Consider the following 115343-nt stretch of genomic DNA (forward strand, 5'->3'; position numbering starts at 1 on the left):
CACGATTGCCGCGACCAGCCATTTGACTTTGGATGGAACGGGTACGATTGCAGGTAGTTCAGAGGTGGCGAACGCAGGTACCCTCACAATTCAAGGGAACAAGGTGGTTCAAAAGATGACCGGCGCTGGCGTAACCGCACTAGGTGCGAATACCTTGACCATTGGCGATGCCCATAACCTCTCCGGCACCTACGCCGGTGTGGCGAGCGGCACAGGCGGTATAACCACGGATGGCACGGGGGTACTAACTCTAAGCGGAGCCAATGATTATACTGGTGCAACCACGATTAACGCGCTCAGCCATTTGACTTTAGATGGAACGGGCACGATCGCAGCAAGTTCAGGCGTGGCAAACGCAGGTACCCTTACAATTGGAGGAAACAAGACGGTCCAGAAGTTGACCGGTAATGGCACAGCAGTCACGCTGGGCGCGAACACCTTGACCATCGGCGGTGCCAATAACCTCTCCGGCACCTACGCCGGCGTCATCGGCGCGGACGCGGCTGGGGGCGGTATAACCACGGGCGGCACAGGCACGATAACCTTAAGCGGAGTCAATCTTTATACTGGTGCAACCACGATTAACGCGCTCAGCCATTTGACTTTGGATGGAACGGGCACGATCGCAGCAAGTTCAGGCGTGGCGAACGCAGGCACTCTCACAATTCAAGGGGACAAGGTGGTTCAGAAGATGACAGGCGCTGGCGTAACCGCGCTGGGTGCGAATACCCTGACCATTGGCGATGTCCATAACCTCTCCGGCAACTACACCGGTATAGCAAGCGGCACAGGCGGTATAACTACGGCTGGCACAGGAGTACTAACCCTAAGCGGAGCCAATGATTATACTGGTGCAACCACGATTAACGCGCTCAGCCGTTTGACTTTGGATGGAACGGGCACGATTGAAGGCAGTTCAGGCGTGGCGAACGCAGGCACCCTTACGATTCAAGGGAACAAGACGATTGACTCGATGACCGGCGCCGGCGTAACCACGCTGGGCGCGAATACCCTGACCATTGGCGATGCCACCGGCACTTCCGGCACCTACAGCGGTGTGGCAAGCGGCACAGGCGGTATAACCAAGGCAGGCGCAGGCACGCTAACCCTCTCTGGCGCCAACGACTACACCGGCGTAACCACCTACACAGCCGGCACCGTGAGCGCGAACACTATCGGTAATGGCGGCGCGGCAGGCAGCATCGGCAAAGCCGCGGCAGCGGCCGGGAACCAGGTCCTTAACGGTGGCACTCTATCATATACCGGAAACAATACCACTACGGACCGTGGTTTTACCGTCAATGCCGCTGGCAGCGAGATTGATGTAACGACAGTCGGCCAGACACTCACTATTCAAACAACCGGGATCGTTACAAACGCAGCAGCTGACATTTTGACCATAGGTGGAGCCGGTAATACTGAGATAAAAAGCGCAATCTCCGGTACAGGCGGATTGGCTAAAGATGATGCAGGCACTCTTACTCTAAGCGGCGTGAACACCTTCACCACCGGTGGGATAGCTCTTAACGCGGGCACGCTGAAGCTCGGTAGCACCACGGCGCTGGGCGGGGCGACTAGCAAGCTCACCATTAACGGCGGTACGATTGATAACAGCAACGGCGCCGCTCTCGTAATGGCGAACAACAACCCGGTTGATGTGAAAAGCGACTGGACCTTCACCGGTACCAATGATCTCACTTTTGCCGCAGGCGCGTGGACGTTGTATGGTACTGGTACAGTCACGCTTACCACTGCAGGTAAAAACCTGACCGTTGGTGGAATCGTCGGAGACCTTGGTAATGCCTTTGGCTTGGGTACGGCTGGCGCGGGCACGCTAACCTTGGACAAGGCCAATACTTATACGGGCGCGACCACGATCGGCGCGGGCAGTACGTTGGCTTTGGACGCAACGGGCACTATTGAAACAAGTTCAGGCGTGGCGAATTCAGGCACCTTTACGACTGCGGCGGCCAAGACGATTCAGTCGTTGACCGGCGCGGGCGTAACCACGCTGGGAGGCGGCGACTTGACCGTCGGCGATGCCAATAACCGCTCCGGTACCTACAGCGGCGCCATTGGAGACGGTGGTGGTGCCAGAGGCGTGATCAAGGCCGGCACCGGCACCTGGACGATTTCCGGCGTGAACACTTACACCGGAGCCACAGCAATCAACGCTGGAACATTAGCGTTAGGAGGCGCTACCACCATTAAAGGCAACATTACGCAGGCTGCCGCCGGCACGCTCGATCTTGGCACCAGCACGTTGACGCTTAATGGAATAGGTGCGTTGGGTAATTATACGCAGGCCGCCGCTACAACCCTGAATACAACTATCCTGAACGCCACTACGGCGGGTAATATCAATGCCTCAGCCGCAGGCACCGGTAAAATGACGACACTGGCAGCGTCTGCGCTTAATATTAACGTCGGCTCTGCATACATTCCTAATAATACGACCTGGACGATCCTTGACGGTAAGACAGGAGCGACAGGCGTTGTCGCGCCTACGACTATTACAACTAATAGTTCTGTCCTCACGTTCACGGCAGCGGCGGCGAACGGCGGCGACGATCTGACTATCACCGCGAGCCGTGGAACTAACGGTTATCCCGCGCGCGCCTCGAACTCAAATGCAGCAGCGGCAGGAGCGGCGCTTGAAGCGGCGGGCAATGCCGGCGCCACCGGAGATATGGCGACTGTGCTGGGCACGCTCGACGGCTTATCCGCTTCGCAGGTAAGCGCAGCGCTCAATACGGTTGTCCCGGAGGTCGATGCCGGGGTCATCAATACGAGCACGACCGTTCTAAATAACTTCGTCGGGGTCGCTATGGACAGGGTGGAACAAACTCTGAAGGTTGCCAAGGCCGCGGACTCCGCGACCACGGGTCTCTCAGCGGGAGAGGCGAGTAAAATAAGCGGCGCTTGGGGAAAAGGGTACGGCAGTTATTTGACGCAAGGTACGCGCAATGGTATCGCCGGATATGAAGCGTGGAATGCCGGCACCGCGCTTGGCGCCGATCACCTCTTCGCGGATCTCGTTACCGTTGGCGTAAGCGGCGGTTACGCGTATGGGAACGTCGACTCGGATGTTAATAACGCGAGTACGTATATCAATAGCGCCCAGACCACCGTGTACGGGGGGTATGAAGATAAAAATCTTCCTTTCTTCATCGACGCGGCAGGTTCCTTCGCATGGAACTGGTATGAAGGCCGGCGCGATATAAATATCGGCGGCGCTATATTAAGGACTGCGAATGCCGCATATGACGGCCAGCAATACGGCGCATATTTAGGCGGTGGCTACAGGTTCAATATGACAAAGAATATTGAATTTACGCCTCTCCTGTCGCTTCAGTATAATCACCTTCAGCTGGGGAGTTATACCGAAACAGAAGCCGGAGCGCTCAATTTAAGCGTCGCGAGCCAGGGCTATGATCAATTACAGTCCGGCCTCGGCGCGCGCATAGCCGCTCCTATAAAGTGTAAATGGGGCACTTTCACTCCGGAAGCTCATGGAAAATGGTTCTATGACTTTATCGGTGATAACATGGCAGTGACATCGAACTTCAACGGCGGCGGTGGGAACTTCGGCTCAAACGGCGCTAAACCTGCGCTGAATAGCTTCAATGCCGGAGGTCAGTTGACGTTTAATTTCAAAAACGATATTTCTCTTATAGCGAACTGCGATACGGAGATGAAGGACGAGTTCTTTGGTATCTACGGTTCGGCGACGGTCAGGTACAATTTCTAATAAATCCTGACACAGTGATTCACTACAGCCCCGGCTATCAGCCGGGGCTGTTTTTTAAGAGATAACTCAGGATAATTAACTATGTCGAAAAAATGGTGCCTGCCCCTAATTTTACTGATGTTGGTCTTTGCGAGCGGCTGCGCGACAATGCCGGAGTTTATGGATAGGGCATATGAAGCACAAAAAACAGCGCGGCAGGCCGGTTTCGATAAAGAATATGTCAAGGCTCCCGGCTTCGAGCTCATGACCTATCAGCGATTTAAGAAACCCTCTGAAAATATCCGTATCTATATCGAAGGGGACGGAAGGGCCTGGGAGACCAGAAGCAGGCTTTCCGACGATCCGACCCCGTCGGATCCGATCGCGCTGGGGCTGGCCGTAGTCGACTCTTTCGATAGTGTTGCTTATATCGCGAGGCCGGGTCAATTTCCCGCGCCGGATTCTGCCGGATGCGACCCGACGTATTGGTCCCAGCGGCGGTTTGCGCCGGAAGTCGTGGAAGCCTTTGACAGGACTATCGACATATTGAAGAAAAAGTCGGGGGCCAAACATGTGGAACTCGTCGGATATTCCGGAGGCGCGGCGATAGCGGTTCTCGTCGCCGCAAGGCGTGGTGATGTTACTGCGCTTCGCACCGTAGCAGGGAACCTTAACCCGAAGGCATTGTGCAGCTACCACCATGTGAGCCGGCTCGATGGGTCGATGGATCCGCTCGATCTCGCGCAAAAGGTGGCCCATATACCCCAGCGCCACTTTGTCGGATCGAAAGATAGAATCGTCCCCTCATCGATAGCCGAATCCTTCGTGAAAAAAGAGGGTGATACAAATTGCGAGAGCATTACTATCGTGGATGGCGCCGCACATAGGGACGGCTGGCGCGAACGTTGGAAAGAACTTCTGTCGATATCCCTTCTCAACGATCTCCCGCATTAAAACCCTTGATATAATATTTCCGCGCGTATATAATATTGCTTGTGAAAAATAATAATCAAAGATCGATGATCGGCCTTCACGCGCACACGTTATTCAGTGACGGCGCGCTCTTGCCGAGCGAGATAGTTAGGCGCGCTGAGGCAAAAGGCTATAAGGCTTTCGCGCTCACCGATCACGTCGACTCTTCAAACATAGATTTTGTCCTTCCGCGTATCGTGAAGGTCTGTAAGGCATTGAATAAATTCTGGGCTATCCGCGCCATACCGGGCGTAGAGATCACTCATGCGCCTGTTCAGGAGATCAAATCCCTTGTAAAATTCGCGAGAAAGAACGGAGCTAAGATCGTAGTGGTGCACGGCGAGACGGTCTCGGAGCCTGTCCTGAAAGGTACTAACAGGGCCGGCATAGAGGCCGGTTGTGATATATTGGCTCATCCCGGGACCATATCTATAGAGGACGTGAGGCTGGCTAAGGCCAGGGGGGTGGCCCTGGAGCTCACGACCAGAAAGAACCACGCTGTCACCAATAAGCGCGTCTTTAAGATGGCAAAGTCCGTAGGCGCGAAGCTTGTCCTGAACACCGATGCGCACGATGAATGCGATGTAGCGACATATAGTCAAGCGGTGAGAGTGCTTAAAGGTATAGGAATGACCGGCGCCGATATAGAGAAAGTATTTGAAAATTCCAGGGAATTAGTAAAGAGGTTAAGTACCTATTGACAAAAGTTAGATATATGGTATACTTTGCGTTAAGTACAGAAAGGTAGTTCCCGAACGACTATAACACCATAGATAATTTAAATCTTGGCGAAAGAGGAGGTGGTGGACCAAATAGCCTTGGGTTATCAACACGTGGTGATGTAGATAAGAAATAAAATGCAATATATATATAGAGGGCTTAAGAGTTAAGCTAGTTTTTATGAAGTAAAAAGCCCTTACTTAAAATATAGTAGAAATTGAATTTGAAATTACCCTTAGGAGGTAACATGAAGTTTGTAAAATTAGCTTTAGTTTTAGCGATGGCGCTCTGCCTCACGGCAAGTGTTTACGCTGAGACGCAGAGCGTAAAAGTCAGCGGAGACCTCACGGTTAGAGGTATCTGGAGAAACGCTTACGATTACAGGAACAACGGCCCTCGGGACACCGCCACCGCGGTTGCCACCAGAACCGGCCTGTCTTCTGATAATACCGGAATGCTCAATCCGGCAGTGAGCTCGAACCAAGCGTCATCATCTCAGTCATGGTTTATGAGCACGGCTGAAGTGCAGGTGGATGCGGATCTGACAGATAATGTCGCGACTTGCATCAGAATCCTGAACGAGAGGGATTGGAGCCGGACGAGCAAGAATATTGTTCAAGGTACCACTCTTGCTCCGAATGGCCTTGGCGGATATACGCCTGATGCCGAGGATTTCAACGTTCAGCTGGATCTGGCATATGTAAAGTTGAAAAACTTTATTTATAGCCCTCTTACAGTTACCATCGGTCGTCAGGATCTCTGGTTCGGTAAGGGCTTCGTAGTCGGGTCCAATCAGGTCTTCAACAACTATGCGAATACAAATAACCTCAACAACTTCCAGTTGTCTGCACCGGAATACACCGCTCAGACTGCCTTTGATTCAGTGAAGGCGGTATTGGATTACGATCCATGGGCGATCACGGCTGTTTACTCCAAGCTATGGGAAAATGCCATCTCCGCTGATGATGACGTTGACCTGTATGGCGTAAACGTCGGTTACAAGTTCGACAACTACAAGGCCGAAGCGGAAGCATATTGGTTCTTCAAAATGGACCATAGTATGGAAACTTGGGCCTCCAACAAGAATAGCCGTAACAATGACGTCCACACTATCGGTATGAGAGGCAGTTTTGATCCGATAGATACCGTTACGGTTGCCGGTGAAGGCGCGTATCAGTTCGGTTCTTACTCAGGCAATAGATCGGACAACTACCAAAGATCTCGCGCAGCATACGCTCTCGATTTCTCAGCTGAGTGGAGAGGTCTGATGGATAAATGCGCCTGGAAGCCGAAAGTCGCCGCTGAGTATATCCTTTACTCAGGCCAGAAGTATAATGAAGTCAATCAGGGCGATATTCAACAGGGGTGCACATACACCGGTTGGGATCCGATGTTCAGAGGCAAGTTCGATTCAGCGATCCGCGAGTTCGTTGGAACTTATTATGCTTCATACGCTTATCCGGTTAATCCTAACTCAAGAAATAGCTGTCAGGATGCTTCATTTACCAACCAGAATCAGATAATGTTCTCCGGCAGCGTTACGCCGATGGAGAGCCTGACGCTGAAGGGTAACGTGAATATGTTCATGACAGCCAACGATTATGCTATACCTGATCCCGCTCTACCGGGGAAAGCCTTCTTCCGTGGCGGATATATAGGCACGGAATTTGACGGCCAGGCGATATGGGACTACACCGAAGATGTCAGCTTCGGAGTTCTATATGCCTTCTTTGTCCCGGGCGGCGATGTGTACTACGGCGGTAATAACGACGTAGCTACGGACTTCGTTGGTACGGTAAAGGTAAGCTTCTAAGTAGTCTGTTGTTTGATAAGAGACCCCCGTTCTCGAAAGAGGCCGGGGGTTTCTTATTGACTTTTTCTATCTATCAAAATATAATTGACAGTTAATATGCGCCGGAATTTAATTATTTTATCAGCTGTCTTAGTCGCGTTAATCCTTGGGCTTATATTAACGCTTCGATCCATACCCTGGTGGAAAGCAGGAGTAGCCAAGGGGAAGGCCGTGACGCTCGTAAAACTCTTTTCGTTCTCCAGCGATGATGCCTTGAAAGAATGGGAAGATAAGATTTTTAAGGGCAAGGTCGTATATAAGATCGAAAAGGATAAAGACCTTTCGTATGTGCAGGCGCATAGCACGGGAAGCGCCTCCGCCCTGTATTATAAGATAAAGTTAGACGCGAAGAACAGGCAGCCTGTCCTAAGATGGAAGTGGCATGCCGAAAGGTTTCCTGTGAAGAGCGCCCCGGAAAGCCTGGAGGCCCCGGGCGAGGATGATTTTGCCGGAAGAGTGTATGTTATCTTTCCGGCCATGTTTATCCTGAACTCAAATGTGATCGAGTATATATGGGCCGAAAAACTGCCCGTCGGCACTACAGGGACAAGCCCCTATTCGAAGAATATAAAACTTATGGTCCTGGAGAGCGGGCCCGCTAAAGACGGCAAATTTGTTTCGGAGGAGAGGGATGTGGTCGCGGATTATCTTAAAGTTTTTGGAAAACCGCCCGAACATAATATAGGCGCAGTGGCGTTCATGACTAACGCCGAGCACACTAATACGAGCGCGGACGCGATGTATGATGAGATAGAGCTCGGATATAAGGAGAAATAGACGATGATACGAGTCAAATTTTTAAGGACCAGATATCTGACCGGAAGCCATATCCAGATAAAATATCTGTCCCTTCTTCTCATCTCTATGGCGGTGCCGCTCATCCTTGTCGGATGCTGCCTCTATTACCTGATATTTACGCTTATGGGCGAACAGATAGGCATACCCGAATATATCGCGTACCATCTCTCTCCCGTTGTGAGCAAGATAAATATGATGCTTTTGATAGGCGTACCGCCGTTATTTTTACTGCTTACGCTGTGGGGGATAGTGCTCTCTCACCGTTTTGCCGGCCCCCTCGAGAGGCTGGAGAAAGAATTGCATGAGATTTCGGAAGGCAAGCATCACAGACACAGGATAACGCTGCGCAAACATGACGATATCAGGCCCATCGCCGACGCCATAAATAAGTTGTTGGCCAAGCATGAGGAAAGGAAAGGATGAACAAGATAAGCAACCTTGCCGTAGTGAGCAAGAACGCGCGAATAGCCGAGGGCGTTGAGATAGGCCCGTTCTCCATAATAGAGGATGAAGTGGAGATCGGAGCCAATGTCAGGATCCTGCCGCATGCCTGTATCTGCAAAGGGACCTCTATCGGGGAGAACACGCAGGTCCATATGGGCGCGGTGATTGGAAATATTCCACAGGACCTGGGGTTCGACGCGAATAAAAAGACATATACCAGGATAGGCAAGAATACCGTAATAAGGGAGTACGCCACCATACATAGGGCGACCGAAGAGGGCTCGGCTACGGTTGTGGGAGACAATTGTTATCTGATGGCCGTATCTCATATAGGCCATGACTGTCATATCGGCAATAACGTTATAATAGCCAACGGCGCGCTCCTGGCCGGGCATGTCAGCGTCGGGGATTACGCCTTCATATCCGGCAATGTCGTCATGCATCAATTCTGCCGCATAGGAACGCTTGCCATGATAGGAGGTTTCACCGGGATCAATAAAGACGTGCCGCCGTATATGCTGGTCAGAGGGCCGTCGGTGATACGCGGCGTGAACCTGGTCGGATTACGCAGGTTAAAAATCCCGCGCGAGGTTATCGGTGAAATAAAAGAAGCTTATAAGTTGATATTTATGTCAAATCTGAATACCGCTCAGGCCGTGGAAGGTATTAAGAAACTTAAACCTTCAAAGGAGCTTGATCATTTGGTGGATTTTATTCAAACTTCCAAGCGGGGCATATGTAAGTATAAATATAGCGATGACGAATATTTCGAATGATCGGAGGCGTTAATGGCAGTTAAGAAAAAGAAATCGGTTCGTAAGGGCGCCAGGCCGGCAAAGGCTAAAGCGAAGAAGGCTGTGAAGAAGACGAAGATTAAGCCTGTAGCGAAGCCGCCTGAGATTAAATTTGAAAAGATAGGAGAAGTTACGCACTACTTCCCGCACGTCAAAGCGGCGGCGGTCAAGCTTATAAAGAGCGGTATGGCGGTGGGGGATAAGATATATATAAAGGGCCACACTACTGATTTTAAAGAGAATGTCCGGTCCATACAGCTTGATCATGTGTCGATAGTGAAAGGCAAGAAAGGGCAGGAGATCGGATTATTTGTTAAGTCCCGGGTTAGAATAGGGGACAGCATATATAAGGTATAATACTATGACCAGAATTTACAAAAAAATACTATTAGGACTGGGCCTTGACAGCAAGGACGGCCACGTGCGCGTAACGAAGGGCAAGAACTTCCGTCTTTACGGAGGGAGCGAAGAGACTCACGAAACTATGCAGGAGAAGGCGGTAAAGTTCAATGAGCAACTCGACAAGCGTAGCAAGACGATAGATGATATTAATAAAGAAGAGTTTAGAGAGATAGCGGCGAAAGTGGGCCTGGAGATACCGAAGGACGATAAATAAAGATGAAGGTTATCGGAATAAGCGCCAGCCCCAGAAGATCCGGTAACAGCGAGATCCTTCTGGATAGGGCTCTCGAGGGCGCCATGTCGGCGGGAGCCGACGTAGAGAAGATCGTGTTAAATGAGCTCGACTTCAAAGCGTGTCAGGAGTGCGGCGGGTGTGAAAGAAGCGGCGTATGCGTTATCCGTGACGGTATGAGCCATCTTTATAAAGAACTGGATAAGGCCGACGCCATTATTGTATCGTCCCCAATATTCTTCGCTTCACTAAGCGCTCAGGCAAAAATGATGATAGACCGTTTCCAATGCGCCTGGGTGGCAAAGTATATTTTAAAGAATCGTGCTAAGGCAAAGAAGCGTAAAGGTATATTCATAAGCGTAGCCGGCTCTTACAGGAAAGATTCTTTTGACAATGCAAAGAGCATAATCAAAGCGTTTTTCGCGACGCTCGACATTGAATACGCCGACGAATTATTTTGCGGCGGTATCGAGAAGATGAAAGATATAGATCAGGATGAGAAGGTTCTGAACAGAGCATATACTTTAGGGGTTGGTTTAGTTAAAATATAAAATAGTTATATTTTAAATGTTGACACATAACAAACGTTGATATATACTATGTGGTGCAAATAAAAAGGTGGAATGTTATGAGATTTAAAACTACAATTCAATTAGTATCAGATGCACAGGACAAGAGCGAAGCATTAGATCTGGTCGAAGAATATCTCGCAGGCAATATAGTTTCCGGCGTAGATATGAGATGCGTAACTAAACCGGTTTACAAGTCAAACATAGTATGTGTGGCGGCAATTTCATTGGCTATAGTTACCGGCATACTTGTAGGGTCGCATATCAAACATCCGCAAAACATGATACAGACAATCCCCGGCACAAGCGCTATCCAGTCACCCCTCAAGACCTCCGATATTACGCATAGTAAACCGGAGTTTAAGAAAGAATGGCAGGACAGGCAGACGAAAGAAGCGTTGGATCAGATTAGCCGGTAATTCGCGGCGGTTCCCTCCTGATTTATCTTGAAATTTCAAAAATTCATTGTATACTACTCCTATAGCTAAAGGAGAACGCATGAAGATTTTGACGTATATTCTGATATTAGGGCTTGTTCTTTCGATGGGCGTTCCCGCCGTATGCGCGCGTGATAATAACGATGATGATTCCGGTGATGAAGGCGGAAGCTCTACCTTGGGCAGCGCTATAATGGGCGGCCTTCTTGGCGGCGGCCTGGGTGCCGCTATAGGCAGCGGTAGCGGTAACGCAGGGAAAGGGGCATTGATAGGGGCCGGGATCGGAGCTGTCGGCGGCACGCTTATGGGAGCGGCAAAGGACGATCAGAGAAATAAAGACCGTCAGTATAAACGCGAGGCGCAGATGGAACAGCAGAGGTATGAAAAGGAGCAATATCTGCAGGAACCTGTTCCTGTTCAAGTGCAAGCGCCGGCTCAAGCGCAAGCTATGGAAACGTCGCCAATCAAGAAAAAGATCGTGCGCCAGTACGATTCCAACGGCAACGTGGTTTCGGAGAAGGAAGTCCCTGTCAACTGATAACTAAAAAAGATCCCGACATTTTAAAGTCCTACCTGGAGGATAGCTCAAACCTCAAAGGCGGCCACGCCGAAGAGGTGGCGATTCCGGAGAACATCGAAGAGCTTTCCGATTTCCTGAAAAAATCGAATTTCGAGAAGTTGCCCGTGACGATATCGGGTGGAGGTACCGCTACGACAGGTTCGCGCGTGCCATTCGGCGGCGCCGTGATCTCAATGGAGAAATTCAACAGGATATTGAAGATATCGAAGAAAGATATGTCAGCCACGCTTGGGGCCGGTGTGATGGTCGATGAGCTTAAGAAGGCCGCTGAGAGGGAAGGCCTCTTTTATACGTGCCACCCTACGGAAAGTTCCGCGTTTGTAGGAGGGACCATCTCCACTAATGCCTCAGGCTCAAGATCGTTTAAGTACGGACCCACCCGAAATTATGTGAAAAGGCTTAAGATGGTGCTCGCTGACGGCGCTGTAATGGACCTGCGTCGCGGCGAGGTTTTTCTGTCGCGCGAGAGTTCCAAAGTTAAAATGCCGGGCCGCACTGAAATAGTTGTGCCATTGCCGCATTACAGGATGCCCGACGTAAAAAGCTCTTCCGGCTATTTCGCGAAAGACGGCATGGATCTGATAGATCTATTCATAGGACAGGAGGGGACCCTCTCCGTTATAGTCGAGGCCGAACTTGCGCTTGTTAAGAGGCCGCTTAAAATATTAAGCTCGTTCGTTTTTTTTAATAGAGAGGAAGACGCCTGGAGCTTCGCCTTCGAGGCCCGCGATCTTTCAAAGAAGAAGAGGGCCTCTCCCGGGAATTTAATGTTAGACGCTCTTTCGATAGAATATTTCGACTCAAATGCGCTTGCCATTTTAAGGGAGGCCAAAGCGAATATTCCTTCTAATGCGCGGGCCGCCATATTTTTTGAACAGGAGACGGTCACCGGCAAAGATGGAGATAAGGTTCTGGATGAATGGCTCGGGCTTATCTCGAAGCATGGGGCGCCGCTCGATGATACATGGGTCGCCATGAACGAGAAGGAAGCGGCGAAATTCGCAGAATTCCGGCATGCCGTTCCGGAGGCTGTCAATGATCTTGTAAGGGAATACGGTTACCATAAGTTCAGCACGGATATAGCGGTGCCTGATGGCAGGGCGCTGGAAATGCTGGAGTTCTATACCGGGACATTGAGGAACCAAAAGCTCAGGCACGTTATGTTCGGCCATATAGGAGAAAGCCACGTTCATGTCAATATCCTGCCCAGGTCCGAGGAAGAGTTAACAGCGGCCAGGGAAATTGTTCTAAGATTCGTGAGGAAAGGCGTTTCGGTGGGCGGGGCCGTATCTGCCGAACACGGTATAGGTAAGATAAAGCACAAATATCTGGAAGAGATGTATGGAACTTCCGGTGTGTTGGAGATGTCTAAGATAAAGAAGGCGTTTGACCCTAATTGCATCCTGGGGCTCGATAATATATTTCCGAGAGAGCTGTTGAAATGAAATGAGCTTGAATTTTATAAAATATAGGAGTATTATTAATCCATACTTTATAAAATGAGGGGGAACGACGGATGAATATTAGAAAATCGGGATCATGTCTTATAGCTGTATTATTTATATGTGTTTTATTTGTTGCTTTCACTTACGGGCAAGACGATGATAATACCCGAAACGTGTTAAAACAGGGCCTGCTTGGAGCGGGAGTCGGCGCCATATCGTCCTCGGCATCGGGCGGAAACGCTGGACAGGGCGCGTTGATAGGCGCCGGAACGTCGGTCATAGGCAGCGCTCTCTTAGACGCTATTACCGGCCCTTCATCCTCATCTTCTTCGCGCAGGAGCGCGCCGCCACCGGATAACTATTATTACGCGGATTCGCCCCAGGATTATTACTATGAAGAGGAACCTCCCCAGGAATCCGGCACATCTAAGATATTGAAGCAGGGGCTTGTTGGCGCGGGCACCGGGGCCCTGGCCTCCGGTATGTCCGGTGGTGACGCCGGCAAAGGCGCGTTAATAGGCGCCGGAACCTCGGTCATAGGCAATGCTCTTCTGGACGCGATAACCCAGCCGCCGCAGCAGAGGAGAAAAGTATACAGGCGCGCGCCGCCGCCACAGCAGTATCCTCCGCAGCAGCAGTATCCGCCGCAGGCTTATCAACAGCAGTACCAGCCTCAACAGCAATATCAGCCTCAGGCCCAACCCCAGCCTCAGAACATCCAGGTCTCGGAAGAGCCGACAGGATCGGGCGAGGGGAAGAAGAAGATCGTCAAAAAATATGACGCTAACGGAAAACTGGTTTCAGAGGAAGAGATATATTACTAGCCGATGAAAAGGCCGATGCCAGAGACATCGGCACTTAGCCTGCAATACGGCTGAATAAACTAGGAGCGTATAGTATGAAGAATATAAGTTGGGTGGCGGTAGTTCTTATATTGGCTGTTTTGTTTATCCTCGAGTTTCGCTATACAGTTGTGGTCCATTCCCCGATCGTGGCAAAGGTAGACCGTCTTACCGGCGATGTATGGATAGCCAATTCCGGAATGTGGCTAAAGGTGCAGCATTCCGTAAAAGACAAGGCTGTTCCACAGGCCGCGAGTTCTGTCCAGAAACCGGCTAAAGATGCCTCGCAGGAAAAATCCAAATAAAGTCGTAATAGCCTAGCCAAAAATGCCGAAAGAGCTTAAGTATATCCAGGTTGCCGCGCTTCTCATAGCAGCGATAATTTATCTGGGTATAAAAAATTACCCGTTTACCAAAAGCACATCCGGAACAGATAAAACCGAATTTTATTATGTCGCGCGGGTAGTCGACGGCGATACGTTAAAGCTTTCTTCGGGTGAAAAGATCAGGCTTATCGGGATGGATACGCCGGAGGTATATTACAGTAATAAACTTTTGAGAGACTCGAAAAGAAGCGGCACAGATATAAAGACGATACAGTCCTTGGGCGCCAAGGCATCCAAATTCACTAAAGATCTCTGTCTCGGCAAGAGAGTGCGGCTTGAATATGATGCTGTAAAACATGATCGATACGGCAGAACGCTGGCATACGTATATCTGGAAGACGGCACATTTGTAAACGCGAAGATCGTAGAAGAGGGTTATGGACAGATTATGACCGTGCCTCCCAATGTAAAATATGCCGACTATTTCCTGAAACTGGAAAGGCAGGCAAGGGAGGGCAAGAAAGGGCTCTGGAAATTTAAATGAAAATGGGTTATAATTAAAAACGGATATTATGGAAGAGTTTAAAATTCTTAAAAATGTGGAGTTAACAAATCCCGTCATGATCGCGGGCTGGCCCGGTATGGGCAGCGTAGCGCTCGGTGTCGTAGACTATTTGCGCAAGACTCTCGATGCGAATCCGCTGGCCGAGATAAGATTGGATCCCATGGCGACGGTAGATTCCGTGGTAGTTGAAAACGGCATAGCGAGCCTGCCTCCGGGACCTAAGAACACTTTATACTATACGAAAAATCCCGATCTGATAATCCTGGAAGGAGAAGTGCAGCTTGCGGGGCCTGCCGGTATAGCCTTATTGAACAAGATTCTGGATCTGGCCGTAAAATTTAAAGTGAAGGCTATATATACAGGCGCGGCATTCCCTTTGCCCATAAGTCATAAGGAGGATCCTGATATCTATGGCGCGGTCAATAAAAAGTCGCTTACCGGAATGCTCTCAGGACTTGACATAAAGGCCATGGAAGAAGGCCATATATCCGGCCTCAACGGCCTTATCCTTGGGCTTGCTAAAGAAAGAGATATAGACGCCGTCTGCCTACTGGCGACGATGCCCCAATACGCGATAAGCCTCCCTAATCCTAAGGCGTCCGGCGCTATTATCGAGACTCTCGAGAAGATACTGAATTTCGTGGTATCCCTGGAAGAGATGGACGAGTATATAAGGGAGATGGATGAGAAGATGTCCGCCATAGAGGAGAAGGTCAAGGATGTGATGACGATAGAGAATAAAGAACTTCACTCTACTCCGGAAGCGAAGAAGGTACCCGGTTATATAGTGGAGAAGATAGAGAAGCTATTTCAGGAAGCTAAGAAGGACAAATCTAAGGCGAAAGCGCTGAAGAAGGAACTGGATCGGTGGGATCTGTATAAGCTCTATGAGGACAGGTTTCTCGACCTGTTCAAAGACAGCCAATGATAAAATCAGCCTCCCCCTATAAAAAGATATTTATCATAGTTATATCCCTAACCATATTGGCCGTCGTGGGCCTATTTATAGGCAGGTATCAAATCCTTCAATATTCCACTGAAAAGATAGTCAGAAAGTTATTGCCTGATTATATCGTAGTAGAAAAAATGAACTTCAATTATAGGGATAGTAAGATAATTTTTAGCGCTTTTAAAATCCTGAATCCTCCAAATTTCTCAAACAAATACCTGATAGAGATCGGCGAGATGGAGTGCCGGTATAAAATGAAAGGCAAGAACATACTGGATGGGATCGAGATTTTGGAGCCGGTATTTAAAAAACCGGTATTATTTATAGAGAGGTTGGCTGGCGGGCGGACGAACCTTCAGGAGATGACCAGTCTTTTACAGAAAAAAGATCAAGAAGCTAAGATTCTTAAGCCGGCTGCTGCTGCAGGATCTCAAATGGCTGCGGATAGCCGGATGGCAGGGGGGAGTAACTTATCCAAAATCGTGAAGTTGCCGGAAAATTTTATCATAAAGGACGGCAGAGTTGTTTTTCTGGATGGGATGGTCCGGCCGGGGACGTATACGATCACTCTTGATAATGTTGATGCCGCCTTGCGCCTCGCCCTCGACAGCTCTTATACCAGAGCTCTCAGTATCTCTACGACCGGCATGGGCATCGTTAACGGCAGGCCCGGCGAAACCATAAAATGGGATACTAAATTCGATCCTACGGCGCGCGAGCTTACTATGTCTAACAGGTTCAACGTCTCAGGCGTAGACATCCTGGCTTTTCGACCGTATTATGATAGGTATTCGCCTCTTGTTTTCAATAGTGGCTATTTCTCAGGCTCGCTTATATTCGATTTTGATAATGGCAGCATAGGCTCGACAAATGAGGTGCTCCTGTCGAAGATATCATTTTCCATAAAGAGAGGGTATGAGAACGCGCAGTTTTTGGAGACTACAGTGCCCGACCTTGTGAAATATTTTACTTCAGCAAGCGGCGACATCATATTCGATTTTAAGATAAAGGGCCGGATGTCGGACCCCCAGTTTTACCTGGGCCCGATCTCTAAACAGGCAGTAGCCGCGATGGCGATAGATAAGATCACCCAGGCATTATCGAATGCGGCCAAAGGCCAGGCGAGTCCGCAAAGCGCCGGGGCCATTGGGACCGGGAAAAGCAGTGATATCGAGAAGGCCTCGGAGTATATTAATATGTTCAAAGGACTGCTGAAGGAAAAACAATAGAATGGGGAAGATAGAGCGAAATTTTTTATGGCTGACAGCTGCCAATATTGCAGGCAGCTTTTTTACTGTCATACTATTCATCTATCTGGCCAGGATCCTTGAAGCAGCGAACTTCGGATATCTTTCGTATGCCAGCGCTTTAGTATTTTACCTTTTTAATTTCATAGATTTGGGGCTTTCGACATACGGCATAAGAGAGATCGCTAAGGATAAATCCGCGGTGTCCGAATATGTGTCAAATATAGTCTCTTTTAAGTTAATACTTGCGGTCATCCTCTTCATAGGCTTTGCCCTGATAAGCTTTTTAACGCATCAGTTTGCGCTTACGAGGATCCTTATGCTGGAGTTATCACTGATGTTTTTTGTATCAGCCTTAGCCTCCGAATGGGCGTTCCAGGGACTTGAAAAGATGCATATGGTCTTTGTGTCGCTTGGGGTTACGTCTTTTCTTCAGCTCTTACTGAACATTCTTCTGGTAAAGCACCCCGGCGATGTCTTAAAGGTACCGCTTATTAACTTCTTAGCGTCAATGCCTGTAATAGTATTCTTTTTGCACCGGCTAAGGTTCAGGTTCCGTTTATTTTCACTTGATTTAAAAAAGATCCGGCTCTACCTGTCGAGCGCCATCGTAATATGGTCGATATCGATCTTCGCTCAAGTCTATAACGGCCTGGACATAGTGATACTTGGTTTCTTCAGGCCGCCCCAGGAAGTCGGTTATTTCAGCGTCGCAAGGCGCATCGTAGGCGGCGTAACGCTCTTGCTGACGTTTCTGGCCAGCGCTGTGCTGCCGCACCTGTCATGTACGTTTAAAGACGATATGCCCGGTTTCCGGCAGGGTACACGTAAATTTTTAAAAATGTCAGGCATAATATTGGTACTCGTATTCGTGCCTGTAATGTTATTCAGCGGCCGGATCATATCACTTACCGTCGGGAGCGAGTATCTGCCCGCCAGCGTCCCGTTGAAGATAATGATAATGGCGATCATTCTGGTGACATTCAATCTGCCGTATTCAACAGGCCTGATAGCGGCGTGCATGGAAAGAGAGGTGCTGAAGCAGGCCTCGGCCAGCGCGGCCTTGAGCGTATTTTTAAATTTCCTACTTATACCGAGATATGGTATGATAGGCGCATCCGTATCATTCTTATTTGCTGAGCTATTGGCGCTTGTTTGGATCCTTTGGGTTTATAATAACAAGATCCGCGCTCGTAGAAAGGCATAAAAAGGGAGGCAGCATGGCAGAGATATCGAGAACCGAATTTAAGGGTAAGCCGGTCCTGGTAATAAAAAGGGACGCAGAAGATAAGTATCCGTTCAGCTTTGGCCTGACAAAAGCGAAACTTATCCTGGAAAATCTTGAAGAGATAAAGAGGTTTGTCGAGGATAATTCAAAAGAAGCCGGCGAATAATATCGTTTGATGCGTTTTTTGAACAGGCTGTTATTTTTTATAGGCTGGCTCTTATCGCCGTTTACTACCTGGAACGACATATTTATAAATATCCCTTTGGCGTATCTTGCGGCCAGCCTATTTTTTAAAATATTTCCTAACAATTTCGCTCTGCAGGTAATAATTTTTTACTGGCTCAGTAACGGTCTCGGATTATTATTGATGTACACGACGGGCCGTAACGTATTAAAAGAAAAACGCCTGAGTTTCAGATCGATCCTCAGCACACTCCTAATCTACAGCATTATTTTATTTCTGCTCGATAAATTTGTTAATCTCCGTCCTGTGTAAGGCGAAAAAGCTAACTTTCGTTAGGCCTTAAAAAAGTTTGTATTTAGCTATTGACACTTTTAAAATCTGTGATATACTCGAACTGTAGCTTCGATAAAGGCAAAGCCGTCGAAAGACGGTGGCGTTCCCTGAAGTGGAGAAGGGGACTGCGGCCTAAGAGAAAATAGGCCGTAGCAAAGCCAAGGATCTAGAAAATTAACTAGATAGCCTGGTTACCGAAAAGCGGTTTCGGAAACCAGGCTTTTTTATTACGGTGGTAGTGAGGCTTCAATAACCAAAAGGGGGTACTCCATGAACGCCCTGGCGATAACCAAAAAGACCTTATCAGTCCTTCTCATCTGCACTTTTATCACGAGCCAGGCGGCCTATCCCGTAACAGAAAACACCCAAACTAAAACTACCTACGAACAGAGTGTGCCCGGATCTTCCGTAGAAAAGACAATAAGCGCCGCCGCCGCTCTTACCTCTATGATAGAGGCCAAGAATGCCCTGATCTCCGCGCCTGTCGTTAGCAACCCCGCGGCACAGCAGATCATCATACACAGTGTATTCGAATTACAGAACATCTCACAAAACCTCACCGCACATTATGCTCTCGCCAATGACATCGACGCCTCTATTACTAAAACATGGAACGGCGGATTAGGGTTTAATCCTATTGATGGCTTTGCCGGTATATTCGATGGCCAGGGATACACGATCTCCAGCCTATATATAAATAGAGATACGCTAAATTTACTTGGGAGAAGGGATAACATAGGACTTTTTGGTAAAACTGCTATTAATGCATGGGAAACCAGAATTATAAACACACATCTCGAGTCTGTTTTCATAACTGCTAATAGCTCTGCCGGAGGGTTGGTGGGCTTTTTCGCTAGTGGTGTAATCGAAAACTGCTCGGTAACGGGAACGATAAATATGGTGAATAGTAGTAGCGTTGGCGGCGGCCTTGTGGGCTGGAATGAGGGAGAGATATATAACTCCTCGGCGGAGGTAGCCGTGACCAGCTATAGCGAAGGCGGCGGCCTTGTCGGACAAAATAACGGATTAATTTACGGCTCTTACGCCGCAGGCATACTCGACGGCGCTTTATATACCGGCGGTCTCGCAGGCCGGAACGATGGGCGGATATATTACTCCACGGCTACGGGATCTGTGAATTGCTATCAATATGGCGGTGGCCTTGTAGGCTGGAACGAGGGGGAGATATACAGCTCCACGGCAGCGGGAGCCGTGAATGGCTATTATGGCATGGGCGGCCTCGTAGGCCGGAACAAGGGAGATATATATTACTCCATGGCTACGGGAGATGTAAACAAGAACTATTACGGTTCTTTCGATGCCGGCGGTCTTGTAGGCTGGAACGATGGAGAGATATACAGCTCCACGGCTGCTGGAACCGTTCGTGGTCGTTACAGCCCCGGTGGCTTCGTAGGGTCTAACAACGGGCAGATATACTATTCCGCGGCAACGGGAACTGTGGAAGGATATGAGGGTGCTGGCGGTTTCGCGGGATTAAACGGTAATATCGGTACGATCTCAGGCTGTTACGCCACAGGTATCGTCACCAGTACTTCTGGTACCGATTACAGTACCAAGCGCACTGGTGGCTTTGTTGGTATGAACTATCGTTCCGGCATAACCGGTATAACCAATTCATATGCGTCTAAGTTATATAACGTCCTCGACCTACAGCTTATTAAGTACAGGCCGACCGGTACATTTACAGTAATGCAGGACATCGATGCCATCGATACAAAAAACTGGAACGGGGGGCAGGGGTTCGAGTCGATCGCGAACTTCAATGGGATTTTCGACGGTAAGAACAAGGTCATCTCCAACCTCTATATAAACAGGCCCACCGAGAATAGTATAGGGCTTTTCGGATGGAATATGGGCACCATCATAAATACAGCCCTCAGCTGGGCAAATGTAAATGGTAGTTGCTACATTGGGGCGCTTGTAGGCATGAATTATGGCCAGATATCTAACTCTTGGGCAAACGGCGTGATAAAAGGAGCCTATTACCTTGGCGGCCTCGTTGGCATGAATTATGGCCAAATATGTAACTCCTGGACAAGCGGAACAATAAACGGCTATTACGGCGTAGGCGGCCTCGTCGGATACAATTACGGACTAATCCGGAGTTCTAATGCATCGACCACTGTAAATGGCACTTACTATGTAGGCGGCCTCGCCGGCATGAACTATGCCCAGATATATAGCTCCACAGCAATAGGGATAATAAGCGGCTATTACGGTATCGGCGGCCTCGCCGGATATAACTATGGTTTGATCTGGGGTTCTACCGCGTCGCCCACTGTAAATGGCACTTACTATGTCGGCGGCCTCGCCGGCATGAGCTACGGCCAAATATATAACTCCACGGCGGTAGCGACGGTGAACGGCTATTACGGCGTCGGCGGCCTCGCAGGATATAATTATGGCTTAATCTGGGGTTCTTACGCCGCATGTGCTGTAAAAGGTACTTACTATGTCGGCGGCCTCGCCGGCATGAACTACAGCCAGATATATAATTCAACGACATGGGGAGTAATAAACGGTTATTCCGGCATCGGTGGACTTGTCGGATATAACTACGGATTGATATATGGTTCCAGCGCATACGCCAATGTCACAGGCACCTGCTATGTCGGCGGCCTCGCCGGCATGAATTATGGCCAGATATATAACTCCTGGGCCAGTGGAATAGTAAATGGCTGGAACTACATCGGCGGGCTTGTCGGGGTAAATAGCGGCACTATCTCGGGATCCTCGGCACGGGGAGCCGTAACAGGCTATTACGGTACAGGCGGGCTTTGTGGATTGAATTACAGTGTTATCTCATCCTGTTATGCCACAGGCGCTGTCGCAGGCACTTACTATGCCGGCGGCCTTACCGGCATGAACTATGGCCAGATATCTTACTCTACCGCATATGGAGCCGTGAACGGCTTTTACGGTATCGGCGGCCTGGTCGGATATAACGCCGGCGTGATCTTAAACTCTTACGCCGTAGGCGCAGTTTCAGGAACTTACGATGTCGGCGGTCTTGTCGGTTTGAATATGTATACCGGCAAGATATATAATTCCGCGGCAACAGGAGGAGTAAATGGCTATGCCTATGTCGGCGGCCTCGTAGGCGCCAACTATGGCTTAATATCGAAGTGCTGGGCTATTGGACGTGTATTTGGTTCATACTATGTTGGTCAGTTAGTCGGTTATAACGCAGGGACCATAATATATTGAAGAGCAATATGATAGGGTAGGCAATTTTCAATAACGATAGGGAGGTGTCCCATGAACACCCTGGCCGTAATGAAGAAAACAGTATCGGTATTTCTCATATGCACTTTTATCACGAGCCAGGCGGCCTACCCTGTATTAGAAAACACCCAAACTAACACATCCTACGAACAGAGTGTGCCCGGAACCTCCGTAGAAAAGACATTAAGCACTACAGCTGCTCTTACCTCTATGATAGATGCCAAGAACGCTCTCCTGGGGCCGACGCCTGTGGCCAGTAACCCTGCTGCGCAATAGGTTGCCAGTACTACCACCGTTCAACCCACTATCGTTATACACAGCGTATTCGAACTGCAAAATATTTCACAGAACCTCACCGCGCATTATACCCTCGCCAATGACATTGATGCTTCTATCACTAACACATGGAATGGTGGTCTAGGATTCAACCCTATAGACAATTTTGCCGGTATCTTCGATGGCGGTGGATATACCATCTCCAACCTCTATATAAATAGGCCCAACGAAGACTTTATAGGGTTATTCGGTAGTACGGTCATAAGTAAATGGGATACCAGGATAATGAATGTGCGGCTCGAATCGGTTTCTATAACCGGATTAAATGCTGTAAGCGGTCTTTGCGGATATAATGCAGGGACAATCTTAGCTTCTTATGTCACTGGGTCTGTTATTGGCTATACCGCTGCGGGGGGGCTGGTAGGAATAAATGATGGCAAAATAGATAATTGCCAAGTGACTGGAACAGTAAGTGGCCGTCCCGGTGAAACTTCTGGTATCGGCGGTCTTGTAGGTGAAAACTACGGCACGATCTCAAACTCACAAACGGGTGGGACTGTGGAAGGGACTTTAGGTAATAAAGCCCTTTGTGCTGGTGGCCTTGTCGGATTTAATGAAGGTATAATTTCAACTTCTTATTCCACGAGTAATGTTGGCGGAAGTGACTTTCTCGGCGGATTCGTAGGTATAAATGGCGGTAAAATATATAATTCCTCTGCAATGGGAACAGTAATTGGCCCGCACTCTGAAGGTATAGGTGGATTTGCTGGTGGAAATTGGGGAGAGATCTTTAGTTCACGGGCAAGCGGAGCCGTGAACGGATATGGAGATGTCGGCGGCCTGTGCGGCGGAGTCGCGATAGGTGGGATGGTTTTCGATTCTTACGCTACAGGTATTGTTACAGGTGTTGAAGTTGTCGGTGGTCTCGCAGGCATAAGTTATGGAAATGTAACTAATTCCAGGGCAACTGGAACAATAAGCGGTAAGACATGTATTGGCGGTCTCATAGGTAGCAATATTGGCTTGATATCGGAATCTTGGGCGAGTGGCGTTGTAAGTGGCGACTGGACGATTATCGGCGGCCTGTGCGGGTACAATGGTGATGGCGGTACAATTAAAGCCTCTTATGCTAAAGGAAGCGTCACTTGTAATGACACTTATAACTATTATACCAGTAGCGATGATGTTGGCGGATTGGTGGGTGATAATTTTGGCACAATTTCAGATTCTTGGGCAGCTGGTACGGTAAAAGGTGCTGAAGGTGTTGGCGGTCTATGCGGGTATACCGGTGGTATAATATCCGCCTCATATTCTTTAGGCAACGTTATCGGTAAATCTAAAGTCGGTGGGTTTTCCGGTGCTACCTCTGGGGACATATCTAACTCTTGGGCGACAGGAGCAGTGACTGGTGGCAACAGTACCGGCGGGTTCTCGGGTTTAAATTTCGGTTCAGTATCCGATTCCTGGGCAAGCGGAGTTGTGAAGGGGTCTTCATATGTAGGTGGTTTTGTGGGTAGTAATGGTTATGAAGGCACGATCTCAAACTCCTGGGCAAGCGGAGCTGTGGATGGAGTTTCATATGTTGGCGGTTTATGTGGATACAATGTTTACGGCATGATAGCGTCCTCTTACGCCTTAGGCAACATCACTGGAACCGACCACGTAGGCGGACTTGTAGGCATGAATATTAGCAAGATATATAACTCCTGGACAAGCGGAGCTGTGAATGGATCTTTATATGTTGGCGGCATAGCTGGATATAATATGAATTACGACATAGGTGGCATAATTTTATCGACTGGCATAATCTCAGGCTCTTGTGCCACAGGCGTTGTCACCGGCACCAACTTTGTCGGCGGCCTTGTCGGCAAAAACGATAAATCCGGCATAACCGGTATTACCAATTCCTATGCATTGAACTTGTATAACGTCCTCGACCTCCAGCTTATGAAGTACAAGCTGGACGGCACATTTACGGTGATGGGTGACATCGACGCCTCCGACACCAAAAACTGGAATGGGGGAAAGGGGTTCGAGTCGATCGCAAACTTTGCGGGTATTTTCGACGGCAAGAACAAGGTCATCTCCAACCTCTATATAAATAGGCCTACTGAGACCAATATAGGATTCTTCGGCAGTACAGCTATAGGTCCGTGGGAAGTCAAGATCATGAATACGCGGCTTGAGTCGGTTTCTGTGACTGGTAATGGTTCCGTTGGTGGTCTTGTTGGCTGTTTGTCAGCAAATGGCACAATAGAGCGCTCTTTGGTAACGGGAACTATAAACGGTCTCGGCTACTATATAGGCGGCCTTGTTGGTGGCAACTTTGAAGGAACCATTCGACAGTCATTTGCATCCGCGACAGTAACTGCCCCCGGCCTTGTTGGCGGTTTAGTTGGTATGAATACCGGAGATATTTATGATTCATATTCGACCTCCGATGTCAGCGGCAATTATTGGGCTGGCGGACTTGTCGGATTTAACAATGCCCAGTGGCAATATGCATATGGCCCACACGGTACGCGCATCCCTTATTTGGCATATGCCGGTAATGTTTACCGCAGCTATTCTACGGGCAGAGTTACTGGTTCTGACATTTATAATGGCGGGCTTATAGGGTGCTCATGGGGTGGTACTATCTCCGACTCATACTGGAATATGAATACTTCCGGCATGAGTACAAGCGGTGGTGGCATGGGGAAGACCACAGCTCAGATGATGGACGCCTCGACGTTTACGGGATGGGATATTTCATATAATTCCGGGCACACGTGGATCATGGCTGGGTATCCGCATCTGCAGTGGGAGTGGACCGACAAGATAACCAACGCCTCCCAGCTCCAGATGGTGACGCTCAATACTAGCGCTAACTATACCATCGCTAATAACATCGATGCCTTCGCCACTAAAGGATGGAATGGCGGGTTGGGTTTTAACCCTATCGATGATTTTGCGGGCATTTTTGATGGCAAGAACAAGGTCATCTCCAACCTCTATATAAATAGGCCTAGTGAGTACTATGTAGGCCTTTTTGGCAGCATAGGTACAGGTTCGCAGGAAGCCAGGATTACGAATACAAGGCTCGAGTCGGTTTCTATAACCGGCGATAGTGATGTGGGCGGCCTCGTCGGTAGTCTATCAAATAAAGGCGTGATTGAGAATTGCTCCGTAACCGGAACGGTAAAAGGCTATAATTACACTATAGGTGGACTGGTCGGTTATAATGGTATTTACGGAACTATCCTGCAGTCATTCACGTCCGCGATAGTAAGCGCTGTTTATGGTTATGGCTACATAGTGGGCGGTCTTGTGGGCATGAATGTCGGTAATATTTATAATTCATACTCGACATCCGCTGTAAACAATGGTTATAAATATACCGGCGGACTTGTAGGTTCCAATGCCGGTAATATTTATAATTCCTGGGCAACAGGGACGGTAAGCAGCAATATCAGTAGTAATGTCACCGGCAATATCAGCAGTAGCGATGGTGCTGGTGGACTTGTGGGCGCGAACTCCGGAGGAATATACGGTTCCTGGGCAAGCGGAGCAGTAATAGGAGGCGCATATGGATCTTCGCATCTCGGCGGCCTGATCTCGGCCTCGTATGCGATAGGTAGTATTATAGGGCGTAACGCTTTCCGTATCGGCGGCCTTGTAGGAGAGAACCAGGGCAAAATATATAATTCCTGGGCAAGCGGAGCTGTGAACAGTGTATATAGCTATGCCGGAGGTCTCGTCGGATACAATGCAGCTAATGGTTTGATATCGGCTTCTTATGCCATAGGTAATGTCACGGCCAGCTCATCTATCGGCGGCCTCGCAGGTTTTAACGACAACGGCACTATCTCGGACTCATGGGCAAGCGGAACTATCGCTGGAGCTAGCAATATAGGCGGCCTAGTAGGAGATAATACAGGAACGATTTCTAACTCTTATGCTAAAGGGAGCCTTAAGAATGGCTGTGTTGCCGGCGGACTTGTCGGTGAAAACAAGGGCTCCGGCAAAATATATAACTCTTGGGCCACCGGAGCTGTGGATGGGAGCTCATGTGCCGGCGGCCTTGTGGGGCTTAACAACATCGGAGCCATGATTTCGAACTCATGGGCAAGCGGCGCCATAAAGGGATATGCGTATTATTCTTCAGGCCTCGGCGGCCTGGTCGGGACCAACGCCGGTATAATTTCGGCCTCGTATGCTACAGGTAGTGTTATCGGTGCGCTCAATGCAGTTCGTCTCGGCGGCCTTGTAGGAAATAACTGCGGCAAAATATATAGCTCATGGGCGAGAGGAGCCATAACCGGCGCATATACCTATGCCGGTGGATTAGTCGGATATAACGAAGTTAATAGTTTGATTTCATACTGTTATGCGCTAGGCGCTGTTACCGGCACCTACTTTGCCGGCGGACTTGTAGGCCAGAACCGCGGCACGATCTTGAGTTCCCGGGCAAACGGCGTTGTAAATGGACAATCACTTGCCGGCGGCCTCGTTGGAGATAATTATGGCGTAATTTCCGCCTCTTATGCCACAGGCAGTGTCACCAGTACTGGTGCCGACATCGGCGGACTTGTAGGCCAGAACCGCGGCACGATCTTGAGTTCCTGGGCAAGCGGAGCCGTGAAGGGGAGATCTGAAGTCGGCGGCCTCGTCGGATGGAATGACGGACTGATCTCGGCCTCGTATGCTTTGGGCAATGTTATTGGCTCTGCTATTCTTGGCGGCCTTGTAGGCGACAATTATTATTCCGGCACGATCTCGAATTCATGGGCCGGGGGAGCCGTAACCGGGGATACAAATGTTCTATCTTTTCAATCCTTTGCCGGCGGATTGGTGGGAAATAATCATGGCTTGATCTCAACCTCCTGCGCCACCGGTAATGTTACCACAGCCTCTTCCTGGATCGGCGGGCTTGTGGGTATAAATTACGGCAAAATATATAATTCCTGGGCGTCGGGAATAGTAAAAGGATATGATTTCGTTGGCGGGCTCACAGGTTTTAATAATAACACGATCTCTAATTCCTGGGCGAGGGGAACTGTAAGCGGGCATTACTACGTCGGCGGCCTGGTGGGCGCCAACTACGGCCTGATATACAAGTGCCGGGCATTTGGCCGCGTATTCGGTTCACGTTATGTAGGTTGGCTAGTCGGTTATAACGCTGGGACCATAATATACTAGAGGCAGTAACCGCATTTGCCGGGCCTCCACTCCCGGCAGATGTATTATCCCCATGTCGATTGACGCTGTCGGCATGGGGATTTTTTTGTTTTTGTTTTAATTTGACTATCAACTTCTCCTGTGGTATATATGGGTATACACTCATAAAATAAGCTGTGGATAGATTTTGTAAAATGGGGGTTTAATTTTATGCCGATGGGAAAGGATAGCGAAAAACCGGTAAAAAAAGGCCGGCCTATCAAGGCCAGGATAGTGCATAGGGAGCCGGGGACAAAACAATTTAGCCCTCGCGGCAGGCGAGGGAGGCCGGGCTATAACGCTCTGAAGCACGAGGAGTTGGAGGCTATAAGATTGGCCGATTTTACAGGCTTGAAACAGGCCGAGGCTGCCGAGCAGATGAACATAAGCCAGCAGACGTTTTCCAGGGTCTTGAGATCCGGCCGGAAATGCCTGGCGGAGGCCATTGTATTGGGCCATATAATAAAGGTCGATGGGGGAGACTTCAAGCTTGAAAAATAAGCTAAAATCCATATAACGTCCTAAGTTAACATTGATGTTTAGTGCGATTTGTGATATGGTTATGGTATGGCTAAAGGGTTAAGAACAAGATTGAACCAGGAAGAGTTGCGCAGGCTATATCTTGTAGAGAAAAAATCTCTCGAGGATATCGCGCGGCTACATGGTGCATCCAGGGTTGCCGTGTGGAAGTATTGTAATGCCGAGGGCTTGACGAGGCGCACCAGGTCGGCCGCCAGATTGGAAGCCCAGAAAAAAGGAAAAGTTCCCCAGGGCTTCTTCGAAATAAATGATAATTTTTTCAGTAATTGGTCTCCGGAAATGGCGTATGTTTTGGGATTAATCGCCACCGATGGTTGCGTTTCTAAATCCGGTACCGTGTCGCTCTGTATAAACGATAAAGATCTATTAGAAAAAGTAAGACTGGTTATGGATTCCGAGCATAAGATATGCCGGTCAAAGTATCAAGAAGGGTTATATTCTTTTCATTTTGCAAGGCCCCGGTTAGTTAAGGACTTGGCAGCGCTTGGTATTCTGCCCAGGAAGAGCCTGAATATTAAGTTTCCGGCAGTTCCGGATGCTTTTTTGATTGATTTTGTCAGAGGAGTTTTTGATGGTGACGGCTCCGTGTATTTTGAAAAACGAAGCGAACGCTATCCTTTAAGAACGACATTTGTCAGCAGCTCGCAAGAGTTCATTGAAAAACTGGAGATCGTTCTGCGGCAAATGGGGTTACCTGAACGTGTAATACACAGGCAAACTACGAAAAACGGATTACATTTTAAGATCAGATATAGTCATAAAGATAGCGCGAAACTGTTTCATTTGATGTACAATGACACTGCCAATTCCTTGTTTTTGGGGCGTAAATATAATAAATTTTTGGATGGTTTTCAGAAAGAAAATAGCGGAGCTGAATATAATGGAAAATGAGCTAGAGGCATGGCGCAAAGCGCATAAATTTTACTCATGTAGCGCCTATTTGACGAAAGATTTAGCAGCATATCTAAAAGTCTCACCCAGGACGGTTCAGAGGTGGCTAAAAGGAAAGACGCATCCCAAAGAAACGCAATTAGGCCTTATCAAAAAATATCTATCCGAAAACTCCAAAAATACCACCAAAAGCGAAATATAGAGTTAAATATTAATCCGCTGACCCAATAGAAGGCGCCTAAGGACAGTTGTTTGTTTCCCTTCATATATGTCGCACTGCGCCCGATAATATATCTTATGTTAACTTGCCAAGCACAAAGTAATTGATATAAGATATTGATGTACAATGTCTTCTGTGTTTATGCGGTTTTCCTGTTGATAAGTGTATCTCTGCGGGAATCCATTCAACTAACTGCAGTATTGACTTGCGGCTAAGTCTTTTCAACTTCTATTGAATCGACCAGGAATTCTTTATTATATATGATATCCAGGTCTGAATCATTGCATTTAACGCATCTGGTGGTCGGTTTATCTACTGAAAAAGTATGTTTGCAAGAACGGCATTTTATTTCGAGCTGCAACACCTTGATATTAAGAGCTGTATTCTCGAATTTCGTGCCTTTTGTCATGGCCTTGAAGGTCTCGGTAAGGGTTTCGGGTTTGACATGGCTTAAAGGGCTTAATGCGGCATTTACAGTGATGATTTTAGAGCCTTTTGGTATAGTATTCAGCTTATCATTAAGAGCATTCAATATCTCTTTAGTAAACATCAAATCATGCATTTATAGGCTTTCTATAGCTGTATTTTTGACCGGATCTCTTCAGGTATTCTGGTCGGCTTCAAATTACCATTTACGCAGGCCCAAACTGCCTTGCAGATAAGTAAAGTGGTCTCTCCCCTTTTGATCTCCTGTATAAAATTAAGAGAGGCATTTCCTACTTTTTCAGGTCTGGTAAATATACGGATTATATCACCGTATCTGGCGGGACATTTATAGTCTATTTCCAGGTGTACTACGGGAAATATTATGCCGTTTTTCGCGTATTCTACAAGGTCTACGCCGATATTGCAAAAGTACTCTGTGCGGGCTTCCTCAAGATGCTTTAGATAGGCGCCGTAATACACAACGCCTCCCGCATCCGTATCATGATAGTACATCTTTTTTTGCAGGTAGAAATCTTTCATGTTCTTATATCCTCAGAGCAAATTTTATGAATGCCAGTATGACATTCTCCGCTGATATTATAATCGGATTTAGTATTCCTGTAAACAATAAAGCGAACAGTATTAGCAGGCTATACGGTTCAATCTTTGCCAGCATCGCTTGGCCCTCTTCCGGCAATATACCATAAAGTATTCTTGAGCCGTCCAATGGCGGTATTGGGATAAGGTTGAACGCTCCTAATATAATATTGATCTTGGCCATGACCACCAGAATTACGGGAACCATCGGAATTGCGGTTATCGTTTTGAACTGGAGCAGCAGAATGGATAAAGTCGCGATGGCGATATTAGTCACGCAGCCGGCCAGTGATACACAGATCAAGCCAAGCCTGAAATTTCTTAAATTCGAATATACAATTGGCACAGGCTTTGCCCATCCGAACCCCACCAGGAATAACGCGAGCGTTCCTACCGGGTCCAGATGAACTAACGGGTTTAGCGAAAGCCTTCCGGTGCGTTTTGCGGTATCGTCGCCGAAAAGATACGCTATCCAGCCATGGGATATTTCATGCAATATTATCGAGTATAAGAGCGGGATGGCGAGGATGGCGAACGCGATCGGATCCTTAAATAATAGTGAGGCCAGCCCCATGAGTATATAAACCCGTTATTTTCTGGGATATTTGCTCAATATCTCGAGCAATGAATCTGCCGATTTAGGCATTTTTGCCATCTCTTCAAGCAGTATCTGTCTTGCTGAAAAACTCTTACCGTACAACGCAAAGTTACCGTCCCATTCTTGCGTTATCACGGCGCCCTCCAGCTTTACGCCAGCGAATAACCCGCGGCTTCTGGAATATGAAAGTATGCCGCCTTTCATCTGTATATCCGTTGAAGCTTCAGCGGCCCTGCCTACAGGCCCTGCCGCGACCGATGCATCGGCGCCAAGCTTAAATTTTCCATCCAGTATTCCGTCAACGCTTCTTCGATTCATTATAAGCAGGACGAAGTCCGTGCCCTGGATACCTATCTGCCATCCGAAACTGCCGCCGGCCATTGTAAACGCGGCTGGTGGCGACCACTGGCCGGTCTTTTCATCCCGTACCATAATAATACCCTGGCCGTATTTGCCGCCGAATATAAAACCGGCTGAGACGGTGTTCGGGAATATGCATATGGCATGGCAGCTTCTCATGAGATCTTCAGGTATCGACTGATCGGGCATCTGCTGTATCTCGCCGAGCACATGCCCGGCTTCCTCGACCAGTCTCCCCCACCTCGATTCAGCATATACAAAAGGGCTCGCGCAAGACGCAATTACCATAAAACTTAACACTGCAAGAGCCAATTTTTTCATGAAAACCTCCTTTTTATTTTCTTGCAACACTACCTTTTCAAACTGGTTGCGTAGTATGCCATGGCAGATAATAACGCAGAACATGGTATGGTTAATACCCATGCCCACACAATTTGCCCGGCTACGCCCCACTTTACCGCGCTCATGCGTTTTAAGGAGCCCACGCCGACAATGGAACCCGTTATAGTGTGTGTGGTGCTTACCGGGATTCCGAATGCGGACGATACGAAAAGAGTTATGGCTGCGCCAAATTCCGCGCAAAACCCATCGACTGGTTTTAATTTTGAGATCTTCTGCCCCATCGTCTTGACAATACGCCAGCCGCCGAACATTGTGCCGACTGAGATCGCGCTATAGCATGCTATGACCACCCATGAAGGCGTATGATAAGTGCCGCCTAAAAGACCGGCGCTGAATAGAAGACTTGCGATGATCCCCATCGTCTTCTGGGCGTCATTTCCGCCATGGCCCATGCTGTAGAAAGCCGCGGATACCAGCTGTCCTTTCCTGAAGATGTGATCGACCTGCATGGGCGAGCTTTTTCGGAATAGCCAGTAGACCGCTATGCCGATGCCAAGGCCGAGAACCAGACCTAAAGCCGGAGAGATGAATATGAAAGAGACGGTTTTTAGAATGCCTTTCCAAACGAGGGTCTTTGGGCCGGCTTTTATCAGGGCCGAACCGATCATTCCTCCTATAAGCGCGTGCGAAGAACTTGTGGGGAGACCGAAATACCATGTGATTATATTCCAGCCGCATGCTCCCACAAGAGCGCCGAATATTATGTGCTTGTCGATAATATGTATATCGATTATGCCTGTGCCGATCGTATTTGCGACATGAAGGCCGAAGAACGCGAATGCGATAAAATTGAAGAATGCCGCCCATATGATGGCTATGCTGGGCGAGAGTACGCGGGTGGATACTACAGTCGCTATGGAGTTAGCGGAGTCGTGAAAGCCGTTCAAAAAATCAAAAGCCAGGGCGAGGATGATCAGTAATATGATGCTGAGGGTCATTTATCAGGCCTGTTTAACGAGTATGGACTGGACCACATGCGCGACGTCTTCGCATATATCAAGCACCGTCTCCGCGTCCTGGTAGATCTCTTTACGCTTTATTACGTCTATCGGGTCCTTTGAGGTCTCAAAAAGCTCTGCAAGGACATCATCTCTCATTGTGTCGCCCACGTTTTCGAGCCGGTGCACCTCTACGCAGGATTCCTTTACGACTTTTAAATTTTTACTGTTGCGCAAGCCCCTAACGGCGCATGCCACCGCGCGCGTCGATTCCTCGATCACCTTGGAGAATTCGATAAGATTTTTGTCCGCGCCGAGTGTCTTATATGTTTTCATGCGATTGACGATAGTGTAGAGCATGTCGACTATATCGTCGAGCTCCTTAGCGAGGGCATGGATGTCTTCGCGGTCGAAAGGGGTTATAAACGTCTTGTCCAGGCGATTGAGGATATCGTGCGCGATCTCGTCTCCGCGATGCTCGAGGTCATGCATCTTTTTGAGTGATTTCTCATCCAGGACCTCCGGTTTGGTTACCAGCTCCCTGAAATTAGCCGCCGCCTCTACCGCGCAGGCGGCCTGCTTTTCGAAAAGGTCGTAAAAATTGAATTCTTTAGGAAGAAAACTAAAGCCCATAACGCTCCTTTTATTATTTTATTATTAGTCCTGTTTAGCACATTATAGATGGTGAAAGGCGTTTGTGTCAAGACGTTATAATCTTCTTTGAGGCCCTGCTCTTGCCTTTGGTTATTAGTATGATATAATTGATAAAACAAAACATAAGGAAAGGGTATAATGAAAAGAGTCATAGCGCTTATTTTAGGCGGCGGACAAGGTAAAAGGCTTTTCCCTCTCACCGAATACCGGTCCAAGCCGGCGGTTCCGATAGCGGCAAAGTACCGGCTCATAGATATTCCTGTATCAAACTGCCTCCACTCCGGGATTAAGGACATATATGTGCTTACGCAATTTAACTCTGAATCCCTGAACAACCATATAAATAATACATACCGGTTCGACTATTTTTCCAGGGCGTTCGTAAGGATACTTGCCGCAGAGCAGACGGTCGATAATACGAACTGGTTCCAGGGGACAGCTGATGCCGTGAGGAGAAATCTGTTTCATCTTAACCTTGAGGGCGATGAGATGATACTTATTCTCTCGGGCGACCATCTTTATAACATGGACTATCGAAAGTTCATAACTTTTCACACGAAGCATGGAGCTGATTTCACTTTATCCGCGATACCGATAAAGACGAATGAGGCCGGTGAGTTCGGAGTTATAAAACTGAATCGGGATAACAGGATCATCGGATTTAAGGAAAAGCCCAGGAACAGGACTGAGCTTAAAGGCTACGTTTTTAAAGGCGATATGCATGGTGTGAGGACTCTGCCGGGAGCGTACTGTCTCGCCTCTATGGGCGTGTACGTATTTAACGCAAATGCCCTGATGAAAGTCCTGGAAGGCAATGACGCGGATTTCGGAAAAGAGGTCATCCCGAATTCTATAAAAAATTATACAGGGGCGGGTTATGTGTTCGATGGTTACTGGAAGGACGTCGGCACGATAAAATCATATTATGATGTAAATATGGATCTCGCTAGCGGAAAACAGTACATGTCATTCTTCTACGACGGGTCGGTATTTACGAGGCCCCGCTTCCTTCCTGTGGCGAGGATATCCAACTGTAAGCTGGAAAAATCGCTGGTGGCCGAAGGGTCCGTAATAACGGATGCCAGCATATCCCACTCGATCGTGGGCGTGCGCTCTATCGTCGGTAAAAACTGCAGAATATCGAGAACGGTGCTTATAGGCGCCGATTTCTATGAGGCGCCGGGTAGCTCCGAGCCGATAAAGATAGGCGTCGGTGACGGTACGGTTATAGACAAGACCATCGTGGATAAGAACGCCAGGATCGGCAGGAATGTCGTTATAAGAAATATTAATAAACTGAAAAATTACGATGGCGGGAACTATTTCATCAGAGACGGCATCGTGGTTATTCCGAAGAACGCGAAGATCAAGGACGGCACGCGCATTTAATCCCCTGGCAGCTTTCTCTCTTCATTAAGGTCTCTTTTATCTTTTGGATCGTCCCCGGCTTGTCGAGCGCCCAGAGCGGGGCAATATGGTCTGGCCTCTTCCCCTGGCCCGTAAGGCGATGTATTATGATGCCATCAGAAAGGTTCTCTAGGAAATCGCAGACAAGCTCTACATATTCTTCCTGGGCCAGGACTCTTATATCGCCATTTTTATAGAGTTTTTCGAATTCGCTTCCCTTAAGAATGTGCAAGAGATGTATCTTCACGCCATCGACCTTCAGCTCGGTGAGCTTCCGTGCGGTCCCGACGATCTCCTCTTTTGTCTCGCCGGGAAGGCCGATTATTACATGTACGCATACAGGTATCGATAATTTTTTCGTATCGTCGTAGGCCCTTAAAAAGTCACTAAAGTTATGGCCGCGGTCTATGGTTTTAAGGGTTCGGTCGTGTATCGATTGAAGTCCATACTCCAGCCAGACCTCGTATCTGTCTTTGTACGAAGATATCAATTTTAACTTATCAGCGTCTACGCAGTCGGGACGCGTCCCTATAGATAAGCCTATTATCTCTTCAAAAGGCAATATCTGGTCATAGATCTCTTTTAACCGGTTTACGGGAGAGTTGGTGTTAGTGAAGGCCTGGAAGTATGCGACGAATTTTGACGCATCCCCGGACTTCTTCAAATATTCTATCCGGCCTGAAAGTTGTTCCGTAATGGATTTTTTCGGGTCCGCGTAAGATGAGCGTGAGCCGTCTTCGTTGCAATAGAGGCAGCGATGAGGACATGAAAATCCGGCATCGAGCCCGATGCGATAGACCTTAGTGCCGTATCTTTCCTTCAGGTATGAGCCGTAGTCGTTGTAAAGTTTCATTTTGACCTTCTCGCGCTGTCCAGGTATATCATAAGGATGGATATGGCGGCGGGCGTAACGCCGGATATGCGCGATGCCTGGCCAAGGTTTATCGGCCTGGCCCTTGAGAGTTTCTCTTTTATTTCCGAGGAGAGGCAGTTTATTTTTTTGTAATCCAGGCCCTCCGGGATCTTTATCCTTTCTATCTTGCCGAGCCGGCCGACCTCTTTAAGCTGTCTTTTTATAAATCCCTCATATTTTATCTCTATCTCCACGACTTTTGCTTCCTCCTCCGAGATATTTATCCTGTCTTCCGCCGGCACGACTTCTTCATATGACGCGCCGGGCCGCCGTAATTTTTTTTCAAGGCGCGTCATTTTAAGCCTGTTTATTTCGGAGCCGATCCTGGCATTTTTAGCTACAGCTTTTTTATACGTTGCCTCGTTAACCAGGCCGATATTATATCCGATAGGAGTAAGCCGTAAGTCGGTATTGTCTTCCCGCAGGATGAGACGGTATTCAACCCGTGAAGTGAACATTCTGTACGGCTCGTTAGTTCCCTTTGTTACCAGGTCATCTATCAGGACCCCGATATATGCCTGTGACCGCTCCAGGACCAGCGGTTTTTTGCCTTGAGTTTTCAGGGCGGCGTTTATTCCGGCCATGAGGCCGAGCGCCGCGGCCTCTTCGTATCCGGTGGTGCCGTTTATCTGGCCGGCGAGATACAGGCCGGAGACAGCTTTCGTCTCAAGCGTCGGATAAAGTTCGGTAGGATCGACATAATCATATTCGATTCCATAGCCGGGCCTGACTATATTTGCTTTCTCAAGGCCCTCAATGGATCTCACCATCTTTTCCTGCACATCCAAAGGCAGGCTCGTCGATATGCCGTTGGGATAACACTGTGTTGTGCCGAGGCCTTCCGGCTCGATAAATACATGGTGCCGGTCGCGTCCGGGAAATCTATGGATCTTATCCTCTATCGATGGGCAGTATCGGACGCCCGTACCCTTTATCACTCCTGTAAAGAGCGGTGACCGATTGAGGTTTGACAATATTATGTCGTGGGTATTTTTGTTTGTGTATGTTATATAACAGGGAAGCTGCTCTCTCGCTATTTTTTTAGTCTGGAATGAGAACGGCGTTATCCGCTCATCGCCGTATTGAACGGCCATCTTTTTAAAATTTATTGTCCTGCCGTCCAATCTTGCGCAGGTGCCGGTCTTGAGACGGCCCGTTCTAAAGCCGAGGCTTTTTATAGCGCTCGATAATCCTTTGGAGTTATCTTCCCCTATCCTCCCGCCGGCCCAATTTTTAAGCCCTATATGGATCAAGCCATTAAGGAATGTGCCGGGCGTGATTATTACGCATTTTGCGTGGAATATTTCACCTGATGCCGTTTTCACTCCCTCTATGCGGCCATTTTTAACTATAAGGTCTTCAACCATCCCCTCCCGCACCTGAAGTCCGGCCTGGCCCAGGATAGCTGTCTTCATGTATATCCGGTAAGCTTCGATGTCTACCTGGGCCCTGGTCGATCTCACGGCGGGGCCCTTTTTAGTGTTCAAGATACGGAATTGCACAGCGCTTGCGTCGGTAGCTTTCGCCATTTCGCCGCCCAGGGCATCGATCTCCTTTACAAGCTGGCCCTTCGCGAGGCCTCCTACGGCGGGGTTGCATGACATCAGGCCTATCGTGTCGATGCTCATAGTTATGAGCAGAGTCTTCCGGCCGAGCCGACTCCCCGCAAGCGCTGCCTCACAGCCGGCATGTCCTGAGCCTATTACTAATATGTCGAATTTACTGGCCATAGATTATATTGTAACACGCTCTTGTTTTTTTAGAAATATAAGGTATACTTAACATTGGATGACAACGGCTCACTGACCCGTTCTCGGGTTCATGGTACACCGTACCGCAAGATGCTGTTGCCATCCGGACTTCTTCCCGCCATTAAGGAAAATGGCGGGTTTTTTATTTTTACGCTCAAGCTAATTTATTAATATGGCGGGAGAGCTTATTTCTTGCGCAGCGGCGCAAGAGAAAGCATTATCTGCAGCGCTTTCAATGCCTCTTCAAGATTGATCGGTTTCGTTATGTAGTAATCCGCTTCAAAGGCATATCCCTTCATTATGTTGACAGGCTCTGAAATCGCGCTTACTATTATCACCGGCACCCATTTCCTCGACGATCTTATCTCTTCGAGAAACGCGAAACCGTCTTTTTTAGGCATCCTTATATCGCACATGACTATGTCGGGATTATCGGAATCGAATTTCTTTATTCCATCCTCGCCGTCACATGCCTTTGATACTGCGTAGCCGCGAGCGGTAAAAAAATCCGAGAGCGTATCTACGATATCTTTCTCGTCGTCGATTATCAATATTTTCTGCATATAGGCATAGCCTTACTTTTGCTGATCAGATCTTTCCGGAAATCGCCTTTTAAAGGCTTATTATCGAGTCGAACGTGCCGAAAGAGTTCTGTTCGCGCTCCTTATTCTGAGAATCCGATATCCATTCGCCGTCGATAATGAATTTGTATTTATGCCTGCCTGCGGTTAATCCCAGCTTCTTTTCCCATCTGCCGTTATCAAGCCTCGAGAGACGGCAGTCTTCGGTGATCTTCCAGTTATTGAAATCACCGACAACGTATATCTCCTTTGCGCTCGGCGCGTCTACGTTAAAGAGTATATCCCTCGGAGAGGTCGTCGACTCTTCAATATTATTGGTAACTCCTCTGGGCAAGTTCATGACCGGCGCGGCGCTTTCGCGCGCGACGTCACTTACCGTTTCTTCTATTCTTGAGCCGGATGATGGCAGGACGGCTTCGGCACTCCGGGCGGTCTCTGTAGCCGCCGTCGGCGATACGGCGTTCAACGCCTTTTCGAATTCAAGGGCTCCATCCGCCCTAAGCATCTCCTGAGCCAAGGCCATATAATCCTTCGCGCCGATAGAGTCCTTATTGAACCGGGTAATACATACCCCTTTGGCGGCGGCTTTTTTCAGGTCTACATTCATTCTTATCACGGTCGATAGTAACTGGTCCTTAAAGAACGCTTTTATCTCGTTATACATGACCTCAGAGTATTTTGTCCTCCTGTCATAGAGAGTGGCGAGCGCGTTTACCTGAGGCGAATGGAATATCTTTATCTTTATCAGTTCCAGCATACCAAGAAGCTTTCCGACGCCCATCAAAGAGAGCGCGCTCATGTCTATCGGAACTATTACCTGGTCGCAAGCGCGTAATGCGTTAAATGTCAAGAACCCCAGGCTCGGCGGGCAGTCTATGACCATATAATCGTAGTCCAGATGGCTCATCGTCAGCGCCTGGTGCAATTTTGATACCGCGTCTTCCTTGTCCTTTAATTCCTGTTCAAGGGTGCTTAATAGTATATTCGCGGGCACTATATCCAGATTAGGAGAAACGTTGACTATGCAATCTTTTATGGGGCGGTTCTTTTCCGGATTATCCGTCAGGACGTTGTAGACAGAGCGGTCCATGCTCTGATTCGTCCGGTTGAGGCTGAAGCTCGCATGAGCCTGAGGGTCGAGATCCACCACCAGGGTCTTTTTACCCGTCTCCGCAAGTGCGCCTGCGAGATTTATGGCCGTCGTGGTCTTACCGCAACCGCCCTTTTGATTGGCTATTGCTATTTTCTTCATTATCAGTATCCCCTTTCTGTAATGTGGCCGCTATAAAAGGATATCCTATAAATATTTTTTGGCGTAACGTACGCCATTTTTAAAGATAGCGAATCCGTCGCCATCTGTTTTTTTCTTATTCCTGGTCCAGCTCGGATGCTGGTAGGCTCTTATGTGCCGTTCAGGATGAGGCATCAGGCCGAATATGCGGCCGCTGGGATCGCATATCCCGGCTATATTCTCTATCGAACCGTTCGGACAATATGGATAAGGCGCCCTCTTCCCCGCGCTATCGACATACTCGAAGACCACCAGGCCTTTATCCTTCATTCTCTTCAATACGTTTTTATCTTTCGGGATGAATTTGCCTTCGCCGTGCGCTACCGGAAGCTGTATGATCTTATCTATGCCTTCGGTCCAAACGCATCCGGCCCCCGCTCCCCGGCCCCCAACCTTTTTCAGGTATACCCATCTGTCTTCAAATTTGTCCGAATCATTCAATGTAAGGGTCGACTCTATCGTTTGGGCGTCGCCGGCAAGGTTAGGCAGGAGCCCGGCCTTGACCAGGACCTGGAAACCATTGCATATTCCGATGATAAGTTTACCGCTATTTATGAATTTTCGCAAGGGCCCGCCGATCTTGTACTTCAGCTCATTGGCAAGGATCTTGCCGCTGGCTATATCGTCGCCATAAGTGAACCCGCCGGGTATCGCCATGATATGGTAACTATCCAGGCTCTTCTCTTTTCGCGTCAGTTCATTAATGTGCACCAGCTCGCTCTCGGCACCCGCTTCCTCGAAAGCGAACGCCGTCTCCTTATCGCAATTTGTTCCGGCGGTCCTTAGCACTATGACTCTTATCTTACCCATTACATATCCTCGAACGGCCCGCTCCAGGCGGCTTTAAGTACCTTCGTATCTGAATTAATTATGAGTTTTCCTTCGAAGTCGTAAACCTTAAACGAAGTATCTTTACGGGCTTTTCCGAGCTTCCAGACGCTTAAAGCCCCCATCGCTTTCAAGAATTTATCTTCATCCGCGACTTCTACGATGAAACGGGTATTGGATTCAGAAAATAATTGCACATCGCTTACCAATAGTTCCTGTCCTGCGGGCATTGCGTACGGGTCCAGTCTTATATCCATGCCGAGCCCTCCGGCAAAAGACATTTCAGCGAGCGCCACCGCCATGCCGCCGTCCGAACAGTCATGGCATGAAACGACCAGGCCCTTTCTGATGGCCTTAGTAAGAGAGCCCATCAGCTTCCTGCCGCTTACGGGGTCGACTCTCGGGACGTCATTTCCTACGGCGCCGCGCATCTTGTAGTACTGAGATCCGCCTAGCTCATCGAACGTCAGGCCGACCATATATATCGGATTGCCGGGTTTTTTAACATCCATCGTGATAGCCTTCGAAACATCATCCATTACGGATATTGCCGATATCAGGAGCGTCGGAGGTATGGATATGGTCTCCTTGCCGTCCGAGTATTCATTGTTCAAGCTGTCCTTGCCGGAGATGAACGGAACGCCGTAAGCCTTCGCGATATCGTAACAGGCATATGAGGCTCTCACGAGGCCGCCGAGCCTGTCAGGTTTATTGGTATTGCCCCAGCAGAAGTTATCCAGAATGGCGCACTTGTTTATGTCGCCGCCTACGGATACGATCTGTCTCAGTGCCTCATCTATGGCGCTTGCGGCCATCCAGTAAGGGTCTATCTTGCCGTAGTCAGGATTTATGCCGCATCCGAGCACAATGCCTTTCCGCGAGCCGAACACGGGAACGGTTACGCATGCGTCGCCTGGCCCCTGGTTTGGTCCATGCAGGGGTTTGACCACGCTTCCTCCCTGTACCTCATGGTCGTATTGGCGTATTATCCATTCCTTGCTTGCGATATTGAGGTTCGAGAGCAGTTTTAACAGGTCACCGGTAAGGTCCTTTTTTGTTTTTTTACGAGGTTCCTTAAAATTCGGCTTTCGCCAGACGGCTTTACGCGTAACGCGGGGCAGTCCGTTATGCAGGAACTTCATGTTCATATCGGCGACGAGAGCGCCGTCATAGAAGAGTTTCAGCTTTTTAGCATTCGTGAATTTTCCTATGACCGTCGCCTCAACATTCTCACGCTCGAATACGGCCTTAAGCTTATCGATCTTCGCCGGGTCCACCGCGAGGACCATCCGTTCCTGGGCCTCCGATATCCATATCTCCGTGTAGCTCAGGCCTTTGTATTTGATGGGTACGGCCTCGAGATTAACTTCGGCGCCTATCTCCTCAGCCATCTCACCGACGGCGCTTGATAGCCCGCCCGCGCCGCAGTCCGTGATAGCGGTATATAAGTTCAGGTCCCTGGCCTGGATGATCGTATCGGCCACTTTCTTTTCCTGTATCGGGTTGCCTATCTGGACCGCCGAGCCAGATACGCTCTCCGATTCGTGGGTGAGCTCTCCCGATGAGAATGTGGCGCCGTGAATTCCGTCGCGGCCGGTCCTGCCTCCGACTACAACTATCAGGTCTCCGGGCCTCGATCTCTTTTCGCATTTATTTCTCGGCAGTATCCCTACGTTGCCGGCGAATACGAGAGGGTTTCCCACAAAGTCGTCGTCGAAGAGCACGGCTCCATTCGAAGTCGGTATGCCCATCCTGTTGCCATAGTCCCTGACGCCGGCTACGACGCCCTTCATGATCCTTTTGGGATGAAGGCTGCCTTTGGGTAATCTATTGTACGGATAGTCGGGATTTCCAAAGCAGAATACATCCGTATTTATTATCGGTCTCGCGCCGAGCCCTGTGCCGAGCGGATCGCGGATGACCCCGCCTATACCTGTGCCCGCGCCGCCGTAGGGTTCGAGCGCCGACGGGTGGTTGTGCGTCTCGACCTTAAAGCAGATATTATTCTTTTCGTCAAACCTGATGATGCCGGAGTTATCCTTAAAGACAGATACGCACCAGGGTTTATTCAATTCATCCGTAACTTTCATTACGGTATTCTTCAATAGATTATTAATGATTGCGCCTTCATATTCAATAAGCCCCCTGAAGGTCTTATGCTTGCAGTGCTCGCTCCAGGTCTGGGCGAGCGTCTCGAGTTCGCAATCGGTGGGGTTTCTTCCCAATTTGACGAAATATTTTTTTATGACGCGCATCTCGTCTAATGACAGGAAGAGCTGCCCCTCCTTCGATAATTTTTTCAGCTTTTGGTCGTTCGCGCCCAGGATATAGATGTGTTTTAACGCGAAACGGTATGGCGGCGGCTCAAGAGGTATTTCGGAGGAGCCCTTTACGGCATGCTGGATCACTTTATTGTAAAGTATTTTCTCGGCTATGGAGTGGATCTGGCTGTAGGATAAATTCCCCTTGATCAGGTATTTCTTCGCGGTCTTTACAGCGGAGACGCCGGATACGCCCAGATCCCTGATCGCCTTCCTTGCGCTCTCCTCGACAGGATCCATAACGCCGGCATTATACGCGACCTCGACGGCCTTGAAGGACCTTTCGTCGAGCACATTGCCGCGGTAACTGTACTTTTGCGTTATCGGATCGATTAAAAGATTTTCGCAGATCTTCTTTACGCTATACTCGTCGATCGTGCCATCCAGCAGATAGACCTGCACCGTCTTGACTTCTTTGACCTTACAGTTTATCCTGAGGTCGCGTATGTCGTGTTTTACGCTCTCGCCCACAGCATCGTAAAAACCGTCTTTTTCGGCCACTTCAATTCGCCAGGACATTTACTCCCACTCTATGGTTGAGGGCGGCTTAGAGCTTATATCGTAAGCGACCCTGTTTACGCCCTTGACCTCGTTTATGATCCTGTTGGATATCTTTCCCAGCACGTCGTACGGTATCCTGGCCCAGTCGGCGGTCATGCCGTCGACCGAGGTCACAGCTCTTATGGCGACCACGTTCTCATAGGTGCGTTCATCGCCCATCACCCCTACCGATTTCACGGGTAAGAGCACCGCGAATGCCTGCCATATCTCGTCATAGAGATCTTCGCGTTTTAATGTGCTGATGAAGCGGTCATCGACTTCGCGCAATATATCACAGCGTTCCTTGGTCACATCGCCCAGGATCCTTACGGCCAGGCCCGGCCCCGGAAAAGGATGCCGTCCAAGCACCTCAGGCGGCATTCCGAGTTCTTTCCCTACCTTCCTCACCTCATCCTTGAAAAGATATTTTAAGGGTTCGATCAGTTTCAGGTTCATCTTCTTCGGTAATCCGCCGACGTTATGGTGCGTCTTTATGGTCGCGCTGGGCCCGCCGAACGCGGACCGGGACTCTATCAGGTCCGGATAGAGCGTACCCTGGGCGAGATATTTTACGTTACCCACCGATTTAGCCGCGCGATCGAACACTTTTATGAATGTGTGGCCTATTATCTTTCTCTTTTTTTCAGGTTCGGTGACGCCCCGCAGGTTTTTCAAAAACTCTTCAGAAGCGTCTACGGAGCGAAGGTTAAGCTTAAAATGCTTCTGGAACACTTCCCTGACGGCCTTTCCTTCGCTCTTACGCAGTAAACCGTTATCGACAAAGATGCAGACCAGCCTCCGGCCTATGGCCTTATTTATTAGGACGGCCGCTACCGAGGAGTCTACTCCCCCGGAAAGCCCCAGTATGACCCTGTCGTTCGGCCCCGCGGCCTTGCGTATATCCGATACGGTTTCATTTATGAAAGACTTCATCGACCAGTCGCCGCGACAGCGGCATATCTGCCTGACAAAGTTCTTTATGACCGTCTTTCCGGCCTGAGTGTGGGCCACTTCGGGATGGAACTGGACGCCGAAGAAATTCCTCCTGAAATCCGCGAAAGCGGCTATCGAAGTATTTCCGCTTCTCGCGACACGGACAAACCCCTTAGGCATCTTCCTCACTTTATCGCCGTGGCTCATCCATGAAACGCTTGTCTTCGGGACGTCTTTAAATAATAGCTTGTGGTTCGTTATTTCGAGAGGCGCCCTGCCGTATTCCCTGTGGCGTGACTTGGCGACATCTCCGCCGAGCATCTTAGCCATGAGCTGCATTCCGTAGCATATCCCCAGTATCGGGATACCGAGGGAGAAGACCCTGCTATCGCAGTGCGGAGCGCCCTTCGAATATACGCTTGCCGGGCCGCCCGAGAATATTATGCCCTTTATCTCTTTCGGGTCTATCGATTCGATGGAAAAGTCCGGAGGCAGGATCTCGCAGAATACGTTTAGCTCCCTCACCTTTCGGGCTATGAGCTGGTTATACTGTGAACCGAAATCTATTATCAGTATCTTCTCTCTGGACATATTACGCTTTCTTCATTCCGGCGCACCTCGTCTTTTCAAGGGCCTTCTTGGACGGAGGCCGGCATATCGTCGTAGGATAGTTTCCGGTGAAGCATGCGGTGCAGAACTCTTCTTTGGGCAGAGTCATCGAGCTAAGCATGCCCTCAAGAGATATAAATTTTAAGCTGTCGACCCCTATGAACTCTCTTATCTCTTCGACGGAGTGGCTCGACGCGATCAGCTCTTTTTTGGTCGGGAAATCTATTCCGTAAAAACATGGTGAGATAAGCGGCGGACAGCTCACTCTCATATGTATCTCTTTGGCGCCAGACGCCCGCAGCGCCCTGACCCTGCCTCTGGAGGTCGTGCCCCGCACGATGGAGTCCTCCACTATGACTATCCTCTTACCTTTCAGGGCGTCTTTTACGGGGTTCAACTTGACCTTCACCTTGAAATCCCTTATGAGCTGGCTTGGCTGGATGAAGGTCCTGCCTATATAATGGTTCCTGACGAAAGCTATTTCCAGCGGCAGCTTGGATTCCTCGGCAAATCCGAGCGCCGCGCATGTGCCGGAATCGGGAATGGGCATTACCATGTCCGCATTGGCGGGATGCTCTCTAGCTAGCGTCTTGCCGAGGTTCTTCCTCGCAAGGTATACGCTCTGGGTGAATATGTTGGAATCCGGCCGTGAGAAGTAAATGTATTCAAATATGCAGAATGCGTGCTTTTTGGATTCGGGCTGTTTCAGGGATCTTATGCCGTTCTTGTCGATTATTACGATCTCCCCCGGCTCGACATCCCTTACGTAGGATGCCTCGACCATGTCCAGCGCGCATGTCTCGCTCGCGACGATATACGCGTCGCCCATCTTTCCTATGCAAAGCGGCCTGAATCCGTGAGGGTCGCGCATCGCGTAGATCGCGTCATTTATCATTATCACGAACGAAAACGCGCCCTCGAGCCTGTCCATTATCGGCAATAGTTTCCCCGAGTAATTATTCTGGTGGTCCTTCACCAGGAGATGCAGTATAAGTTCCGAGTCCATCGTGGTCTGTAATATGGAGCCGGCGTCTTCGAGCTCATTTCTCAAGGCGACCGAATTTGTGAGGTTGCCGTTATGGGCGACGGCTATGAAACCTTTTTTATGGTTGATCAAGAGCGGCTGGACGTTCTTTGCCGTCGAGGAGCCTGTGGTGGAATAGCGGACGTGCCCGATCGCGAGATGGCCTTTAAGCTTCTTGAGATTTTCCTCTTTGAAGACATTGCCGACCAGCCCCTGCCCCTTATGCATATATATCTTCTTCTTGTCGAAGCTTACGATGCCGGTCGATTCTTCGCCGCGGTGCTGCAGCGCGTAGAGGGCCAGGTAGGCAAGCTGCGCGGCGTTCTTATGCCCGTATATCCCGACCACACCGCAATAATCTTTCATCATGATTTGAGCTCTTTATGATATTCCTGCAGGCTCTTTACGGAAACATTTGGTTTTTTTATCATATGTTCAATTCCGTTCACGGAAGCTTGCGCTCCGGAAACTGTAGTGATAAGAGGCACATTGTAAAGCGTAGCGTGTGAACGTATCTTCACCTCATCCGCCTTAGTTACTTTGCCGGAAGGAGTGTTGATGATCAGATCCACCTTTCCGTCTTTCATCAGGTCGAGCACATTGGGGCGGCCCTCATTGAGTTTCGGCAGGACCTGCACGTCGACATCATTACTCTTCAGCGCGTCCGCTGTGCCGGATGTCGCCATGATATTAAATCCAAGGTCCTCCAGCTTCTTCGCGACGAATACGATATTGCGCTTATCCTGGTTCTTGACGCTTATGAATACGTTCCCTTTTATCGGGAGCCTCTGCCCCGCGGCGATCTGGCTCTTGGCGTATGCGGCGCCGAAGGTGGCGTCTATGCCCATCACCTCGCCGGTAGATTTCATCTCAGGGCCCAGTATCGCGTCTACCCCCGGGAATTTTATGAAAGGAAATACCGATTCTTTTACCGCGACGCACCCTACCTTCTTTTCTTTGGTGAAGCCGAGTTCCTTCAGGCTCTTGCCGAGCATTACTTTTGTCGCGAGTTTTGCCAGCGGCGCACCTATGGCTTTACTTACGAAAGGGATCGTCCTGGAGGCTCTCGGGTTCACCTCAAGCACATATACGATATTGTTTTTGACGGCGTATTGCACGTTCATCAGACCCTTGACATTCAATTCCATCGCCATCGCGAACGTATTCTTTCTTATGGTTTCCAGGATGTCTTTACCCAGGGTGTGAGGCGGAATGACCATAGCGCTGTCGCCGGAATGGATGCCTGCCTCTTCTATATGTTCCAGTATTCCGCCTATGACGCAAATTTCGCCGTCGGCTATGGCATCGACGTCTACCTCGATGGCATCCTCGAGAAATTTATCGATAAGTATCGGATGTTCGGGAGACGCCTCCACCGCCTTCGCCATGTAATCGGCGAGGCTCTTCTCGTCGTACACTATCTCCATCGCGCGTCCGCCCAACACAAAAGACGGCCTTACTACTACAGGATAGCCTATGCGCCCGGCCACCTCTTGCGCCTCGTCAAATGAAGTGGCTGTTCCATTGTCCGGCTGGATCAGCTTCAGCTTCTTCAGCATCAGCTGGAACAATTTTCTGTCCTCAGCCATGCTGATCGACTCGGGGCTAGTGCCCAGTATCTTAAGCCCTTTACTGGAAAGAGCGTTTGAGATATTGAGCGGCGTCTGGCCCCCGAATTGCACTATTGCCCCTATGGGGTCTTCTATGGCCACTATATTCATTACGTCTTCTACCGTGAGCGGCTCGAAGTAAAGCCTGTCCGATGTGTCATAATCCGTTGAGACCGTTTCGGGGTTGCAGTTGATCATTATGCTCTCGAAGCCTTCTTCCCGAAGGGCATAAGAAGCATGACAGCAGCAGTAATCAAATTCGATACCCTGGCCTATTCGGTTAGGGCCGCCGCCAAGTATAAGAACCTTCTTATTATCGTTCTTTTTAAGCATATATTCCGGTTAAAATAAAAAAACCGGCAGAGACGACTGTCCCTCCGGCCTGAAAATCAGGAGCCACAATGTGAGGATTACTCGCCTTGTACGCGCTCCCGCTTGCTGCAGACATTGAGTTTAGTATCCATAATCTTATAATATAACATATAATATCATCACATCCGTTTAAGCGGATGTGCTTTTCTTTGCTGACGAAATTTTAGCATGGGCCAATGCCGGTGTCAAGAGATTTTGAGACAGGTAATGGGATGACAAGGTAAAAACCGCGCGTTATTTCGACTTACTGTTAATAACCCCCAGATTAAGGCGCGCATTCGTATGGGCAGGATTTATCTCCAGAGCTCTCTTGTACATGGCGATAGCCTCTCCCACTTTCCCCATCCCAAAGTATGCATTACCAAGGTTATTATATGCTTCGGCGTAATTGGGATTGATCTCTATCGCTTTCTTATACATGGCGGTAGCCTCTTCCTCCCTGCCAATTCCATGGTATGCTACGCCAAGGTTAATATACGCAGGGGCAAAATTGGGATTGATCTCGATTGATTTTTCATACATGGCGATAGCCTCTTCTTTCCTGCCCGTCTCATTATATCTGTTAGCGAGGTTACTATATGCAGGGGCGTAATTGGGATTGATCTCTATCGCTTTCTTATACATGGCGATAGCCTCTTCTTTCCTGCCTGCCTCATTATATCTGTTAGCGAGGTTACTGTATGCTTCGGCGTAATTGGGATTGATCTCTATCGCTTTCTTATACATGGCGATAGCCTCTTCTTTCCTGCCCGCCTCATCATATATGCTAGCGAGGTTATTATATACTTTCGGGCTACCGGGAGCGTATTTCAATATTCTTTCATAAAATGGTACCGGCTCTCTCCATGTATCATTTTGTATGATGGTCAGGTATGAGTAAAAGGCCAGGAGTAATACTGCGAGTGTTATTGTGAGTATCCTGTATCTTTCTTTTCTGTAAGCTTCTATTAAGAATCTCGATAGGATGAGGAAGAACCCTATTGAGGGCAGATACAGCCAGTTCTCTGCCATATAGGCATTTATCGGATAGAGGTTGGATACGGGAATAAGTGTTACGAGAAACCACAATATTGAGAATGATGTCAGTCTATTTGTTTTCACTGTCTTTACGGCGAGGAATATCAACGTGATTAGTATGGCTATGCCGCATATCACTTTAGGGTCTATAAAGCTGAATATGGGGGCTCCGTATTCCATGTGCAGGCCAATGGGTAAGAAGGGTAGTTTTATGTAGTCAGTTATAGCAGCGAAGAAGCCGGGAATCCTCTGAAGTAGAGTGCTGTTAGATATGGAGCCGGTCATTAAATATTTTAAAACAGTCACTCTTAATAGTATGTAAATAAACGTTATGCCTGATATGGAGAGAAACTCTTTTAATCTTATCTTCTCCTTGAAGGTATAGTGATAGAGGAGTATTAAAGCTGGGAGGATGAGGCTGTTCTCTTTTGAAAGGAGCGCCAATAAATAGCTTGATGCCATGATGATGTAGTGTATCGCGTTATTGGCTCTTGAGGATTTGATGTAGAATATCAAAGAGATGAGCATGAAGAATAGGTACATGGGGTCGGCGCGGCTTGATATGTAATTGACTACCCCTGTATGTAGGGGGTGAACTACGAAAAAAATGGCGGTGAGAAATGAAAGGGTCTTATCGTTAAACAGGATGTCGATGAGCCAGTAGATGCATAATGCTACAAGGATATGCAGAAGTATGCTGGTGAGATGATATCCGATTACGCTTAACTTCCATGAGTGGTAGTTCATAGCATAGGTGATCATCTGCAAGGGGCGGTAGAAAGAGGATTTCATGTAGCCGGATATTCCGAAGCCCGTGGTGAACAACTTAAGGCTGATTGGCCATTCTCTAATGAGCGCGTTGTCCTTCACCAAGATATGATCATCGTAAACAAACTTGCCGTTTAGAGAGTTGGCGTAAACCGCGATACCCAGGATTATTATAAGGGCAATGGAAGCCAATATTATTGGTTTTTTAACTGGAGCGGGCTTAGCGGGGGTATTCTTTATGTTTTTAGGGTTCATCAAACATTAACTACGTTACGAATAGATTATGCGAGGAAAACTTGCCATCGGTGGTTACGTTTAAGCCTATCATCTTTAATCCGACTTCATCGCCCGGGGTGGCGATATGGGTCATATGCATCTCACAGTCGCGCAGTCCGCTCAGCTTCTTCATGGCTATCTCGGCGGTGTGATTGGTGGTGGCGCTTATGGATAGCGCGATCAGTATCTCTTCGAGATCCAGGCTCTCCGGATTCCCTTTCAAGATATCCTCTTTAAGAACTGCAATCTGTTTAATGATCTGCGGAGATATCAGGAGTATCTCATCCGGTATTTTAGCAATTATCTTAACGGCGTTAAGGATGAGGCTGGAGGCCGCATGCATAAGCTTTGAGTTTTTTCCCGTGACAATTCTCCCGTCCTCCAGTTCAAGCGCCGCACCGCAGTATATTCCATCAAAACCCTTGCCGCTCGATTCCGCTTCATCCGCGGTCTTCCTGGCATGCGCAACAACGGAGCGGTCTGTAACCTTTACATCCATCTCCTCCATCAGCATCTTGACTCTGGTCACGGTCTCCTTGCTCTCTATGCCAAGGACATACTCCTGATTGTAACGAAAGTATCTTCTTATGAGCTCTTGTTTTGCGGCATTTTGCACTATGGCATCATTCACTATTCCGTAGCCCGCCCTGTTCACGCCCATATCTGTGGGCGAATTGTACATCGGAAGGGCCGCGGCCTTATCCACGATCTTCATAAGCATCAGTTTCAATATCGGAAAACTGTCGACGTCGCGGTTGTAATTTATAGCCGTTTCACCGTATTTCGATAAATGGAACGGGTCGACCAGATTAAAATCGAGGATATCCGCGGTCGCGGCTTCATAGGCGACATTAACAGGGTGTTTCAGCGGCAGGTTCCATATAGGGAATGTCTCGAATTTTGCGTAGCCGGCATTGATGCCGCGCCTGTGTTCATGATACAGCTGCGAAAGGCAGACGGACAGCTTCCCGCTATTCGGTCCGGGAGCGGTGACGACCACTATCGGTTTATTGGTCTCTATATAATCGTTTTTGCCGAATCCGTTGTCGCTCGCCACATGATCGGTGTTTGTGGAATACCCCTCTATGGGATAGTGGAGGTATACCGTAACGCCGCGGCGCTCAAGCTTATTCCTAAATATAATCGCGGACGGCTGATTCGTAAACCGCGTGATGACCACCGAAGATATGTCGAGCCCCCATCTTCTGAGATCGTCGATAAGTTTAAATGTGGCGGCGTCGTATGTTATACCGAAGTCCCCCCTCACCCTTCCCTTTTCGATATCGCCGGCGAATATCGCCAGCACTATCTCGATTTTATCCTTAAGGGCCTGCAGGAGCCTTATCTTGACGTTCGGATCGTAACCCGGCAGGACGCGCGCGGCGTGATAGTCGAAGCAGAGCTTTCCGCCGAACTCCAGATAGAGTTTATTGCCAAATTTTTTGACACGATCCAGTATCGCGGCGGTCTGTTCTCTTAGGTACTTTTCGTTATCGAAACCGGTTTTATCCGGGGTCATTTTATCACTTTGACATTTGCCTGGACGCTATTCTTAAAATCTTCATTCGCTTTTTTGAAAATCTCAGGATTTGATTCCCACCCTTTATATTGAGGCCGGCTATTGACCCATTCCTCGAAAAGCGCCCATCTAAAATGAGCCGCTGTGACATCATTCGATTCCAGGCCGATCCTGTCGCTCTTTCGATCCGTGACGGTCTTATTTATTGTTTTTCCTTTGTATGCGGTGATCGGGACGGCTTTACCGGTGAGTATATTATATCTGGCCGGTATGTCGATGCCCCCGATGTTGTAGTTTACTGTTCTTATGAACAGGGTACGATAGATGAAGAATATGCCCATTATGACCAGTGTGGTTACGAGCGCGATCTTTAAATTTTTATTCACTTATGCTCCTCCTTGTCTTGATCTTTATCTACTACCTGGCCTTCGACGTCAATAACATCATCATAAGTCTTGCGGGGCCTTTCGCTATTTTTCAGGATATTAAATTTCAGGCTAGTGTTGGTATTGGGAACGAGTATGAGGCTCAGGATGAAGCTTAAGATGCTGAACAATAACGCGGCCATGAACGCGCTCCAGAAACTTGCCACGGTGAAACCGATTACGAATTTTGAGGCAAGATAAAACATGAATGCGTTTATGATGAGCGTGAATAAACCGAGTGAAAATATCGTGAACGGCAGTGTCAGCAGTATCAGGACGGGCCTTAGAAACGCGTTTAAGAGCCCTATGACCAGAGCGGCAATGATCACTACATTGGAGTTGGCCGCGCTTACGCCCGCTATTGTATGTATCACGACAAAGAGAGCGATGATATTCACGAGCCACTTTACGAAAAATGACAGCACCTTTATTATTCCCCTATTATCTTTACCAGGACGCGTTTACGGCGTTGTCCGTCAAATTCGCCGTAAAATATCCGCTCCCACGGCCCGAAGTCAAGCTGCCCTCCGGTTATCGCCACAACGACTTCCCTGCCCATGATGGTCCTCTTCAGGTGCGCGTCGCCGTTATCCTCGCCCATCAGATTATGGCTATATTTATCTTTTCCGTATGGCGCCAGTTTCTCCAGCCATAGCAGGAAGTCCTTATGCAGTCCCGGCTCATTGTCGTTTATAAAGACGCTTGAGGTTATATGCATCGCGTTTACCAGGCAGAGGCCCTCTTTCACGCCGCTTTTTTTGACGGCGTCCTCGACCTGAGAGTTAATATTTACTATTTCCCGCCGGTTTTTTGTGTTTAATTGAATATATTCGGTATAGGATTTCATAATATCAGTTAAAAGAATCGATTAATTCTAACATCTTTTCGTAGCTTCTTACAAGAGATATCTCTCCGCGCATACTCCTGGCGCCCGGAAACGATCTTAAATACCACAGGGCGGTCTTTCTCATTACGCCCACCTTTCCCGGATCGCTGCATTCCATATACTTATACATGTAAGAAAGATGGCGTTTGGCGACCGTTTTTATTGTCGACAGATCTTTCTGCCTTGGCAAAGTACCGTCTTTCATATATTCCCCAATTTCGTTGAATATCCAGGGGTTCCCGAGGGCGCCTCTGGCCACGAGTATTGCGTCGCAAGACGTTTCGTCGAACATCTTCTTTGCTAACTGGGCCGAGAGCACGTCGCCGCTTCCGATAACGGGTATCTTCACCGAGTCTTTTATCGCGTGTATGGCCTCATAATTAACCGTCCCGGCGTAATGCTGCAGTCTTGTCCTGCCATGTATGAATATCGCCGAAGCGCCGCTTGATTCGCATCGTTTTGCGAGATGTGTGATATCGGCGAGGGTCTCTTTTTCATGGCCCAGCCTCATCTTGACGGTGATGGGCAGCTTCAGGGATGACGCCAGCAGTTTTATCGTTTCACAAAGCATGTCCCCATTTTTCAATAGATACGCGCCCGCCTTCTTCTTCATTACTTTCTTTACCGGACATGCGGCGTTTATATCAAGAAACGCCGCTTTCGTAAATGGGAGCACTGTCTTTGCCGCGCTTAATATTATCCGCGGGTCATTACCAAGAAGCTGCAGGGCTATGGGCTGGTCTTGCTCAATAGTCTTAAGCATCGCGAATGTTTTCTGGCGGTGGTGAGTAACTGAATGCGCGTCGATCATTTCGAAGAAACAGAACTTTGCGCCATGCTCGCGGGCTATCAGCCTGAACGGCAGGTCTGTGCAGCCCGACATGGGCGCGAGCAGCGCTTTGGTGCGGATATCGCAGGAGCCTATCTTCATCTCGGTAAATTTACGGTTTTTTCAATAATGAAGTTATTTTCAAAATCGGCGTCTGCGGTTAACTCAGGAGCCTTGAACTGTCCTTCGCCTGCTGCGCTCTTGGCCGTTTTTCTGGCGCGATAATCTTCAAATGAACCCGGTTTCAGAATTTTCATTACGGGAGAGTCTAATAGCTGGGCCTGTCGGACATAATCGTATTCCCTGTTTTGCTTTCGAAGGGCTTCTTCTATTGATACGAGGATCCTTATAGTATCTTTATCCGCCGGCTGAGGGTCGGAAAATTCCACCATAAACGTATAGCGCGGCCCTTCCAGAGGCTTTGCGACTGCGCAGAAAAATACCATGCGGATCTTCTCTTTTTCCAGGACTTTCGTCATTGCCTCGCTCACATGCGACTCGTAGAGCTTCTCGCCGGCAAGCGATGTAGCGCCGAGGCCCTTCTGGACAAACTCTATCATGGGGGTTTGCTTAAAGAAACCGGTGACCTTTATTATATCGTCTATATTATATCTATATAGCCCGCCGGCGGTAGTGACTATTATAAAATATTCCCTGCCCATTTCGAGTTCATTGCAGAGAAGGGTGCGCTTTTTTTTATTGGTTATATCTTCTTTCGGAATGAACTCATAAAAATTAGTCCGGATCGCCAGGACGCCGCTTGATGTATCGTCGCTTATAGGTATGGAGCTCCTGGCTTCCGTAGATACGCAGCCGATGTCGCGTTTAGGTATTGCGCCAAAATAGTCCTCGAGTTCTTTCAGGTATAATTTCATCATGCCGCCCTGCCAGCACTCGATAAGCTCCATGTTTGGCCAGAAGTCCTTTGGCAGGAGCCTTCCGCGGTCTTTCAGTATCTTTTTCAGCTCGTCCGCCTTTTTGGAATTGGGCTTAAAGGACTTCTCGAGTATCGCGCGGATCTCTGGTGATATTTCAAACTTTTCGGAAAGCTTGCCGAGAGATATGTCGTCTATTATCAGATCCTGCCACTTCTCTATCTTGCGCATGAGCAGAACTATCGTATTCGGGTTAAGCGTCGCGATATTGGTGATATTCTGTTCTATGCTTATTCTGAGCATAGTGTAATGGCGGGCCTCATAGTTCTCTATCTCGAATACCTCGTAAGGAAGCGAGTATAGCTCTATGATGAGTTTCGGCAGGGCCCGGTAGCTGTAACCGCTCTCGGCGCCGAACGGAATACCGGCTTCCGTAGCACCTTCGGTCTCCGGGCTTACGATGGCGAGTATCTTACCATCGAGTACACCAGGATGGTCGCGGGATATGTAGTAGCTCCATAGGTCCAGGAGGGCATTCTTGATCTTTTCCGAATAACCTGTTGTGGGGATCAGTTTTGGTTTATCTGTGGTGCCGCTTGTAGCGCCAAAGAATTCGACTTTATCTTTGGTGAGGATATTCTGCTCGCCCGAAGCGATCTTATCGACGTACGGGCGGATGGCCTCGTAGGTATTGATCGGCACCAAGCGCCTGTAATCATCTATCGATCGTATCGCACCGAAATTATATTTACGGCCGTACTCCGTATCCTTATTGCGCCGCAGGTATTTCAGGAGGGTCTTTTCCTGGGCTTTAAGCGGATCTTCTGTCGATGCCTCGAAGACGATTCGTCTGGGCTCGAGATACTTCAGCAAAAGAGTTATTATGCTCATAAGCCTTTAGAGACCTTATTACTGACTGTCGTAGGTGGAGTAATAGTACGGCGTGTATGCCTGAAATTCCGCAGCGCAGGTGTCGACCAGCTTATAGTCCGGTTTAATGTTGTGGGTCTTTCTCAAGGCGGAGATCTCATCCTCGGTAACTCCGGTCAGGAGCGCTATCTGGCGGTCGCTGAAACCGAACTCTTTTGCTGTCTTTAGCAGTTTTGCGGTGATGGGGCTCCCTTTCCGGGTGATCTCTTTTTCGAGTTCAATTATCTCTTTTATGTTATACAGGAACCACCTGTCGATACAGGTCAACTCATAGATCTTGTCTATAGACACTCCGGCTCTTATGGCATCCCCGATATAGAATATCCTGTCGCAGTTGGGTTTTCTCAGCTTTTCATAGATGATGTTCAATGTGTCGTCGTCGGCCTTTATCTCCCGAGGATAATTTTTAAAGAGCAGGCTTTCAAGACCGCTCTTCTTTATTTCAAGAGATCTCAGGCCCTTCTGCAGGGACTCCTTGAAGGTCCTGCCGATCGACATCGCCTCCCCTACGGATTTCATCGATATAGTTAGCGTCGGATCGGCCGCAGGGAACTTTTCGAAAGTGAAGCGCGGTATCTTCACGACGCAGTAATCGATCGACGGTTCAAAACATGCGGGAGTCTCTTTAGTGATATCGTTAGGTATCTCATCGAGCGTGTATCCGACCGCGAGCTTAGCCGCGATCTTCGCTATGGGAAAGCCCGTTGCCTTTGAGGCCAGCGCTGAGCTTCTTGAAACGCGGGGGTTCATCTCTATTACGACCATACGTCCGTTATCGGGGTTTATGGCAAACTGTATGTTGGATCCGCCGGTTTCGACGCCTATCTCCCTTATGCAGGCTATTGCCGCGTTCCTCATGACCTGGTATTCCTTGTCGGTCAACGTTTGGGCCGGCGCGACAGTTATCGAATCTCCGGTATGCACGCCCATAGGATCAAAGTTCTCTATAGAGCATATGACGACGACATTATCCTTCTTGTCTCTCATGACCTCGAGCTCAAACTCTTTCCAGCCGATCACGGATTCCTCGATGAGCACTTCGCTTATCATGCTGGAGTCCAGCCCTATCTTCGCCAGTTCCCTGAACTCTTCCATGTTATAAGCGACAGCCCCGCCCGTTCCGCCCAGAGTGAAGCTCGGCCTTATTATTATAGGAAAACCGATCTTTTCGGCGACCGAGATCGCCTCATTAAGGTTATAGGCCTTACCGCTCTCCGGAAGGTCCAGCCCTATCTTCTGCATGGCCTCTTTAAAGAGATGCCTGTCTTCCGCCTTCTTTATCGCTTTTATATTGGCACCTATCATAGTGACCCTGTATTTTTTCAAAACTCCGGCTTTATCAAGCCCCACTGCGACGTTCAACGCTGTCTGTCCGCCCAGAGTCGGAAGAAGAGCGTCGGGCCGCTCTCTTTCGATGATCTTCCTTATCGCGTCCACGGTGATCGGTTCGATGTAAGTTTTATCCGCAAGCTCGGGATCCGTCATGATAGTCGCGGGGTTAGAATTTATCAGGATCACTTTGTAACCTTCCTGCCTCAGGACCTTACAGGCCTGTGAGCCGGAATAGTCGAACTCGCAGGCCTGCCCTATCACTATGGGGCCGGAGCCTATTATCAATATCTTTTTCAGGTCTGTGCGTTTTGGCATATCAGTTCTTCTTCATCAATTCTACGAATCTTCCGAACAGGTATTCAGCGTCCTTGGGGCCCGGGCACGCCTCCGGGTGAAACTGTACAGAAAATATCGGGAGTTTCTTATGTCTGATGCCTTCAAGAGTCTCATCGTTCAGGTTTATATGCGTGATCTCGAGCTCTTTTGTATTCAATGTGTTGATATCGACGCAGAATCCGTGGTTTTGGACGGTGATGGCTACCTTGCCGGTCTTCAGGTCCTTGACCGGCTGATTTCCCCCATGGTGCCCGAATTTTAACTTGTAGGTCTTTCCGCCGAATGCCTGGCCGAGCATCTGGTGTCCGAGGCATATTCCGAAGATCGGCAATTTACCGATCAGGCCCTGTACTGTCTTTACAATGTAAGGAAGCGCTCCGGGATCGCCGGGGCCGTTAGACAGCATTATGCCGTGAGGCTTCAGGTCCAATATCTCTTTTGCGCTCGTAGTGGCGGGGACTACCGTTACTTTGCAGTCATTACGCGCAAGCTCGCGCATTATATTAAATTTGGCTCCGCAGTCGAGAACGATGACTTTAAAGCGCCCTTTGGCGTTCCACTCGTAAGGCTTAGATGGGATAACTTCTTTTATCAGGTCTATACCGACGAGCCCCGGCGATGCCTTTGCCTTTTTAATGAGATTTGTTTCATTCAGGTCTTCGGTGGACAGGACCGCCTTCATGGCGCCGGATTGCCTTATATGCATAGTAAGGCTGCGCGTATCGATGCCTTCTATGCCCAGAATGTTGTTGTCTTTGAGGTAGTCCCCGAGCGTCTTTTTACTGCGCCAGTTAGATGCGATCTTCGAACACTCTTTTACTACGAAGCCTTCAAGGAACGGTTTGCGGGATTCGGAGTCTTCATCATTGATGCCGTAATTACCTATCAGCGGATACGTCATCGTGACGATCTGGCCTTTGTAAGATGGATCTGTCAGCACTTCCTGGTAACCGGCCATGCTGGTATTAAAGACGACTTCGCCGTAACTTTCGCCTTTGGCGCCGAAAGATTGGCCCTTGAATATACGGCCGTCCTCTAAAGCTAATATAGCTTCCATCTCACACTCCTGCCTTATTTCAGCGATTATATATTACCGGCTGGTAAAAGTCAAAGCACAAATCGAGCGGGCTATTTTTTGAGCGCGGCTTTGATGAAGTCGCGGAATAGCGGATGCGGCCTATCCGGCTTTGACTTGAATTCAGGGTGGTACTGGACGGCTATAAAGTAAGGATGGCCTTTTATCTCGACCATCTCTACGAGATTCTTATTCGGATATATGCCGGAGAAGACCATGCCGTTTTTGGAGAAGAGATCCCTGTATTTATTATTGAACTCATATCTATGGCGGTGGCGCTCCAGGACGAGGTCCTTACCGTATGCTTTGAATGCGGCGGAAGGCCTCTTTATCTCGCACGGGTAGACGCCCAATCTCATGGTTCCGCCCATGTCTTTTATGCCCTTCTGCTCCTCGAGCAAGCTGATCACAGGATCTTTTGTGTCCGGTTCGAATTCGGTGGAATTGGCGCTTTTCAGGCCGCACTTGTTTCGCGCGAATTCTATCACCGCGCACTGCATTCCCAGACACAGCCCGAAGAATGGTATTTTGTGCTCTCTGGCGTATTTTATGGTTTTGATCTTGCCTTCTATACCGCGGTAGCCGAAGCCCCCCGGCACAAGTATACCGGATACGCCGCCAAGCAGCCTGTCCGCTCCAATTCTCTCTACATCTTCAGAGTCAACCTTTTTTATGATCACCTTAGTGTTATTAGATATACCCGCGTGTACGAGAGATTCATAAATGGATTTGTAGGCATCCTGCAAACCAATATACTTACCTACCACGGCAACGGTCACCTTCTCTTTTGGTTTCAGGATCCTGTCCACAACCATTGTGCGCCACTTCTTAAGGTTAGTGGATTTGCATTTGATATTGAAGTGGTTCAGCAGTATCTTGTCAAGCCCCTGGTCCTTGAATATCAGGGGCACTTCATATATCGTTTCGGCGTCAGGCGCCTCGATGACAGCCCCTTTGCGGACATTGCAGAATAGAGATATCTTATCTTTTATGTCGTCGGAAAGCGGTTTTTCCGTGCGGCACAGCAAGACGTCTGGCTGTATGCCTATTTCGCGTAGTTTACCTACAGAGTGCTGAGTGGGTTTTGTCTTTATTTCGCCGGCCGAGCGCACATATGGGATCAGCGTCAGGTGTATATATAGAGCGTTATTATAACCGACATCGAGGCGGAATTGTCTGGCGGCTTCCAGGAACGGAAGGCTTTCGATGTCACCGACGGTGCCGCCTATCTCCACTATTAAAATATCAGCGTCAGATACCTGAGCCGCTTTCTTTATCCGTTCCTTTATTTCGTCGGTTATATGCGGAATGACCTGGATGGTCTTGCCGAGGTAGTCTCCGCGCCTCTCTTTGAGTATTACAGTATTGTAAACCTGGCCGGTGGTGACGTTATTAAATTTTGTCATCTGAGCGCTTGTGAAACGTTCATAATGGCCGAGATCGAGATCCGTCTCGGCGCCGTCTTCCGTGACGTAGACCTCTCCATGCTGATACGGATTCATGGTGCCGGGGTCTACGTTTATATAAGGATCGAGCTTAATGAGAGAGACTTTAAGGCCTCTTGACTCCAAAATCTTGGCTATAGACGCTGAGGCGATTCCTTTACCTAGACTCGAAATCACACCGCCAGTGGTGAATATATATTTTGTCATGCTCTCCTCTTTTATTAAAAACAACAAGGACGCTTTGAGCGCCGATAGTACGGCTTCAAAACGTCCTTGTTTTTTGAGGTATTCTACGCTGAGCTACCTACAGCGGATTATACCATAACCCTGGTTCGTGTCAAGGAAGTTTTCGATTGCTTCGATGTCTTCCCATCCAGAACCATTTCAGCCTCTTTCCTGTAGGCATCCATAACACAAGAGATGCCGGAGACTTTTGCGGCTTCTTCCGTCAGGGCCATCAGGTCTTTTCTCGATATCGTGTTTAACGAGAAGTTTCTCGACCCTGCCATAAGCTGCTGCAGGCCCACCTTTATCCGCTGAGAGAACGTGTAAATTCCGACCGCTCCGAGAGGTATGTCCTTCATGTCGCTGCCATACTTTTCTTTAAGCTCGTCGTATGTTACGAAGATCTCTTCCGGTTTCATTCCAAACTCCGCAATGTTCGGCGGCAGTTTACCGTCTTTGATCCAGGTTTCGATATTCTTTCCGACGAAGCCGGGGATCATCAGAGCCCTGCCCATGCAGACGGCTTTCACGTAAGGCGCGCCCATCGCGAGCACTTTGAATACATGATCCTCGAGGGCGAATCCGCCGGCGATAGCTATGCTGGGGATCCTCGCCTTCTTCTTCGACAGCTTTTCGCAGAACTCATATGCGAGAGACTGCAGATAGAATGTCGGTATTCCCCATTCCTGCATCATCCTCCAGGGGCTCATGCCCGTTCCGCCGGAAGAGCCGTCTATCGTCAGAAGGTCGATCTTCGCCTCGGACGAGAATTTAATGGCCTGCGCGAGTTCTACCATCGAGTAGGCGCCGGTCTTAAGCGTGATGCGTTTGAATCCTATATTTCTTAATCGTTTGACCTCATCCATGAACCCGTCATAAGAAACGAACCCGAGTCTTGAATGCCTCTCGAACTCTTTTATGGCGCCGTCCTTGAATGCCATCTGGTTCGAATGCACGGTCGGGTCGGGAGTAACGATATAACCGCGCTTCTTAAGCTCTTTTGCTCTGTCGAGCGAATTGACTTTGATCTCACCGCCGATGCACTTCGCTCCCTGTCCCCACTTAAGCTCTATAGTGTCGAGCTTATGCTTTTTGTGGACGTATTCGGCGACCCCCAGTCTCGTATCCTCGACGTTCATCTGAACGAGTATTTCGCCATAGCCTTCCTGGAACCGTCTGTACAGCTCTATGCGCCTGTCCATATCCGGCGCGCTTGTGATCTTGCCTTTTGAGTCGAGCTCCAGCTTAGGGTCGATCCCGCAGACGTTTTCACCGCATACAAGCGTAACGCCGGAAATAGCGGCTCCGACGGCGAAATGTTCCCAGTTCTTCCTCGCTATCTCGGTCGAGCCGAGCGCGCCGGTGAAGATCGGAAGGCGCATCTTCACTTTTTTGTCCCAGCCGTACTCTGTCTCAGTGTTTACTGAAGGAAAGGTGGCCGTATCAGGATTACCTTCCACGCCTTTAGGCAGCCCTTTTGCGCCGGAGGCGTATCCCTGAATATTTAGATGTGAATAATCTACCGGATAATCCTTGTCCCCGCCCGCTGTCATTTCACCGAAGGGCCCGGGGTAGATAACTTCCCTGCCTCTGAACGAGGACTTAAATACTTCGCAATTTCCGCGGCATGCTTCAAGGCATCTTGAACATAGACCTGAACTTGGCACGACGTTCTTTGAGCGGTTGAACGTGCGGCTTGCATCGTTTCCACCCGGACAACGCAGGTTCATAGATCCTCCCCTTGTTTGTTATTTTTTTTGCATCATTTGCCTGTTTTTAAGGCTCACCAATGCAAAAAAATATATGCCTCCATTGGCTATTTTAGGACGTCTCTGTCCCCGGGCCCATAGCGTCATCGGTAAGGGCGGGAGGCTGCTTAATTATATGTAATTATACGCACAAATGCCGGATATTTCTACAAATATATTTTATTTGGATTTTACTTATTTGTTTTATTCTTTCGGTTTCATAATGAGCCAGGCTATACTTAAGATGCATATCAGGAGATATCCGTACATAGTCTGCCATAGTCCATTTTCGATTGCGATCTGGACGGGAAGCTTGGAAAGATCCGTCGACATTAATTTGTATAGCCCGCCAATACCTATGGCTCCTCCAATAAGGGCTGTCGCTATAGCCGATACTTTATATTTAAAGCCTATTACGGCCAGGATAATGCATACTATCGCAAATAACGGCAGAAGATAAACCAGCATGCTCTTCTTATCCAGGTCCTTGGCATCTTTGAAGAGTATCTGCGCAAGCTGAATGGCTATATTTGAAGATTTCTTGTTTATCAGGGTCGGAATATCATAACCGCTTACTGTGGTCTTCACCTCTATGTCACCGAGATTACCTATGGCATTCGTTGCCTTGTCGAATTCTTTGACAAACTTCCCGGCAAAAGACGTATTCTGGAGCTTGCCGCTTGCGGAATCTGCCAGATTCTTCGCTACTTTAGTCGCATTAACCGACGCCCTGGCCCAAGGCATGAAAAATGAAACTATTATGATAGCCGCGCACGCAACGATCGAACCTGCGAATACTATTTTTTTCATCTTTTTCCTCCCGTTTATTATCTTTTAACGCCGATTTTCATTCCTTAAATTTTTTAGGGAATTGTTTTACAAGACCATCCACCAACATACCTGAAAACATTACCATGTGGGCACGGTCTTTTTCGTAATAGTCCAAGTCCTTTATCCCATCTTTTGTAAGTATAGCTTCGATATCGCTCCAGGTAAGATCCAAGTGCTTATATAACAGATCTGTCAAATCTTTCTTGGTCTGGTTATGCGGGATGGAGAAGAAACCCGCCAAGCCGCGCGCATTCTCATACCATTCTTTCTTGGCCCGTTCCAGCGCTTCTTCTTTGGACTTCTTGGCCCGTTCCAGCGCTTCTTTCCTGGCCTTCTCAGTCATCTCCATGGCCATTTCCTTGGCCTTCTTAATCAGATCCATGGCCATTTCCTTGGCCTTCTTAATCAGATCCATGGCCATTTCCTTGGCCTTCTCATTCAGATCCAGGGCCTCTTTATTGCCTTTCTCAGTTAGATCCAGGGTTTTTTTATTGCTTTTCTCAGTCAGATCCAGGGCTTTTTCCTTGGCCTTCTCAGTCAGTCCCAGGGCTTTTTCCTTGGCCTTCTCAGTAGTTTCTTTATTGCCTTTTTCAGTCAGTCCCAGGGCTTTTTCCTTGGCCTTCTCACTCAGTCCCAGGGCTTTTTCCTTGGCCTTCTCAGTCATATCCAGGGCTTCTTTATTGCCTTTCTCACTCAGATCCAGGGCTTTTTCCTTGGCCTTCTCAGTCATATCCAGGGCTTTTTCCTTGGCCTTCTCAGTCAGTCCCAGGGCTTCTCCTTTGGCCTTCTCAGTCATATCCAGGGCTTTTTCCTTGGCCTTCTCATTCAGATCCAGGGCTTCTTTATCGCTTTTTTCAGTCAGTCCCAGAGCTTCTTCCTTGGCCTTCTCAGTCATATCCAGGGCTTTTTCCTTAGCCTTTTCAGTCAGTCCAAGAGCTTCTTCTTTGGCCTTCTCAGTCATATCCAGGGCTTCTTTATCGCCTTTTTCAGTCAGTCCCAGGGCTTTTTCCTTGGCCTTCTCATTCAGATCCAGGGCTTCTTCCTTGGCCTTCTCAGTCAGACCAAGAGCTTCTTCCTTGGCCTTCTCAGTTAGTCCCAGAGCTTCTTTATTGCCTTTCTCAGTCAGACCAAGAGCTTCTCCTTTGGCCTTCTCAGTTAGTCCCAGGGCTTCTCCTTTGGCCTTCTCAGTCAGACCAAGAGCTTCTCCTTTGGCCTTCTCAGTTAGTCCCAGGGCTTCTCCTTTGGCCTTCTCATCTCCTTTGGCCTTCTCAGTCAGACCAAGAGCTTCTCCTTTGGCCTTCTCAGTTAGTCCCAGGGCTTCTCCTTTGGCCTTCTCAGTCAGACCAAGAGCTTCTTCTTTGGCCTTCTTAATCAGATCCAGAGCCTCTTCCTTGCCTGCCTTGACGGCTTTAATAACTTTTTCAGTAAGCTTCACATCATTTTTAAGATAACCGGTCAAAATGGCACTTGCCCAACCTCCGTAATATGGCTTAATTGTGTCTCCGAGATTACTCGCATTCTTAAGGAGTTTATCTCTGGCCTGATCCGTATCTGTCGAATCATTCATTTCGCTTACAATGTAAGCTCGTGATAAAGTTGCGCGTGACTCCCATAGCGTTCTCATGGATGATCTTAACTCAGCTTCCGACTTAGACATGATCTTAGCCGTCACTTCTTTATCCGCTACTTTAATCTTCACGTCTTCAGCGCGTAGAAAGTCTCTTATGGCTACCGCGCAAAGTAAAGATAAAATTAGTATTAGAAATATCTTTTTCATATGTAGCTGGGATTTATCTTAATTTTGATTCTCTCTTCGCATCTCCTTGCTTCGAATGCGTCTCTCTCTGTAGCTTTTCGCAAAATGTGATCTCCTTGGTAACGTCAATGGCGTACTTATTTCCGAGCTCTTTCAGCGTGAAGATGGCGCTTTCCAGATACGATTCCGCGGTGGCATAAAACTCCGCTGCCCTCTGAGGTTGGTGCACGCCGTCACCATTCTCAATCCATGGTATGGCTTTTTTATAAAGCTCATTTGCTTCGCCAAGTTTTGGGTTATCGGTTAATTCTTGTTGATATTTCTGCCTCCACGCAAAACAGTCTGCGGGATTTATCGAGCTGACAACTAGCATCGCCAGCATTATCAGGCTGCAAATTCCGATATATTTTTTCATTTTCATCCTCCTTTTTTTCATGAACTTTAGCCGATTAAAGCTATTTCTTCTTGCCAAGTAGAAAATAGAGAACCATGCCGATAACAGGTAAAACGATTATCAGAATGAGCCATAATGCTTTATTGCCTGTATCCGCAGAGCTTTTCAGGATATCGACAATGGCAATAATATCCAGAACCAAAACTATAAGCGCAACTATTCCTGTCATACATCCTCCTCCTCTTTAATTATATTACAGTTCCGCTGCTATTTCAATAAGTGCGGATTGACGTAATATATTTTTTCATTCGGTTTTTTCCGGGCCTTCATCCTCCGCTGCGTATCCGGGCGGCGTCTTATGCCACTTGTACCCGTTCACCGCGTCATCATATCCGCGCTTGAAGAGCCTCTGCATTTCTTGTTTATCGAATAACTCTTTCGGATGAGGTTTAAAATCGGCTGGAATATATGCTAAATTAAAATCCAGGCCTCTTCTTTTAGCAGTGGCATAGAGCCTGTAAATATCTCCGTTATTTGCGGCTGCCACCACCGTGTCAAGAGAACGTATGCTTATATCTACCAGGCTGTCTTTTACCTGTTGCCTGTTCGGCGACATATAAGAATTACTTAAAACATAGATTTGCGGCCTGTATTTTGAGGGGTCGATACCGAACAGCTTAGCAGCTCCTTCCATATTTTTTGTTAATCGATCAATATAAAATACCCCTCTCATGGTACCGCCATCCACATGCATCTCATCATAAACTTCGCCGGACTCGGAAGAAACTTTAAAATTTACGGGGGAAAATGTCATCGGTAAGGAGCTTGAGGCCAGAAGTATCTTCCGGAACATCTTTAGCGAATCGGAGCCGCCCTTACACGCAAGCGCTCCCATGTCCCAAACGACGAATTCCTGCGCATCAAGATTTACGGTCCCCACGAATAGCCTGCGGCCGCGCTTATGTTCCTCGGCAACCTTCGCCATTAATTTTCCGTCTACAATGGATGAGATCTTTTTGACCATAGGAGCGGAGCTCATAAGCGAGTCTCCGAATAAAATTTTGAATAAGTTATTTTTTCTCATTATATCTTTGGTTGATATAGTAGTAAAGAAATTCTCGAGCTGGTCATCGTAATCTTTTCCTAGAAACGCGTAAAGAGCGATAAGCGACCCGCTGCTGACGCCTGTAATTATTTTAAAGATCGGCCGTGAACCTTCCTTAGACCACCCTTTTAAGAGCCCTGCGCCATAAGCGCCGTTAGCCCCGCCGCCTGAGACAGCTAGCACGGGATAGATCTTTATGCCCAGGAAGTTAACCGGGCCTTCCTGCTTAAATGAATCTATCAGGCTCTTCTGCATGACGATCGGGTCGGGATTGTCGATATCAGAGCGGATATCCGGCATGCCGTTAACGGTAACTTTTCCGGCAAAATCCATCGGCACCGCATTCCGTGATCGTATGGTAGCGCAGCCCTGGATTGACAGCGCGCCTATCGAAAGAATAATTATAAGAAAACCTGACATCCATTTTGTTCTTATGACTCTCATATATTCATCTCCCTATCGCTTTTATTATATCCTTCACCGAATGTACTCCCTTATGAAAACATCCGCATACTGAACGAGAAAACGCTTTAGCGTTCTCCGTATGTCCAGAGTGAATATAAATCCTGGCAAACTCCCACCTGTTTATAAGCGTTGCTATGAGCTCTATTCCGCTTATTTCAGGCAGATATAGATCCAGGATAATGACATCAGGAACATATCCCGACTTAACCAATCCCAACACCTCGTAGCCTGCAAACGCTGTCTCTACCGTATAACCCGAACTCACAAATTGACATTTCATCATCTTTACAAGGTCATGGTCGTCATCAATGATTAAGAGTTTCATTTCCCGCTCTTCTGCGCTACTTTTCTTTAGCGCCTTCCGGAACCCCAAGGCTTACTGTTTTGTTTTTTAAGACGTCTTCGATTTCCCACAGAAGGTCATCCGGGTCAAATGGTTTGCTTATTAAGTATTCTGCTCCACTCGCTATTCCGTGCCGCTGCACAGATTCTCCGAGCAGTGCCGTTACCATAATAATAGGTATGTCTTTCGTTTTAGCATTTGCTTTGAGCATCTTACTCACTTCAAAGCCGCTTTGCCCCGACAACAGCACGTCTAGCAGTATGACGTTCGGCTTTTCCTCGACAGCTTTTTCGATACATTCATTCCCGTTAGACGCGGTGATAACCGTATACCCGTTTTTTTCTAAACGAATTCTAAGCATTTTCAGTATATCATGCTCATCATCTACTACCAAAATTTTTGTCCCCATATTCCGCCTCCTTTGATTTAATGTCGCTCGTTTGACCTTTTTATCCCAGTATCTTCTTTACTGCGTCTATTAATTCTTTAGGCTCGAATGGCTTGGCAATGCACCCGTTAGCGCCGCATTCCTTAGCTCTTTGGTCAATAGATGTGACGGTGGCAGAGATCAGGATTATAGGGATATGCTTCATATCCTTATCCCCTCTTAAAATTCCGGCAACAACATCACCGTTCATGTCCGGTAGATGGAAATCGAGTATAATAAGGTCAGGGATAATTTGGCGCGCCAGATCCAGCGCCTCCCGGCCGTCTCTGGCGCCTGTCACCTCATAACCGGTCTTCTTTAATCTTAATAATATGATCTTTAACACATCCGGCTCATCATCGACGACCAGGATCTTCTGTGCCATGCTTTAGCCTCTACTTTCTTTTATGGGCAGGGTAAAGTGAAATATCGAACCTTTACCGGGTTGCGACTCCGCCCATATATTCCCGTTATGCGCCTGAATTATCTCTTTAGATATGGCCAGCCCGAGACCTGTGCCGCCCGTCTTTTTTCCAAGCCCCCCGCCCAATTGCTCGAATGTCTGAAAAAGCTTGGGCATATCTGTGGCCTGGATTCCAAGTCCGGTATCCTCCACCATCACATGCAGCACACTATCCCCACTCTTAGTAGTAATGGATATACTGCCTTTCTCTGTGAACTTTACGGCGTTACTCAATAAATTGGTGAGCACCTGAATGATCTTGTCTTTATCAAACTTTGCCCTGGGCAGGCTCTCATCTATGTTCACTATGAAGCTCATGCCCTTCTCCTCCGCCAGAAAATTCATCCCCTTACTCGTTGCCAGTACTACCTCATTTATATTATATTCCTTGATATCGAACTCTGTCTTCCCCGCTTCCATCTTCTGAAAATCCAAAACGTTATTTATCAGGCGGCCCAATCTGTCGATATTGCTCTTTGCGGTATCTAAAATATCCTTCTGCTCAAGCGTTACGTCCCCTGCCAACCCCTCCATAACAAGATTGATGCTTTCCTTGATAACTGTCAGCGGGCTTCTGAGTTCGTGAGATACCATAGAAGCAAACTTTGATTTTGCTTCTGCGACTTCTTTAGTGGCTTCTTCCGCTTTCTTACGCTCGGTGATGTCTTCAATAGCCAGCAGGATGATCCGCTCCTTACCCGTCCCTTGCTCAATTTGCCTGGCATTCAAAAGCATTGTGCGCATGCCGATGGTAGAAAAATCGTGTTCAACCTCGTAGTTATCAAAGGTTGTCTTTTGGGGAAGTATGGTTTCCAGCAGTTCCCGCAACCTGGGAATGTTCCACTGCTTATTGCCCAGATCATAGATAAGCTGTCCCACGGTCTCTTTGGTGCTTACCTTAAATACTTCACAGAAGGAGCGGCTGGCGGTGACTACCCTTAAATCTTGATCTAGAGCGATTAAGGGTTCACGGACGGTGTTGATGATGCTCTCGGCGTATTCGCGGGCCGCATCTTCTGATATTTTAGTTACTTCCAGTTCTTTGCGGATTTTTTCCAGCCCATTTTCTATCGCCTTACGCTCGGTGATGTCTTCAATAGCCAGCAGGATGATTCGCTCCTTACCCAGCACTCTTTGAATCTGCCGTGCATTCAAAAGCATTGTGCGCATGCCGATGGTAGAAAAATCGTGTTCAACCTCGTAGTTATCAAGGGTTGCTTCTTGGGGAAGTATGTTTTCCAGCAGTTCCCGCAGTTTGGGAATGTTCCACTGCTTATTGCCCAGGTCATAGATAAGCTGTCCCACGGTCTCTTCGGTGTTTACCTTAAAGACTTCATAGAAGGAGCGGCTGGCGGTGACTACCCTTAAATCTTGATCTAGAACTATTAAGGGTTCACGCACGGTGTTGATGATGATCTCGGCGTATTCGCGGGCCGCATCTTCGGATATTTTAGTTACTTCCAGTTCTTTGCGGGTCTTTTCCAGGCCAGCTTCTATCTCCTTACGCTCGGTGATATCTTCAATAGCCAGCAGGATGACCCGCTCCTTACCCATCCCCCGTTCAATTTGCCTGGCATTTAAAAGCATTATACGCCTGCCGATAGCAGCAAAATTGTGTTCAACCTCGTAGTTATCAAAGGTTGTCTTTTGGGGAAGTATGGTTTCCAGCAGTTCCCGCAGCTTGGGGATATTCCACTGCTTATTGCCCAGGTCATAGATAAGCTGCCCGACGGTCTCTTCAGGTTTTACCTTAAAAAAGTCATAGAAGGAACGGCTTACCATGACCACCCTGAGATCTTTGTCCAAAGAAATTAATGGTTCACGCACAGTGTTGATAACGCTCTCAGCGAATTCACTGACTTCATCTGCGGACTTTTTAATAACCGCCAGTTCTTTTCGAGTCTTTTCCAGCCCGGCTTCTATTTCCTTGCGCTCGGTAATATCCTCAATGGCCAGGAGGATTAGCTCTTCTTCCTCATCTTCTTCCCCTGCTTCTTCTCTTGTTTTTTCTCTTACCCCTGCCGCTATTATTGCCGCTATTTTCTTGGGGATACGCAGCTGAGAGACATTCAGGTTAATACATCGCTGTCCAATTTGCTCGAATTCGTGTTCGATTTCATAGTTTTCTATAACTTTTTTTTCCGGAAGTATCTCCCTTAAGAGAACAAGCAGTCTTGGAATATCCCATTGCCTATTGCCTAAATCAGTAAGCGGCCGGCCTAATGTATCTTCTTTAGCGACCTTAAAGGTATTATAGAAAGATTGGTTGGCGGAAATAACGCGCAAGTTTTTATCGAGCACCAGGAACGGTTCTCTTAGTGTAGCGATAATGCTATTGCCATATTCTAAAGCTATCTCAATCTTTGATTTGTCCATTCCCTTTTTATCTTTCATGTCTCAGACCCTCGCGTCTCATTCATCTTTATACTTGTACTATATGGGAAATCCGGAAGTTGGTCAATTGTACATGGGTATAATCACTTGAGTTTTATGACCTCTTCCCTTATGCCGAAGGCTATCGCCTCATAATCATCTTTGGCCCCTAATTTTAGCCCTTCTTTTTTAAGCCCTTCGGAATCAAAAGGCTTTCCAAATGTTATCGTAATCGGATGCGGTCTCGGAAGCCGCTTTGTCCTCGGCCAGGATTCGTATGAACCGTTTATGCGTACGGGTACCAGCGGGACATTCAGTTCTTTTGCCAATATCCCGACGCCTTTTTTGAATTCCTTAATTTCTCCATCTATGGTTCTTTCTCCCTCCGGAAAGATACAGACCATCTTGTTATTCTTAAGGACATAAGAAGATGCCTGCATGGCTTCCACGAAATGTACGCCCGGATCGATGGGAATGACCTTGATATATTTTATGATATTCCTGATCAGGAAATGGTCGAAGAAGGCCTCAAAGCCTACGAGGTAAAGGTCCTTTCGTAAGCCTCTCGGCATAGAGGCCGCAACGATGAAACCATCCAGGTAGCTGCCGTGGTTAACGCACAGGATGCACTTTCCCTTTATCGGGATATTTTCTGTTCCAAGTATCCTGAGCCGCCAGATCGTTCTAAAAACAAGACGTAACGTTCCGGTGAATAGCAGTGTTCCTAAAATTGCCGCAAGGTTGGGCGCTATATACAACTTTTTAATGATCTCCTTGACCGGCTCTTTGTTCAGGATCTCACTCCATGAAGTTTGGATCTTGGCCTGCCCGGCGGGCACCTCGCTTCGAGCCTCTGTGCCCGGGGCCAATTTTTCTATCTCGAGAATAAGTTCTTTAACAGTGGAGGCCTTAGCCAATACCTCCTCAGGGATATGCTTGTTAAACGCCTGTTCTAAGGCCATCGTCAGTTCCACGCGGCCTAGTGAATCGATGCCGAGATCTAACTCGAGATGGTCGGTCAGGGCGATCTGCCTTCCCAGCTTTGCGTGTTTAGCGAGGGCCTCGATTATCTTTCTGCCAACGTCGGAAGAGAGCATCTTAAGGTCCTCATCCGTAGCGGGGGCCCCCTCTCCTTGCTCCGTTTTTGGCTTTATACCCTTAAGTTCATCCAGATATTTTTTCTTAACCTCATACCTTATTATCTTGCCCAACCGCGTGCGCGGTATGTTTTCCTTTACAATAATAAAGCCCTTGATGCGTTGGTATGGAGCAAGGCTGTTAGATAGGTTTTCCAGCTCCCATTTAAGCTTACTATGAATATCTCCCTCCCCGGCCTTGCGGCAATAGTCAGCGTCAGGCACTACCACGGCGGACAGGCTCTGGGCGCCCTCTTCGCCTATACCGATAACGCATACCTCTTTGATGTAGGGGCTCTTGGCATAGTGGGATTCGATCTCTTCGGGAAAGATCTTTTTGCCGGAACTTAAAACGATCATCTCTTTTATCCTTCCGGTAATATAAAGATACCCGTCCCTATCTATATGGCCCAGGTCGCCGGAGTAAAACCAGCCGTCTTTTAAGACGCTCGCGGTATCGTCCGGCCGTTTATAGTAGCCTTTCATGACGTTTGGGCCCTTGATCATCACTTCGCCCATACCCGCTTGATCGGGATTGACAATTTTCACTTCTACATCCGGGATCACCTTGCCGACAGAACCGATCTTCTGCCTTCTCAATGGATTAAAGGCTACGCCCGGCGATGTTTCGGTAAGTCCGTATCCTTCAAGTATCGTGAAACCGATCTTCATGAGAAATCTCGCCGCTTCTTCATTTAACTTGGCTCCGCCGGAGATAAAAAATCTTAAAGTTTTGCCAAATGGCCGGTGTATCTTCGACAGGACCTGCTTGTTTAAATTTATTCCGCTAAGCCTTCTTATCTGCCACAATAGCCCTATCAGGCCTGAAAGAGGGACCTTGAACAAAAACGGCATCTTCTTCATCTTGGCCGTAGCTTGCGTATAAAACATATAAAAAAGTTGTGGCACTCCCGCCAGTACCGTTACCCCTGCCTCCTTCATCGATGCCAGTAATTCATCGGTTTTAAGGCTTGAAGCATACGTGACCCGTGCCCGGCAAAAAAGAGGCAGGATCAGCGTAACTATGAAAGGGAAACAATGGTGCAGTGGCAATATCGATATGAAGTTATCCTTATCCGAGAAGAGTTTCAGCTTGTAGATACTTTGAAAATTAGAGCAGAAATTTTTATGCGTGAGCATTACCCCTTTTGGCTCGCCGGTGGTGCCTGATGTATAGATAAGCGAAGCGATATCTTCGGGAAGGACCTCGGGCCACGCGACGCCTTCGCGCAAAGTAGACTTGACCTGCGCCAGGCCTATGAGGTTCTCTTTCTCGATATCCAGGTCCAGTATAACGATCTTGTTCAGTCCGGTTTTTATCTTATCGATTTTTTTTGCCTGAAAAACAGCATTGGAGACGAATATGACCTTTGCGGCGCAGTCATTGATGAGGTTTTCTATTTCCTGTCCGGTCAACTGCGTATCAAAAGGAACGCAAGTTAGGCCCGCGGCCATTATGCCTAAATAGATTATTCCCCACTCCGGCCTATTCTCCAGGCATATAGCCGCAAAGTCACCTTTTTTAAAGCCTGCCTTAATGAGAAATGCTCCTATTTTTAGAGAAAGATCTTCCATTTGCCCGTATGTCCATCTATCCCAGTCGGGGCCTTTCTTGATTTGAAGGCATACCCTGTCTGAATACTGAGAAGAGACTTGAGCAAACATCTTATGTATAACCAATTCTTCTTTCATTTTAGCGTCTCCTTGAATCTGTCCAAACATATCTTCATAAATTGATCCGGGAAGACGTCAAATATCCTTTCCGCATGTCCGCCGCCTTTAATGATTGTCAGGGACTTGGGATTCTTCGCCTTGTCGAATAATAGCTGGCTATTGCTCATCTTCACCAGCCAGTCTTTTTCACCATGGATGAAAAGGACCGACGTGGGCGATATCTTATTAACGATATCGCGGGGCCGGGTCTTTGTTAAAGACGGGCTTCCCATTCTAACGCCCTTCCCGCGTCCCTTGATTCCGAAATTGAGCTTCAGGTCTTCCCACATATCTTTTTCCCAAAAATGGTAATTGATGCTTCCTAGGCCTGACGGGGTGCTGACAGCTATAACGCTATCGATACTTTGATTACAGCTCGCTTCTATAAGCGCGATCGCGGCGCCCAGTGAAAAACCGACTACGCCGATCTTCTCATAGTGAGCGCTTTTCGCGTATGCGATGACCGCGCGCAAGTCTTTCTGCTCATGTGCAGTCCATGTAAATACGTCGCTCGACTTGCCATGTCCCCTAAAATCGAATACGATGACATCGTATTCTTTACTGAATGCTTCGGCCATTTTTTTAAATAAATATGTATCCTTATTATTGTAAAAGCCTGGTGCCAGTATAACTACTTTGGAAAATCCTCCCCTGATATGATTAAAGGCAATGCGCTTACCATCTTCTGTCATCACATAACGGTCAGGCTCGCTCTCTCCCGCAGGAGAAGGTGTCGCGCCCTTAGGGAGATCGCCGTTTGTGTCAACGATCTGCCTGGGTTCTGTCTTATTAAAATCTCCTTCGAATACGGATGTGGCAATGGAACCAAAATAATTCCTGAAAATATCCCACTCGGATTTAGCGCGCCATAGGAGCATAAACTGTGAGCTATTCTTCTTGCCTACTGAAATAGACTTTCTCGATCTTGCGTCTTCATAGATCTCTAGCATGCGTGTAGCGGAAGCATTGATCGTGAATTTCTGCGCCGTAGTCCTTGCGGCCTGTTTCATGGTTTTTGATTCTTCCGGAGAGCTGCTTAAAACCGAAAGCAGTGCATCGGTATAAGTCTGCTGATCCATCTCATTGAGTAGTCTCCCGTTCTTACGGTCCTCTACAACGTCTCGCGCTCCAGGCGCATCCAACGCTACCACGGGAGCACCTGCTGCCATGGCTTCAATGAGGACAATGCCTTGAGTTTCGCTTAATGAGGCGAACGCGAAGAGATCCATGGCAAAATACGCGTCTACCAGCTCCTGATAATGCAGGACCCCGGCTAAGTGCAATCTATCTTCAAGGCCGGCCTCTTTAAATGTATCCTGGATCATCTTTTCGGCAGGGCCCTTGCCGACGATAAGGGCATGGGCCTTCGGATCCTTCTTTAATGCTTCAACCATACAATTTATCAGGAAGTCCAGGTTCTTCTCCGGAGCCAGCCGCCCCGCGTGGCCGATCACTTTAGCCTCAAGAGGAATATGGTTCTGCTGGCGAAAAGCATTTCCATTGCCCTTTGAAAAACGTTCTACGTCTACCCCCGTCGGAACGACCGCCATGGGAGTCTTGACGCCTCTTTTGAACAGGATCTCCTGCACGCTTTCAGTGGGAACGATCACCCGATCGACCATATTGGCATATCCGGCAGCAAGCTTTACAATGAATCGTTTTACTCCCTCATTCTGAACAGGCCAATCATGCACATATTGTTCAAACATACAGTGATAAGTAAATATAAGCGGTATCGCGTGCTGTCGGCTAAGGCGTAACGCAAAATCTCCCATGAAGAACGGGCAATGGCTGTGCGCGATATCCGGCGAGAATTCTTTCATTAATTTCGTTAAGAGCCGTGAGGCCGGGAAGTTAACGGAGAAGATGGTTCCGCTGAATTTTTGGAAGGCAGGAATACGGATAACGCCCGGCTCCTCTGTCGGCATACCCTGAAAGGTCGGAGTAACGATTAAAACCTCGTGCCCCAGTCTTCTGAATTCTTCGCTGAAAGAATAGACCGATTGTTCCAGCCCCCCGACAATCGGAAAATATGTATTCGTCATCATCAGAATTCTCATTATTTATCCTTGTCTGCCGGTGGGCAGGTTTTTAGTTCCACGAGCGCTTTTCTGGCTGCCACACATATTGCGTCGTAACTATTTTTTGCGCCCATGATCATCCCTTCCTTTTCCATGTCTTCGGGAAGAAGCGGCTTTCCGAACCTTACTTTGATCAGATGACGCTTAGGATATTTTGCGGTACTGGCCCAAGCCTCGTGAGCTCCATCTATGGCCACAGGAACAAGCCTTGCCCCCGTCTCTTTAGCCAGGACGCCAAACCCTTTCTTAAATTTTCCTATAACACCGTCGCTCGAGCGCAACCCTTCAGGGAAATAACACAAGCCCTTGCCGTGGTGTAGTACGAAATAACAGCTGCGCAGAGCCTCTAAAAAATGCGTGGAGAAATCAAAGGGGATTATCCTTCCCATCTTTATCATATTCCTTAGCACACGGTTCTTTAGAAACGGCCTGAAATAGTACGGACCGAATACGAAATAAAATAGCTGAAAGCCCGGCCTGCGCGGCAGAGAAGCGATAATGGCAGCCCCATCAAGAAAACTCGTGTGGTTGGGATATATAATATAAGCCCCTTCTTCTGGCACGTTTTCCGCTCCTTCCACCTTAATACCGAAGAATAATTTTATATACGTACAGATTATGGCCGTGCAGATAAACCTGAACAGCCATGCGAAGAAACCGGTGGTTAATTCGAGAACTTCCAGATTTTCTTTTTTTGGCAGCACATGTAAAGTCTCTTTCCAGAAGCCCGGCCCCAGAGATATCCCTAGATCCTCACGGGGGATATCTTTAGCTCCCCTCAATGCATCCGTTATCCTCAGAATAAGGCCCTTTACGCTAAATGCTCTCGAGATCGCCTGGTCCTTTATTTCAGCGTTAAAAGCCAACTCAAGCCGCGAAGCAAGCTCTATCCTGCCTAATGAATCTATGCCCAGGTCCAACTCTAAAGAGTCCTCGAGTATTATCGGCCTTCCAATACCGCTTTGCTCCTTTAAACAGTCCAGGATTTTTTTGCCGGTCGGGGACTCTGTCAACAGAAGGTCCTCTTCCGAAAGTTCTCCTGATACCGGAAGGGCGCCTTCTATTCCCGCGATCACTCTGGGTTCATATAACTCCTTAACCGCATACCTGACCACTTTACCGAACAGATTATGCGGCAGATCCTCCAACGTGATGGTAAAGCCTTTTATCCTTTTATAGGACGGTAGCAACTGCGAGGCATTATCGAATCTCTCCTCGATAACGGAGCGCAGATTAACCTCCGAAAATTCCCTGAATTTATCAAGATCCGGCTGAATGACGGCCCAGAGAACCTTCGATCTCTTTTCGCCTTTCATCCCGGAGACCGTAAAGATGCACATCTCTTTTATGGGAGCAACCTTTGTATAAGCCTCCTCGATCTCTTCCGGATAAATTATATTTCCAGAATTCATCATAATGAACTCCCTGAATTTATCCGCGAAAGTCTCCGTCATTTATCCGTCCCATATTTTAATTCGATAGAATTCGTGCCGGGCGAAATTCTCACGTTGGCAATACCTGGTAATCGAATATCGATCGGCGGCTCTTTTGCGCGCCATTGCCCCTGCCATTCGATAAGGATATTTTGCCCTTGGGGTTTTATGTAAATTTGAATATCCCCGAAACTTGTCGGAGCGGGCCCAAACGCGAGCGGCTGGTCTTTCTCCAGCCAGATCCGCGGTATGCCGGAACATAATATTAATCTATCGTTTTCTTCGCGCACAAAACAATTTCTTATCATCAAGACCCATTCCGCTGCGGCCCATACGTGCTGCCCATCTCCCATACATCCGCCGCCTGTGCGAGGATGTACCGACTCGGGCCATTGACCCGTAGGTGAAGCCAGGTTAGCCACCGCGGTCATTAGACCGAAATATCTGGGGTCCCCCGCGCGCAAAAGCGCTTGAGCTAAATGCAGCGTAAGATAAGGGTTGATCCCTGAATGGGTCATGTCATGAAAAAATCCGCCATGGACCAAACAATTTTTCATCAAATATTCGGCAGTGTCTAAGATCTTCGGATCGTTCTGTTCAAAAATACGAAGCGGATAGCTGGCAGCCAAAGAACCGATCGCTCCCGCGTCCAGGCGGCGATAGGGAGAGGCCGGTATCGCGGGTCTTTTTAGACGTTCACACGCTTTCTTTAAACTTTGATTGATGCTCTTCAGAAATGCGTGCGATTCTTTTTCAAAGTAGCCGGCCTCGGCTTTATCCTTGTAAGCAGCACATAAAAAGGCCGCTGCTTTTAATCCGGCAACACCCCAAAAGTCATCCCAATAATAAAAATCATTCGGCCCCAAATGCTCTGCGCTAAATCCTGATGGTAATAGACCTGCGTGAGGAGACTGCGCATCATCAGACAAACGTTTCTTATAAATCCACTTACCCGCTTTATCGATCGAGTCTTTCCATTCTTTCGGCGGCACGTTTCCCGTCATCTCGCAATATTGACGCATGATCCACAGGGCCTCACCGTTAGAATCCCATTCCCCTTCCTGGGAGAGGAAATAACCCTCGGCTGTCTGACGGGAGCGGAAACAATCCAGCGCCCGGCGGACGCGTTCCTTTAACCCGACACTTAATAAACCGTATAAAATAAAAGCGGCGTCGCGAAACCAAAACCGCCGGTAAATATAAGGCCCGGGATAAACTTCCTTGGGAGAGTGTAGAATCATGGTATGGACAGCGGCATCGTAAAGGAACTGGAAATGTTCATCGGGAATTTGCATTGAACACGCGCCGTGAAGGCTCTTCTTCCACGCCAGCTTGGCATTTTCCTGATAGTCCCAATGGGACTCTTTTTCAATTTTATTTTTCGTTAAAGGCACCGAAACGGTAATTTCCCGCGGTTGCCCCTCTTCTATTATATATAACGCCGCGGAGCTGGCCATGCCGACTTTACATGTAACTTCTTTTTCATCTTCTTTTGATGACAAGCGGCCATAAACATCGCCTCGATGATAATCCGAAAATACGCATTGGTCCGGAGGTTTATCAAAATAGACAAAATTTTCCCGATTCACCTGCCAACCCGACGAATCTTCAAGGAGAGCGATACTATTTATTAAGCTTACGCCTTCGGGGTTATATGGCCTGAGAGAAACGACTAAGTGCGCCTTTACGGAAGCGGATCCTGTGATCTTGACCTGGCAAATAGGCGCTTCGGCTGAACCGATAACCTGCGCTTTCAATCGAAGCTTTAATTGACCAAGGTTTGATTCTGTGATCACACAAAGATTATCATCCATAACCATCTTTTGGGATATGCTTGGGATACGCGATGGGACCAGTGGCTCTCCCTCTTCTGGAATGATCCAGACATCAATAGACCAGCTATCGTAAAATGGAGTAAAAAGACCGCGAGGATCCACCAGAGGAAACTCGGTGCTGTCCGGAACGCCCAGAGCTGTCCAATTTCTATGTGTAAGATTAATCTGGGTTAACGAAAAAGACCGCGGAATAAACGCCTCGTTCTCGGGATCATATTGACATTCCACCCAATAAGGCCAGACCCAATCGAGGTTATGCTGAATAGCTAAACTATTTATCAGGCCGCGAGCGTGTAAGACAGCGCCTGAGCGCAACAGTTCCAATGGAGCTGCCACCTCTGAGGGTTGCGCAAATTTCTCTAATTGAGAAAGGACTTTGATGGGGTCTAAAAATCCCTGCCTTCGCGCGGCATCTGTCACTAAAAATTTCCATGGGAGCCACTTCCACCACATGAAATATACCTTTTCCTTCAAAATGATCCTGAAGACCCACCATTTAAAGCAGATAAAGGCAAATAGGCTCGTGAATATAGTGGCAATGATCAGTGCCGGATAAATGGCGCCGTGCCACATATTAAGAATACTTTGATTTATTATCACATTGATCCCTAGTGCTAAGAAATTGATCAGCGCATACCGGCCAAATTCTAAATATGAAGGCTGGCTGTGTTTAAATGTCCAATACTTGTAAAGCAGGTATCCGAGGCTGCCGGCGCATGTAAAAGATATCGCCTTGGCTAGGCTGAAAGGCAGAAAATGGAACAGGATATAATAAACACTGAAGTCTGTAGCATTGACTATAGTCCCTGCAATAAATGCCTTGATGACCTCTTTTCTGGAATCATTATCGATCTTCAATAGATTTTCCTTTGCCGCTAAATACGCAGCTTACCCGACCTGATGATCTCCTCGAATCTTCTTGCCGATTCCCGGATCTTTCTGCTTTGCGTCATATAGTCCACTTCTATTAACCCGAACCGCGGAGCAAAACCATCCGCCCACTCATAATTATCCAGGAGCGACCAATAGAGATAGCCGATCACGGGGGCCCCTTCCTTAATCGCCATAGCCGTGGCTTTAAGATGCTCTACGATGAACTCCGAACGCTCGGCATCATCATTTGTGCAAATACCGTTTTCTGAAATTAGAATAGGTAGTTTGTACTTTGAAAATATTTTTATGAGCATATGCAACCCTTTCGGATAAATTTCCCAACCGAGAAAATTTTTCCTATTGCCGGGGCTATCTAAAACACGCTCATCACCTGAGATAGCAGATGATAGAAACCCGCGATTGCGTACATGTTCCCGCATGTAGTAATTTAAACCGATAAAATCCAGGGTTCTCGCCGTGGAGAGCCGTATACTGAGTATCCCGGAGACCTTTGCTTTTCCAAGGATTAAGGCCTTAATAAATAGATGATTAACCACGCGATTTCTCAAGCCGGCTGAAAGCCGATCCCACAAAGAACGATCCGAGGAAGGCGCGAATATGAGCACTTGCTGAGCTATTCCGATCATAGGCCTCTTCCAACCTTTTTGAGCGTAAACTTCTTTGATCTTTCCATGAGCCAGGACATGGGCTTTGGCTAAATTTTGTACAACTTTAAATGCTTTTTTTATTGATTTCTCTCCCGGCGGCCACTGCCCGGTAACATAGCTCTTATACGCGTAAACCGTCGGTTCATTTAACGTAATCCAATACTGAACATCATTTCCCAGGTATTCCGTCGCTTTCTGGACATATTTGGCAAAAAGTTCCGGGCTTTTATCCGAAAGCCATCCCTCCCGGCTCGCCATCCATAAAGGGATAGTAAAATGATTCAATGTTACAATGGGCTCTATTCCCTTGGATTTCAGCGAAAGGATCATCTTGCGATAATGATCAAGGGCTGAGTTGTCAAATTGGCCGGGCGAAGGTTCGATACGGCTCCATTCAAGGGAAAAACGATAGGCCGTAAGCCCTAAAGTCTGAGCGAGCTTAAAATCCTCTTCAAAACGATTCCAGTGATCACAAGCCTGGCCGGAACGCATTTCCGGGGGGATATGTTGCTCCCACTGCCACCAATCGTTATTGGTATTGTTGCCTTCGACCTGATGAGAAGATGTGCCTGCTCCCCACAAAAAATATTTGGGAAATACAAATTCCTGCGGAGTTGTTTCCATATTTAAGCCCATATTTTAATTTACCGCTGTTTCCCTTACAATGAAACGCGTCACACCCACTAGAACCACCGCACCGACAAGCGCCAGTAGTAATGTGGCGACCAAACTATTGGTAGATAGCCCGGTCCTCCCAACCAACCATCCACCAAGCATAGCTCCAACAATCCCGGTCAAGATGTCCCCAGTGATCCCGAATCCCCGGCCTCTATTGAGAATCCCTGCCAACCATCCGATCATCCCGCCGATAAAGAGAAGCCACACCAAATACCTGATAGCGTCATGTTCCATGTCTCTTCTCCTTTTTATTTATGCTTTTTTGTTATTTTCAATCGCAATTTTAATAAGATCCACTAACGCCTGGTCGTTAAAAGGTTTTTGTAAAAAACCCGCCGCGCCCGCTTTTAAAACCTTCTCCTTCATGCCGCCATTTCTGTCCGCCGAAATAATAATGACCGGGCGATCGGATCCTGATGCAAGAAGATGCTTTAACGCCTCCCATCCGTCCATTCCCGGCATATGGATGTCCAGAATTAAACAACCGGTAACACTATTGGGCACAGTGCTAAAAAATTCTATTGCGGAAGTAAAAGCATCAACATTAAACCCGTATGTGCCCAGCAGGATGCTCAGCGCGCGGCAGACTGATTCGTCGTCGTCCACAATGTAAATTTGTTTCTTGTTCATGTTTGGATTGTAGAGGAAAATCGAAAAGCGGTCAATTATACTTGGGTATAACAGCCTTTTAGGAATCGAAGATTGGTTACGTTTTAGAGGAGGTGACGCCTGCTTTTTGGGCTAAGCGGATGAGCTCTGTTACGGTCTTAGCCTGCATCTTCTGCATGACACGGCCGCGGTGAACCTTGATCGTTTGAAGGGCGGTCCCCCGCTTGAAGGCAATCTGTTTACTCAGCATCCCCCTGGCTACGAGCCGGAAGACTTCCAGTTCCCGCGGAGACAGGGTCCTGACGCGGCGTTTGATCTTTGCTATTTCGGCCTGTTCTTTATTTTGAGCTGCGCTTTTTGAGATGGCAAGTGTGATGGCATCAAGCAACTTCTTCTTAGTAAAGGGTTTAGGAAGAAAATCAATAGCGCCTGCCTTCATAGTTTTTACGCTCATTGGAATATCGCCGTGTCCGGTGATAAAGATGATGGGAATGGCGATGCCCCGCTGTGTCATCATCTCCTGAAGGTTGAGCCCGTTGATACCCGGTAACTGGACATCTAGGACCAGGCATGACGGCAGCTTCGGATGCTTATACGCCAGGAAGGAGTCTGCGCGCGTGAACGCTTCAACTTTAAATCCGTGCGATCTTAGCAATAAGGAGAGAGCCCTGCACACAGAGAGATCGTCATCAACTATATAAATGATAGGCCCGCGGTTGTCCATTTAAGCGTCCTTTGCGCCGATAGGGATGGTGAAATAAAAGGTAGCGCCGCGATCAGGATTATTCTTTACGTCCAGCCGGCCGCCATGAGCCTCAATGATGGAGCGGCTGATAGACAGTCCCATACCCAAGCCATCCGGCTTGCTCGTAAAAAATCGGGTGAAGAGCTTAGATATATTTTGTGCGGGGATTCCGCATCCGGAATCCTTTACCTCCACGATAATCATGCCGGGATCTTTACGCGACGCACGAATCGATATTTCACGCTTACCTCGGCTGCTTTCAATGGCATCGAAACTGTTGCTTATGAGATTCAGGAGGACCTGTTGCAGCTGTACCCGGTCGCCAAGAACAAGCGGAAGATCGCCCTCCAACTCAATTTTTAATAAAATGTTCCTTACGGTAGCATCGGTTGCAAGAAGCGCGACGGTCTCGTCAACGAGGAAATTAATATCCAGAGGTTTCATTTCGGGCGCGGTCTTCTCTAACAGCGCACGTAATCTATGGATAACAGCCGTCGCCCGCTGGCTATCATTAATGATGTACTGAAGAGTCTCCTGTATCTTAGGCTCCCTGCCGGAGAGTATACGTTGGGCAGCTTGAGCGTACGAAAGAATAGCCGTAAGAGGCTGACTGATCTCGTGGGCCAAGGACGAGACAAACTCCGCAAGCTTTCCCACTCTGGTAACATGCAAAAGCTCCTCGCGCTGTTTAATGATCTCCAGATCCTTTTTCCGTATTAAGTTAGCGTCTGTGTGGATCCGCTTTTCCGACTTTATCCGTTCCTTTGTTCCATTCCTCAGCTGTCCATTTTTAATCTTGATCTTATCGGCTTGCCGTAGGACCAACCCCTTAAGACGCACACGCTCTCCGCTTCGGGTTCTATTTTCCGACAATGGTCTTTTCTGCGGTTTTCGCTCGAGCTCAGGTTGTTTTTTATTCATCATTTTTATTTATGGTTGTTTGCTTATACAGGTATTTAATTATAGCCCGGGAAGCTTTTTTTGCCATGCCCATGGCCTCGATGACCGTGCCTTCGCCGCCGACGATATCGCCTCCGGCATATACTTTTTTTATTGAGGTCCCCATAGTTTCTTTATCCACTATCACATCCGAGTATTTATCTATGGCGAGCGCGGGCGTTGCGCGCGTCAGCACCTGGTTCGCCATCAGGCCTATAGCGATGACGGCCATGTCGCAATTTATCTCATAATCGCTGCCGGGGATAGCGATGGGCCTTCTTCTGCCGGAGCTATCCGGCTCACCCAGTTTGCATTTCAGACAGCGCAGTTTTCTCACAAAGCTTTTATCGTCGCCGGTAAATTCTTCGGGCGAGGACAGGAACCCGAATTTTACGCCTTCCTCTTTAGCGTGTTCTATCTCGATCCTTCTTGCCGGCATCTCGGCTTCTGTGCGCCGGTATAGTATGGTGGTATCGCCCGTCATGCCCATTATCTTCTGCATCCTGAGAGCTGCCCTTGCAGCGTCCATAGCGGTATTTCCGCCGCCGATCACCACGACAGATTTGCCTATATTTACCGGAGTGTGAAACTCGGGAAATTTAAATGCCGACATAAGATTGATTCTAGTCAGGAATTCATTGGCCGAATAGACGTTGCAGAGATTTTCTCCCTTTATTCCTAGGAAAGTCGGGACCCCGGCGCCGAGGCCGAGAAATACGGCATCGTAGCCTTCCGTCAAAAGCTCGTCCAACCCTTTGGCTTTGCCTATGATGTAATTCGGCACGATCTCGACCCCCAGCTTCTTAAGGGAGTCCAGCTCGAAATCGAGAATATCGCGCGGCAGCCTGAACGGCGGTATGCCATAGCGCAAAACCCCGCCGGATACGTGGAGCGCCTCGAAGACAGTTACCTTTATACCCTCCCTCGCAAGCTCGCCTGCGCAAGCTACGCCCGCGGGGCCGGAACCGACGATCGCTACCTTATATCTTGATAATTCTCCACCCTTTTTAAGCCCAACCTCGAGGTCATTCTCCTTACCGTAATCACCGGCGAACCGCTCCAGCAGATGTATGTTGATCGCCTGTTCCGAAGCAAATGAAGATCCCTTTTTAGTGAAGACGCAAGTCTTCTCGCACTGATATTCCGCGGGACAAACCCTGCCGCAGATCGACGGGAAATCGTTCTTCTCCCGTATCGTGAAATAGGCGCCCGTATAGTCTTTTTGTGTTATCTGGTATATGAATTTCTTTATATCAATATTGACCGGGCATCCCTCGATACAGGTGGGATTTTTACATTGGATGCACCTGGCGGCTTCTTCGAGAGCTTCTTTTTCGGTATAACCCAATACGACTTCGTCGAAAGAGACGGATCTCTCATTGGCTTTACGCTCGCGGACCTTTACGGGATCTTTCTTCATAGGATCACAGTTTGCCCAGTTTGCAGATATGCTTCTCTTTATCTTCATATATTTTGCTGCGATTAATAAGCTCGTCCCAATCCACCTGATGGGCGTCGAATTCAGGGCCGTCCACACAGCTGAATAGTATCTTGCCTCCAATGGTCACTCTGCAGCATCCGCACATACCTGTCGCGTCCAGCATAACGGCATTAAGGGATACTATCGTTTTCACTTTATATTTAGCGGTAACGGAGGCCGAACGTTTCATCATCGGAATCGGACCTACCGAATAGACAAGATCATATTTCTGTTTCTGAAGAACCTCATCGAGGATGTCGGTAGTGAAGCCTTTGCGGCCATAGGAGCCGTCATCCGTTGCCACAAGTAAGTCGTCGGATACTGCCTTAAGCGCATTTTCCAGTATCAAAAGGTTCTTCGTCCTGGCGCCCAGTATGACGGTTATGTGATTTCCGGCGGCTTTCAATGCCTTGGCGACCGGGTATATCTCCGCGATGCCGACTCCTCCTCCGACAAGTATCACTTTCCCGTAATTTTTTATTTCAGTGGCGTGTCCGAGAGGCCCTACCAGAGCATACAGCGAATCGCCGGCACTCATCTCTCCAAGCAGTTTCGTTGTAAATCCCAGCTGCTGGAATATAAGCGTTATGCTTCCGATATCTTTATCCGTATCGACTATGGTCAGGGGCGTCCTCTCCCCTTTATCGCTGACCATAAGGGCGATAAATTGTCCGGGTTTCGTTTTTTTGGCGATATCGGGCGAAAGCACCTCGATCTTCGTGATCTTTACGCCGGCGGCCTCGGCGAGTGTGAGCTTTTTTAGTATCTTCATATTTTTAGAATGACGATAAATTTAAATAATGTCCACTATCTTATTTTTCGAATTAAGCCCGCGCGCAATCGATATTCTGTTCTTCTGGATATTGAAATACCCGCTCAGGGCCTTTATCAGAGCTTTGTTGGCTTTACCTTCTATTGCCGGGGATTTTACGCGCACCAGAAACTCATTATTAAGGAGCTTCTCAACGGCTTCCGTCTTAGCGCCCGGTTTGATCCTGACAGTTAGCCTCATATATCTCCCGCGCCGGCCTTCTCTATTCGTATCTGGTCTTCAGTCTGGCCAGGTATAAGAGATGCTTCTTCTCTTCGTTTACCAGTTCGGCTATCTTTTCCTGGTGCTGCGGTGTCATGTGACGCAGCAGTTCGCCGAAGAAGAGTATCGCGTCTCTTTCAAATCCCATCCCGTACCTGATAGCCGCAAGGGGGTTCCTGACATATTTTGCGAAGTTGGCGGAAGATACCTGTTTATATTGCATGTCATCTACGAGCGATTTTATATATGCTTCAAACTCTCCCTGATACGATTCGATGACTTCCGACTCCTCTACGGAATTGCGGATCTCGGTGAATTTCTGGATATGCTCTTCCTCCCAGCCTTTGAGTTTCGTAAAGAGCTCCTGCATCTCTTTATCTTTGAATTTCTTCGCGACGAGCGCATAGAAATCCCGCCGTTTCTTCTCTTTGGCGATACCCATATCGATCACTTCGGCGGCATTGAATACATTATCTGACATGAACTGCTCCTTTCGTTTGCGGGGGTTAATTCCCGAAGCAGGTCCCTAATGATATGGATGTCTTTATCAGCGGATGATCGATCGGTACGCTCCTATGCCCTTTGGCCACATCTTTAAGGTTCACCATTATCAACTTGCTCTTCTGCATAGCCACCATATTACCGAAAGATTTAGCGGCTATCATGTCAACGGCTTTTGAGCCAAGTTGTGTGGCGAGGACCCTGTCGAACGCTGTCGGCGTGCCGCCTCTCTGGAGATGACCCATCACCACGGAGCGCGTCTCGAAGCTTGTCAGCTTTTCTATCTGGTCTCCCAGGACAAAGCCTATGCCTCCCAGCCTTATAGGGTCCGAGCTCTCCTTAACCATCCTCTGGATGACTACGTCGCCGCCCTTAGGCTTTGCGCCTTCGGCGACCACGATAATAGAGAAACGCTTTCCTTTTCCATGCCGCTCTTTTACCTTATCGATTATAGATTTCATATCATACGGTATCTCGGGTATGAGTATTATATCGCCGCCGCCGGCTATGCCTGAATAGAGCGCCAGCCAACCCGCGTTATGTCCCATGACTTCGAGCACCATGACCCTGTGGTGCGATTGGGCCGTTGAGTGAAGACGGTCGATCCCTTCAGTAGCGATGGACACCGCGGTATCGAATCCGAATGTCAGATCGGTGCCGAGAATATCATTATCTATGGTTTTTGGCACACCGACGATGGGAATACCGTCTTTAAACAGCTTGTACGCTATACCGAGCGTGCCGTCACCGCCTATTACGACGAGACAATCGATATCGAGGTTCTTGATATTGCGGATAGCGACCTTTGACATATCCTTGAATTCAAAATCACCATCCTTCTTGATAGCGTATCTGTACGGATTTATCTTCTTGGTAGTTCCAAGGATCGTCCCGCCCATCGTCAATATACCGGATACATCGCGGTTTTCGAGTCTTCTGAAATTATTGTTTACCGCTCCTTCGTAGCCGTCTTCTATGCCGACGATCTCCATGTTGTAGTCATGGATGGCTTTCTTGGCAACGGCCCTTATAACGGCGTTGATGCCCGCGCAGTCGCCGCCGCCGGTCAATATCCCTATCCTCTTCTTGCTCTTTATCCGTTTTATCATATGCCTTCCCCTATAGTTTGTGGACTATTAATTCCGTTAAGACTACAATATCCTCCGTGCATAATATCCCGGAAATATTCTTATCGAACAATATACTGGCGTCGGAAGGAAACTCTTCGTCCGCTTTTGACATTTTTATGAGTATCGCGGCCTCGTCGAACGGATAGATTATTACGCTTACGTCTCCGAGCTCAACTCTTTTCGCGTTCATTCGTCCGGCAGCGGCCAATAGCGCCTCGGGATCCGCTCCGTATTTCTTTATTATGGGGTCGATAGTGCGTTTTTTAAATGCCGGATAGTAACCCTCACCGCCTTCGAGCTCATTGAAGTCGACCCACTCGCCCGATAGTTCAGGGAGCTTGCCAAAGGCCAGTTTTCTGGCAAGGTAATGAAGCAGTATTATGGTAACGTAATCTTTAGCGACTACGTTACCGGGCGTGAAGGTGACGCGTTTTTCGGTTATATGGATCTCATAAACATCCGAAAGAAATTTGATGGAAAAACGCTCTTTGCTCGTCAGGGCGCGAACGCCTTCCCATGCTTTTTCCATCGCCTGCTGATAGCTCATGAATAGAATTTTACCATAAAGGCCCGATATCTGACAATTTCAAACGCAGAAAGGCTTGCTGAAATGGTACCCCTGCCCATATTCGACGCCCAGCGACAGGAGCGTGTCGCATTCCTTCTTTGTTTCTATTCCTTCGCCTATGAGGCGGCTATTAGTATTTCTGGCCAGATCCGCCACCAGGCGGACAAGGTTCTGTTTTACGCTGTCCGTTTCCATGTTCCGGATTATATTTATATCTATCTTGATAAATTCCGGCCTTAATTCCGCGATGGCGTTCAGGCTGGAGTATCCTTCGCCGATATCATCTATGGCAACCCTCACGCCTTCGGATCTCACCTCTTTTAAGTTCATCGAAAGCATCGGGAAGTTTTTTACAAAGGTCCTTTCGGTGATTTCAAGGCATATCTGGCTCGGGGCTATTTTAGAATTGTTCAGAAACTTCAGTTTTTTGAAGTGCGGAGTGCCTGTTATGGCGGGATCGATATTTAAAAACAGGATCTCTCCGCTTTTAAGGAATACCGCCCTCTCTATAGATATATCTCTGCAAATGGAATCCAGCTCGTTGAACATGTTGACGTCTGTGGCGAAAGTAAACAGATCTGCCGGATTTTCAAATAGCGTTCCTTTTGGTCCGCGCGCCAGGGCTTCGTAACCGATCGGGACCCCGGTCTTAAGAAGAACTATCGGCTGAAATAGTATCTGCAGATTCTTTCTTTGAACGATATCCCGTAAATCTGATATCTTCCTGTTCTTTTCTTCGACGGATTCCCTGGCTTTCTCCGGCGACTTCGTTTTGAGCACTGCCTGTATCCTGACCAGCATCTCCTCGAACGGAAACTGCTTGCCCATGTAATCGGCTACGCCGAAATCAAAAGCCGTCACCTTCTCCAGTGTGGTGGTGTTTAGTGTAAGCATGATTATCGGGATATCCTCGGTGGCCTTATTCTCCTTCAGGCGCTTGCACACCGTAAGCCCGTCCATCTCCGGCATATTGATATCGAGAAGAATAAGGTCTGGTTTGAGGAGGGCTTTGCGCAGCCCTTCATGGGGGGTTGAGGCGGTGATGACCTTAAAATTGGAGCTCTCAAGCAAAAATTGAGTGGTCGACAGGAAATCTACCTCGTCGTCTATCATTAAAATAGTCTTCGCCTCTTTCATCTTAAACCCTTTTTATACCGGGATCTTAAAAATAAACGTGGAACCTTTATTGAGCTCGCTCTTGGCCCAGATGGTTCCTCCGTGAAGGTTTATCATCTCCTTGGAAATGTATAGCCCTAGCCCTGTGCCGCTGACATGATGCAGTGATCCCCCGCTTCCGAGTTGCTGAAATTTATTGAATAGTTTCGGGATATCCTCTTTCGCTATCCCCGCGCCGGTATCGGCCACGCTTACGATCAGCATATCCTTCCCCTCGGCCTGAGTTATGTTTACGCTGATCGTTATGGTGCCCTTGTTTGGAGTAAATTTAATGGCGTTGCCGATAAGGTTGGTAAGCACCTGCGTAATCCGTTTCCGGTCTATGGACACCTTACGAATATTGCGCTGCACATTTCTTGATATAGCTATCTCTTTTGTGCCGGCCCATGCCTCAAGAGAGTCGCAGGTTTCATCGATCACCTGTTCTATGTCCGATGGTTCCGGGTGCAATTCCGCTTTTTTCGCTTCCACTTTCGAGAGATCGAGCAGGTCGTCTATCAGGAGGCCCAGCCTCTTTAAGTTATTTTCGGCGATCGACAAAAACTTATTCTGTTCCTCTGTAAGCGGCCCGGATTTTTTGGCGAGCATTATCTCCACCGAATTCCGGATGGCGATGAGCGGGGTCCTAAGCTCATGCGATATGTTCGAGACAAATTGCGACTTCATAGCGTCCAGCTCTTTCTGCTTGGTGACATCCGTAAAGACCGAGACCATGCCGATGGTCTGCCCGTTTTCATTTTCGATTACGGCGTTTGAGGCCCTGAGGACCTTCTTCGTGTCCTCGCTGGTGGCTTCCATCTCTATCTCCGTCTCTTCGCTCCCTGCCTCGCGGGTCGCCAACGACATAAGCTGGGACTTCTTTATCATCCCCCGCACCGGTTTTCCCATCTGGTCCGCCTTGTCGACATCGAGCAATTTCTCAGCCGCCGGATTCATCATGATGACCTCGCCGCGGTCGTTGAGGACCACCAGGCCTTCGGCGACGCTCCTTACAATTGAGTCTATCTGTTTCTTCTCGACAAGCGTCTGTTTGTATTTTTGATCGACCTCTCCGTATTGGATATTTTTTTCTTTTATTATATCGTTGAACTTCTTACTCACCTCTTCCAGTATAGTATCGGTCTCTTTGGCGAAGCCGCTGTGCCTCAGCTTGGTCAGCGTTAAGGCAGCGCGTTCGCTTAGGTCGTGAGGATCGAATGGCCCGTCAATTTTACCGTGTATTTTAGGACTTATGACGGGACTGGTCCATTCGTTGGGCGTGGGCTCCGGATTTTTATCGATCGTCTTTAGAGACCTAAAATATTTCGACCATAGGAAGGCTAATATGGCCGCCAGTATGCCAAGGTAAACGAAATGCATTCCGGTAAGTCCTTCAGTTTCAGCTGCCATGGATACATTATACTATATCATTGAAAGCGGAACCATTAATTTTATTGGATAAATCATTGCGTTAGATTATAATGATTCAATGATATACGATAGATTTCAGGAAGAGGCGATCCGCTGGATCAACGAAGGCCATTCGGTAATAGTCTCCGCTCCGACAGGCGCGGGAAAGACGGCGATCGCCGAACATGTTATAGAAACCTGTATTCTAGAGCGCCGGGGCGTAATATATACGGCCCCGATAAAGGCTCTATCCAACCAGAAGTACCGCGATTTTCAGAAGAAATATCAGGATACGATAGGAATATTGACCGGAGATGTCTCCATTAACGCGGATGCTCCGGTCCTTATAATGACGACCGAGATATTCCGTAATAAGGTCCTCGACAAGCCGGAGGATCTTAAAAAGTATTCCTGGATAATCTTTGACGAAGTGCACTATATAGACAATCCCGAGCGCGGCACGGTCTGGGAAGAGTCCCTGATATTTTTACCGGCGCATATGAATATCCTGGCCCTTTCGGCGACGATACCTAATATCGGGCAGTTCGCGCAGTGGATCGAATCTATACATAAAAAGACGGTGAAGGTTGTGATCGAAAACAAGCGCCCGGTCCCCCTCCATTTTTTCTATCAGTGCCATAACCAGGTTTTCGATAACCTGAATAATATACGCCGCGCCAGGAGCTACAAAGTCAATACGACGAACGCGCTGATAAAACATGTCCGCGAACAGGATGAGCTGCCCTGCATATATTTCGTATTCGGAAGAAAGCGCGCCGAGTATCTGGCAGACGAGCTTTATAATTTCAACTTTCTTACGGAGCACGAACAGGCCGAGATTACGAATATGTATGATAGCCTCCTGGAGAGGTTTGACCTCAAGAATGAGAAGAGCGCTGTCAGGATGCAGCCGCTCATCGAGCGCGGCATCGCGTTCCATCATGCGGGAATGCTTCCCACGCTGAAGGAGGTCATCGAACGGCTCTTTACGAGCCGCCTCCTGAAAGTGATATTCACTACCGAGACCTTCGCCCTCGGCATAAATATGCCCAGCCGTTCGGTGATATTCGATGAGGTAAGAAAGTTCTACGGCACTTACATCAGAAACCTCAAGACGCGCGATTTCTATCAGATGGCCGGCCGCGCAGGCAGGCGCGGCATCGACTCCGAAGGGTTCGTTTACACCCGCATAAATCTCGGGCGCACGAGGATTGACGAGGTACGCAGCATAATTTACGGTAAGCCGGAGGATGTGAAGAGCCAGTTCAACGCTTCTTACGCCACTATACTGAACCTTTACGATAAATACCAGGAAGACCTTTTTAAGATATACCCCCTATCGCTGCATTTTTTCCAGACGAAACCGCATCAGCAGGCCGAGGCGACCAGGCTTATGGGTGCGAAGCTTAAGCTATTGAAGGAGTTCGGATGCATCAGTGAGGGTGCTCTTACGATGAAGGGGCAATTCGCTAAAGCGGTTTACGGATATGAGCTGCTATTGGCGGAGCTTTACGGCCAGGGCGTGTTCGAAGAGCTGGACGAGATATCCCTGGGCGTCATCGCGGTTTCGGCCGTCTTCGAGCCCAGGAAGAACCAGCAGTTCCCTACGGGTTTATCTAAAAGCACGATAGAAGTAAAGAAGATAAGCGAGCAGATCTACTTTGAGACGAGGCGCAAGGAGACGCGCGCGAAGATCTATCCTTTCAGCAAGATGCCGTATTTCCATCTCGCCAAGGCCATGGAGTGTTGGCTGAATGGCATGGCTTTCCAGAAGATCCTGCAGTTCACGGATACCGACGAGGGCGAGCTCATCCGCTATTTCAGGATGGCGGTGCAGGTATTGAGGGAGATCAAAGACGCTCCCATATCGCCCGATTTGAAATCAAGGATCACCAAGGCCCTCCACTACATAAGCCGCGATGTCATCGACGCGGAGAAGCAGCTCCGCGAAGGGTAGATTTTTCGGCCTCTCAGTCCGGCGTTTACTTTCGGGCAATGCTTCCGCTTGCCGCTCGCTCGGAATAGGCTTCCTCGCTCGCTGTTGATAAAATTTCGATGATGAAGCCTGTACCGCCTATAGGTATCGAAATTTTATAAAGTCGCTTCAGCATCGCCCGAAAGTTCCGCCATCTGACTATTAGCCGAAAAATTTACTGGAAGGATGAGTAGAGAGTGAGATTGGGACAGTGAGCGGAGACGAAAATATCGCAGCAGGCAGAGGTTCTTACCGGCTGACGCACCTCATGGCTTTATGAAGCGGCGAATTGAATTTTTTCGCCAGAGTATGACATGACAGTGGGTGCGCAAGGCCGCCTAGCAAGAGAATAACTTTACGTTGAGCGAATATGAAGGTGCGTGAACCACTACACATATTCGCGATACGTAAACCGCAGCGCACGGCGAAAATAATTCATCGCCGCGAATAAAGACATGAGGTACGGCAGGCCCCGTAAAAACATACTGCGTAACGAGGATATTTTCGCTATAGCGAGGGGTTGAAGTAGCCCATTCTGAGGTGGGGAAATTCTTTGCGTAGTGAGTCGATTACAGTTTTTATACCCAGTAGTTCTGAGCTCTTCGGCCATGCTTCAAGCTCTTCGAAATACCGCATCGGGTCATAATTGAGGTTGCGCCACTGGACCATATCTATCTTGTATCTGGAAGCCAGGTTTCCGAAGGCCATAAATTCATCTTTTGTATCGGTGAAACCCGGCATCGTTAAATAGTTAATAGAGACGAATGCTTTCTTCTCTTTCACTATTTTTATAGACTCCATTACGTCCTTAAGCTCGTACCCCCTCGGCCTGTAATATTTTGCGTAATAGGCTTCTCTCGCGCTATTTAAGCTGATCCGGACGCTATCGAGGCCTGCGTCCAATAATCTGGCGAGCGCTTCGGGTCTCGAGCCATTGGAGTTCATATGTATGGTGCCGCCTTCAGTGTTTTTCCGGATGAGCATTATCGATTTCTCTATGAGCTTATCCTGAAGAAGCGGCTCTCCCTCGCACCCTTGCCCGAAACTCACTATGGGCCGCTTTACGTTTTCGATATGAAACAATGCTATCTGGCTGACTTCTTCAGCTGTCGGAACAAATTTTATTCTCGGCTGCGATGCAGGACATTTTTTGTCCGGCTGGAATGATATACACCCTGTGCACGAGGCGTTACAGGATGGAGATGTTGGCAGTGGCGCTTCATATCTGCCTAAGAAAAAATTCTGCGCATTAGGGCACCCGTAAATGAGAGCGCAGGCCTTAAGATGCTCTATGAGCCTGTTTTTAGGGAAGAGCTTCGCTAATTTTACAATCCCCTTTCGTACAAGCGCCATATCTATATAGCGGCAATCATGCCGCCTGTCTTTGTCTATATGGATAGCAGCGGCATATAGTTCGTTTTTATACATACAAGCCGCGGCATATGCAAATAATGGGAGCTGTTTAGGATTGCCAATCGGGGTATAGGCGGCCGAGTAGGTTGCGGTATATCCGCTCGCCAGGAAAACCGCAACCGCAAACGCTCCTTCTATAACTATAAACCTGCCTGTTGCGGCATCGTAACCTATAGCGGACCTTGATGGCAGAATGAAGAGCCTGGACGCCGGGGGCAGTTTTATGAGATCGAGGCATTCTAACCTGAATATGAGTCCGCCTTTCATACCTGCCGCTTTCAGGTGTGTGTCAAAAGAGATATTCCCTTTTATGTCCGATACGAGCAGTCTAGGCATATCAGCTATAGAATTCCTTAATAATGTTCATCTTGCCGAGTGACTTGAGTGCCTCGATAACATATCTTTTATTGCCGGGATTCTTGAATTGTATGAGCGCGCGCTGGAGCTTCTTCTCGCGAAGGTTTTTCGCCACATATACGTCCTGCCGGGTAAATGGGTCTTTTCCGGTGTAGAACATTGCTCCTGATGCGGTCATCGGAAGCGGAATAAAATCCTGGATCTGTTCCGGATAGACATGCATCTTTTTTAATTCAAGCGAAAGATTCAGGGAATCTTCCAGTCTGGCTCCGGGATGCCCTACTATGATATAATTCACGAGAAATTGTTTCTTATTAAGTTTTTTGTTAACAGCATCGAAGCGCTGGACGAAATGTTCATATACGCTAAAGCGCGGCTTTCGCATAAGGTCGAGCACATGCGCCTGGCCGTGCTCGGGCGCGACTTTCAACTGCCCGCTGACATGGTGAGCGCACAGCTCTCTCAGGTATTCGTCGGATTCGTTATCGTTCAGCAGATCATATCGGACGCCGCTCCCGACAAATATATGTTTGACGCGCTCGATCGAGCCTGCGTGTTTCCAGAGTTCTATCATCTTAGAATAGCCGAGTTTAAGGTTCTTGCATTTTGCCGGGAAAAGGCATCTGCGGTCCTTGCAGGCGCCTTTATTTTTCCATAGATCGCAATGCGCCTCATAAAGATTTGCGGTCGCTCCTCCTATGTCGGTGATAGTGCCGTTAAAATCGGGCTGAGATGCCAGGGTTTTTATTTCTTTTAGTATGGATTCAGCGCTTCGGCTCTGGATGATCCTGCCCTGATGGGCGTAGAGAGAACAGAAGCTGCACTCTCCGGGGCACCCCCTGTGCGATATGATCGAATATTTTACCGTTTCGAAACCCGGCACTCCGCCAGCCTTCTTATAACTGGGATGCGGCGATCTTGCGAACGGCAGTTTGTATATTCTGTCCATCTCTTTTGTGGATAACGGTTTCGCGCATGGGAGCTGGATCACGAAGCGAGCGGCATGGCGCTGTATTATCGTGCGGCCCCGCAGAGGATCCTGCTCCATATATGCGAGCCGGAAGGCTTCATTGAATTTATCTTTACTGTAGCTTGCCTCTTCAAATGAAGGTATCGATACGGCATCGTTAAAATTATCTATCGAATTCCTGACGATGACCGTTCCGCGTATGTCGTTCAGATCTTTTATCCTTTCACCATCCCGCAGGCGTCTCGCTATTTCGGCTATCTGTACTTCGCCCATCCCGTATACAAGGATATCTGCCTTGGAATCAAGCAGTATCGACCTGCGGAGGGTATCCGACCAGTAGTCATAGTGAGCGAGCCTGCGCATGCTTGCCTCGATACCGCCGATGACGATCGGTATATTACCAAAAGCCTGGCGTATCTTGTTCGTGTATATAAGCGTTGCGCGGTCAGGACGCAGATCTGTCTTACCTCCGGGCGAATACTCATCCTCGCTTCTAAATTTCTTGTTAGCGGTATAATTGGCGATCATCGAGTCCAGGTTGCCCGCAGTGACGCCAAAAAATAATCGCGGCCGGCCCATCCTCTTTAGGGAGTCTGGGTTCTTCAGGTCGGGCTGGGCTATTATACCGACCTTATATCCTTCAGATTCAAGGACCCTTCCGATGACGGCCCCTCCATAAGACGGGTGATCGACGTAGGCATCACCGGTCACTATTATTATGTCGAGATAGCTCCACCCTAGCGCGGACATCTCCTCTTTCGTCATCGGTAAAAAATCACTCATATGTAATAGCCATTATTTTTTTATAGACTTCATTAAAGTCTTTGGTCTTACAGGTATAATCAGCTATTCTTTTCAGCTTAGCGCTTGAGCAGTTGAAGGCGATAAAGAAACCGGAATTTCTGGCAAGCGGTATATCGCCTTCGGTATCACCCACGCTTATTACCTCGTGCGGTTTCACCTTGAACTTTTTGTAAATTTCCGCCAGCGCCGTATGTTTCGCGCCGTGTTCGAGGTTTATCTTCACGCCGCCGGTCAGTAAACCGTTCCGTGAGGAGAGTAGGTTTGATATGGCATAATCGAATTTCAGCTCAGATCTTACCCGTTCCGTCATGAATTGCAGGCCGGTGGATACAGCGGCTAACTTGAATCCCTGTCTTTTTAATTTAGTTATCGAGCGCGCAGCGTTCTTCGAGTAACGCACGCTTCTGAATATCGAGCGTATCTTTCTGATACGCATTCCCTTCCAATGGGCGGCGTCAAGTTCGCAGAATTTTCTGTAGGATATCTTACCGGCGAAGAAGTCTTCCTGATAACGGAACGCGCGATTTGACCAGAGGCGGAGTTTCTCATGGATATAGCGCCACGAGCTGATGTGACGGGTTATGGTGCCGTCGATATCGAATATTATCAGCTTATACTTCATCTATAATATTTTTAGCAGGGAGAGCCCGGTCCCGGGGTCGATCTCTTTAGTCGCCCTTACCCCTTTTAGTTCAAATACCACCGCCTCTATAACCAGGAATACTTTGGATTTTTTGCGGACACATCCGGTGAGGGTCTTGAGCTTTTTGCCCATCGAGGCATGCAGATGTATTTGCGGGCCCTTTGAGTTAGTATATATGGTGCCGATACCCATAACCTCCCAGGCATCTTTAAATCCGACCCAGTTAGGCTCAGGTGGTATAACGGGTTTTTTGGGCCCGGTCACGAGATCGCCTTTTTTCAGGGCGCCTATAAATACGAGCGTAGCGGCCCTTATCTTCTCTTTTCTGGCGAGCTTATCAAGCTCGTCTAACAGCACATCGTCGTCGTTGAATTTTATCAAAAATATTCTGCCTATGGAGCCTTTAGTATATTTCATGTCCTGTGCTCCTGGTCTAACAATATAGTAGCTCTATTCTTTATGATCTCGAGAAATCCGTTGGTCTTCGAGTCTAAAGCCGTTGTCTTTCCGGAGGCGTCTTTCAGAGTTATCTTTCCGGGGAGGAGAGTTGTCATCAGGGGGGCATGGTCGGCCAGTATTCCCAGATAGCCGATCTCTCCCGGAGCGACCAGCGACTGCAGGTCGCCCTCGAATATCTTTTTATCGCTCGATAGGATAGTCAGGTGAAATAACTTTGGCACGATGACTAGTTTCCGTTCTTCAGCTTTGAGGCCTTCTCTATCGCTTCCTCGATCGCGCCTACCATATAGAATGCCTGTTCCGGCAGGTCGTCGAGCTTGCCTTCAAGTATCATCCTAAAACCGTGTATGGTATCGGTGAGCTTTACATATTTCCCTTTTATGCCTGTGTAAGCCTCCGCTACGAAGAAGGGCTGGGAGAAGAATTTTTGGATCTTCCTTGCGCGGGACACCAGCAATTTGTCCTCGTCCGAGAGTTCGTCAATGCCAAGGATCGCTATGATATCGCGGAGGTCTTTATACCTCTGCAATACTTTCTGCACGTTGAGCGCTGTGTTATAGTGCTCTTCCCCGACTATCCTGGGTTCCAGTATCTTGGATGTTGAGTCGAGCGGGTCCACCGCCGGGTATATTCCGAGCTCCGATATCTGGCGAGAGAGCACCATCTTCGCGTCGAGGTGCGAGAATGTGGTAGCCGGCGCCGGGTCCGTGATATCGTCGGCCGGCACATATACCGCTTGCACCGAGGTTATCGATCCGCGTTTTGTGGATACTATGCGCTCCTGAAGTTGCGCCATCTCCGTAGCGAGGCTTGGCTGGTAACCTACGGCGGACGGCATCCTTCCGAGGAGCGTTGATACCTCCGAACCCGCTTGCACATATCTGTAGATATTATCAATGAAAAGCAGAACATCCATGCCTTCTTCATCCCGGAAATGCTCGGCGATCGTCAGGGCTGAGAGGCCTACCCTGAAGCGTGCGCCGGGTGGCTCACTCATCTCTCCGAATACGAGGGCGGTCTTCTTTAATACGCCCGACCTGCTAAGTTCAAGCCAGAGATCGTTCCCTTCCCTTGTGCGTTCCCCTATTCCTCCGAAGACGGACACGCCCGAATGTTCGCTGGCGATAGTCCGTATAAGTTCCATAACTATTACGGTCTTGCCCACGCCCGCTCCGCCGAAGAGACCTATCTTTCCTCCTCTGGGATAAGGCGCGAGGAGGTCGATTACCTTTATCCCTGTTTCAAGCATTGCGGAAACAGGGAGCTGTTCCTGAAATGAAGGCGGTTCTCTGTGTATGCTGTTGCACTTTTCAGGATGCGGTATGGGCCCCAGGCCGTCTATAGTTTCTCCCAGAAGATTAAAGACTCTGCCGAGCGTCTGTTCTCCTATCGGTACCTTTATAGGCACCCCGAGGCTCCTTGCCTTCATGCCGCGCACCAGCCCATCGGTGGGGCCCATAGAGATACAGCGGGCGGTATTGTTCCCTATCAATTGTTCCACTTCGAGAGTCAGAGCTATCTTCCTTTCCGGATCTTCAATCTTTACCGCGCTAAAGATCTCGGGCGTTTCCATCTCCGGAAAACGTATATCTACCACCGGTCCTATAACCTGTATTATCTCGCCCTCTGCCATAACTACCCTTTCAGTGCCTCGGCGGATGCCGCTATCTCCAGCACTTCCTTTGTGATAGCAAACTGCCTTGCTTTATTACGCGCAAGCGTCAGCTGTTCGGTGAGATCGTCCGCATTATCCGTCGCTGTTTTCATTGCCAGCATACGGGCCGAATGCTCGGATGTGAACGCTTCCAGCAATATCTCGCGCATCTTATAGGTTACATATTTCGGGATCATCGAATTAAGTATAGATTTTGCCGAAGGCTCAAAAGTATAGTAGCTTCTTGGTCTCTCCGGAGATTCTATATTGAGCAGCTTCTCTGCCATTGGCGCGTGGCGCAGTGAAGCTTTAAAATGCGAATATACGACATATACTTCGTCGGTTTCGCCTTTTACGAACATATTTATCAGATCCTTCGCGATCTCATCGGAGAGTTTTGAAGAGTATCGTCCGTAAAGGCCAAGATATGAATGCGCCATGCGGAATCCATTTTTTTGAAAATAGTCGTATCCTTCCCTGCCAACCGCTACTATGCTTACGGTGGGAGAGTCGAGGTCTTTTAAAAATCGTTCGGCATATTTTATCACGTTATCATTGTACGCGCCGCATAGCCCCGTATCCGATGTCACGACGCACAGGGCCGAACTTTTTATGTGCGCCTTTTTTTCAAGCAAAATATTTTTTAACCCCGGCGAATCGGACAAGAGATCATATAGCATATTCTCGAGACTGGCGAGATACGGTTTTGTGAAAAAAAACGATGTCTTCACTTTGCTTAATTTTGACGCGGAGACCATCTCCATGGCCCTTGTTATCTTACGGGTATTCCCGATCGACTTTATCCTGACCTTTATCTGCCGTAAATTATGCGCTGGTATCATTTAATGGTATTCCTGAATCCGGTTTTGAATGATTCTATGGCTTTATTAAGTTTTTCCTTCAGCGGATCATCAAGAACCCTCTTCGCTTCGATCTCGCGCTCTATATCCGGATGAGTCGAATCGATATATTTATAGAATTCAATCTCAAATTTTCGGATCACAGATATCTTCAAATCGTCCAGAAATCCATTTGTCGCGGCATAAATAATCATTACCTGTTTCCCCAGCCCGAGCGTATCGTATTGCCCCTGTTTCAATATCTCGACCATTCGCTCTCCGCGATGCAGCTGTGCCTGCGTGGTCTTATCGAGCTCCGACCCAAACTGGGAGAAAGCGATAAGCTCCCTGTACTGCGCCAGGTCCAGCCTCAACCTTCCGGCTACCTGCTTCATGGCCTTCTCCTGGGCGTTACCGCCTACCCGCGAGACCGATAAGCCCACATTGATCGCAGGGCGTACGCCTGCATAGAACAGGTCGGTTTCGAGATATATCTGGCCGTCGGTGATAGATATGACGTTCGTCGGTATGTAACTCGTTATGTCTCCCGCTTGCGTCTCTATTATCGGAAGCGCGGTGATGGACCCTCCCCCGAGCTTGTCGCTCAGCTTTGCCGCGCGCTCCAGTAGCCTCGAATGCAGATAGAAGATATCTCCCGGGTATGCTTCCCTGCCCGGAGGCCTTCTCAATAGGAGCGAAAGCTGTCTGTAGGCCTGCGCGTGTTTTGAGAGATCGTCATATATGACCAGTACGTCTTTCCCTAAATGCATGAACTCTTCCGCCATGGCGCAGGCTGAATAAGGGGCCAGATACTGCAGTGAGGCCGATGCGCGCGATGAAGCGCTTACGATAATCGTATGCTCCATTGCGCCATACTGCTTAAGCGTCTCCGAGACGGATACTATGCTCGACATCTTCTGCCCGATAGCTACATAGATGCAGTAAACGCCTTTACCCTTCTGGTTGATTATCGTATCGATCGCGATAGCTGTCTTGCCTGTCTGGCGGTCCGCGATTATGAGTTCACGTTGTCCGCGGCCTATGGGGATCATTGAATCGATAGCTTTTATGCCTGTATAGAGCGGCTGGGTGACAGGCTGCCGGTCTATGACGCCCGGCGACCTTGCCTCGACGGGCCGGTGTCTATTCGTGGCGATGGGTCCTTTGCCGTCTCTCGGATGTCCGAGTGCGCTAACGACCCTTCCTAAAAGGGCTTCTCCTACCGGCACCTGAGCGATCTTCCCCGTCCGCTTTACGATCTCGCCTTCCCGTATCTCTTTTTCATCTCCCAGTATGACTATGCCTACGCTATCCTCCTCCAGATTGAAGACTATCCCTTCGGTGCCGTCTTTAAACGTGACAAGCTCGCCCACCATGACATCATCTAACCCGTACACGAGGGCTATCCCGTCACCGACCTGCAGGACCGTTCCGACCGATTCGACCCTGAGCCTGGTTCGGTATTTCTCTAATTCTTTCTTAATTATGGCTGTTACTTCATGCGGCTGCAGATGCATATCATACCACCTTCAGTACGTCGAGCTTTTTTTTCATATCTTCCAGGCGTTTTTTGACGGACCCGTCTATTATTAAATTTCCTATTTGCGCATACGCGCCGCCGACCAGGTCTGCGTCAAGCTGAATATATAGATGGATCTTCCTGCTTATGCGCTGCTCAAGAGCGTTTTTTATCCTATGGAGCGTATTCGTCTCAAGCGGATAGCTTGTCTTAAGGAGCGTGTCGGCTTCAGCGCCGTGAGCGTAATGTATGCGCGTATATTCCGCTATGTCGACGAATAGATCGATGCGTTTGGCTTCGATAAGCAGTTTGAGAAAGTGTATCAGCTCATCATTAAATTCATTTTTAAATACAGCGTTGACGACTTCATCCTTTTCGGAGTTTGTTATCGCGGGACTCTCGAGAAACTCTTTAAGGTTCGGGTTGTCGCGCATAATGCGCTTTGCCCTATGCAGCTCATCCAGGCCCTGCACGAAACCGATCGTCTCTTTAGCGTATGCTAAAAATGCGTTTGCGTACCTCTTTGACACTATCTCTTCCCTGATCACTTTTTCTCGATCCCCTTAAGAAAATCTTCGACCAGCCGCCTGTCGCTTTCCTCGGAAAGCTTCTCCTGAATGACCTTCTCGGCCACCCGTATGGTCAGGTCCACGATGTCATCCTTAAGCTCTTCTCTGGCTTTCGCGACTTCGTCCTTGATATTAGATTTTGCCTTATCAATGATCTTTTCCGAGTCCAGCTCAGCCTTGGCTTTCAATTCTTCGGCAAGTACGCGGCCCTGGTCCACCGCCTCCCGTATCTTCGCCTTAGCTTCATCGTCTATATCGGCAAGCTTCTTTTCGTACTCTCCTTTAATCCGCGAAAGAGTCTCTTTGGCCTCTTCGATCCTCTTAAACTCGGACGAGACAGTCTCCCGCCTCTTGTCGATAATGCCGAGGAACTTCTTCCACAGAAAGCTCCGCATTATTACAAGCAGTATCAGAAAGCATATTATCTGGGCGACCAGCTCATTTGTGTTGAGAAGTTTCAGCAGGCCCATTCAGTATTTCCTTAAATTTTCCCTGCCAGGCTAAAAGCGAAGACAAGCGCATAGATCGTTATGGCCTCAATGAACGCGCAGCCGGTAGCCATATTTATCAATATCTTCATCGACGCTTCCGGTTGCCTGCCCGTCGCCTCCATCGCTGCCGCTACCGCCCTGCCCAGCGCTATAGCCGAGCCGAAAGCGGCTATCCCCAGACCTATGGGAAGGCCGAACGATAACATCGTCTTATAATCCATCTCCTACCTCCTTGTTTATTCAGCCGTACTGTATGCCAAGTGCCGATATCCCTGATATCGGCCTAGTTTATTCAGCCTTATTGTAGGCTAAGTGCCGATATCTCTGATATCGGCCTTTTCTTCGCGGGTTAATGCTAACGCAAAATATATTGTCGTCAAAAGACAGAATACCGAGGCCTGCACGACCGCGGCAAGGGCGGCAATGAACATATTGAATAATAAGAGCGGTACCCCTTTAAGGCCGAAGCCCGCGAGCACCGCGAGCAGCATGTCATCGCCCCATATATTGGACCGGAGCCTGAGCGATAGGCTTATGGGCCTTACAAGTTCTGAGATGATATGCAGAAATAGCATCAGTAATGGTATGACCACCGATGCCGCCAGTATTCCCCTGGGTTTCCCCATAAGATGGTCGACGAATCCCAATAACCCGAGCTCCTTCAATGTGGTGTACTGCAGATAGACGAATACGCATAACGCGAGCGCAAGAGTTACGGACCAGTTCGATGTGGGCGCTTTCATGAAAGGCACGAGGCTTATGAGGTTCATGGATAGTATGTATATGAAGAGAGTCCCTATGAAAGGCGTAAAACGCCTTCCCTTGGGCCCGAGTATGCCGCATATGAATGAGTCAAATCCTCCTACGAACATTTCGAACGCCGACTGCAGCCTTCCGGGGATCATCCTGAGGCGCCGGGACGCGACTATAGTAATCAGCGAAATGGCGGCTATAACTATCAAAGAGAAGATGACATTCTCGTAATGGGACAGGTTTCTCAGTACCGGGATATCTTTAAAATGCTCCGAGATAATAGTTACGATATTCGGAAGCTCGTGGCTTGCTACGCTCGCTTCGGCCATATATTCATAATTCCTATAATTAATAGCGTAAGCCCTATCCCGGTTAAAAGGCTCATTACCGGAAAGAGTTTATATTTTAAGATGAAGAATCCCCCAATATACAATACCGGGAACTTTATTATAAGCGCCCTGGTTATTCTTTTTGGTTCTTTCTGCAGAAGCGCCATCTCAAAGAGGCTCACTGTTAGCGAGTAGTTTATAACGCACCATAGTATGCCCGCCATTAAGCCTGCCGCCCAATCGATTTCGTTCCGGAAAAGCAGCATGGCCCCTGCGGCGGCGCCCGTCAGGTATGCGGTCTTCCTGACGCTTCTTACGATATCATTCATTACCGCTCCTTGGTCCTGAGGGCGATCTTTATTATTCTGATGGTCTCCTGGACGCTTGCTATGAAACCCAGTATAACACAAATAACTGCTGTGTAGCCAGGCAAAGTAAATTTTTTTATCAATAGATCAGCTATAAGATATCCGCCAAGCGGCCCGCCTGCCAGAATTATGGGAATGACCGCCAAGAGCCCTGCTGTCCTCACCCATCTATACAGCTCTTCGCTCTTCATTAGGCAATAGTCTCTGCCAATATGACGGCAACTTTCTCCGCCGCCGTCTCTACGCTTTTGGATACGGCCTTGCCGAAATCGATCCTTTTTGGCTGAATGCCTATTACGGTAGCCTGACATCCGCATGAATTCACAAGGTAATCTATCAGTATCTTCGCGGGCATCTTGTGGGTCGAAAAAGATGCGCCGCCTCCTACGTCTTCGGGTTTGAAGAGATAGATCGATCCGGCTCTCTTTCCGGCATCTATAGTATCGATCATTATAAGGTGCGAGGGCTTAAATTTTTTGATCTCACCGGTGAGGTTTTCAGGCGCTGTTTCTCCGAAGAATATTTTTACGGGGACGCGGGCTTTTCGTTTGGATAATTTATCTTTCAGGCTGCGGGCGGCGAGCATACCGGAAACGTCGTCGGCCCTGAGATCAGAACCTATGCCGAGGACGGCAATTTTTTCGGCGTTATGAAATCTATTTTTTAACGTCTTCCTTAATGTCCGCACCGAATATCACTTTCAGTTTTTTCTTATCGAGAACGGCGAGCTCGAACTCTTTAGTGGATTCCAGCGCTTTTTTCATGCAGGAGTCTACGCACTGAGCGCAATATATGCATTTTGCGAGATTGAACTCCGCTTCAAATTTCTTATCCCCGACTTTATTGATGGTTATGGCATTTGACGGGCAATCCCTGACGCACATCTTGCAGCCTATGCATAATTCCGGGTGGAAGATTATCTTTCCCCTGTAGCGATCCGGCATTGCGCTCTTCTTGAAAGGGTATTGCGACGTCGCCGGTTTCTTGAAAAGGGACTCAAGCACCTGTTTTACCATCTTTCCGGGCCTGATCATTTCGTGAGCACCCCTTTCATGATGAGGCATATGAGCATCTGGAGGAATGCGAACGGCGATACGTATTTCCAGCAGAATTCCACCATCTGGTCCATTCTGAAGCGCGCGAAGACTGTGCGCGCGAGCGACATGATCGCTATTATAAATAATAGTTTGGCTATATATACGGGAAACCCGAGTACTGCCGGAAGCCCGAATCCGAACGGCAGATAGACGGCCGCGACAAGCGACGCGCCTACGATCGTCTCCACATTGATGGAAAGCCTGAAGAGCGCCAATAGCCTGCCGCTGTATTCGGTGAAGGTACCTCCGACGATCTCCGTCTCGGCTTCGGGCGTGTCGAACGGCACCTTTTCCAGTTTTCCCAATAACGCGATTATCGATATGACAAACCCTATCAGGTTAAAGAGCCAGTACCAGTGGTGACTGCTGTAGAAGAGCGCCATTTCGCTGAGTGACCAGGTATTGGCAAGCATGGCCGGCGCCAGTATGCACATTAATAACGGTACTTCATACGCGAAAAGCTGCGTGAGCGACCTGATGGCGCCGATCTTAGAATATAATGAGGTTGAATACCATCCGCCCAGAAAGTATGTAAGGGTCGGTATCGTCAGCAGATATATTGTCACTATCAGGTCCCCGTTAAACGAGTAAAGCGCCTGCGTATGCCAGAGAGGTATATAGAACGAAGCTGTGATAGTGGCTGTTAACGCGAATATAGGCATCGCTTTAAACATCCTGGGGTTAGCTTCCGCCGGTATTATAGATTCTTTCGAGACGAGCTTTATAAAGTCGGCCCATGGCTGGAACCATGGCGGCCCGACTCTGTTTTGCAGTCTGGCATATAATTTGCGGTCGATAAATTCCGCGGCCAGCCCGGCTGTGCCGAGAAACAAAAAGCCGGGAAATATGACAATATTGAACAGGTCTAATAACATCTTATAGCCTCTTGAGCGAATTTCTTGTTAAGTTTCGAGAAGTCGATACCGTTCGAACGGTGCCATTCTATGCCGTGTAAACGCAGCTCTTCCCACTTTACGATGTGGGGTGACCTCTTATTAAGATCTTTGACAGTGATAAGCCTGTCAGTGCATGAAAAGCACGGGTCTATCGCCGCGATCACTATAGGAAGATCCGCAAGCTGCCTGTCCTCAAGCATCTTCGCTACCGTCTGAATGTTCGCCAGGGTCGGAGCCCTCACTTTTACTCTTTCGGGCTTATCGGTGCCATTGGCCTTCACATAGTGGACGTCCTCGCCTCTGGGGGCCTCGTAACGGCTGAAGGCTTCTCCGGCGGGTATCTTGCGCGGAGACTTTATCGCTATAGGGCCGTCCGGTATATTTTTTAAGGCCGTGCGGATCAGGCGATATGACTCCATCAGCTCACCCATCCTAACGAGCGTCCGGCCGTATACGTCATTATGGTCATCCGTAACGATCTTGAAATCCAGTTCTGCGTAAGCCGCATAAGGGTCGTCGCGTCTCGTGTCTCTGGCTACATTTGAAGCTCGCGCGGTAGGCCCGACAGCTCCGAGAGATAACGCGTCCTCGCGCGAGAGCATTCCTACTCCCGACAGCCTCTGAATTAAAGTGGTCTCTTCTTTTGCTACCTGGATGTAATACTTTGTTCTCTCTTCCAGAATATCCATGGCCTTTAAGATGTGTTCTATGTGCTCGGGGCTAAGATCGCGCTTTACGCCCCCTATCACATTCATGCCGTAATTGACGCGATTACCGGTCAGTTCCGCAAGGATGTCCATTACCACTTCGCGGTCGCGCCATGTATACATCAGGAGAGTATCAAATCCTACCTCATGGCCGGCGACGCCGAGCCACAAGAGATGGCTGTGTATTCTCTCCAATTCGCCTATTATCGAGCGGATGTAAAGGGCCCTGCGCGGAGTCTCCAGTCCGGCTATCTCTTCGACGGCCTGGGCGAAGCATGTAGCGTGTGTGTGCGAGCATATACCGCATATACGTTCGATAAGATAGATATCCTGTAGGTACGTTCTGGCTTCACACGCTTTCTCTATGCCGCGATGATTATATCCGAGCCGGGCGCTGAACGCCATTATCCTCTCGCCCGCCAAAGTGACGCTGAAGCTCTCGGGCTCTTTCAGCGCCGGATGCTGGGGGCCTATCGGTATTACGACTTTACGCATTATATTTTTTCCTCCTCATCTGGTAACGCACCGGATGCGGCGGTGCCTTTTGGCTTCCAGTCTTTCCTCAGCGGGTGCTCATCTTTAGGCCAATCATCCGGAAGCGGATAGCGATTGCCTTTTGTGAGCCCTTCTACCTCGGCTCCTAAAAGGTCCATGACCTCTCTTTCGTAAATATCGGAATTCGGAAAATATTTAAAGACGGACTTGATCACGGGTTTATCTTTCGGCACAGAGAATTTCAGGCTGAAAGTTATCCCGTCAGTGCGGGCCATATGATATATGAAGCCAAGCGCCTGGCCTTCATCGAGGCCGGTTATCGTGCACAGGATAGAGAATTTGAGATCCTCTTTGGCATACACAAAGACTTCCTCGAAACCCTCCGCAGGGGTCTCGGCGACGACCCTCCTCACCCGCTGCACCTTAGCCTTATCCTTGAGAAACGGAAATTTCTTTAGGAGCTCCTGAACTATATTTTCTTCTTTAGTCATAAATTTTACTTTTTCTCTTCCAGGCTGGCCAATAACTTTACAACGCCGTCTATTATCGCCTTAGGGCTGGCCGGGCATCCGGGTATGTATGCGGATACCGGAATGACCTGGTCTATTCCCGATTCTACGCAATAGCATCCGTCGAAGACTCCGCCTGAGCAGGAACAGCTTCCCACTGCCACTACAAATTTCGGCTCAGCCATCTGGTCATATATCCTTTTAAGTCTGTCTTTTGTCTGTTTCGTTACGGGGCCGGAGCAGACCAGCACATCGGCGTGTTTCGGAGCGCCTTTCAACTGCACCCCGAAACGTTCTACATCGTAACGCGGCGTAAGGGCGGCGACTATCTCGATATCACAGGCGTTACAGGCCCCCGTATTAAAATGGATTATCCACGGCGACTTAATCCTCGACCAGGTTACTATTTTCTTGATCAGCTCCATATTATCTCCTGAGCAGTATCGTAAGTCCCGCCGTCGCCCCCGCCAGATATATTACCGCGATGGCAAAGGAGTTCGTCGTCTCGATAGGTATAGTCGCTATGGTCAACGCCACCACGTGCAGTACCGTGAAAAGAAACGCAAACGGAAAAAATTGGCTATAATCGGGCTGCATCAAATGGGTCTTAACGTCTTCTCCGCAGGCATACGATGTCCCTATATCTTCCGGAGGGTTTTTCGATTTTAGCGAAAGCCTGGATAGGACTCCGGAGAAGATAGTGGTCATTAAAAGCACCGTAACGAAACATATCGGAGGAGTCAATAATAGCTTATTCATCATTTATCCCTTCAGCCTCTTTAATTCCCTTACGTCGAGCGAGTCATTGGATCTGAATACCCGCAGAGCTATGCCGCTGGCTATCGCGGCGACCACAACCTCTATCACTATTATAGTTATCACCATGGCCTGAGTTACAGCCGTGCGCCCTGTTATGTAGCCGGCCACTATCACCAGCAGTGTCACCGCTTTTATCAATAGCTCGAGCCCTATTATGGTCCGTATCAGGTTGCGCGTCACGAGTATGCAATAGAGCCCGCAGACGAAAGTCAGTACGATGAAAAAGCCGAACATTAAGAAAACATGCCAGGACTCACCACTCATCTCTTCTTCTCTCCTCAAATAGTATTACCACCCCGAGCGCGCCTATGATGACCACGATTATCTGCCCGATCATATCCAACTGTCGCATATTCCACATTACGTATCTCACGTCTTTCAGCGCGCCTTCCGTCACGGGCGGCACGGTGATATTGCTCTTTATCTTTATCAGAGTGAGAACTATACTCGTTATGATCATCAATATGGGAAGGTATCCGAACCTCTTATTCCTCTCCTTGGAAGATTCCACTATCTCCTTATTCGTTAGCGGTTTCGTCAGGCTTATTGTGCTGACGAATACGACCGTTATCAGGCCCGTGCAGACGGAGAGCTCAAACACAGCGGCCAGCGGCGAATTCAGCCTGAACATGAGTATAGTTATAACAGCACTCGTAACTGCAAGCCCTATAGCGGCCTTCAATAAGCTTCTGCCCATCACCGTCCATAGTGCGGCCACGATCATTATCACAAGAAGGCCTGAGTCTATAGATATATAAGAAGTCATCATTTCGTTATCAACTCCTGTAGGGGTGCGATGAAGGTATTAAAGACAAACGGAAAAAAGATGCCTGAGGCGACTAGTATCGCCGCGAGTATAATCGACGCCGTTGCTATGCCGGGCCTGGCCTCTTTCAGATGCTCGTTTTCCTTCGCCAATTTACCGAAAAAGGCCCTCCTCTGCATAACCAATAGGTATGCCAGTGTAATAACGCCCGCCATTATCGCTATCACTGAATAGGCATGGCTGCCGGACTGCCAGAGAGCTATGATTATCATCAGCTTTGACCAGAATCCGGATAGAGGCGGTATGCCTGCCGCCGATAATAGCCCTATGACCGAAGTCGCGCCGGTTATAGGCATCTTTGAAGATAACCCTCCCATCTTATCCATGTCTGTCGTTCCGAGCCTTGTCTCAACGGCAGCGGAATTCACGAAAAGAAGAGATTTGAATATCGAGTGATTAAACAGGTGAAATATCGCTCCCGCTATTCCCAGGAACGTCCCCGTGCCGAAACCTACCACTATATAACCCACCTGGCTTATGCTGGAATAAGCCAGCATTCTCTTCATATCGTTTTGCCCCATAGCGGCAAAAGCTCCGACAAGTATGGATAAAGTGCCTATTAGTAGTAGCGTAGATTTCAGGGCAGGGCTAAAGCCTAATATGGCCGTCAGGACCCTTATCAATGTGTATATGCCTGCCACCTTGGTCACGATACCCCCAAGAAGCACCGAGACTGCCGCGGGCGCGGAACTGTAAGAATCCGGAACCCACGCATGGAACGGCACGAGCCCTCCTTTTATCAGAAGGCCGCATATCAGCAATCCGATCGTAACGAGCACGATATTATTGTTCGGCAGGAGCAGAGCTTCCCGGATCGCCGCAAACGATGTGCTGCCGGAGATCATAAAAAGAAGAGCTATCGAAGTAAGTATCATTATCGTAGCGACTGCGGAGAGGATCAGGTATTTGAAAGCGCCTTCAAGAGCATATATATCTTTTTCGAACGCTATAAGCACGAAGGTAGATATCGCGGTCACCTCAAGAAATACATATAACGAGAAAATATCCCTGACTATCACTATCCCGCTCATTCCGATAGACGCTATTATGAGCAGATTTATGAATTTAAAACGCTCTTTCTCGTCATGTATGGTGTTGCGCGCGACCAGGAGCGTGGATATCGAAACTATTCCTATACATAAGAGCATTATGAAACTTAATTGATCCAAAGAGTAATCCGCTTTGAAGAATGAGTCGATATGGCTAAACTCATTGCGCCAGAATATGGGATGGTGGCTTATCGCAAGAAGTATCTGCGAGACGAACAGGATAAGCGCGAACCAGAACGCAAATTTCCTCATTATGTCTTTAAGAGGAAGATTGAGAATCACTATCCCTATAAGCGGCATCAGAATAAGTAGTGACGGCATTATTATTTCTCGCTCTTTACTTTAATAAAAATAAGACTATGATCGCGGTGGTCGCGATCGACCATATTATATACGTCTTGTAGCTTCCGTCGTGCAGATTTCGTATCGCGCCCGTTATCGCCCCGGTCGCCGCAGGAGTGAAGACGTTATAGACCCAGTCCACCGCCCTGTCGCAGGTCCTGCAGCAGGCGGCGAAGATACCGGCCGATCCCATCCCTATATTATAGGGATCGAGCCTGCCTTTTTCGGCGTACTCATAAATAGTCCGAAGCCCCGGAGCGTAATGGATATGGTCCGCGGCTTTCAGGGAGCTTCCCGTGCGCTTTACGCCGTATAGATGATTCAATAAAGCGGCTATCAGGGTTATCACCGTAATCATCACCAGTGTGGAGTTTGCCGGCCACCCCGCAAAATTGTGGCCCTCAAGCCTTGCGCCCAATATGGGCTGAATCAATTTATTAATAGGCAGAGCATTCCATACGCCGAATAGAACGCATGAAGCCGCTATCACTACCATGGGGATGAGCATTGGAAGAGGCGCTTCTTTTACGTCATTCCTGTTCGATTTGCCCATGAATGCTGCATGCCCGAGCTTCAAAAAAGACGCCGCGGTAAGGAACGATCCAAGCGCTGCGGCAACGTAGAATATCATCCCTCTTTCAAGGGCGCCGTCATAGATCAGTTCTTTAGAGAAGAACCCGTTGAACGGCGGCACTCCGGATATCGAAGCCGCTGTTATCAGGAAGCAGATGAACGTCACCGGCATCATCTTCCCCAACCCGCCCAGCTGTTCTAGATCGGTTGTACCGGCCTGCCTCTCGACTGAACCTCCGGTAAGAAACAGACAGCTCTTATACAACGCGTTATTTATCATGTGAAATAGCCCGCCCACTATACCTATGGGCACAAGAGTGCCTATGCCGAGTATCATATAACCGACCTGGCTTACGGCGTGGTAAGCTAATAATCTCTTATAATCTTTCTGCACCAGCGCCATCATTACAGCTCCCAATATGGTGATCGCGCCCACGGTCATCATCGCAAAGCTGGCCCACGAATCAGGCGTAAGCCTGAAGATGTCCAGGGATATCCTTGTCAAAAAGTATATGCCCAATAATTTCTCGAGCGCTCCGGGGAATATCGCCATGAATGGCAGCGGCGCATCGATCGCGGCATCCGGTATCCATGTATGAAACGGCATCGATCCTGCCTTAGCTATCGCTCCCGTCACCATCAGTATGAATGCCAGCCCCCCGAACCCGCTTGCAGCAATGCTTATCTTCGAGATAGTGAGCGTGCCCGCGATGTGGCCGCATATCGCTATCCCAGCCATCATGCAAAGGTCGCTTATTCCTATGATAATAAACATTTTAGTCGCAGTCCTGAAAGCGTCTTTATTGCCGATGGCTATCATTCCCCACAGAGTGATGAGAAGCCCCTCCCAGAAGAATAGCAGCATGATGAGATTATCTGAGAGCGCCGCTCCGTTAACGAGAGCCAATGACATCAATAGAAGTCCGAAAAAGAGGCTCGAATTGATCCTTTCGCGCATGAAGACAATGGAATACAGGATTACAAGAAATCCAAATCCCGCCGATGCCAGTATGGTAAATGCGCTGAAGTGGTAGAGCCTAAACGAGAATTCAAAGCCGAAACCCGCCCAGGGCATCGAAAATGCAGCATTGCTTTTAAAGAGTGAGAACGCTATAAAAAGATTGGCTGCGGCCCCCGCAAGCGTTAACAGGTCCCTGGTCAATCTCATTTTACGCTGGAAAAGGATTATCGCCAGCCCGGCCAGCGCCGGCATTATTATTAAGGATAGGGATAGTTTTTCTATCATATTATATGCCTAACATCTGTTTGATCGTTGTTTGTACGAATGAGGCCGGATATTGAATATATATACCGCCCAGCAGTGAGAGTATTCCAAGGACTGCGACGCTGGCCACCATTATATAGGAACCTTCCCTCGCGGCCGGGGTATTCTCATCACCCATGAATACCATATTGAATAGCCTGAACAGATAGAGTATTGTCATAAAGGCCCCAACCAGAAACGTAAGAGCTATCCATACATTATCGTTGAATGCGCCCGACATGACCATATACTTCGAGAAGAACCCGCCGAATGGCGGCGTGCCCATTACTGAAAAAGCGCAGAACAGAAATGAGATCGCGGTTAAAGGCATCGCGCTGAAAAGCCCGCCCATCTTTGTTATGTCCTTAGTGTGTGTGCCGTGTTCGATTATACCCGCGGAGAGGAAGAGCCCCGCCTTCGCTATGCCGTGCATTAATATATATAAGAGAGCGCCGGCTAACCCTATTCCGCCCCCTAATGTGAGGCCGAGGAATATAAATGCTATCTGGCTCACGGTCGAATACGCTATTATTCGCTTCATGTCCGTTTCGACCAGCGCGGCGCCCGCGGAAACAAGGGCGCTCATTGCCGCTATGACCGGTACTATGGTGTGCCATATAGTCGAGATCGTGAATGTCGCGATGAATAACCTGGCAAACACATAGACGCCGATCTTTACGAGGACCGCCGCATGTAGAAGCGCCGTTACTGGCGATGGCGCGACGCCGGCGTCAGGCAGCCATGTGTGGAACGGCAGAGTTGCCGATTTTGCCAGGATTCCGAATAATATCAGGAGCACTACTATGTCGGGAACGGCCTTCGGGCCCAGCGAGCTCTTTATAACGGCAAGATCGAATGAGCCTGTTTCGGCGTACAATAAGATGAAGCCCATAAGCATCAGCAGGGCTCCGAATACCGTTACGAGGAATGCCTTATCCGCCTTTATCACGTATGATCTTTCCCTGAAAAAGCCTATCAAGCGCCAGCTGGTCAGCGCGGTTATCTCCCAGAAGATATATAGTAATATCAGATTTGCGGAAAATACGAGGCCCATCATCGAACCTATGAAAAGCACGACCATAGTATAGTATTCGGTGCGATTCGGGTAATGGCTTATATAGCCGAATGAATAGATGACTATGATGAAGCTTATAAGCGATGAAACTATCGCCATGAATACTGCTAGAGCGTCCGCTGTGAGGACGAAGTTGAAACCGAGCGGAAACGCGCAAGAGACGGTGACTGTAGTCCCGGACAATACGGTCGGCACCAAGAGCGCCGAAGCCACCAGCGATGCCAGGACAAAGATCGCCGCCGCCCCATTCCTGGCGTGCTCGGAAACCTTTCCGATGATCGGTAGCAGGCATGCCCCTATTACCGGCACGAAGACCGCAGTTAATAACAGGCTGTTATTTGTCATAGAATCCGTTATTTTTAATTATGGTACAAAAAAATTAAGCCCTGCTACTGCTTGCGAGGCGGGCTTTAGTTGTAGTAAGATAGCATAAAGTAAATAACATTTCAAGAAAAATCAGTTATATTACCGGCAGATTGGTCGAGCCCATGAGATATTTATCGATGCAGTGGGCGGCTCTGCGGCCTTCGGAGATGGCCCAGACTACGAGCGACTGTCCCCGCCTGGTGTCCCCGGCCGCGAATACGTTCTTTAGCGATGTCATGTAATCCGGGCCGGTCTTGATATTTCCGCGGCCGTCTAACTCTACGCCAAGCTCCTTAAGAAGCCCCCGATGCTCCGGATGAACGAAGCCGATCGCAAGTATTACGAGATCCGCGTCTATTTCAAACCCGCTCCCGGGGGTCTCCTTCATCAGCGGACAGCCTTTAGTGTCTTTTTCAGAAAAGTCTAATTTTGCGCAAGCAACTTTCTTTACCTGCCCGGAATCGCCAATAAACTTTTTGGTCGACACTGCCCAGCTGCGAAGACCGCCTTCTTCATGGCTGGTCGAGGTCTTTAATATCGCAGGATATTTTGGCCACGGAAAGTCCGGCGTCCGGCAATCGGCGGGTTTGGGCAGGACCTCTATCTGCATCACGCATGAAGCACCCTGCCTGTGAGCTGTGCCGACGCAGTCCGCGCCGGTATCGCCGCCTCCGACCACAAGGACTTTCTTACCTTCCGCATTCAGTGAATTATCAGATGGCTTCTCTTTAGAGGAGGTTCTTTTATTGGACCGTATCAGGTAATCCATCGCGAAGTGTATTCCCGCGAGTCCCCTCCCCTCTATCTTAAGATCCCGAGGAACCCGGCTTCCGAGAGAGAGGCATATCGCGTCGAAATCCTTAATAAGTTTTGAGGTCGGAAACGTTACGCCGACATCGGTATCCATTAGGAATTTTATCCCCTCTTTCTTTAATATGCCGATGCGCCGATCGAGCAGGGATTTAGCTAATTTAAAATCCGGTATACCATAACGCAGGATACCCCCCGCCTTATCGTACTTTTCAAATATCGTGACAGTATGGCCGGCCTTGTTTAACTGATCGGCGGCGGCAAGCCCTGCCGGGCCTGAGCCTACGACGGCCACTGCTTTTCGAGTGCGTTTTTTGGGAGGGTTCGCTTTTATCAGGCCCGCCTTGAAAGCATTTTCGATAATGGAAAGCTCGTTCTCCCGTATCGTTACGGGTTCATCATTTATGCCGAGCACGCAGGCATATTCGCACATCGCCGGACATATACGCCCGGTGAACTCGGGAAAGTTATTGGTCGCGTGCAGGAGTTCGATGGCTTTTTTCCATTTTCCGCGGAACATCAAGTCGTTCCATTCCGGGATATAATTTCCAACGGGACAGCCCCAATGGCAGAATGGCGTGCCGCAGTCCATGCATCGGGATGCCTGCTCTTTTGATAATCCTTCAGGCCTTGGGATGGAGACCTCTTTATAGTCCGCTATGCGCTCGCATACGGGCCGGTATATGCCGGCTTGGCGCCGGACCTTAAGGAAGCCCTTTGGATCACCCATCGGATGCCTCCGAGAGATCAGTCTTCGCCTCTACCCTGGAAGCGTTCAGGATGCGTTTGTATTCCATCGGCATTACTTTCACGAAATGGCGGCTGGCTGATTTGAAGTTTTCAAGTATCCCCTTCGCCAGCGTGCTCTTTGAGTATCTATAATGATTGGCCAGGAGTCCCTTTAAGGCTATCTCATCCTCCTTATTGATCTTTTCCAGGACGACCATTTCCATGTTGCATTTATTTTTAAAATCCCCATCGATATCATATACGTAGGCCATGCCTCCCGACATGCCCGCGCCGAAATTGCGGCCGGTCCTGCCGAGCACGACCACCTTACCGCCCGTCATATATTCGCAGCCGTGATCGCCCAGGCCTTCTACTACCGTCAATAGGCCCGAGTTTCGTATACAGAACCTCTCGCCCGCGACTCCCCTGATATAGGCCTCGCCGGTTATCGCTCCATAGAAAGCGGTATTCCCTATTATGATATTTTCTTCCGGTACGTAATCGGTGTTCCTGTCCGGATAAATAATTATTTTGCCGCCCGAGATCCCCTTACCCACATAGTCGTTTGCCATGCCTTCAAGCTCGAAGGTGATGCCTGAGGCCAGCCATGCTCCAAAGCTTTGGCCCGCCGTGCCTTTAAATTTACAGCGAAGGGTATCTTCCGGCAGGCCCTGCTCACCGTGGATTCCGCAGAGCCTGCCGCTCAAGGCCGCCCCTGTGGTCCTGTTTATATTTTTAATATTCATTTCTATCCTGGCCTTCGTGCCTTTTTTAATAGCGTCTTCCAGCATATCGTTCAGCTCTAGATCGAGAATTTTATCGATTCCATGGTCCTGCTTTATTGTGCAATGGGTCGATACTCTTTCCGGTGAGTCAGGCTTGAATAATATTTTGGAAAAGTCTATGTTTTTTGCCTTAGGCGGCAGGATATCATTATTGACTTCCAGGAGATCTGTCCGGCCTATCATTTCATCGATTGTCCTGATGCCGAGGGACGCCATTATTTCGCGTAATTCGCCCGCGACGAAATGGAAGAAATTGATCACATATTCAGGGCGGCCCTGAAACTTTCTTTCCAGTATCTCGTCCTGCGTCGCCACTCCGACCGAACAGTTATTCAGGTGGCAGTGTCTCAGCATTACACATCCGGATATTATCAATGCGGCGGTGCAGAATCCGTATTCCTCCGCGCCTAAGAGCGCCGCGATAGCTACGTCCCTCCCTGTTCTCATCTGTCCATCCGTCTGCAGTCTCACGCGGCTCCGGAGGTCGTTGAGCACAAGCGTCTGGTGTGTTTCTGACAGGCCGAGCTCCCATGGCGCGCCTGCATGTTTTATGGAGCCTAAAGGCGACGCGCCTGTTCCGCCGTCGCCTCCGGAGATGAGTATCATATCGGCATGGCCTTTTGCGACGCCGGCAGCTACGGTACCTACACCCACTTCTGAAACCAGTTTAACGCTTATGCGGGCGCGCGGATTCACGTTCTTTAAGTCGAAGATCAATTGCGCCAGGTCTTCAATGGAATAGATGTCGTGGTGCGGCGGCGGCGATATCAACGTCACGCCCGGCGTCGTGTACCGTGTACGGGCGATAATCGCGCTCACCTTATGTCCTGGCAATTGCCCGCCTTCGCCGGG

Annotated in this window: 106 protein-coding genes, 1 pseudogene and 1 riboswitch (1 of these 108 running past the window's edge); of the genes and pseudogenes, 27 read left to right on the forward strand and 80 right to left on the reverse strand. The window is 48.6% G+C overall.

Annotated features, from left to right (window positions below; genetic code table 11):
- The 25 genes from NTY76_03075 to NTY76_03195 all read left to right on the forward strand — a co-directional run.
- Nucleotides 1–3751: autotransporter domain-containing protein (locus NTY76_03075; protein ID MCX5678072.1), on the forward strand; the 3751-nt coding region annotated here is incomplete at its 5' end.
- A gap of 81 nt (nucleotides 3752–3832) precedes the next feature.
- Nucleotides 3833–4684 carry an alpha/beta hydrolase gene (locus NTY76_03080; GenBank protein MCX5678073.1) on the forward strand — a complete coding sequence of 284 codons (852 nt, stop codon included), beginning with the start codon at nucleotides 3833–3835 and terminating at the stop codon, nucleotides 4682–4684.
- A gap of 65 nt (nucleotides 4685–4749) precedes the next feature.
- The gene (locus NTY76_03085) at nucleotides 4750–5403 is read left to right on the forward strand and encodes a histidinol phosphate phosphatase domain-containing protein (GenBank protein ID MCX5678074.1); all 654 of its coding nucleotides are present in this window, start codon (nucleotides 4750–4752) and stop codon (nucleotides 5401–5403) included.
- 266 nt (nucleotides 5404–5669) lie between these two features.
- Nucleotides 5670–7235 (forward strand): hypothetical protein, encoded by a 1566-nt coding sequence (locus NTY76_03090; GenBank protein MCX5678075.1) that lies wholly within the window; start codon nucleotides 5670–5672, stop codon nucleotides 7233–7235.
- A gap of 210 nt (nucleotides 7236–7445) precedes the next feature.
- Nucleotides 7446–8051: a DUF3047 domain-containing protein gene (locus tag NTY76_03095; GenBank protein ID MCX5678076.1), complete on the forward strand. Its 606-nt coding sequence runs from the start codon at nucleotides 7446–7448 to the stop codon at nucleotides 8049–8051.
- Between the two features lie 3 nt (nucleotides 8052–8054).
- Entirely contained in the window at nucleotides 8055–8495 is a 441-nt protein-coding gene (locus NTY76_03100; protein ID MCX5678077.1) for a hypothetical protein, read from the forward strand.
- Nucleotides 8492–9292: an acyl-ACP--UDP-N-acetylglucosamine O-acyltransferase gene (gene lpxA / locus NTY76_03105; GenBank protein MCX5678078.1), complete on the forward strand. Its 801-nt coding sequence runs from the start codon at nucleotides 8492–8494 to the stop codon at nucleotides 9290–9292. Before NTY76_03100 ends, lpxA begins: the two co-directional genes overlap by 4 nt.
- A gap of 12 nt (nucleotides 9293–9304) precedes the next feature.
- Complete coding sequence (locus tag NTY76_03110) at nucleotides 9305–9667, forward strand: hypothetical protein (protein MCX5678079.1); 363 nt, start codon at nucleotides 9305–9307, stop codon at nucleotides 9665–9667.
- 4 nt (nucleotides 9668–9671) lie between these two features.
- A complete protein-coding gene (locus NTY76_03115; protein MCX5678080.1) occupies nucleotides 9672–9926 on the forward strand; it encodes a hypothetical protein in 255 nt (84 codons plus the stop codon).
- A 2-nt stretch (nucleotides 9927–9928) separates the two neighbouring features.
- The gene (locus NTY76_03120) at nucleotides 9929–10495 is read left to right on the forward strand and encodes a flavodoxin family protein (GenBank protein MCX5678081.1); all 567 of its coding nucleotides are present in this window, start codon (nucleotides 9929–9931) and stop codon (nucleotides 10493–10495) included.
- A gap of 77 nt (nucleotides 10496–10572) precedes the next feature.
- Nucleotides 10573–10932 carry a hypothetical protein gene (locus tag NTY76_03125; protein MCX5678082.1) on the forward strand — a complete coding sequence of 120 codons (360 nt, stop codon included), beginning with the start codon at nucleotides 10573–10575 and terminating at the stop codon, nucleotides 10930–10932.
- Between the two features lie 79 nt (nucleotides 10933–11011).
- Nucleotides 11012–11488 (forward strand): glycine zipper domain-containing protein, encoded by a 477-nt coding sequence (locus NTY76_03130; GenBank protein ID MCX5678083.1) that lies wholly within the window; start codon nucleotides 11012–11014, stop codon nucleotides 11486–11488.
- Nucleotides 11489–11565: 77 nt separating this feature from the next.
- A complete protein-coding gene (locus tag NTY76_03135) occupies nucleotides 11566–12975 on the forward strand; it encodes an FAD-binding oxidoreductase (protein ID MCX5678084.1) in 1410 nt (469 codons plus the stop codon).
- Between the two features lie 71 nt (nucleotides 12976–13046).
- Nucleotides 13047–13799 carry a hypothetical protein gene (locus NTY76_03140; protein ID MCX5678085.1) on the forward strand — a complete coding sequence of 251 codons (753 nt, stop codon included), beginning with the start codon at nucleotides 13047–13049 and terminating at the stop codon, nucleotides 13797–13799.
- A 74-nt stretch (nucleotides 13800–13873) separates the two neighbouring features.
- On the forward strand, nucleotides 13874–14122 hold the full coding sequence (locus tag NTY76_03145) for a hypothetical protein (protein MCX5678086.1): 249 nt from the start codon (nucleotides 13874–13876) through the stop codon (nucleotides 14120–14122).
- Between the two features lie 22 nt (nucleotides 14123–14144).
- Nucleotides 14145–14687, forward strand: a complete 543-nt coding sequence (locus NTY76_03150; protein ID MCX5678087.1) for a thermonuclease family protein — start codon at nucleotides 14145–14147, stop codon at nucleotides 14685–14687.
- 28 nt (nucleotides 14688–14715) lie between these two features.
- Nucleotides 14716–15636, forward strand: a complete 921-nt coding sequence (locus NTY76_03155; protein ID MCX5678088.1) for a PAC2 family protein — start codon at nucleotides 14716–14718, stop codon at nucleotides 15634–15636.
- A complete protein-coding gene (locus NTY76_03160; GenBank protein MCX5678089.1) occupies nucleotides 15633–16886 on the forward strand; it encodes a DUF748 domain-containing protein in 1254 nt (417 codons plus the stop codon). The genes NTY76_03155 and NTY76_03160 overlap by 4 nt, the downstream gene beginning before the upstream one ends.
- Before the next feature lies 1 nt (nucleotide 16887).
- A complete protein-coding gene (locus tag NTY76_03165) occupies nucleotides 16888–18111 on the forward strand; it encodes a flippase (protein ID MCX5678090.1) in 1224 nt (407 codons plus the stop codon).
- A 13-nt stretch (nucleotides 18112–18124) separates the two neighbouring features.
- A complete protein-coding gene (locus tag NTY76_03170) occupies nucleotides 18125–18298 on the forward strand; it encodes a hypothetical protein (GenBank protein ID MCX5678091.1) in 174 nt (57 codons plus the stop codon).
- A 418-nt stretch (nucleotides 18299–18716) separates the two neighbouring features.
- A riboswitch (cyclic di-GMP riboswitch) is annotated at nucleotides 18717–18848 on the forward strand.
- A 71-nt stretch (nucleotides 18849–18919) separates the two neighbouring features.
- Entirely contained in the window at nucleotides 18920–21877 is a 2958-nt protein-coding gene (locus NTY76_03175) for a hypothetical protein (GenBank protein MCX5678092.1), read from the forward strand.
- A 51-nt stretch (nucleotides 21878–21928) separates the two neighbouring features.
- The gene (locus NTY76_03180) at nucleotides 21929–22171 is read left to right on the forward strand and encodes a hypothetical protein (protein MCX5678093.1); all 243 of its coding nucleotides are present in this window, start codon (nucleotides 21929–21931) and stop codon (nucleotides 22169–22171) included.
- A 285-nt stretch (nucleotides 22172–22456) separates the two neighbouring features.
- Entirely contained in the window at nucleotides 22457–27352 is a 4896-nt protein-coding gene (locus tag NTY76_03185) for a hypothetical protein (GenBank protein ID MCX5678094.1), read from the forward strand.
- Nucleotides 27353–27541: 189 nt separating this feature from the next.
- Nucleotides 27542–27871: a DUF134 domain-containing protein gene (locus NTY76_03190; protein ID MCX5678095.1), complete on the forward strand. Its 330-nt coding sequence runs from the start codon at nucleotides 27542–27544 to the stop codon at nucleotides 27869–27871.
- Nucleotides 27872–28108: 237 nt separating this feature from the next.
- Entirely contained in the window at nucleotides 28109–28801 is a 693-nt protein-coding gene (locus tag NTY76_03195; protein ID MCX5678096.1) for an LAGLIDADG family homing endonuclease, read from the forward strand.
- 431 nt (nucleotides 28802–29232) lie between these two features.
- On the opposite strand, the gene NTY76_03200 is transcribed toward NTY76_03195, so the two are convergent.
- Genes NTY76_03200 through NTY76_03225 form a run of 6 tightly spaced genes read right to left on the reverse strand, consistent with a single transcriptional unit; the run spans nucleotide 29233 to nucleotide 32975 of the window.
- Nucleotides 29233–29583: a hydrogenase maturation nickel metallochaperone HypA gene (locus NTY76_03200; protein ID MCX5678097.1), complete on the reverse strand. Its 351-nt coding sequence runs from the start codon at nucleotides 29581–29583 to the stop codon at nucleotides 29233–29235.
- A gap of 11 nt (nucleotides 29584–29594) precedes the next feature.
- Nucleotides 29595–29987, reverse strand: a complete 393-nt coding sequence (locus NTY76_03205) for a YbgC/FadM family acyl-CoA thioesterase (GenBank protein MCX5678098.1) — start codon at nucleotides 29985–29987, stop codon at nucleotides 29595–29597.
- Nucleotides 29988–29991: 4 nt separating this feature from the next.
- Nucleotides 29992–30618, reverse strand: coding sequence for a site-2 protease family protein (locus NTY76_03210; GenBank protein MCX5678099.1), 627 nt, complete (start codon nucleotides 30616–30618; stop codon nucleotides 29992–29994).
- Between the two features lie 15 nt (nucleotides 30619–30633).
- The gene (locus NTY76_03215) at nucleotides 30634–31323 is read right to left on the reverse strand and encodes a lipid-binding SYLF domain-containing protein (GenBank protein ID MCX5678100.1); all 690 of its coding nucleotides are present in this window, start codon (nucleotides 31321–31323) and stop codon (nucleotides 30634–30636) included.
- A gap of 29 nt (nucleotides 31324–31352) precedes the next feature.
- Nucleotides 31353–32342, reverse strand: coding sequence for an inorganic phosphate transporter (locus tag NTY76_03220; protein ID MCX5678101.1), 990 nt, complete (start codon nucleotides 32340–32342; stop codon nucleotides 31353–31355).
- A gap of 3 nt (nucleotides 32343–32345) precedes the next feature.
- Nucleotides 32346–32975 (reverse strand): DUF47 family protein, encoded by a 630-nt coding sequence (locus NTY76_03225; protein ID MCX5678102.1) that lies wholly within the window; start codon nucleotides 32973–32975, stop codon nucleotides 32346–32348.
- 159 nt (nucleotides 32976–33134) lie between these two features.
- On the opposite strand from NTY76_03225, the gene NTY76_03230 reads away from it, so the two are divergent.
- The gene (locus tag NTY76_03230) at nucleotides 33135–34385 is read left to right on the forward strand and encodes a glucose-1-phosphate adenylyltransferase (GenBank protein MCX5678103.1); all 1251 of its coding nucleotides are present in this window, start codon (nucleotides 33135–33137) and stop codon (nucleotides 34383–34385) included.
- Here NTY76_03230 and NTY76_03235 read toward each other — a convergent pair.
- The 46 genes and pseudogenes from NTY76_03235 to NTY76_03460 form a co-directional block, all read right to left on the reverse strand.
- Nucleotides 34363–35256 carry a TIGR01212 family radical SAM protein gene (locus NTY76_03235; GenBank protein MCX5678104.1) on the reverse strand — a complete coding sequence of 298 codons (894 nt, stop codon included), beginning with the start codon at nucleotides 35254–35256 and terminating at the stop codon, nucleotides 34363–34365. The two genes, NTY76_03230 and NTY76_03235, sit on opposite strands and share 23 nt — an antisense overlap.
- Nucleotides 35253–37046, reverse strand: a complete 1794-nt coding sequence (gene mnmG, locus NTY76_03240; GenBank protein MCX5678105.1) for a tRNA uridine-5-carboxymethylaminomethyl(34) synthesis enzyme MnmG — start codon at nucleotides 37044–37046, stop codon at nucleotides 35253–35255. The genes NTY76_03235 and mnmG overlap by 4 nt, the downstream gene beginning before the upstream one ends.
- 206 nt (nucleotides 37047–37252) lie before the next feature.
- Complete coding sequence (locus NTY76_03245; GenBank protein ID MCX5678106.1) at nucleotides 37253–37630, reverse strand: response regulator; 378 nt, start codon at nucleotides 37628–37630, stop codon at nucleotides 37253–37255.
- A gap of 49 nt (nucleotides 37631–37679) precedes the next feature.
- Nucleotides 37680–38900 carry an AAA family ATPase gene (locus NTY76_03250; GenBank protein ID MCX5678107.1) on the reverse strand — a complete coding sequence of 407 codons (1221 nt, stop codon included), beginning with the start codon at nucleotides 38898–38900 and terminating at the stop codon, nucleotides 37680–37682.
- 45 nt (nucleotides 38901–38945) lie between these two features.
- Entirely contained in the window at nucleotides 38946–39749 is an 804-nt protein-coding gene (gene purQ / locus NTY76_03255; GenBank protein MCX5678108.1) for a phosphoribosylformylglycinamidine synthase I, read from the reverse strand.
- Nucleotides 39749–42607, reverse strand: coding sequence for a phosphoribosylformylglycinamidine synthase subunit PurL (gene purL, locus NTY76_03260; GenBank protein MCX5678109.1), 2859 nt, complete (start codon nucleotides 42605–42607; stop codon nucleotides 39749–39751). Before purL ends, purQ begins: the two co-directional genes overlap by 1 nt.
- Entirely contained in the window at nucleotides 42608–44152 is a 1545-nt protein-coding gene (gene guaA, locus NTY76_03265) for a glutamine-hydrolyzing GMP synthase (protein MCX5678110.1), read from the reverse strand.
- Nucleotide 44153: 1 nt separating this feature from the next.
- On the reverse strand, nucleotides 44154–45563 hold the full coding sequence (purF, locus tag NTY76_03270; protein MCX5678111.1) for an amidophosphoribosyltransferase: 1410 nt from the start codon (nucleotides 45561–45563) through the stop codon (nucleotides 44154–44156).
- Nucleotides 45560–47122: pseudogene (gene carB, locus NTY76_03275) on the reverse strand (carbamoyl-phosphate synthase large subunit). The gene purF and the pseudogene carB (NTY76_03275) overlap by 4 nt, the downstream one beginning before the upstream one ends.
- Nucleotides 47123–47410: 288 nt before the next feature.
- Entirely contained in the window at nucleotides 47411–49216 is a 1806-nt protein-coding gene (locus tag NTY76_03280; GenBank protein MCX5678112.1) for a tetratricopeptide repeat protein, read from the reverse strand.
- Between the two features lie 10 nt (nucleotides 49217–49226).
- Entirely contained in the window at nucleotides 49227–50756 is a 1530-nt protein-coding gene (locus NTY76_03285; GenBank protein ID MCX5678113.1) for a DUF1846 domain-containing protein, read from the reverse strand.
- The gene (locus NTY76_03290; GenBank protein ID MCX5678114.1) at nucleotides 50753–51142 is read right to left on the reverse strand and encodes a hypothetical protein; all 390 of its coding nucleotides are present in this window, start codon (nucleotides 51140–51142) and stop codon (nucleotides 50753–50755) included. The genes NTY76_03285 and NTY76_03290 overlap by 4 nt, the downstream gene beginning before the upstream one ends.
- Nucleotides 51139–51606 (reverse strand): phage holin family protein, encoded by a 468-nt coding sequence (locus tag NTY76_03295; GenBank protein ID MCX5678115.1) that lies wholly within the window; start codon nucleotides 51604–51606, stop codon nucleotides 51139–51141. The genes NTY76_03290 and NTY76_03295 overlap by 4 nt, the downstream gene beginning before the upstream one ends.
- 5 nt (nucleotides 51607–51611) lie before the next feature.
- The gene (locus NTY76_03300) at nucleotides 51612–52028 is read right to left on the reverse strand and encodes a secondary thiamine-phosphate synthase enzyme YjbQ (protein MCX5678116.1); all 417 of its coding nucleotides are present in this window, start codon (nucleotides 52026–52028) and stop codon (nucleotides 51612–51614) included.
- Between the two features lie 4 nt (nucleotides 52029–52032).
- Nucleotides 52033–52998: a tRNA dihydrouridine synthase DusB gene (gene dusB / locus NTY76_03305; GenBank protein MCX5678117.1), complete on the reverse strand. Its 966-nt coding sequence runs from the start codon at nucleotides 52996–52998 to the stop codon at nucleotides 52033–52035.
- Nucleotides 52995–54662 (reverse strand): GH3 auxin-responsive promoter family protein, encoded by a 1668-nt coding sequence (locus tag NTY76_03310; protein ID MCX5678118.1) that lies wholly within the window; start codon nucleotides 54660–54662, stop codon nucleotides 52995–52997. The genes dusB and NTY76_03310 overlap by 4 nt, the downstream gene beginning before the upstream one ends.
- Nucleotides 54663–54680: 18 nt before the next feature.
- A complete protein-coding gene (gene carB / locus NTY76_03315; protein ID MCX5678119.1) occupies nucleotides 54681–56348 on the reverse strand; it encodes a carbamoyl-phosphate synthase large subunit in 1668 nt (555 codons plus the stop codon).
- Nucleotide 56349: 1 nt separating this feature from the next.
- Nucleotides 56350–57426 carry a glutamine-hydrolyzing carbamoyl-phosphate synthase small subunit gene (gene carA / locus NTY76_03320; protein ID MCX5678120.1) on the reverse strand — a complete coding sequence of 359 codons (1077 nt, stop codon included), beginning with the start codon at nucleotides 57424–57426 and terminating at the stop codon, nucleotides 56350–56352.
- A gap of 71 nt (nucleotides 57427–57497) precedes the next feature.
- Nucleotides 57498–59096 (reverse strand): CTP synthase, encoded by a 1599-nt coding sequence (locus tag NTY76_03325; protein ID MCX5678121.1) that lies wholly within the window; start codon nucleotides 59094–59096, stop codon nucleotides 57498–57500.
- A gap of 107 nt (nucleotides 59097–59203) precedes the next feature.
- Nucleotides 59204–60844: an FMN-binding glutamate synthase family protein gene (locus tag NTY76_03330; protein MCX5678122.1), complete on the reverse strand. Its 1641-nt coding sequence runs from the start codon at nucleotides 60842–60844 to the stop codon at nucleotides 59204–59206.
- 222 nt (nucleotides 60845–61066) lie between these two features.
- Nucleotides 61067–61672: a hypothetical protein gene (locus NTY76_03335; GenBank protein ID MCX5678123.1), complete on the reverse strand. Its 606-nt coding sequence runs from the start codon at nucleotides 61670–61672 to the stop codon at nucleotides 61067–61069.
- Between the two features lie 37 nt (nucleotides 61673–61709).
- Nucleotides 61710–63470: a hypothetical protein gene (locus NTY76_03340; protein MCX5678124.1), complete on the reverse strand. Its 1761-nt coding sequence runs from the start codon at nucleotides 63468–63470 to the stop codon at nucleotides 61710–61712.
- A gap of 13 nt (nucleotides 63471–63483) precedes the next feature.
- Nucleotides 63484–63864 (reverse strand): hypothetical protein, encoded by a 381-nt coding sequence (locus NTY76_03345; protein MCX5678125.1) that lies wholly within the window; start codon nucleotides 63862–63864, stop codon nucleotides 63484–63486.
- 40 nt (nucleotides 63865–63904) lie between these two features.
- Nucleotides 63905–64072, reverse strand: a complete 168-nt coding sequence (locus tag NTY76_03350; protein MCX5678126.1) for a PLD nuclease N-terminal domain-containing protein — start codon at nucleotides 64070–64072, stop codon at nucleotides 63905–63907.
- A gap of 75 nt (nucleotides 64073–64147) precedes the next feature.
- Nucleotides 64148–65392 carry a patatin-like phospholipase family protein gene (locus tag NTY76_03355; protein ID MCX5678127.1) on the reverse strand — a complete coding sequence of 415 codons (1245 nt, stop codon included), beginning with the start codon at nucleotides 65390–65392 and terminating at the stop codon, nucleotides 64148–64150.
- 4 nt (nucleotides 65393–65396) lie between these two features.
- Nucleotides 65397–65738 carry a response regulator gene (locus NTY76_03360; protein ID MCX5678128.1) on the reverse strand — a complete coding sequence of 114 codons (342 nt, stop codon included), beginning with the start codon at nucleotides 65736–65738 and terminating at the stop codon, nucleotides 65397–65399.
- A gap of 16 nt (nucleotides 65739–65754) precedes the next feature.
- Nucleotides 65755–66165, reverse strand: a complete 411-nt coding sequence (locus NTY76_03365) for a response regulator (GenBank protein MCX5678129.1) — start codon at nucleotides 66163–66165, stop codon at nucleotides 65755–65757.
- A 40-nt stretch (nucleotides 66166–66205) separates the two neighbouring features.
- The gene (locus tag NTY76_03370; GenBank protein MCX5678130.1) at nucleotides 66206–66568 is read right to left on the reverse strand and encodes a response regulator; all 363 of its coding nucleotides are present in this window, start codon (nucleotides 66566–66568) and stop codon (nucleotides 66206–66208) included.
- 3 nt (nucleotides 66569–66571) lie between these two features.
- Nucleotides 66572–69040 (reverse strand): PAS domain-containing sensor histidine kinase, encoded by a 2469-nt coding sequence (locus tag NTY76_03375; GenBank protein ID MCX5678131.1) that lies wholly within the window; start codon nucleotides 69038–69040, stop codon nucleotides 66572–66574.
- A gap of 83 nt (nucleotides 69041–69123) precedes the next feature.
- Nucleotides 69124–71847, reverse strand: a complete 2724-nt coding sequence (locus tag NTY76_03380; protein ID MCX5678132.1) for an AMP-binding protein — start codon at nucleotides 71845–71847, stop codon at nucleotides 69124–69126.
- Entirely contained in the window at nucleotides 71844–73928 is a 2085-nt protein-coding gene (locus NTY76_03385) for an alpha/beta fold hydrolase (GenBank protein ID MCX5678133.1), read from the reverse strand. Before NTY76_03385 ends, NTY76_03380 begins: the two co-directional genes overlap by 4 nt.
- Nucleotides 73928–75403 carry a 1-acyl-sn-glycerol-3-phosphate acyltransferase gene (locus NTY76_03390; protein MCX5678134.1) on the reverse strand — a complete coding sequence of 492 codons (1476 nt, stop codon included), beginning with the start codon at nucleotides 75401–75403 and terminating at the stop codon, nucleotides 73928–73930. The genes NTY76_03385 and NTY76_03390 overlap by 1 nt, the downstream gene beginning before the upstream one ends.
- The gene (locus NTY76_03395; GenBank protein MCX5678135.1) at nucleotides 75400–78075 is read right to left on the reverse strand and encodes a GtrA family protein; all 2676 of its coding nucleotides are present in this window, start codon (nucleotides 78073–78075) and stop codon (nucleotides 75400–75402) included. Before NTY76_03395 ends, NTY76_03390 begins: the two co-directional genes overlap by 4 nt.
- Before the next feature lie 17 nt (nucleotides 78076–78092).
- Nucleotides 78093–79382 carry a glycoside hydrolase family 1 protein gene (locus NTY76_03400; protein ID MCX5678136.1) on the reverse strand — a complete coding sequence of 430 codons (1290 nt, stop codon included), beginning with the start codon at nucleotides 79380–79382 and terminating at the stop codon, nucleotides 78093–78095.
- 15 nt (nucleotides 79383–79397) lie between these two features.
- Complete coding sequence (locus tag NTY76_03405) at nucleotides 79398–79619, reverse strand: GlsB/YeaQ/YmgE family stress response membrane protein (protein MCX5678137.1); 222 nt, start codon at nucleotides 79617–79619, stop codon at nucleotides 79398–79400.
- 69 nt (nucleotides 79620–79688) lie between these two features.
- Complete coding sequence (locus tag NTY76_03410) at nucleotides 79689–80066, reverse strand: response regulator (protein ID MCX5678138.1); 378 nt, start codon at nucleotides 80064–80066, stop codon at nucleotides 79689–79691.
- 76 nt (nucleotides 80067–80142) lie between these two features.
- Entirely contained in the window at nucleotides 80143–80769 is a 627-nt protein-coding gene (locus NTY76_03415; GenBank protein MCX5678139.1) for a response regulator, read from the reverse strand.
- Nucleotides 80770–81630: an ATP-binding protein gene (locus tag NTY76_03420; GenBank protein MCX5678140.1), complete on the reverse strand. Its 861-nt coding sequence runs from the start codon at nucleotides 81628–81630 to the stop codon at nucleotides 80770–80772.
- Between the two features lie 73 nt (nucleotides 81631–81703).
- Entirely contained in the window at nucleotides 81704–83149 is a 1446-nt protein-coding gene (gene gltA / locus NTY76_03425) for an NADPH-dependent glutamate synthase (protein MCX5678141.1), read from the reverse strand.
- Between the two features lie 4 nt (nucleotides 83150–83153).
- A complete protein-coding gene (locus tag NTY76_03430; protein MCX5678142.1) occupies nucleotides 83154–83981 on the reverse strand; it encodes a sulfide/dihydroorotate dehydrogenase-like FAD/NAD-binding protein in 828 nt (275 codons plus the stop codon).
- Nucleotides 83982–84002: 21 nt separating this feature from the next.
- On the reverse strand, nucleotides 84003–84221 hold the full coding sequence (locus tag NTY76_03435; protein ID MCX5678143.1) for a DUF167 domain-containing protein: 219 nt from the start codon (nucleotides 84219–84221) through the stop codon (nucleotides 84003–84005).
- Nucleotides 84222–84243: 22 nt separating this feature from the next.
- Complete coding sequence (locus NTY76_03440) at nucleotides 84244–84723, reverse strand: ferritin family protein (GenBank protein ID MCX5678144.1); 480 nt, start codon at nucleotides 84721–84723, stop codon at nucleotides 84244–84246.
- Between the two features lie 25 nt (nucleotides 84724–84748).
- Nucleotides 84749–85852: an ATP-dependent 6-phosphofructokinase gene (locus NTY76_03445; protein ID MCX5678145.1), complete on the reverse strand. Its 1104-nt coding sequence runs from the start codon at nucleotides 85850–85852 to the stop codon at nucleotides 84749–84751.
- A 10-nt stretch (nucleotides 85853–85862) separates the two neighbouring features.
- A complete protein-coding gene (locus NTY76_03450; protein MCX5678146.1) occupies nucleotides 85863–86402 on the reverse strand; it encodes a DUF3786 domain-containing protein in 540 nt (179 codons plus the stop codon).
- 57 nt (nucleotides 86403–86459) lie between these two features.
- Nucleotides 86460–87578: an EAL domain-containing response regulator gene (locus NTY76_03455; protein ID MCX5678147.1), complete on the reverse strand. Its 1119-nt coding sequence runs from the start codon at nucleotides 87576–87578 to the stop codon at nucleotides 86460–86462.
- Nucleotides 87579–87590: 12 nt separating this feature from the next.
- Entirely contained in the window at nucleotides 87591–89006 is a 1416-nt protein-coding gene (locus tag NTY76_03460) for an ATP-binding protein (GenBank protein MCX5678148.1), read from the reverse strand.
- A 79-nt stretch (nucleotides 89007–89085) separates the two neighbouring features.
- On the opposite strand from NTY76_03460, the gene NTY76_03465 reads away from it, so the two are divergent.
- The gene (locus NTY76_03465) at nucleotides 89086–90963 is read left to right on the forward strand and encodes a DEAD/DEAH box helicase (GenBank protein ID MCX5678149.1); all 1878 of its coding nucleotides are present in this window, start codon (nucleotides 89086–89088) and stop codon (nucleotides 90961–90963) included.
- A gap of 525 nt (nucleotides 90964–91488) precedes the next feature.
- Here NTY76_03465 and NTY76_03470 read toward each other — a convergent pair.
- The 28 genes from NTY76_03470 to gltB form a co-directional block, all read right to left on the reverse strand.
- Nucleotides 91489–92730, reverse strand: a complete 1242-nt coding sequence (locus NTY76_03470; protein MCX5678150.1) for a radical SAM protein — start codon at nucleotides 92728–92730, stop codon at nucleotides 91489–91491.
- Nucleotide 92731: 1 nt separating this feature from the next.
- Nucleotides 92732–94504, reverse strand: a complete 1773-nt coding sequence (locus tag NTY76_03475; GenBank protein MCX5678151.1) for a YgiQ family radical SAM protein — start codon at nucleotides 94502–94504, stop codon at nucleotides 92732–92734.
- Nucleotides 94497–95147, reverse strand: coding sequence for an HAD family phosphatase (locus NTY76_03480; protein MCX5678152.1), 651 nt, complete (start codon nucleotides 95145–95147; stop codon nucleotides 94497–94499). Before NTY76_03480 ends, NTY76_03475 begins: the two co-directional genes overlap by 8 nt.
- Entirely contained in the window at nucleotides 95148–95585 is a 438-nt protein-coding gene (locus NTY76_03485) for a DUF296 domain-containing protein (GenBank protein ID MCX5678153.1), read from the reverse strand.
- Nucleotides 95582–95848 (reverse strand): F0F1 ATP synthase subunit epsilon, encoded by a 267-nt coding sequence (locus NTY76_03490; protein MCX5678154.1) that lies wholly within the window; start codon nucleotides 95846–95848, stop codon nucleotides 95582–95584. Before NTY76_03490 ends, NTY76_03485 begins: the two co-directional genes overlap by 4 nt.
- A gap of 5 nt (nucleotides 95849–95853) precedes the next feature.
- Entirely contained in the window at nucleotides 95854–97260 is a 1407-nt protein-coding gene (gene atpD / locus NTY76_03495) for a F0F1 ATP synthase subunit beta (GenBank protein ID MCX5678155.1), read from the reverse strand.
- 2 nt (nucleotides 97261–97262) lie between these two features.
- Nucleotides 97263–98123 carry an ATP synthase F1 subunit gamma gene (gene atpG / locus NTY76_03500; GenBank protein ID MCX5678156.1) on the reverse strand — a complete coding sequence of 287 codons (861 nt, stop codon included), beginning with the start codon at nucleotides 98121–98123 and terminating at the stop codon, nucleotides 97263–97265.
- Complete coding sequence (gene atpA, locus NTY76_03505) at nucleotides 98120–99637, reverse strand: F0F1 ATP synthase subunit alpha (protein MCX5678157.1); 1518 nt, start codon at nucleotides 99635–99637, stop codon at nucleotides 98120–98122. The genes atpG and atpA overlap by 4 nt, the downstream gene beginning before the upstream one ends.
- A 1-nt stretch (nucleotide 99638) precedes the next feature.
- Nucleotides 99639–100187: an ATP synthase F1 subunit delta gene (gene atpH / locus NTY76_03510; GenBank protein MCX5678158.1), complete on the reverse strand. Its 549-nt coding sequence runs from the start codon at nucleotides 100185–100187 to the stop codon at nucleotides 99639–99641.
- Nucleotides 100184–100678 (reverse strand): F0F1 ATP synthase subunit B, encoded by a 495-nt coding sequence (atpF, locus tag NTY76_03515; GenBank protein MCX5678159.1) that lies wholly within the window; start codon nucleotides 100676–100678, stop codon nucleotides 100184–100186. The genes atpH and atpF overlap by 4 nt, the downstream gene beginning before the upstream one ends.
- An 11-nt stretch (nucleotides 100679–100689) precedes the next feature.
- A complete protein-coding gene (locus NTY76_03520) occupies nucleotides 100690–100920 on the reverse strand; it encodes an ATP synthase F0 subunit C (GenBank protein ID MCX5678160.1) in 231 nt (76 codons plus the stop codon).
- Nucleotides 100921–101007: 87 nt separating this feature from the next.
- Nucleotides 101008–101781 carry a F0F1 ATP synthase subunit A gene (atpB, locus tag NTY76_03525; protein MCX5678161.1) on the reverse strand — a complete coding sequence of 258 codons (774 nt, stop codon included), beginning with the start codon at nucleotides 101779–101781 and terminating at the stop codon, nucleotides 101008–101010.
- Entirely contained in the window at nucleotides 101763–102110 is a 348-nt protein-coding gene (locus NTY76_03530; GenBank protein ID MCX5678162.1) for a hypothetical protein, read from the reverse strand. The genes atpB and NTY76_03530 overlap by 19 nt, the downstream gene beginning before the upstream one ends.
- A complete protein-coding gene (locus NTY76_03535; GenBank protein MCX5678163.1) occupies nucleotides 102110–102340 on the reverse strand; it encodes a hypothetical protein in 231 nt (76 codons plus the stop codon). Before NTY76_03535 ends, NTY76_03530 begins: the two co-directional genes overlap by 1 nt.
- The gene (locus tag NTY76_03540; protein ID MCX5678164.1) at nucleotides 102340–102837 is read right to left on the reverse strand and encodes a hydrogenase maturation protease; all 498 of its coding nucleotides are present in this window, start codon (nucleotides 102835–102837) and stop codon (nucleotides 102340–102342) included. Before NTY76_03540 ends, NTY76_03535 begins: the two co-directional genes overlap by 1 nt.
- The gene (locus NTY76_03545) at nucleotides 102806–103183 is read right to left on the reverse strand and encodes a 4Fe-4S binding protein (GenBank protein MCX5678165.1); all 378 of its coding nucleotides are present in this window, start codon (nucleotides 103181–103183) and stop codon (nucleotides 102806–102808) included. The genes NTY76_03540 and NTY76_03545 overlap by 32 nt, the downstream gene beginning before the upstream one ends.
- Complete coding sequence (locus NTY76_03550) at nucleotides 103180–104121, reverse strand: NADH-quinone oxidoreductase subunit H (GenBank protein MCX5678166.1); 942 nt, start codon at nucleotides 104119–104121, stop codon at nucleotides 103180–103182. Before NTY76_03550 ends, NTY76_03545 begins: the two co-directional genes overlap by 4 nt.
- A complete protein-coding gene (locus NTY76_03555; protein MCX5678167.1) occupies nucleotides 104112–105344 on the reverse strand; it encodes a nickel-dependent hydrogenase large subunit in 1233 nt (410 codons plus the stop codon). Before NTY76_03555 ends, NTY76_03550 begins: the two co-directional genes overlap by 10 nt.
- Entirely contained in the window at nucleotides 105344–105835 is a 492-nt protein-coding gene (locus NTY76_03560; GenBank protein MCX5678168.1) for an NADH-quinone oxidoreductase subunit C, read from the reverse strand. The genes NTY76_03555 and NTY76_03560 overlap by 1 nt, the downstream gene beginning before the upstream one ends.
- Nucleotides 105836–105840: 5 nt before the next feature.
- Complete coding sequence (gene nuoB / locus NTY76_03565; protein MCX5678169.1) at nucleotides 105841–106278, reverse strand: NADH-quinone oxidoreductase subunit NuoB; 438 nt, start codon at nucleotides 106276–106278, stop codon at nucleotides 105841–105843.
- A 1-nt stretch (nucleotide 106279) separates the two neighbouring features.
- Nucleotides 106280–106615, reverse strand: a complete 336-nt coding sequence (locus NTY76_03570; protein ID MCX5678170.1) for a hypothetical protein — start codon at nucleotides 106613–106615, stop codon at nucleotides 106280–106282.
- Nucleotides 106616–106936 (reverse strand): NADH-quinone oxidoreductase subunit K, encoded by a 321-nt coding sequence (locus tag NTY76_03575; GenBank protein MCX5678171.1) that lies wholly within the window; start codon nucleotides 106934–106936, stop codon nucleotides 106616–106618.
- Entirely contained in the window at nucleotides 106926–107441 is a 516-nt protein-coding gene (locus NTY76_03580; GenBank protein MCX5678172.1) for a hypothetical protein, read from the reverse strand. The genes NTY76_03575 and NTY76_03580 overlap by 11 nt, the downstream gene beginning before the upstream one ends.
- The gene (locus tag NTY76_03585; GenBank protein ID MCX5678173.1) at nucleotides 107438–108868 is read right to left on the reverse strand and encodes a proton-conducting transporter membrane subunit; all 1431 of its coding nucleotides are present in this window, start codon (nucleotides 108866–108868) and stop codon (nucleotides 107438–107440) included. Before NTY76_03585 ends, NTY76_03580 begins: the two co-directional genes overlap by 4 nt.
- 16 nt (nucleotides 108869–108884) lie before the next feature.
- Nucleotides 108885–110708 (reverse strand): proton-conducting transporter membrane subunit, encoded by a 1824-nt coding sequence (locus NTY76_03590; protein ID MCX5678174.1) that lies wholly within the window; start codon nucleotides 110706–110708, stop codon nucleotides 108885–108887.
- 1 nt (nucleotide 110709) lies between these two features.
- Nucleotides 110710–112146, reverse strand: a complete 1437-nt coding sequence (locus NTY76_03595) for an NADH-quinone oxidoreductase subunit L (protein MCX5678175.1) — start codon at nucleotides 112144–112146, stop codon at nucleotides 110710–110712.
- A gap of 115 nt (nucleotides 112147–112261) precedes the next feature.
- Nucleotides 112262–113707, reverse strand: a complete 1446-nt coding sequence (locus NTY76_03600; protein MCX5678176.1) for a glutamate synthase subunit beta — start codon at nucleotides 113705–113707, stop codon at nucleotides 112262–112264.
- Nucleotides 113700–115343: the final stretch of a glutamate synthase large subunit gene (gene gltB / locus NTY76_03605; protein ID MCX5678177.1), read on the reverse strand. Its footprint extends 2889 nt past the window's final position; 1644 of the gene's 4533 nt are visible here — the last part of the coding sequence; its start codon lies beyond the right edge, outside the window; its stop codon occupies nucleotides 113700–113702. The genes NTY76_03600 and gltB overlap by 8 nt, the downstream gene beginning before the upstream one ends.

It is taken from the genome of Candidatus Omnitrophota bacterium (assembly GCA_026387175.1).
Taxonomy (GTDB): Bacteria; Omnitrophota; Gorgyraeia; order 2-01-FULL-45-10; family 2-01-FULL-45-10; genus CAIMPC01.

Bases quoted from the DNA above. Each gene is read 5' to 3' on its own strand.
- NTY76_03080 (MCX5678073.1), top strand. From the start codon at position 3,833: ATGTCGAAAAAATGGTGCCTGCCCCTAATTTTACTGATGTTGGTCTTT.
- NTY76_03085 (MCX5678074.1), top strand. From the start codon at position 4,750: ATGATCGGCCTTCACGCGCACACGTTATTCAGTGACGGCGCGCTCTTG.
- NTY76_03090 (MCX5678075.1), top strand. From the start codon at position 5,670: ATGAAGTTTGTAAAATTAGCTTTAGTTTTAGCGATGGCGCTCTGCCTC.
- NTY76_03100 (MCX5678077.1), top strand. From the start codon at position 8,055: ATGATACGAGTCAAATTTTTAAGGACCAGATATCTGACCGGAAGCCAT.
- lpxA (MCX5678078.1), top strand. From the start codon at position 8,492: ATGAACAAGATAAGCAACCTTGCCGTAGTGAGCAAGAACGCGCGAATA.
- NTY76_03110 (MCX5678079.1), top strand. From the start codon at position 9,305: ATGGCAGTTAAGAAAAAGAAATCGGTTCGTAAGGGCGCCAGGCCGGCA.
- NTY76_03115 (MCX5678080.1), top strand. From the start codon at position 9,672: ATGACCAGAATTTACAAAAAAATACTATTAGGACTGGGCCTTGACAGC.
- NTY76_03120 (MCX5678081.1), top strand. From the start codon at position 9,929: ATGAAGGTTATCGGAATAAGCGCCAGCCCCAGAAGATCCGGTAACAGC.
- NTY76_03125 (MCX5678082.1), top strand. From the start codon at position 10,573: ATGAGATTTAAAACTACAATTCAATTAGTATCAGATGCACAGGACAAG.
- NTY76_03130 (MCX5678083.1), top strand. From the start codon at position 11,012: ATGAAGATTTTGACGTATATTCTGATATTAGGGCTTGTTCTTTCGATG.
- NTY76_03140 (MCX5678085.1), top strand. From the start codon at position 13,047: ATGAATATTAGAAAATCGGGATCATGTCTTATAGCTGTATTATTTATA.
- NTY76_03145 (MCX5678086.1), top strand. From the start codon at position 13,874: ATGAAGAATATAAGTTGGGTGGCGGTAGTTCTTATATTGGCTGTTTTG.
- NTY76_03150 (MCX5678087.1), top strand. From the start codon at position 14,145: ATGCCGAAAGAGCTTAAGTATATCCAGGTTGCCGCGCTTCTCATAGCA.
- NTY76_03155 (MCX5678088.1), top strand. From the start codon at position 14,716: ATGGAAGAGTTTAAAATTCTTAAAAATGTGGAGTTAACAAATCCCGTC.
- NTY76_03160 (MCX5678089.1), top strand. From the start codon at position 15,633: ATGATAAAATCAGCCTCCCCCTATAAAAAGATATTTATCATAGTTATA.
- NTY76_03165 (MCX5678090.1), top strand. From the start codon at position 16,888: ATGGGGAAGATAGAGCGAAATTTTTTATGGCTGACAGCTGCCAATATT.
- NTY76_03170 (MCX5678091.1), top strand. From the start codon at position 18,125: ATGGCAGAGATATCGAGAACCGAATTTAAGGGTAAGCCGGTCCTGGTA.
- NTY76_03175 (MCX5678092.1), top strand. From the start codon at position 18,920: ATGAACGCCCTGGCGATAACCAAAAAGACCTTATCAGTCCTTCTCATC.
- NTY76_03180 (MCX5678093.1), top strand. From the start codon at position 21,929: ATGAACACCCTGGCCGTAATGAAGAAAACAGTATCGGTATTTCTCATA.
- NTY76_03185 (MCX5678094.1), top strand. From the start codon at position 22,457: ATGAATGTGCGGCTCGAATCGGTTTCTATAACCGGATTAAATGCTGTA.
- NTY76_03190 (MCX5678095.1), top strand. From the start codon at position 27,542: ATGCCGATGGGAAAGGATAGCGAAAAACCGGTAAAAAAAGGCCGGCCT.
- NTY76_03200 (MCX5678097.1), bottom strand. From the start codon at position 29,583: ATGCATGATTTGATGTTTACTAAAGAGATATTGAATGCTCTTAATGAT.
- NTY76_03205 (MCX5678098.1), bottom strand. From the start codon at position 29,987: ATGAAAGATTTCTACCTGCAAAAAAAGATGTACTATCATGATACGGAT.
- NTY76_03210 (MCX5678099.1), bottom strand. From the start codon at position 30,618: ATGGGGCTGGCCTCACTATTATTTAAGGATCCGATCGCGTTCGCCATC.
- NTY76_03215 (MCX5678100.1), bottom strand. From the start codon at position 31,323: ATGAAAAAATTGGCTCTTGCAGTGTTAAGTTTTATGGTAATTGCGTCT.
- NTY76_03220 (MCX5678101.1), bottom strand. From the start codon at position 32,342: ATGACCCTCAGCATCATATTACTGATCATCCTCGCCCTGGCTTTTGAT.
- NTY76_03225 (MCX5678102.1), bottom strand. From the start codon at position 32,975: ATGGGCTTTAGTTTTCTTCCTAAAGAATTCAATTTTTACGACCTTTTC.
- NTY76_03230 (MCX5678103.1), top strand. From the start codon at position 33,135: ATGAAAAGAGTCATAGCGCTTATTTTAGGCGGCGGACAAGGTAAAAGG.
- NTY76_03235 (MCX5678104.1), bottom strand. From the start codon at position 35,256: ATGAAACTTTACAACGACTACGGCTCATACCTGAAGGAAAGATACGGC.
- mnmG (MCX5678105.1), bottom strand. From the start codon at position 37,046: ATGGCCAGTAAATTCGACATATTAGTAATAGGCTCAGGACATGCCGGC.
- NTY76_03245 (MCX5678106.1), bottom strand. From the start codon at position 37,630: ATGCAGAAAATATTGATAATCGACGACGAGAAAGATATCGTAGATACG.
- NTY76_03250 (MCX5678107.1), bottom strand. From the start codon at position 38,900: ATGAAGAAAATAGCAATAGCCAATCAAAAGGGCGGTTGCGGTAAGACC.
- purQ (MCX5678108.1), bottom strand. From the start codon at position 39,749: ATGGGTAAGATAAGAGTCATAGTGCTAAGGACCGCCGGAACAAATTGC.
- purL (MCX5678109.1), bottom strand. From the start codon at position 42,607: ATGTCCTGGCGAATTGAAGTGGCCGAAAAAGACGGTTTTTACGATGCT.
- guaA (MCX5678110.1), bottom strand. From the start codon at position 44,152: ATGTCCAGAGAGAAGATACTGATAATAGATTTCGGTTCACAGTATAAC.
- purF (MCX5678111.1), bottom strand. From the start codon at position 45,563: ATGATGAAAGATTATTGCGGTGTGGTCGGGATATACGGGCATAAGAAC.
- NTY76_03280 (MCX5678112.1), bottom strand. From the start codon at position 49,216: ATGAACCCTAAAAACATAAAGAATACCCCCGCTAAGCCCGCTCCAGTT.
- NTY76_03285 (MCX5678113.1), bottom strand. From the start codon at position 50,756: ATGACCCCGGATAAAACCGGTTTCGATAACGAAAAGTACCTAAGAGAA.
- NTY76_03300 (MCX5678116.1), bottom strand. From the start codon at position 52,028: ATGAAATCCTATACCGAATATATTCAATTAAACACAAAAAACCGGCGG.
- dusB (MCX5678117.1), bottom strand. From the start codon at position 52,998: ATGAAGATAGGCTCCTGCGATATCCGCACCAAAGCGCTGCTCGCGCCC.
- NTY76_03310 (MCX5678118.1), bottom strand. From the start codon at position 54,662: ATGAGCATAATAACTCTTTTGCTGAAGTATCTCGAGCCCAGACGAATC.
- carB (MCX5678119.1), bottom strand. From the start codon at position 56,348: ATGCCAAAACGCACAGACCTGAAAAAGATATTGATAATAGGCTCCGGC.
- carA (MCX5678120.1), bottom strand. From the start codon at position 57,426: ATGGAAGCTATATTAGCTTTAGAGGACGGCCGTATATTCAAGGGCCAA.
- NTY76_03325 (MCX5678121.1), bottom strand. From the start codon at position 59,096: ATGACAAAATATATATTCACCACTGGCGGTGTGATTTCGAGTCTAGGT.
- NTY76_03330 (MCX5678122.1), bottom strand. From the start codon at position 60,844: ATGAACCTGCGTTGTCCGGGTGGAAACGATGCAAGCCGCACGTTCAAC.
- NTY76_03335 (MCX5678123.1), bottom strand. From the start codon at position 61,672: ATGAAAAAAATAGTATTCGCAGGTTCGATCGTTGCGTGCGCGGCTATC.
- NTY76_03340 (MCX5678124.1), bottom strand. From the start codon at position 63,470: ATGAAAAAGATATTTCTAATACTAATTTTATCTTTACTTTGCGCGGTA.
- NTY76_03345 (MCX5678125.1), bottom strand. From the start codon at position 63,864: ATGAAAAAATATATCGGAATTTGCAGCCTGATAATGCTGGCGATGCTA.
- NTY76_03350 (MCX5678126.1), bottom strand. From the start codon at position 64,072: ATGACAGGAATAGTTGCGCTTATAGTTTTGGTTCTGGATATTATTGCC.
- NTY76_03355 (MCX5678127.1), bottom strand. From the start codon at position 65,392: ATGAGAGTCATAAGAACAAAATGGATGTCAGGTTTTCTTATAATTATT.
- NTY76_03360 (MCX5678128.1), bottom strand. From the start codon at position 65,738: ATGAAACTCTTAATCATTGATGACGACCATGACCTTGTAAAGATGATG.
- NTY76_03365 (MCX5678129.1), bottom strand. From the start codon at position 66,165: ATGGGGACAAAAATTTTGGTAGTAGATGATGAGCATGATATACTGAAA.
- NTY76_03370 (MCX5678130.1), bottom strand. From the start codon at position 66,568: ATGGCACAGAAGATCCTGGTCGTCGATGATGAGCCGGATGTGTTAAAG.
- NTY76_03375 (MCX5678131.1), bottom strand. From the start codon at position 69,040: ATGAAAGATAAAAAGGGAATGGACAAATCAAAGATTGAGATAGCTTTA.
- NTY76_03380 (MCX5678132.1), bottom strand. From the start codon at position 71,847: ATGAAAGAAGAATTGGTTATACATAAGATGTTTGCTCAAGTCTCTTCT.
- NTY76_03385 (MCX5678133.1), bottom strand. From the start codon at position 73,928: ATGAGAATTCTGATGATGACGAATACATATTTTCCGATTGTCGGGGGG.
- NTY76_03390 (MCX5678134.1), bottom strand. From the start codon at position 75,403: ATGACGGAGACTTTCGCGGATAAATTCAGGGAGTTCATTATGATGAAT.
- NTY76_03400 (MCX5678136.1), bottom strand. From the start codon at position 79,382: ATGGAAACAACTCCGCAGGAATTTGTATTTCCCAAATATTTTTTGTGG.
- NTY76_03405 (MCX5678137.1), bottom strand. From the start codon at position 79,619: ATGATCGGATGGTTGGCAGGGATTCTCAATAGAGGCCGGGGATTCGGG.
- NTY76_03410 (MCX5678138.1), bottom strand. From the start codon at position 80,066: ATGAACAAGAAACAAATTTACATTGTGGACGACGACGAATCAGTCTGC.
- NTY76_03415 (MCX5678139.1), bottom strand. From the start codon at position 80,769: ATGGACAACCGCGGGCCTATCATTTATATAGTTGATGACGATCTCTCT.
- gltA (MCX5678141.1), bottom strand. From the start codon at position 83,149: ATGAAGAAAGATCCCGTAAAGGTCCGCGAGCGTAAAGCCAATGAGAGA.
- NTY76_03430 (MCX5678142.1), bottom strand. From the start codon at position 83,981: ATGAAGATACTAAAAAAGCTCACACTCGCCGAGGCCGCCGGCGTAAAG.
- NTY76_03435 (MCX5678143.1), bottom strand. From the start codon at position 84,221: ATGAGGCTAACTGTCAGGATCAAACCGGGCGCTAAGACGGAAGCCGTT.
- NTY76_03440 (MCX5678144.1), bottom strand. From the start codon at position 84,723: ATGTCAGATAATGTATTCAATGCCGCCGAAGTGATCGATATGGGTATC.
- NTY76_03445 (MCX5678145.1), bottom strand. From the start codon at position 85,852: ATGATAAAACGGATAAAGAGCAAGAAGAGGATAGGGATATTGACCGGC.
- NTY76_03450 (MCX5678146.1), bottom strand. From the start codon at position 86,402: ATGGAAAAAGCATGGGAAGGCGTTCGCGCCCTGACGAGCAAAGAGCGT.
- NTY76_03455 (MCX5678147.1), bottom strand. From the start codon at position 87,578: ATGAAAGAGGCGAAGACTATTTTAATGATAGACGACGAGGTAGATTTC.
- NTY76_03460 (MCX5678148.1), bottom strand. From the start codon at position 89,006: ATGGCAGCTGAAACTGAAGGACTTACCGGAATGCATTTCGTTTACCTT.
- NTY76_03465 (MCX5678149.1), top strand. From the start codon at position 89,086: ATGATATACGATAGATTTCAGGAAGAGGCGATCCGCTGGATCAACGAA.
- NTY76_03470 (MCX5678150.1), bottom strand. From the start codon at position 92,730: ATGCCTAGACTGCTCGTATCGGACATAAAAGGGAATATCTCTTTTGAC.
- NTY76_03475 (MCX5678151.1), bottom strand. From the start codon at position 94,504: ATGAGTGATTTTTTACCGATGACGAAAGAGGAGATGTCCGCGCTAGGG.
- NTY76_03480 (MCX5678152.1), bottom strand. From the start codon at position 95,147: ATGAAGTATAAGCTGATAATATTCGATATCGACGGCACCATAACCCGT.
- NTY76_03485 (MCX5678153.1), bottom strand. From the start codon at position 95,585: ATGAAATATACTAAAGGCTCCATAGGCAGAATATTTTTGATAAAATTC.
- atpD (MCX5678155.1), bottom strand. From the start codon at position 97,260: ATGGCAGAGGGCGAGATAATACAGGTTATAGGACCGGTGGTAGATATA.
- atpG (MCX5678156.1), bottom strand. From the start codon at position 98,123: ATGATACCAGCGCATAATTTACGGCAGATAAAGGTCAGGATAAAGTCG.
- atpA (MCX5678157.1), bottom strand. From the start codon at position 99,637: ATGCATCTGCAGCCGCATGAAGTAACAGCCATAATTAAGAAAGAATTA.
- atpF (MCX5678159.1), bottom strand. From the start codon at position 100,678: ATGGGCCTGCTGAAACTTCTCAACACAAATGAGCTGGTCGCCCAGATA.
- NTY76_03520 (MCX5678160.1), bottom strand. From the start codon at position 100,920: ATGGATTATAAGACGATGTTATCGTTCGGCCTTCCCATAGGTCTGGGG.
- atpB (MCX5678161.1), bottom strand. From the start codon at position 101,781: ATGGCCGAAGCGAGCGTAGCAAGCCACGAGCTTCCGAATATCGTAACT.
- NTY76_03530 (MCX5678162.1), bottom strand. From the start codon at position 102,110: ATGAATGATATCGTAAGAAGCGTCAGGAAGACCGCATACCTGACGGGC.
- NTY76_03535 (MCX5678163.1), bottom strand. From the start codon at position 102,340: ATGAAGAGCGAAGAGCTGTATAGATGGGTGAGGACAGCAGGGCTCTTG.
- NTY76_03545 (MCX5678165.1), bottom strand. From the start codon at position 103,183: ATGATCAGGCCCGGAAAGATGGTAAAACAGGTGCTTGAGTCCCTTTTC.
- NTY76_03550 (MCX5678166.1), bottom strand. From the start codon at position 104,121: ATGTTATTAGACCTGTTCAATATTGTCATATTTCCCGGCTTTTTGTTT.
- NTY76_03555 (MCX5678167.1), bottom strand. From the start codon at position 105,344: ATGCGTAAAGTCGTAATACCGATAGGCCCCCAGCATCCGGCGCTGAAA.
- NTY76_03560 (MCX5678168.1), bottom strand. From the start codon at position 105,835: ATGACTAAAGAAGAAAATATAGTTCAGGAGCTCCTAAAGAAATTTCCG.
- nuoB (MCX5678169.1), bottom strand. From the start codon at position 106,278: ATGGAGCTGATCAAGAAAATAGTAACCTGGTCGAGGATTAAGTCGCCG.
- NTY76_03570 (MCX5678170.1), bottom strand. From the start codon at position 106,615: ATGATGAATAAGCTATTATTGACTCCTCCGATATGTTTCGTTACGGTG.
- NTY76_03575 (MCX5678171.1), bottom strand. From the start codon at position 106,936: ATGAGTGGTGAGTCCTGGCATGTTTTCTTAATGTTCGGCTTTTTCATC.
- NTY76_03580 (MCX5678172.1), bottom strand. From the start codon at position 107,441: ATGATGACTTCTTATATATCTATAGACTCAGGCCTTCTTGTGATAATG.
- NTY76_03585 (MCX5678173.1), bottom strand. From the start codon at position 108,868: ATGCCGTCACTACTTATTCTGATGCCGCTTATAGGGATAGTGATTCTC.
- NTY76_03590 (MCX5678174.1), bottom strand. From the start codon at position 110,708: ATGATAGAAAAACTATCCCTATCCTTAATAATAATGCCGGCGCTGGCC.
- NTY76_03595 (MCX5678175.1), bottom strand. From the start codon at position 112,146: ATGACAAATAACAGCCTGTTATTAACTGCGGTCTTCGTGCCGGTAATA.
- NTY76_03600 (MCX5678176.1), bottom strand. From the start codon at position 113,707: ATGGGTGATCCAAAGGGCTTCCTTAAGGTCCGGCGCCAAGCCGGCATA.